The organism is Pseudomonas oryzihabitans (genome assembly GCF_032027545.1).
Lineage (GTDB): Bacteria > Pseudomonadota > Gammaproteobacteria > Pseudomonadales > Pseudomonadaceae > Chryseomonas > Chryseomonas oryzihabitans_F.
Genome location: NZ_JAVSJB010000006.1, coordinates 1 through 115,343 on the forward strand (window position 1 = coordinate 1; position 115,343 = coordinate 115,343).

The 115,343-nt window shown below is 65.1% G+C and carries 87 protein-coding genes, 1 other RNA gene and 2 pseudogenes (1 of these 90 running past the window's edge); 46 read left to right on the top strand and 44 right to left on the bottom strand.

What is annotated here, in order from left to right; genetic code table 11:
• Both RND78_RS11485 and RND78_RS11490 read left to right on the top strand, forming a co-directional pair.
• Positions 1–4,960, top strand: a 4,960-nt coding sequence (locus tag RND78_RS11485; protein WP_312728862.1) for a non-ribosomal peptide synthetase, incomplete at its 5' end; no start/stop codon positions are given.
• 31 nt (positions 4,961–4,991) lie between these two features.
• Complete coding sequence (locus RND78_RS11490) at positions 4,992–5,936, top strand: alpha/beta hydrolase (RefSeq protein WP_312728863.1); 945 nt, start codon at positions 4,992–4,994, stop codon at positions 5,934–5,936.
• On the opposite strand, the gene fhuB is transcribed toward RND78_RS11490, so the two are convergent.
• From fhuB to RND78_RS11515, 5 genes are all read right to left on the bottom strand, one after another.
• Positions 5,891–7,885: a Fe(3+)-hydroxamate ABC transporter permease FhuB gene (gene fhuB / locus RND78_RS11495; protein ID WP_312728864.1), complete on the bottom strand. Its 1,995-nt coding sequence runs from the start codon at positions 7,883–7,885 to the stop codon at positions 5,891–5,893. The genes RND78_RS11490 and fhuB overlap by 46 nt on opposite strands.
• Positions 7,878–8,771: an ABC transporter substrate-binding protein gene (locus tag RND78_RS11500; RefSeq protein ID WP_312728865.1), complete on the bottom strand. Its 894-nt coding sequence runs from the start codon at positions 8,769–8,771 to the stop codon at positions 7,878–7,880. Before RND78_RS11500 ends, fhuB begins: the two co-directional genes overlap by 8 nt.
• 82 nt (positions 8,772–8,853) lie before the next feature.
• Positions 8,854–11,271 (bottom strand): TonB-dependent siderophore receptor, encoded by a 2,418-nt coding sequence (locus RND78_RS11505; RefSeq protein WP_312728867.1) that lies wholly within the window; start codon positions 11,269–11,271, stop codon positions 8,854–8,856.
• Positions 11,272–11,429: 158 nt separating this feature from the next.
• Positions 11,430–13,103, bottom strand: a complete 1,674-nt coding sequence (locus RND78_RS11510; protein ID WP_312728869.1) for a cyclic peptide export ABC transporter — start codon at positions 13,101–13,103, stop codon at positions 11,430–11,432.
• Between the two features lie 129 nt (positions 13,104–13,232).
• The gene (locus RND78_RS11515; protein WP_312728870.1) at positions 13,233–14,183 is read right to left on the bottom strand and encodes a FecR family protein; all 951 of its coding nucleotides are present in this window, start codon (positions 14,181–14,183) and stop codon (positions 13,233–13,235) included.
• 87 nt (positions 14,184–14,270) lie between these two features.
• Here RND78_RS11515 and RND78_RS11520 point away from each other — a divergent pair, with 87 nt between their 5' ends.
• The 4 genes from RND78_RS11520 to RND78_RS11535 all read left to right on the top strand — a co-directional run bounded on the left by RND78_RS11520 (position 14,271) and on the right by RND78_RS11535 (position 18,655).
• The gene (locus RND78_RS11520) at positions 14,271–14,780 is read left to right on the top strand and encodes a sigma-70 family RNA polymerase sigma factor (protein WP_409457045.1); all 510 of its coding nucleotides are present in this window, start codon (positions 14,271–14,273) and stop codon (positions 14,778–14,780) included.
• A 164-nt stretch (positions 14,781–14,944) separates the two neighbouring features.
• Entirely contained in the window at positions 14,945–16,285 is a 1,341-nt protein-coding gene (locus RND78_RS11525; protein ID WP_312728873.1) for a SidA/IucD/PvdA family monooxygenase, read from the top strand.
• 62 nt (positions 16,286–16,347) lie between these two features.
• A complete protein-coding gene (locus tag RND78_RS11530) occupies positions 16,348–17,601 on the top strand; it encodes a lipase family protein (protein ID WP_312728874.1) in 1,254 nt (417 codons plus the stop codon).
• Positions 17,602–17,671: 70 nt separating this feature from the next.
• The gene (locus RND78_RS11535) at positions 17,672–18,655 is read left to right on the top strand and encodes a GNAT family N-acetyltransferase (protein WP_312728876.1); all 984 of its coding nucleotides are present in this window, start codon (positions 17,672–17,674) and stop codon (positions 18,653–18,655) included.
• A 231-nt stretch (positions 18,656–18,886) separates the two neighbouring features.
• Here RND78_RS11535 and RND78_RS11540 read toward each other — a convergent pair whose 3' ends face one another.
• The gene (locus RND78_RS11540; protein ID WP_312728878.1) at positions 18,887–19,654 is read right to left on the bottom strand and encodes an ATP-binding cassette domain-containing protein; all 768 of its coding nucleotides are present in this window, start codon (positions 19,652–19,654) and stop codon (positions 18,887–18,889) included.
• Positions 19,655–20,078: 424 nt separating this feature from the next.
• Here RND78_RS11540 and RND78_RS11545 point away from each other — a divergent pair.
• The 3 genes and pseudogenes from RND78_RS11545 to RND78_RS11555 all read left to right on the top strand — a co-directional run.
• Positions 20,079–20,139: non-coding RNA, sX9 sRNA (locus tag RND78_RS11545), on the top strand.
• Positions 20,140–20,763: 624 nt separating this feature from the next.
• Positions 20,764–21,510, top strand: a complete 747-nt coding sequence (fhuF, locus tag RND78_RS11550) for a siderophore-iron reductase FhuF (RefSeq protein WP_312728880.1) — start codon at positions 20,764–20,766, stop codon at positions 21,508–21,510.
• Between the two features lie 84 nt (positions 21,511–21,594).
• Positions 21,595–21,850: pseudogene (locus RND78_RS11555) on the top strand (YajD family HNH nuclease); the annotation flags it as partial.
• 300 nt (positions 21,851–22,150) lie between these two features.
• Here RND78_RS11555 and RND78_RS11560 read toward each other — a convergent pair.
• Positions 22,151–22,276 (bottom strand): hypothetical protein, encoded by a 126-nt coding sequence (locus tag RND78_RS11560; protein ID WP_312728882.1) that lies wholly within the window; start codon positions 22,274–22,276, stop codon positions 22,151–22,153.
• Between RND78_RS11560 and RND78_RS11565 the strand changes: the two genes are divergently transcribed.
• The 7 genes from RND78_RS11565 (at position 22,275) to RND78_RS11595 (ending at position 32,879) form a co-directional block, all read left to right on the top strand.
• The gene (locus RND78_RS11565; protein ID WP_312728883.1) at positions 22,275–22,910 is read left to right on the top strand and encodes an ATP-dependent Clp protease proteolytic subunit; all 636 of its coding nucleotides are present in this window, start codon (positions 22,275–22,277) and stop codon (positions 22,908–22,910) included. The two genes, RND78_RS11560 and RND78_RS11565, sit on opposite strands and share 2 nt — an antisense overlap.
• A 203-nt stretch (positions 22,911–23,113) precedes the next feature.
• Positions 23,114–23,845 carry a GntR family transcriptional regulator gene (locus RND78_RS11570; protein WP_217829801.1) on the top strand — a complete coding sequence of 244 codons (732 nt, stop codon included), beginning with the start codon at positions 23,114–23,116 and terminating at the stop codon, positions 23,843–23,845.
• Between the two features lie 133 nt (positions 23,846–23,978).
• A complete protein-coding gene (locus RND78_RS11575) occupies positions 23,979–25,268 on the top strand; it encodes an MFS transporter (RefSeq protein ID WP_312728886.1) in 1,290 nt (429 codons plus the stop codon).
• Between the two features lie 28 nt (positions 25,269–25,296).
• Positions 25,297–26,127, top strand: coding sequence for an amidohydrolase family protein (locus tag RND78_RS11580; RefSeq protein ID WP_312728888.1), 831 nt, complete (start codon positions 25,297–25,299; stop codon positions 26,125–26,127).
• A gap of 248 nt (positions 26,128–26,375) precedes the next feature.
• Positions 26,376–27,752, top strand: coding sequence for a gluconate:H+ symporter (locus tag RND78_RS11585; protein ID WP_312728889.1), 1,377 nt, complete (start codon positions 26,376–26,378; stop codon positions 27,750–27,752).
• 1,233 nt (positions 27,753–28,985) lie between these two features.
• Positions 28,986–29,168 carry a hypothetical protein gene (locus RND78_RS11590; protein WP_312728891.1) on the top strand — a complete coding sequence of 61 codons (183 nt, stop codon included), beginning with the start codon at positions 28,986–28,988 and terminating at the stop codon, positions 29,166–29,168.
• A 1,614-nt stretch (positions 29,169–30,782) separates the two neighbouring features.
• The gene (locus tag RND78_RS11595) at positions 30,783–32,879 is read left to right on the top strand and encodes an EAL domain-containing protein (RefSeq protein ID WP_312728892.1); all 2,097 of its coding nucleotides are present in this window, start codon (positions 30,783–30,785) and stop codon (positions 32,877–32,879) included.
• A gap of 133 nt (positions 32,880–33,012) precedes the next feature.
• Here the strand turns inward: RND78_RS11595 and RND78_RS11600 are convergent.
• The 5 genes and pseudogenes from RND78_RS11600 to RND78_RS11620 all read right to left on the bottom strand — a co-directional run bounded on the left by RND78_RS11600 (position 33,013) and on the right by RND78_RS11620 (position 46,634).
• Positions 33,013–33,735, bottom strand: a pseudogene (locus tag RND78_RS11600) (Crp/Fnr family transcriptional regulator).
• A 75-nt stretch (positions 33,736–33,810) separates the two neighbouring features.
• Positions 33,811–34,011 carry a hypothetical protein gene (locus tag RND78_RS11605; protein ID WP_312728894.1) on the bottom strand — a complete coding sequence of 67 codons (201 nt, stop codon included), beginning with the start codon at positions 34,009–34,011 and terminating at the stop codon, positions 33,811–33,813.
• 244 nt (positions 34,012–34,255) lie between these two features.
• Positions 34,256–42,814, bottom strand: a complete 8,559-nt coding sequence (locus tag RND78_RS11610; protein ID WP_312728896.1) for a GH36-type glycosyl hydrolase domain-containing protein — start codon at positions 42,812–42,814, stop codon at positions 34,256–34,258.
• Between the two features lie 875 nt (positions 42,815–43,689).
• Positions 43,690–45,336 carry an acetolactate synthase large subunit gene (locus RND78_RS11615; protein WP_312728898.1) on the bottom strand — a complete coding sequence of 549 codons (1,647 nt, stop codon included), beginning with the start codon at positions 45,334–45,336 and terminating at the stop codon, positions 43,690–43,692.
• A 152-nt stretch (positions 45,337–45,488) separates the two neighbouring features.
• A complete protein-coding gene (locus tag RND78_RS11620) occupies positions 45,489–46,634 on the bottom strand; it encodes a YbfB/YjiJ family MFS transporter (protein WP_312728900.1) in 1,146 nt (381 codons plus the stop codon).
• Between the two features lie 109 nt (positions 46,635–46,743).
• Between RND78_RS11620 and ptrR the strand changes: the two genes are divergently transcribed.
• Both ptrR and RND78_RS11630 read left to right on the top strand, forming a co-directional pair.
• The gene (gene ptrR, locus RND78_RS11625) at positions 46,744–47,628 is read left to right on the top strand and encodes a putrescine utilization regulator PtrR (RefSeq protein ID WP_312729402.1); all 885 of its coding nucleotides are present in this window, start codon (positions 46,744–46,746) and stop codon (positions 47,626–47,628) included.
• Between the two features lie 50 nt (positions 47,629–47,678).
• A complete protein-coding gene (locus tag RND78_RS11630) occupies positions 47,679–48,599 on the top strand; it encodes a Gfo/Idh/MocA family oxidoreductase (protein WP_312728902.1) in 921 nt (306 codons plus the stop codon).
• 149 nt (positions 48,600–48,748) lie between these two features.
• Here RND78_RS11630 and trmA read toward each other — a convergent pair whose 3' ends face one another.
• The 3 genes from trmA to RND78_RS11645 all read right to left on the bottom strand — a co-directional run bounded on the left by trmA (position 48,749) and on the right by RND78_RS11645 (position 52,912).
• Positions 48,749–49,837, bottom strand: coding sequence for a tRNA (uridine(54)-C5)-methyltransferase TrmA (trmA, locus tag RND78_RS11635; RefSeq protein WP_312728904.1), 1,089 nt, complete (start codon positions 49,835–49,837; stop codon positions 48,749–48,751).
• Between the two features lie 264 nt (positions 49,838–50,101).
• On the bottom strand, positions 50,102–51,397 hold the full coding sequence (locus RND78_RS11640) for an NCS2 family permease (RefSeq protein WP_312728905.1): 1,296 nt from the start codon (positions 51,395–51,397) through the stop codon (positions 50,102–50,104).
• A 123-nt stretch (positions 51,398–51,520) separates the two neighbouring features.
• Positions 51,521–52,912: an MFS transporter gene (locus RND78_RS11645; RefSeq protein WP_312728906.1), complete on the bottom strand. Its 1,392-nt coding sequence runs from the start codon at positions 52,910–52,912 to the stop codon at positions 51,521–51,523.
• A 173-nt stretch (positions 52,913–53,085) separates the two neighbouring features.
• Between RND78_RS11645 and RND78_RS11650 the strand changes: the two genes are divergently transcribed.
• From RND78_RS11650 to RND78_RS11665, 4 genes are all read left to right on the top strand, one after another.
• Positions 53,086–53,319 carry a hypothetical protein gene (locus RND78_RS11650; protein ID WP_312728908.1) on the top strand — a complete coding sequence of 78 codons (234 nt, stop codon included), beginning with the start codon at positions 53,086–53,088 and terminating at the stop codon, positions 53,317–53,319.
• 259 nt (positions 53,320–53,578) lie between these two features.
• Positions 53,579–53,980, top strand: coding sequence for an RcnB family protein (locus tag RND78_RS11655; protein ID WP_312728910.1), 402 nt, complete (start codon positions 53,579–53,581; stop codon positions 53,978–53,980).
• 84 nt (positions 53,981–54,064) lie between these two features.
• Positions 54,065–54,367, top strand: coding sequence for a putative quinol monooxygenase (locus tag RND78_RS11660; protein ID WP_312728911.1), 303 nt, complete (start codon positions 54,065–54,067; stop codon positions 54,365–54,367).
• 63 nt (positions 54,368–54,430) lie between these two features.
• Positions 54,431–55,984 (top strand): alkaline phosphatase D family protein, encoded by a 1,554-nt coding sequence (locus tag RND78_RS11665; protein ID WP_312728913.1) that lies wholly within the window; start codon positions 54,431–54,433, stop codon positions 55,982–55,984.
• 15 nt (positions 55,985–55,999) lie between these two features.
• Here RND78_RS11665 and RND78_RS11670 read toward each other — a convergent pair whose 3' ends face one another.
• Positions 56,000–57,352: a GntP family permease gene (locus RND78_RS11670; RefSeq protein ID WP_312728915.1), complete on the bottom strand. Its 1,353-nt coding sequence runs from the start codon at positions 57,350–57,352 to the stop codon at positions 56,000–56,002.
• Between the two features lie 61 nt (positions 57,353–57,413).
• Positions 57,414–57,947: a gluconokinase gene (locus RND78_RS11675; RefSeq protein ID WP_312728917.1), complete on the bottom strand. Its 534-nt coding sequence runs from the start codon at positions 57,945–57,947 to the stop codon at positions 57,414–57,416.
• Between the two features lie 185 nt (positions 57,948–58,132).
• Here RND78_RS11675 and RND78_RS11680 point away from each other — a divergent pair, with 185 nt between their 5' ends.
• On the top strand, positions 58,133–59,149 hold the full coding sequence (locus tag RND78_RS11680; protein ID WP_312728918.1) for a LacI family DNA-binding transcriptional regulator: 1,017 nt from the start codon (positions 58,133–58,135) through the stop codon (positions 59,147–59,149).
• Positions 59,150–59,244: 95 nt separating this feature from the next.
• On the opposite strand, the gene RND78_RS11685 is transcribed toward RND78_RS11680, so the two are convergent.
• The 5 genes from RND78_RS11685 to RND78_RS11705 form a co-directional block, all read right to left on the bottom strand.
• Positions 59,245–59,718, bottom strand: coding sequence for a GNAT family N-acetyltransferase (locus tag RND78_RS11685; protein WP_312728919.1), 474 nt, complete (start codon positions 59,716–59,718; stop codon positions 59,245–59,247).
• Between the two features lie 53 nt (positions 59,719–59,771).
• A complete protein-coding gene (locus RND78_RS11690; RefSeq protein WP_312728920.1) occupies positions 59,772–60,104 on the bottom strand; it encodes a hypothetical protein in 333 nt (110 codons plus the stop codon).
• Between the two features lie 13 nt (positions 60,105–60,117).
• Complete coding sequence (locus tag RND78_RS11695; protein ID WP_312728921.1) at positions 60,118–60,774, bottom strand: DUF2726 domain-containing protein; 657 nt, start codon at positions 60,772–60,774, stop codon at positions 60,118–60,120.
• A gap of 70 nt (positions 60,775–60,844) precedes the next feature.
• A complete protein-coding gene (locus RND78_RS11700; RefSeq protein WP_312728922.1) occupies positions 60,845–61,225 on the bottom strand; it encodes a lysozyme inhibitor LprI family protein in 381 nt (126 codons plus the stop codon).
• Positions 61,226–61,279: 54 nt separating this feature from the next.
• Positions 61,280–62,236 (bottom strand): LysR substrate-binding domain-containing protein, encoded by a 957-nt coding sequence (locus RND78_RS11705; protein ID WP_312728923.1) that lies wholly within the window; start codon positions 62,234–62,236, stop codon positions 61,280–61,282.
• 317 nt (positions 62,237–62,553) lie between these two features.
• Here RND78_RS11705 and RND78_RS11710 point away from each other — a divergent pair, with 317 nt between their 5' ends.
• A complete protein-coding gene (locus RND78_RS11710) occupies positions 62,554–63,456 on the top strand; it encodes a DMT family transporter (RefSeq protein WP_312728924.1) in 903 nt (300 codons plus the stop codon).
• Between the two features lie 22 nt (positions 63,457–63,478).
• Complete coding sequence (locus RND78_RS11715; RefSeq protein ID WP_312728925.1) at positions 63,479–64,372, top strand: DMT family transporter; 894 nt, start codon at positions 63,479–63,481, stop codon at positions 64,370–64,372.
• Here the strand turns inward: RND78_RS11715 and RND78_RS11720 are convergent.
• Positions 64,369–65,301, bottom strand: coding sequence for a LysR family transcriptional regulator (locus RND78_RS11720; protein ID WP_312728926.1), 933 nt, complete (start codon positions 65,299–65,301; stop codon positions 64,369–64,371). The two genes, RND78_RS11715 and RND78_RS11720, sit on opposite strands and share 4 nt — an antisense overlap.
• A 79-nt stretch (positions 65,302–65,380) precedes the next feature.
• Here RND78_RS11720 and RND78_RS11725 point away from each other — a divergent pair, with 79 nt between their 5' ends.
• Positions 65,381–66,700: an SGNH/GDSL hydrolase family protein gene (locus RND78_RS11725; RefSeq protein WP_312728927.1), complete on the top strand. Its 1,320-nt coding sequence runs from the start codon at positions 65,381–65,383 to the stop codon at positions 66,698–66,700.
• A 10-nt stretch (positions 66,701–66,710) separates the two neighbouring features.
• Here RND78_RS11725 and RND78_RS11730 read toward each other — a convergent pair whose 3' ends face one another.
• Genes RND78_RS11730 through paoA form a run of 3 tightly spaced genes read right to left on the bottom strand, consistent with a single transcriptional unit; the run spans position 66,711 to position 70,589 of the window.
• Positions 66,711–68,933 carry a xanthine dehydrogenase family protein molybdopterin-binding subunit gene (locus RND78_RS11730; protein ID WP_312728929.1) on the bottom strand — a complete coding sequence of 741 codons (2,223 nt, stop codon included), beginning with the start codon at positions 68,931–68,933 and terminating at the stop codon, positions 66,711–66,713.
• 10 nt (positions 68,934–68,943) lie between these two features.
• Positions 68,944–69,924, bottom strand: a complete 981-nt coding sequence (locus tag RND78_RS11735; protein ID WP_312728931.1) for a xanthine dehydrogenase family protein subunit M — start codon at positions 69,922–69,924, stop codon at positions 68,944–68,946.
• Positions 69,921–70,589, bottom strand: coding sequence for an aldehyde dehydrogenase iron-sulfur subunit PaoA (paoA, locus tag RND78_RS11740; RefSeq protein ID WP_312728933.1), 669 nt, complete (start codon positions 70,587–70,589; stop codon positions 69,921–69,923). Before paoA ends, RND78_RS11735 begins: the two co-directional genes overlap by 4 nt.
• Positions 70,590–70,906: 317 nt before the next feature.
• Between paoA and RND78_RS11745 the strand changes: the two genes are divergently transcribed.
• The 3 genes from RND78_RS11745 to RND78_RS11755 are packed head-to-tail and all read left to right on the top strand — an operon-like array spanning position 70,907 to position 74,642.
• The gene (locus RND78_RS11745) at positions 70,907–71,437 is read left to right on the top strand and encodes a (2Fe-2S)-binding protein (protein WP_007159316.1); all 531 of its coding nucleotides are present in this window, start codon (positions 70,907–70,909) and stop codon (positions 71,435–71,437) included.
• Positions 71,434–72,420, top strand: a complete 987-nt coding sequence (locus RND78_RS11750) for a xanthine dehydrogenase family protein subunit M (RefSeq protein ID WP_312728936.1) — start codon at positions 71,434–71,436, stop codon at positions 72,418–72,420. The genes RND78_RS11745 and RND78_RS11750 overlap by 4 nt, the downstream gene beginning before the upstream one ends.
• Positions 72,417–74,642 (top strand): xanthine dehydrogenase family protein molybdopterin-binding subunit, encoded by a 2,226-nt coding sequence (locus RND78_RS11755; RefSeq protein WP_312728938.1) that lies wholly within the window; start codon positions 72,417–72,419, stop codon positions 74,640–74,642. The genes RND78_RS11750 and RND78_RS11755 overlap by 4 nt, the downstream gene beginning before the upstream one ends.
• Before the next feature lie 232 nt (positions 74,643–74,874).
• Here RND78_RS11755 and RND78_RS11760 read toward each other — a convergent pair whose 3' ends face one another.
• Entirely contained in the window at positions 74,875–75,054 is a 180-nt protein-coding gene (locus tag RND78_RS11760; protein ID WP_312728939.1) for a hypothetical protein, read from the bottom strand.
• 216 nt (positions 75,055–75,270) lie between these two features.
• Between RND78_RS11760 and RND78_RS11765 the strand changes: the two genes are divergently transcribed.
• The gene (locus tag RND78_RS11765; RefSeq protein WP_312728941.1) at positions 75,271–75,756 is read left to right on the top strand and encodes a GNAT family N-acetyltransferase; all 486 of its coding nucleotides are present in this window, start codon (positions 75,271–75,273) and stop codon (positions 75,754–75,756) included.
• A gap of 73 nt (positions 75,757–75,829) precedes the next feature.
• Here RND78_RS11765 and RND78_RS11770 read toward each other — a convergent pair whose 3' ends face one another.
• From RND78_RS11770 to purM, 3 genes are read right to left on the bottom strand one after another with little or no spacing between them, the layout of a single operon-like run.
• Positions 75,830–76,543 (bottom strand): DUF3108 domain-containing protein, encoded by a 714-nt coding sequence (locus tag RND78_RS11770; RefSeq protein WP_312728942.1) that lies wholly within the window; start codon positions 76,541–76,543, stop codon positions 75,830–75,832.
• 15 nt (positions 76,544–76,558) lie between these two features.
• Positions 76,559–77,224, bottom strand: coding sequence for a phosphoribosylglycinamide formyltransferase (gene purN / locus RND78_RS11775; RefSeq protein ID WP_312728943.1), 666 nt, complete (start codon positions 77,222–77,224; stop codon positions 76,559–76,561).
• The gene (purM, locus tag RND78_RS11780) at positions 77,221–78,282 is read right to left on the bottom strand and encodes a phosphoribosylformylglycinamidine cyclo-ligase (RefSeq protein ID WP_312728944.1); all 1,062 of its coding nucleotides are present in this window, start codon (positions 78,280–78,282) and stop codon (positions 77,221–77,223) included. Before purM ends, purN begins: the two co-directional genes overlap by 4 nt.
• A 278-nt stretch (positions 78,283–78,560) precedes the next feature.
• On the opposite strand from purM, the gene RND78_RS11785 reads away from it, so the two are divergent.
• Complete coding sequence (locus RND78_RS11785; RefSeq protein ID WP_312728945.1) at positions 78,561–79,640, top strand: DUF2066 domain-containing protein; 1,080 nt, start codon at positions 78,561–78,563, stop codon at positions 79,638–79,640.
• 97 nt (positions 79,641–79,737) lie between these two features.
• Positions 79,738–80,442, top strand: a complete 705-nt coding sequence (gene hda, locus RND78_RS11790; RefSeq protein WP_312728946.1) for a DnaA regulatory inactivator Hda — start codon at positions 79,738–79,740, stop codon at positions 80,440–80,442.
• Positions 80,443–80,457: 15 nt separating this feature from the next.
• On the opposite strand, the gene wrbA is transcribed toward hda, so the two are convergent.
• Both wrbA and arsC read right to left on the bottom strand, forming a co-directional pair.
• Positions 80,458–81,057: an NAD(P)H:quinone oxidoreductase gene (gene wrbA / locus RND78_RS11795; protein WP_312728947.1), complete on the bottom strand. Its 600-nt coding sequence runs from the start codon at positions 81,055–81,057 to the stop codon at positions 80,458–80,460.
• A complete protein-coding gene (gene arsC / locus RND78_RS11800; protein ID WP_312728949.1) occupies positions 81,054–81,407 on the bottom strand; it encodes an arsenate reductase (glutaredoxin) in 354 nt (117 codons plus the stop codon). The genes wrbA and arsC overlap by 4 nt, the downstream gene beginning before the upstream one ends.
• 91 nt (positions 81,408–81,498) lie before the next feature.
• Between arsC and RND78_RS11805 the strand changes: the two genes are divergently transcribed.
• On the top strand, positions 81,499–82,749 hold the full coding sequence (locus tag RND78_RS11805) for a YihY family inner membrane protein (protein ID WP_312728950.1): 1,251 nt from the start codon (positions 81,499–81,501) through the stop codon (positions 82,747–82,749).
• Entirely contained in the window at positions 82,749–83,033 is a 285-nt protein-coding gene (locus tag RND78_RS11810) for an acylphosphatase (protein WP_409457048.1), read from the top strand. The genes RND78_RS11805 and RND78_RS11810 overlap by 1 nt, the downstream gene beginning before the upstream one ends.
• A gap of 16 nt (positions 83,034–83,049) precedes the next feature.
• Here the strand turns inward: RND78_RS11810 and RND78_RS11815 are convergent, their stop codons facing one another.
• Together RND78_RS11815 and RND78_RS11820 are read right to left on the bottom strand one after the other, a co-directional pair.
• Complete coding sequence (locus RND78_RS11815) at positions 83,050–84,756, bottom strand: proline--tRNA ligase (protein WP_312728953.1); 1,707 nt, start codon at positions 84,754–84,756, stop codon at positions 83,050–83,052.
• A gap of 152 nt (positions 84,757–84,908) precedes the next feature.
• Complete coding sequence (locus tag RND78_RS11820; RefSeq protein ID WP_312728955.1) at positions 84,909–86,243, bottom strand: OprD family porin; 1,335 nt, start codon at positions 86,241–86,243, stop codon at positions 84,909–84,911.
• Positions 86,244–86,615: 372 nt separating this feature from the next.
• Between RND78_RS11820 and RND78_RS11825 the strand changes: the two genes are divergently transcribed.
• From RND78_RS11825 to RND78_RS11835, 3 genes are all read left to right on the top strand, one after another.
• Positions 86,616–87,032 (top strand): HIT family protein, encoded by a 417-nt coding sequence (locus RND78_RS11825; RefSeq protein ID WP_312728957.1) that lies wholly within the window; start codon positions 86,616–86,618, stop codon positions 87,030–87,032.
• The gene (locus RND78_RS11830) at positions 87,029–87,238 is read left to right on the top strand and encodes a SlyX family protein (protein WP_312728958.1); all 210 of its coding nucleotides are present in this window, start codon (positions 87,029–87,031) and stop codon (positions 87,236–87,238) included. Before RND78_RS11825 ends, RND78_RS11830 begins: the two co-directional genes overlap by 4 nt.
• 192 nt (positions 87,239–87,430) lie before the next feature.
• Complete coding sequence (locus tag RND78_RS11835; protein ID WP_312728959.1) at positions 87,431–92,278, top strand: NAD-glutamate dehydrogenase; 4,848 nt, start codon at positions 87,431–87,433, stop codon at positions 92,276–92,278.
• 297 nt (positions 92,279–92,575) lie between these two features.
• On the opposite strand, the gene RND78_RS11840 is transcribed toward RND78_RS11835, so the two are convergent.
• The gene (locus RND78_RS11840; protein ID WP_409457049.1) at positions 92,576–93,571 is read right to left on the bottom strand and encodes an alpha/beta fold hydrolase; all 996 of its coding nucleotides are present in this window, start codon (positions 93,569–93,571) and stop codon (positions 92,576–92,578) included.
• A 247-nt stretch (positions 93,572–93,818) separates the two neighbouring features.
• Here RND78_RS11840 and RND78_RS11845 point away from each other — a divergent pair, with 247 nt between their 5' ends.
• From RND78_RS11845 to RND78_RS11860, 4 genes are all read left to right on the top strand, one after another.
• On the top strand, positions 93,819–96,068 hold the full coding sequence (locus RND78_RS11845) for an ATP-binding protein (protein WP_409457046.1): 2,250 nt from the start codon (positions 93,819–93,821) through the stop codon (positions 96,066–96,068).
• Positions 96,069–96,076: 8 nt separating this feature from the next.
• Entirely contained in the window at positions 96,077–96,538 is a 462-nt protein-coding gene (locus RND78_RS11850; RefSeq protein ID WP_059232218.1) for a response regulator, read from the top strand.
• Between the two features lie 102 nt (positions 96,539–96,640).
• Entirely contained in the window at positions 96,641–99,052 is a 2,412-nt protein-coding gene (locus tag RND78_RS11855) for a response regulator (protein WP_312728965.1), read from the top strand.
• 12 nt (positions 99,053–99,064) lie between these two features.
• Complete coding sequence (locus tag RND78_RS11860) at positions 99,065–99,634, top strand: biliverdin-producing heme oxygenase (RefSeq protein ID WP_312728966.1); 570 nt, start codon at positions 99,065–99,067, stop codon at positions 99,632–99,634.
• A 6-nt stretch (positions 99,635–99,640) separates the two neighbouring features.
• Here RND78_RS11860 and RND78_RS11865 read toward each other — a convergent pair whose 3' ends face one another.
• Complete coding sequence (locus tag RND78_RS11865) at positions 99,641–100,516, bottom strand: hypothetical protein (protein ID WP_312728967.1); 876 nt, start codon at positions 100,514–100,516, stop codon at positions 99,641–99,643.
• A gap of 326 nt (positions 100,517–100,842) precedes the next feature.
• On the opposite strand from RND78_RS11865, the gene RND78_RS11870 reads away from it, so the two are divergent.
• On the top strand, positions 100,843–101,862 hold the full coding sequence (locus RND78_RS11870) for a quinone-dependent dihydroorotate dehydrogenase (protein ID WP_312728969.1): 1,020 nt from the start codon (positions 100,843–100,845) through the stop codon (positions 101,860–101,862).
• A 116-nt stretch (positions 101,863–101,978) separates the two neighbouring features.
• On the opposite strand, the gene rmf is transcribed toward RND78_RS11870, so the two are convergent.
• A complete protein-coding gene (gene rmf / locus RND78_RS11875) occupies positions 101,979–102,194 on the bottom strand; it encodes a ribosome modulation factor (RefSeq protein WP_059232223.1) in 216 nt (71 codons plus the stop codon).
• Positions 102,195–102,512: 318 nt separating this feature from the next.
• On the opposite strand from rmf, the gene rlmKL reads away from it, so the two are divergent.
• Together rlmKL and RND78_RS11885 are read left to right on the top strand one after the other, a co-directional pair.
• Positions 102,513–104,684 (top strand): bifunctional 23S rRNA (guanine(2069)-N(7))-methyltransferase RlmK/23S rRNA (guanine(2445)-N(2))-methyltransferase RlmL, encoded by a 2,172-nt coding sequence (rlmKL, locus tag RND78_RS11880; protein ID WP_312728971.1) that lies wholly within the window; start codon positions 102,513–102,515, stop codon positions 104,682–104,684.
• Positions 104,685–104,853: 169 nt separating this feature from the next.
• Positions 104,854–105,888 carry an acyltransferase gene (locus tag RND78_RS11885; protein WP_312728972.1) on the top strand — a complete coding sequence of 345 codons (1,035 nt, stop codon included), beginning with the start codon at positions 104,854–104,856 and terminating at the stop codon, positions 105,886–105,888.
• Here the strand turns inward: RND78_RS11885 and RND78_RS11890 are convergent.
• Positions 105,882–106,940 carry an oxidoreductase gene (locus RND78_RS11890; protein ID WP_312728973.1) on the bottom strand — a complete coding sequence of 353 codons (1,059 nt, stop codon included), beginning with the start codon at positions 106,938–106,940 and terminating at the stop codon, positions 105,882–105,884. The genes RND78_RS11885 and RND78_RS11890 overlap by 7 nt on opposite strands.
• 82 nt (positions 106,941–107,022) lie before the next feature.
• The gene (locus RND78_RS11895; RefSeq protein ID WP_059232227.1) at positions 107,023–107,460 is read right to left on the bottom strand and encodes an HPF/RaiA family ribosome-associated protein; all 438 of its coding nucleotides are present in this window, start codon (positions 107,458–107,460) and stop codon (positions 107,023–107,025) included.
• Between the two features lie 224 nt (positions 107,461–107,684).
• On the opposite strand from RND78_RS11895, the gene RND78_RS11900 reads away from it, so the two are divergent.
• Together RND78_RS11900 and ybaK are read left to right on the top strand one after the other, a co-directional pair.
• Positions 107,685–108,749: a diguanylate cyclase gene (locus RND78_RS11900; protein WP_312728976.1), complete on the top strand. Its 1,065-nt coding sequence runs from the start codon at positions 107,685–107,687 to the stop codon at positions 108,747–108,749.
• Positions 108,746–109,216 (top strand): Cys-tRNA(Pro) deacylase, encoded by a 471-nt coding sequence (gene ybaK / locus RND78_RS11905; protein WP_312728978.1) that lies wholly within the window; start codon positions 108,746–108,748, stop codon positions 109,214–109,216. Before RND78_RS11900 ends, ybaK begins: the two co-directional genes overlap by 4 nt.
• A gap of 59 nt (positions 109,217–109,275) precedes the next feature.
• Here ybaK and xylB read toward each other — a convergent pair whose 3' ends face one another.
• The 5 genes from xylB to RND78_RS11930 form a co-directional block, all read right to left on the bottom strand.
• Entirely contained in the window at positions 109,276–110,772 is a 1,497-nt protein-coding gene (xylB, locus tag RND78_RS11910) for a xylulokinase (RefSeq protein ID WP_312728979.1), read from the bottom strand.
• A 23-nt stretch (positions 110,773–110,795) separates the two neighbouring features.
• Positions 110,796–112,271 (bottom strand): mannitol dehydrogenase family protein, encoded by a 1,476-nt coding sequence (locus RND78_RS11915; protein WP_312728980.1) that lies wholly within the window; start codon positions 112,269–112,271, stop codon positions 110,796–110,798.
• 64 nt (positions 112,272–112,335) lie between these two features.
• A complete protein-coding gene (locus RND78_RS11920; RefSeq protein WP_312728981.1) occupies positions 112,336–113,433 on the bottom strand; it encodes a sn-glycerol-3-phosphate ABC transporter ATP-binding protein UgpC in 1,098 nt (365 codons plus the stop codon).
• A gap of 157 nt (positions 113,434–113,590) precedes the next feature.
• Complete coding sequence (locus RND78_RS11925; RefSeq protein ID WP_059232232.1) at positions 113,591–114,424, bottom strand: carbohydrate ABC transporter permease; 834 nt, start codon at positions 114,422–114,424, stop codon at positions 113,591–113,593.
• Positions 114,425–114,434: 10 nt separating this feature from the next.
• A protein-coding gene (locus tag RND78_RS11930; RefSeq protein ID WP_312728983.1) for a sugar ABC transporter permease crosses the window boundary here: on the bottom strand, positions 114,435–115,343 show its 3' portion. It continues 24 nt past the right edge of the window; 909 of the gene's 933 nt are visible here — the last part of the coding sequence; its start codon lies off the right edge, out of view — the gene reads right to left on this strand; its stop codon occupies positions 114,435–114,437.

Sequence of the window (115,343 nt, forward strand, 5' to 3'; positions counted from 1 at the left end):
TGGCCTGCACCTGGTGGGCTACGTCACCGGCACGGCCAAGGTCGAAGAGCTGCGCGGCTGGCTGCGCGAGGCGCTGCCGGACGTCATGGTGCCGGCGCAGCTGCTGGTGCTGGAGGCCATGCCGCTGTCGGCCAATGGCAAGCTGGATCGCAAGGCCCTGCCGGAGCCGGACCTCAGCCAGAACCTCAGGCCCTACCGCGCCCCGGCCAGCGCCGCCGAGCGTACCCTGGCGCCTATCTGGCAGCGGCTGCTGGGGGTGGACAGGGTCGGGCTGGACGACAACTTCTTCGAGCTGGGCGGCGATTCCATCCTGTCCCTGCAACTGGTCAACCAGGCCCGCCAGGCGGGGCTGGAGATCGCGCCGCGCCAGGTCTTCGAACTGCCGACATTGGCCGCCCTGGCCGCGGCAGCCACCTTGCCGCAAGAGGCCCCAGCGGCCGCGTCGGCCCAGCGCTTCGCCTTGCTGACGGAGCCGCTGCCGGCGGACCTGGACGCCGCCGCGCTGGACGATGCCTATCCGCTTTCGCCCATGCAACGCGGCATGCTGTTCCACGTCCTCGACGAACCGGCAGCGGGACTCTACGTCAACCAGCTCAGCGTCTGCGTCGAGGGTCTCGACAACGCCCGCTTCGCCGCCGCCTGGCAGGCCGCGGTGGCGCGCCACGCGGTGTTGCGTACCGCCTTCGTCTGGGAGGGCCTGCGTGATCCCATCCAGGTGGTGCGCCGCCAGGCGCGGCTGGCGCTGCGCGAGATCGACGGTCGCCAGCACGCCCCGGACCTGGCCGCCCTCGCTGCCGAAGACCGCGGCCGGCCGTTCGACCTCGGCCGGCCGCCGCTGCAGCGCCTGACCCTGGTCCGCCTGGACGACCAGCGCCAGCAACTGATCTGGACCAGCCACCACCTGCTGCTGGATGGCTGGAGCGCCGCGCGCCTGATCAGCGAGGTGCTCCAGGCCTATGCCGGCGAGGCGCTGCCGGAGGTTCCCGGTCGCTACGCCGACTACCTGGCCTGGCTGGCGCGCCAGGACGCCGCCGTGGCACAGGCCTTCTGGCAGCAACGCCTGGCCGGCGCCACGCCGACCCTGCTGGCCGAAAGCCTGCCGCGCCCGACCGGAGGCGCCGGTCACGGTCTGACCTTCACCCGGCTGGATGCCGAGGCGACCCAGGCCTTGCAACGTTTCGCCCGGACCGAGCGCATCACCCTCAACACCCTGATCCAGGGTGCCTGGCTGCTGCTGTTACGGCGCTACACCGGTCGCTCCCAGGTGATCTTCGGCAGCACCGTGGCTGGCCGCCCGGCCGAGCTGCCCGGCATGGAGGAGGTGCTCGGGCTGTTCATCAACACCCTGCCGGTGGCCCAGACGGTAGCTGAAGGCCGCCGCGTGGGCGACTGGCTACGCGAGCTGCAGCAGGAGAACGCCCGGCTGCGCGACTTCGAGCACAGCCCGCTGTACGACATCCAGCGCTGGGCTGGGCAGGGGGGACAACCCCTGTTCGACAGCATCATCGTGTTCGAGAACTATCCGGTGGACGTGGCCCTGCGCCAGCGCACCGGGGCCGGGCTGAGCTTCGGTCCGCTGCAGGTCAAGGACGAGACCAGCGTGCCCATGGACCTGGCCGTACGCCTGGGCGAGACCCTGGAGATCGAATACCAGTACCTGCGCAGCCATTTCGCCGCCGCGGCGGTGGAGCGCATCCGTGCCAACCTGGAACACCTGCTGTTCGCCCTCGCCGCGGGGGCCGATCGGCCGCTGGGCACGGTCGATGGCCTGAGCGCCGTCGAGGAGGCCGCCCTGGCGCGGCTGCAAGGAGAGCCCTGGCAGGACCCGGCGACCTCCCTGGCGCCCCAGGCGATCCTCGCCCAGGCGCGCCGCCGGCCGGATGCAACCGTGCTGGGCGATCCTGAGCGACGCCTGAGCTGGGGCGAGCTGGAGGAACGCAGCGGCCGGCTGGCCAGCTGGCTGCAAGGGCAGGGTGTCGGCGCGGAAACCCGGGTGGCGGTAGCGTTGCGCCGGGGCGTCGACTGGCCGGTGGCGCTGCTGGCCATCTGGCGCGCCGGCGGCGCCTATGTACCGCTGGACGCCAGCTACCCGGCCGAACGCCTGAGCTATCAGCTGGCGGATGCTGGCGCCGCGTTATTGCTCACCGAGAGCGCCCTGGTCGAGCGCCTGCCGGAGGTAGCCGGCACGCTGCGCGTCTGTCTCGACCAGTTGGACCTGACGACCTGCTCGCCGTACCCGGCGGAGCCGCCGCTGGGCCCCGAGCACCTGGCCTACGTCATCTATACCTCCGGCTCCACCGGCCGCCCCAAGGGCGTGGCCGTGGCCCATGGCGCCCTGGCCATGCATGGCCGCGCCATCGGCCAGCGCTACAGCCTCGACGAGCGTACCCATGAGCTGCTGTTCATGTCCTTCGCCTTCGATGGCGCCCACGAGCGCTGGATCGCCCCGCTGATGCACGGCGGTCGACTGTTCATCCGCGGCGAGGAGCTGTGGACGCCCGGGCATACCCTCGAGATGCTCGCCCGGGAAGAGATCGACGTGGCTGCCTTCCCACCGGTCTATCTGCAGCAACTGGTGGCCCAGGTGGCCCGCACCGGCAACCCGCCATCCATGCGCATCTATTGCTTCGGTGGCGAAGCGGTACCCGAGGCCAGCTTCCGCGAGGCGCAGCGCCTGCTCGGCGCCGCGCACCTGATCAATGGTTACGGTCCCACCGAAACCGTGGTCACGCCGCTGTTGTGGAAGGCCGGCCCGGACGATGCCTGCGGCGCCGCCTATGCCCCCATTGGCCAGGCGGTGGGCGAGCGCCGGCTGTATATCCTCGACGAGCGCCTGGAACCGGTGCCCCTGGGGGTGGCTGGCGAACTCTACATCGGCGGCCGCGGCCTGGCGCGTGGCTACCTGGGCCGTCCGGCGGCCACCGCCGAGCGCTTCGTCGCCGATCCCTTCACGCCGGGCGGACGGCTCTATCGCACCGGCGACCTGGTGCGTGGCCGAGCGGATGGCCTGATCGACTACGTCGGCCGGCTGGACCACCAGGTGAAGATCCGTGGCTTCCGCGTCGAGTTGGGCGAGATCGAGGCCAGCCTGCTGGAGCACCCGCAGGTGTGCGAAGCAGTGGTGGATGCCCGCACCGGTCTTTCCGGCCGGCAACTGGTGGGCTATGTCGTGGGCGCGGTGGACCCCAGCGCGCTCAAGGGCTGGTTGCGCGAGCGCCTGCCCGAGCATCTGGTGCCGGCGCAGCTGATGGTGCTCGAACAGCTGCCGCTGACTCCTGGCGGCAAGGTCGACCGGCGCGCGCTGCCGGAGCCCGAACGGGTGCAGGACACCTACCAGCCCCCACGCAATGACCTCGAACGGCAGTTGGCCGTGCTCTGGCAAGAGGTGCTGCAGGTGGAGCGCGTGGGTATCACCGACAACTTCTTCGAGCTGGGCGGTGATTCCATCCTCAGCCTGCAACTGGTCTCGCGCATTCGCGAGAGCCTCGGCGAGCGGCTGCCGCTGCGCCTGCGCGACCTGTTGCAGCACCAGACCATCGCTGGCCTGCTGACCCGGCAACCCGACCAGGCCCCGACGGTGGGTGCCGAACCCGGCCTCGCCGGCGGCGACTTCGGCCTGTTGCCGATCCAGCAGTGGCTGTTCGAGCACAATCGCGTCGAGCCGGACCACTACAACCAGGCGGTCCTGCTGGCCTGTCGCGAGCCGCTGCGCGCGGAGTGCCTGGAGCAGGCCCTGCGCCTGGTGCTCGAACGCCATGCCAGCCTGCGCCTGGCGTTCCGCGAATGCGCCGCGGGCCAATGGGTACAGCGCGAGCGCAGCATGGCCGAGTTGGCCCCGGCCATCGTCGAAGACCCCCTGGTCTGGCAGCGCCAGGCTGCCGATGAAGACGCCGCCCTGGCCATCGCCAACCAGGCGCAGCGCAGCCTCGACCTGGCCAGCGGGCGACTGCTGCGCGCCGTGCTCATCGACGGCCTCGGCCGCGAGCAGCGCCTCTTGCTGGTCATCCACCACCTGGGTGTGGATGGCGTGTCCTGGCGCATCCTGCTGGACGAGCTGCAACGCCTCTACCTGGGCCTGGCCCAGGGCGAGATGCCGCGCTTGCCAGCGCCCACCAGCCGCTACCGGGACTGGGTGCAGGCCCTGAGCGGCCAGGCGCAAGGGGCCGAACTGGCGGCGGAGTTGCCCTACTGGCTCGGCCAGCTCGCCGCCGCGCCGGCCGAGCCGCCGCGCGACAATCCCCGGGGTCGCGCCTGCGTGGCCGAAGCGGAGAACGTCAGCCTGGAGCTGTCCGCCGAAGAGACCCAGGCGCTGCTCAAGCGCGCGCCCCAGGCCCATGGCACCCAGATCAACGACCTGCTGCTCGTGGCCTTGAGTCGCGTACTGTGCCGCTGGCTGGACAGCGAGTCGGTGCTGATCGCCCTGGAGGGCCATGGCCGCGAAGACCTCTTCGGCGACCTGGACCTGTCGCGCACCCTGGGCTGGTTCACCTCGTTGTTCCCGGTGCGCCTGACCCCTGGCCCCGGCGGCCTGGCGACCGCCATCCCGGCGATCCGCGACCAGCTCGCCGCCATTCCCAACCGCGGCCTGGGCTTCGGCGTGCTGCGCTACCTCGGGCCGCCCGAGGTGCAGGCGCAACTACGCGACCAGCCCCAGGCCCGTATCACCTTCAACTACCTCGGCCAGTTCGACCAGAGCTTCGCCGCCGACGCCCCGCTCCGGCCCCTGGCCGAGCGCGCCGGCGACGTCTACAGCCCCCAGGCGCCCCTCGGCAACTGGCTGGAGATCGTCGGCCAGGTGTATGGCGGGCGCCTGCGCCTGCGCTGCCTGTACAGCCGCCGCATGTTCCGCCGCAGCACCGTGGAGCGCCTGATGCAGGCCTATCACGAGGAATTGCTGGCGGTGCTGGAGCATTGCCAGGTACCGGCGGTGGCTCGGATTACCAAGGAGCTACCGGCTTGAAGTCCGCTATTCGTTTTGGGAGTTATCCGCGATGAACATCCATCCCGACCTGGAAGCCTTTCTCGATCTGGTCGACCAGGGCCGTGCGGCGGGGCGACCGCCCCTGCATGCCCTGGCTATAGCGGCGGCCCGGGCGAGCTTCGCCGAGGCCTCCCGCGAGCTCGATCCGACCGCCCCCGCCCTGGCCCACGAGCCCCTGAACCTGCCTACCCGGGATGGCGCGCAGCTGGCCGCGCGCCTCTATCTGCCGCGGGCTACGCGCCCGGCACCGGCCATCCTGTATTTCCACGGTGGCGGCTACTGCGTGGGCGACCTGGAGACCCATGACGCCCTCTGTCGGCGCCTGGCCGTGGCGACCGACAGCGCCGTGCTGGCGGTCGCCTATCGCCGTGCCCCCGAGCATCCCTTCCCAGGCCCGGTGGAAGACGCCCTGGATGCCTGGGCGTGGTTGGTCGCCCAGGCCCCCGATCTCGGCCTGGATCCGCAGCGCCTGGTGGTGGCCGGTGACAGCGCCGGGGCCACCCTGGCGACCGTGGTGGCCGCCACGGCCGCCCGCCAGGGACAGCCAGCGCCACGTGCGCAGGTACTCTGCTATCCCACCACCGATGCCCTTGGCGACTACGAGTCGCGCGAGGTCTTCGCCGATGGCTATCTACTGGAAAGCGCTACCCTGGACTGGTTCTACGGCCAGTACCTGCCAGCGCCAGCCCTGCGTGCCGATCCGCGTTGCTCGCCGCTGCGTGGGCCGGTCCCGGTCGGCCTGGCCCCGGCGTTGGTGCTCTTGGCGCAGTTCGATCCGCTGCTGGACGAGGGCCGCGCCTATGCCGAGCACCTGCTGACGGCCGGGGCGGAAGTCGAGTGGGCGATCTGCCCCGGGCTCACCCACGACTTCCTGCGCCTCGGCAGCCTGGTTCCAGACGTGGCCGAGCACTATGGACGGATCGGCGCCTTCCTGGCGGAGCGCGCGGGCTTCTGATCCCTGCGCATCAGCCAGAGAAAGTAGGGGCAGCCGATGAACGCCGCCAGCAGGCCGGCCGAGACCGGCCAGGGATAGGCCAGGTTGCGCCCCAGCCAGTCGGCTACCAGCATCAGTCCGGCGCCCGCCAGGGCGCTCAGGGCCAGCTGCGGACGGGCCCGGTGGATGCCCAGCTGACGCGCCAGGTGCGGCGCGATCAGGCCGACGAAGCTCAGCGGTCCGACGACCAGGGTGGCGGTGGCCGTGAGCAGGGCCGCGCACAGCACCAGGGCCAGCCGTGCGGCACCCAGGCGCAGGCCCAGCGCTGCCGCTGTCGGCCCGCCGAGGGCGAGCAGATCCAGGGGCCGGCCCAAGGCCAGTGCCAGCAGCAGACCCAGCAGCATGACCAGGTTGGCGAGCAGGGCGCGTGGGCCGTCCACGGCGTAGGTCGAGCCGGTCATCCAACCGAGCAATTGGGTCACCCGCGGATCGCCACTGGCCAGCAGCAGGGTGCCCAGGGCGCCCAGCAAGGTGGTCAGGCAGACACCGGTGAGCAGCATGCGCTCGCTGCCGTAGCCGTCGCGGCGCCCCATGGCCAGCAGCGCACCCAGGGCGAGCAGCGCGCCGAGCAGGGCCGCCGGCAGCAGATAGGGCTGAGGGGTGGCCACCAGCAGGAACAGCAGCATCACCGCCAGCGCGGCCCCGGAACTCACCCCGAGCACTTCCGGGCTGGCCATGGGATTACCGGTAAGGCGCTGCACCAAGGCGCCGGCCAGCGCCAGCATGGCCCCGGCGGCCAGGGCGCCGGCCACCCGCGGCAGACGCCAGTGCAGCACCACCTGGCTGCTGTCGCCCAGGCTCCAGCCCTGGGGCGTGCGACCCAGCAGCAGGGCCGGCACCAGCAGCACGGCCACGACCAGCAGACCGCCCAGCAACAGGGGGGCGACGCGGCGTGCCGCCCGGGCCGGCGGCGCTGGCGGTGGCCGCAGGCGGGCGGCGCGCGGTTGGCGGCCCAGTAGCCAGAGCAGCAGTGGCACGCTCAGCACCGAGGTCAGCAGACCGGCGGGGACCTCGCCGGCCAGGGCCGAGAGTTCGCGCGCGCCCTGGTCCACCAGCCACAGCAGGACCGCGCCGAACAGCGGCGCCCAGAACAGCCGCTGGGGCAGGCGCCGGGCGCCGCTGAGACGGGCGATGGCCGGTGCGGCCAGGCCGATGAAGCCGATCGGGCCGACGCTGCCGACCACGCAGGCGCTGAGGGTCACGGCGATGGCCAGGGCCAGCACGCGGGTGCGCGCCAGATTCACGCCCAGGCTGGCGGCGCTCTCGTCGGCCAGGCCCAGGGTCGCCAGCGGGCGGACCAGCAGCGCCGCCAGCACGCCGAGGACCAGCAGGCGCGGTGCCAGGTAGGTCACCCCGCCCCAGCCGTTCTGGCTCAGGGAGCCGGCCTGCCAGAGGAACAGATCGCTCAGGTAGTCGTGGTTGAACAGGATCAGCAGCGAGTTGAGCGCGCCGCAATAGAGACTGATCACCATGCCGGCGAGGATGAAGTTCAGGGGCACCAGGGTACGCTGCCAGGCGATGGCGAACAGCAGCAGGGTAGCGAGGGCGGCGCCGGCCAAGGCCACGCCCTCCAGGCCATGGGCGAGCAGGCCGGGGGCCCAGAGCAGGCATAGCGACAGGGCCAGGTTGGCCCCCGCCGAGACGCCCAGGGTGCCTGGTTCGGCCAGCGGATTGCGCAGCACCTGCTGGAACAGGGCGCCGGCCAGGCCCAGGGCGGCGCCGGCCAGCCAGGCCATGGCCACCCGCGGCGCGAAACTGTCGCGCAGCAGCACCGCCTGCAGGCTGTTCGCCGAGTCGGCGCCGCTGACACCCGGCCATAGCGGCACGAGACCCTTGGCCGTGAGCAAGGCGGCCAGCGCCAGCAGCAGGGCGAACAGCGGCCAGGGCGAAGAGCGGCGGGAGTCAGGCATGCCGGACTCCTTCGAGATGGCGGGTCAACTGCTCGGCGAGGAACAGCGCCGAGGCCACGCCGCCATAGGGAAAGAAGCGCGGCAAGGTCAACACGTGGCCGGCGCGGACCGCCGGCAGCGCCTGCCACAGGGTGCCGTCCTGGCGCAGGCGTTGCAGCTCGGCCAGGCGGGTCGGCAACTCCACGCAGACCAGCAGGGCCTCGGGCGCCTCGGCCAGGCGCTCGATCCCCACCAGGGTCACCCCCATGGCGTTGCTGCGGCCCTGCCAGGCGTTGCGCAGGCCCAGGCGCTCGAGTACGGCCTGGATCAGGCTGCCACGCCCATACAGGGTGGCATGGCGCCCGTCGGCGTTGACCAGGGCGACCTGTACCGGTGGGCGTGGGCTGGTGGCCAGGCGGGCAGCCAGGGCACCGAGCCGCCGGTCTACCTCGGCAAGATAGGCCTGGGCCTCCTGGAGCCGGTCGAGACGGGCGCCCAGCGTGAGCAGCAGGGCGCTGGCGCGCGTATAGGGATCGGCGGAGGGGTAGAGGTCGACGATTTCCGTAGGCGCGATGCTGCGCAGCGCCCGATCCACCACCGGGGCCAGCGGATCACTGAGGATCAGGCTGGGCTGCAGGCGCTGCAGCAATTCCAGATTGGGTTCCCAGAAGGGGCCTATGTCCTGCACCTGTGCAGGCAGGGCAAAGGTCGGCATGCGGCGCCGGTAATAGCCGGTGTCCGAGCCGGCGAGGGGTATCACCCCCAGGGCCAGTAGCGTCTCCAGGGCCGCCCAGTTGATGGCGACGATGCGTGCTTGCTGAGCGGGGGCGGCGAACAAGGGTGGCAGCGCGCTGAGCAACGCGCCTCCGAGCAACCCTTTTACCAACTGACGACGGGCAAAGATCATGGACGATACGTTCTCGAAACAGACGACGAAGCCCCGTGAGGGGCTTCGAGGGTGAGGCGGCTGGTGAATCGTCGATCAACGCTTACCAGCTGTACTTGACCGTACCCAGCAAGGTACGGGTTTCGCCGGGATAGCAGCTGGTGGTGCCGTCGCAGGTACCCACGTAGTGCTTGTTCCCCAGATTCTGTCCGGTGAGCGAGACGGTGACGTTGCGGTTGATGGGATAGCTCACGCCCGCATCGAACAGGGTGTGGGGGGCGATCTTGTAGACATTGGCGTTGTCGCCGTAGAAGGACCCCACGTAGCGCAAGCCGCCACCCAGGCTCAGGCCGCGTAGCGCGCCGTCGCGGAAGGTGTAGTTGAGCCAGCCGGACGCCATGTGCCTGGGCACGTTGGAAAACTCGTTACCCTTGTCGCCATTGTTGCTCTTGGTGATCTCGGTGTCCGTGTAGGTATAGGACGCCAGCAGATCCCAATTGGCGTCCAGGCGGGCCTTCGCCTCGGCCTCGATGCCCTTGGAACGCACCTCACCCGTGGCCTCGCTGAAGCCGGTTGGTATGCCATTCTGCAGGACGTTGGTCAGCACATTGGTCTTGGTGATGTCGAAGGCCGCCAGGGTCAGCAGCAGGCCATCGTTGGGCTGGTACTTGACCCCCGCTTCCCACTGACGCGCTTCGCTCGGGTCGAAGGTGGCACCGCGGATATCGGTCCCGCTGTTGGGGACGAAGGATTCGGCATAGCTGACATAGGGCGCCAGGCCGAAGTCGGTCAGGTAGGTCAGGCCGACACGACCGGTGAAGTCCTGATCCTTGGCCAGGGCATCGCTGCTGGTCAGGTGATTGGCGGTGCTGGTGCGTACCTCGTCGTAACGACCGCCGACGGTCACGATCCAGTGATCGTCGAGATGAATCTGGTCCTGCAGGTAGTAACCGATCTGGTCCTGAGTCTGGTTCTGGTCGACCGCCAGGGCGTTCGGCCGGCCAACGTTGAGGCCATACACGGGATTGGCCGGATTGAGCAGCAGCGGCAGCAGGGTACCCAGGTTGGCCGTGGTCAGCTGCGTCTGGTAGCGCTTGACGTCGGATTCGGTACGCGCGTAGTCGATCCCGGTCAACAGGGTGTGCTGGATGCCCGCGGTGGCGAAGTCGAACTGCAGCTGGTTGTCGACGGTGAGTGCATTGAGGTGCTCGTCGAAGCGGCGGGGCTGGCGTACCACGTAGTTGGCCAGGGGGCCGTTGACCAGGGCCGCGGTCTGCGCGGGCGGCAGTTGGAGCTGGGGCGCCACGCTGGCCACGGTACCCTGGCCGAGCAGGTTGTTGAGCACGAAGTCCACCTGGCCATAGCGCAGGTTCTGGCGGAACTCGACGTTGTCGTTGAAGCGATGGCGGAAGCGGTAGCCCAGGCTGAACTGACGCTGGTACGAATGGTTGAAGGAGTGATCGCCAAGCAGCACGTCCTCGTCGACGTGCTGGTAATAGGGCGTGTAGGCGGAGAGGGTGCCGCCATTGTCGTCCTTCAGGAAGTCCGCGAGGACGGTCAGGCTGGTATCGTCGTCCGGCGCCCAGGTGAAGGAGGGCGCGAGGTAGAAGCGATCGTCGGGTACCTCATGGCCATCGGAATACTCGAACTGGGTATCGCTTTTACGTACCACGCCTACCACGCGATAGAGCAGGGTGCCGTCGTCGGTCAGCCGGTCACCGATATCGAAGCGTGCCTGGGTGCGGTCGTGGCTGCCATAGCCCAGTTCCACCTCATGGATACCCGCGGCGGTCGGCATCTTGCTCACCCGGTTGATGATGCCGCCGGCATCGCCCAGGCCGAACAGGCTGGAGGATGGACCGCGCACCACCTCGATGCTATCGAGCCCATAGGGCTCGCTGCGGAAGAAGCTGTAGCTGTTGTTCAACTGACGCAGACCATCGCGATAGTCACTGGTGCCCTGGGCATTGAAGCCTCGAATGTAGAGCCAGTCGTAGCCCTTGGGGTCGACGCCGTAGGTCTCGGTCTTCACCCCGGGTACGTAGCGCAGCGCCTGGGTCACGCTTTGCACGTTCTGCACGTCCATTTGCTGCCGGGTGATCACCGAGATGGACTGGGGTGTTTCCAACAGCGGAGCGCCGGTCTTGCTGCCGGCCTGACTGCTATTGGCCACGAAACCCGTGGGTTCGTCCTGAATCGTGGTGGCGATGGTGGTGGCGGGCAGGGCGGTGGTGTCGCTCGCCGTTTTGGCGTTGGCAAGCAGCGTGACGCGGTCGCCGTCGAGCTCGTAACGGATGCCGGTCCCACCCAGCAGGCGGTCAAGGGCCTGGCGCGGCGTCAGATCGCCGCGTACGGCAGGGGCGCGCAGACCGCGGACCTGGGTGGCATCGAAGAGCACCTGCACCTTGGCTTGGCGACCCAGGTCGGTCAGCGCCTGCGCCAGGGGCTGCGGACGGATATCGAGCTGAACCGCCCAGGCATTCCCGGTCAGGGCGCCGAGCGTGGCCAAGGTGATGCTCATGGCGAGTCGATGGGGACGAAAGACGCGAGGTGAAAAGCCCATGTTGCAAGTGCTCCGTGCAAAACGACAATCGTTAATGTGAATTATTCGCTTATAAGACGCATCACCTCGGGAAAACCGGAAGAAAAAAATTCGTTAGAGGGCGGGATAGAGCCTTTTCAGTCGAAGAGCGTCGGCTCGACCGGCGCGTTGACGGTCTGGGCGACGATGTGTCCCTTCTCCAGATGCAACACGCGGTCGGCTACCTCGAAGTAGCGGTCATCGTGCGAGATGACCACGATGGTCTTGCCCAGACGCTGGAATTCGGGCAGCAGCTCGCGATAGAAGATGCGCCGGAAGGCAGGGTCCTGGTCTGCCGCCCACTCGTCGAACACCAGGACCGGGCGCCCTTCCAGCCAGGCCTGCAGCAGGGCGAGGCGCTTACGCTGGCCGGTGGATAGATCGGTGGTGGAGAAGCGCTGATCCCGAATGTCCACCTTGTGGCCGATCTCGAGGCGCGCCAGGTATTGCAAGGCCTGCTCGGGTAGGGTCGCGGAGTCCTGCAGGACGTCGTCGAACAGGTAGTAATCGGTGAACACCGTCGTGAACAACTGGCGGTAGGCATCGCGATTCGCCGCGGTGACCGGTACGCCATCGTGCAGCAACTCGCCGTCACGTGCCTCGTACAGCCCCAGCAATACCTTGATCAGGGTGGTCTTGCCGCAGCCGTTCTCGCCGGCGATGAACAGGATTTCGCCCCGGCGGAGGTGTAGGTCGATAGGGCCGAGCGCGAAGCCCGTGCCCTCGGCGGCGGGATAGCGGTAGGCCAGGCCACGTAGCTCGATGCCCTGGCGCAGGACCGCAGGGGGGGCGTCGGCGGCGTTGAGTGGCAGGGAGGGTTCCGGGGTGGAGAAGTCCGCGGATAGCTCCGCGATGCGGCCGAAGGCCACCTGGGCTCGGCTGACGATGGGCAGGTTGCCGATCAGGCTTTCCAGTGGGCCCTTCATGTACAGCAATACCAGTATGAAGCCGCTCAAGGTGCCCTTGTCGGTGCTCGGCCAGAGCGACTCGTAGGTGAGGGCGACGCCGATGACGATGAAGAACAGCGTGGAGCCGAAGCCCTTGGCGATGACGAACAGATTGATGGCGCTCAGCTGGATGGCGCAAATCCGCTCGGCGGTTCCCTTGAGGCGCCCATCGTAGTGGCGTTCCCGCCGCTGGCGGTTGATGCGCAGTTCCTTGGCGCCTTCCATCAGTGCCTGGTAGTGCTTCTGCAATTCGTCTTCCTGCTCGCGAGCGGCGAAAAAGCCGCGGATACCGCGGCTGCGAGCGAAGTATTGGATGGCACTGCCGATGATGATGGCCACGGCGGTGACCAGGAACATGCTCCACGACAGGAAGGCCATGTACAGCAGGCAACTGAGGGAGATGGTGAAGGACACCGCCAAAGGCGCGAAGGCGAAGGCGAAGTCACTGATGGTGTCCACGTCGTGCGTCAGTACCGGGATCAGCCGGTGGCTGCGATAGCGTTCCAGTTGGTCCATGGGCGCGCTGATGATCTTGCGGCCCAGTTCTTTGCGCAGCCTGGCGATGACGTGCTGGCCCACATAGTTGGTGCCGATGTCGGAGAGGATGGAACCTGTCAACGCCAGCAGGCAGAAACCGCCGAAGGCGAGCAGCAGGGTACTGGGCACCAGGCCCTCGGCGTGCAGGCTGCGATTGATGGTGGCCAGCAGCGCGGTGATGCTCAGGCCGCCGACAATGCCCAGCAGCACGGACAACAGGAGGATTGGCCAGAATGGCCGCAACAGTCCCAAGAGCTCGACGAGGGCCGTGGAGGATTTTGCGCGCATGAAGAATTCCTGTAGTGAGGGGCCAGGCTGAACCTGGTCACGGACGGCTCAGGAGGTGACGAATGGCGGGCGTGGGAAATTACCGAGGACGCGCGGCGGTAGGCGGCTCCGTCCGCGGTGGCTGGCCGATCACAAGGCCTTGTAGCGACTCGCGACGAGCACGCTGCCATCCTGCTGGGTGGTCACCTCCACCGGCAGGATCTTCGGTAGCTGGTACAGCAGCTTTTCCAAGGCTGCGACGCTGTAGATGCCGCCCGGGCGCATGGCGGCGGCCTGGGCATCGGCCACTCTCACGTCACGCTCCAGATAGCGACCGATCAACGGCAGGATCTCGCCCAGCGGCTGGCCATCGAGCACCAGCTGGCCCTGGCGCCAGGCCAGCAGCGCCTGGACATCGGTGTGGCGGATTTCCGGTCCATGCCCGGCCAGGTAGCGGGCCTGCATGCCAGCCGTCAGCTCGACGACCTGGGTCCGGCCTTCCGGGGTCACCCGCACCCGGCCTTCGGCGACGGTGACGATAAGGTCATTGCGGGTATTCCAGATATCGAAGCGCGTGCCGGTGACCCTGATCTCGCCTTGGCGCGTCTTGACGGTGAACGGGTGGAAGCGGTCGTGATGAACCTCGAAGAAGGCCTGACCCGCGGGCAGATAAAGATCCCGGCGGTCGATGAACGCGCCGTAGAACAGCGATGTATGGGTATTGAGGCTCACCTGAGAGCCGTCGGGCAGGCTGATCTGCTGCATTCCTGCCGTGGCACCGTAGTAGCGGACGCTACTGGGTAGCAGCCCACCATACCAGCCGGCCAACCACAGCCCGCAGCAGGTCGCCATCACGCAGCCCAGGCGTAGCAGCCGTCGGCGCCGCAGCCGTGGTCGGGGCTGGACAGAAGTGGGCGGCAAATGGCCGGCCAAGCCCCAGAGAGTTTCGATCGCCTGGTATTCGGCTAGATGGCGTGGGTCCTGGGCACACCAGGCGGTGAAGGCGTCGCGCTCGGCTGCGGAACAGTCATCCGCCTGGAGGCGTAGATGCCAGGTAGCAGCTTCTTCGCTCAGGCGCTGTTGTTCGGCAGACCAGGTCACGGGCGGACATCCATCGGCGAAAATGCAAGGGGCCGGCAACCTACATTGCTGGCACCGTCAGAGTAAAGCATAGTGGCGATCTGCAATATGGGCGCCACTCATCGGCACGGGAGGCACGAATTGATAGGCTACTACCAGGAATTACTCAAGTTCCTGACGCGCGCGACGGGTGATCGCCAGACTGCGGCCGACCTCGTTCAGGCCGCCTATCTTCGCCTTCTCGACCGTTCGTCCGCAGTCGAAATCCAGGAGCCGCGGGCGTTGCTGTATCGCACGGCCATCAACCTGTCCATCGATCTACGGCGTCGCGAGCGGGTGCGCCAGGATGAGCTGGCTACCGGTCTCGAGGCCGAAGAGGTACCGACCGCCGACTGTCCCCACGAAGGTCTGGCGCGCGATCAGCAGCTTGCCCTGCTGCAGCGCGCGCTGGAAGAGCTGCCGCCAGCCTGTCGCGAGGCGTTTCTGTTGCGTAAGCTCGAGGGGTTGAGCCATGGCCAGATCGCGGAGCAACTGGGGCTATCCAAGGCTTCCGTGGAAAAGCACATCGTCAACGCCATGCGCCACTGCCGCCTACGTCTGCTGGACTGGAACGCCTGATCCTTACCCGCATCCACAATGCCTGAATGAGGTGCATTGCCGTAAGCAGGCGCACCGTGGTTGTTCATTTTAGGTAAATCCCGGCCTTTTCCTGTCGTCCCTCCTAGTGCACCCCCGAACGCCTCCGGCGCCTCGGGTCTTCCGCTTTCCAGAGGACGGCACTCATGGCACAGCACGACAGTGCATCGAGCACACCCTACGACCTGCTCGGGGTCGGTTTCGGACCTTCCAATCTGGCCTTGGCCATCGCCTTGCGTGAGCAGAGCGAGCGTGATGGTCGACCCCTGCGCTCGCTGTTCATCGATCGCCAGGCTGACTACCGCTGGCACGGTAATACCCTGGTTACCCAGAGCGAGCTGCAGATTTCCTTCCTCAAGGATCTGGTGACGCTGCGTAATCCCACCAGTCCCTTCAGCTTCGTCAATTACCTGCATAGCCAAGGGCGCCTGGTCGACTTCATCAACCTGGGGACCTTCTATCCCTGTCGATTGGAATTCAACGACTACCTGCGCTGGGTGGCGGAGCACTTCGCCAGCCAAAGCCGCTACGGTGAAGCGGTGGTTCGGGTCGAGCCCGGTCCGCAGGAAGCCGACGGCTCTCTTCGCCAGCTGGACGTCGTGGCATGCGATGCGGCAGGACAGGAGCGGCGCTATCGAACCCGCTCCCTGGCGCTCAGTACTGGCGGTACGCCGCGCATTCCTCAGGTTTTCCGCGCACTCCGCCAGTATCCGCAGGTGTTCCACCATGCGCAGTACCTGGAGCGTTTGGCTGCGCTACCCTGCGCCCAGGGCCAGCCGATGCGCATCGCGGTAGTCGGCGGTGGCCAGAGCGCGGCCGAGGCTTTCATCGATCTCAATGACAGCTATCCCCAGGTCAGGGTCGACATGGTGCTCCGCGGTGCGGTGCTCAAGCCCGCCGACGACAGTCCTTTCGTCAACGAGATCTTCGCTCCTGAGTACACCGATCTGGTGTTCAACCAGCCGCCCGAGGAGCGTGAAAGGCTGATCAACGAGTATCACAACACCAATTATTCGGTGGTGGACCTTGATCTCATCGAGCGCATCTACGGCATTCTCTATCGGCAGAAGGTTGCCAGGAACCAGCGCCACGGTTTCCTGTGCCGCCGCAGCATAGAGTCGGCGCAACTGGTCGACGGGAAAGTGGAGTTGCGCCTGCGGGATGTGGCCACCGCTACGGTGGAGAACCATCGCTACGATGCGGTGATCCTGGCGACTGGCTATGAGCGTACCTCCCATCGACAGCTACTCGAACCCCTGGCGCCGCTGTTGCAGGACTTCGCGGTGGATCGTAGCTATCGCCTGCAGACCGACGAACGTCTGCAGGCACCGATCTACCTGCAGGGCTTCTGTCAGCACAGCCATGGCCTCAGCGACACCTTGCTGTCGGTACTGCCGGCGCGGGCCGGTGAGATCGCCGAGGCGCTCCACTCGACGCTCGAATCCGCGCGGCTACGGGCTGAGCGAGCCGAGCTGGCAGATGTCTGATCTACAGTGGCAACGCTCAGGCGTTGCCACCTGCCGTCCCCCTTGGTTTTTTAGGAGAGCGAGTGCCTGTTTTTCGTTGGTTGTGTCGTCTTTCGCTGTCTATCTGCCTGGCCGTACCCGTCTGGGTACGGGCAGACCCCCTAGCTGGCGAGGTGCTGAGCGAGCGCACCCTGCGCGTATTCAAGGCTGATGCCTTGGCAGCCAAACTGGGCGACCGTGTGCGCAGTGTCGGTCAGCCCCGCTGCGACGTTCGCCTGATCGAGATCACCTATCGCACCCGTGGCGTCCACGACGAACCGGCCGATGCCTCGGCCATGCTCCTGTTGCCCGAAGGTCCTCACTGCCAGGAGCCCAAGGCGCTACTCGGCTGGGCACGGGGGACCGAGACCCGCAGAGCCTCCGCTCAGGCGGAGGCTGTGGCTCGGGCCGGCAGCAGTCCCTTGATCGAACTCTATGCTGCCCAGGGCTATGCAGTGGCCGCTACCGACTATCTGGGGCTGGGCCATTCGAGTTATCCCTTCCATCCCTATCTGCATGCTGCCACCGAGGCCACCGCCGTGATCGATTCCTTGCGTGCGGCACGTCGAGTCATGGCGCGCGAGGGAGTGGCACTGTCTGGCCAGGTCATGTTGGCCGGCTATTCTCAGGGCGGCCATGCCACCCTGGCCGCGCAACGGACGCTGGAGCAGCGCTATGCCAAGGAATTCAATCTCGTCGCCAGTGCGCCCATGTCCGGACCCTATGCGCTGAGTCAGACCTTTCTGGATAACTGGCCGGGGCGCACGCCGGCAGGCGCCAATGTCCTCGCGCCCTATCTATTCAGCTATACCCTGGTGGCCATGCAGCGAGTCTATGGGAATCTCTATCAACGACCCGATGAACTGCTGCGGCAGCCCTGGGCGACTCGTGTGGAGCGGCTGCTGCCGGGTCCGGACAACGTCTTCAAGCTTCTACGCGAGCAGGCGCTACCGGCGTCGAATCATCTCGACCGCTTGCGGCAACCGGCTTTCACCCGGGAGTTCATGGAAAACCCGGAACAGCCGTTCCGCGTGGCGCTGCGGCGCAACGACCTGCTGGACTGGACGCCACGGACTCCGACACTGCTGTGTGGTGCTTCGCGCGATACCGTGGTCGAGTTTCGTAATGCGCGCAGCGCCTTCCAGGCTTTCAGGGCGCGTGGCGCCCCGGTTCGGCTGCTGGACGTGGATGAGCGCCTTCCGTCGGGGTTGGATGGTCTGCAGATACATACCCAGGCGGCGGCTGCGGCCTGCATGCTGGCGACGCGTCAGAACCTGCTCGACCCTGAACGCCACTAGGTAGGGTGGGGCAGTAATTCCTGGCGGTCGTGCTTCGTCTATCCAGCTGATGCCTTTCGGAAAAGCTGCCATGACCGTCCCGACTACCCTGTTGCTTCCTTCCGGCCAGGAACTCCATGGCCACTGGAGTGAGGCTGTACTGACCTTGAGCTTGAACGGTCGTCATCTGGCGACTGCGACCGGCGTGGATGATCTTTGGCAGGTCAGGGAGCTGGCTGCCGATCAAGAGTCGAGTCTCTGGTGCCTGGCCTATTGGCTGCTGGTGCGCAGCGTCGCCGACCATCTCAAATGGCAGGGCTTGTCGCCGGACTTGGCAAATCGCAGTGGATTGGTGCTTCGCCGTGCCGATGGCGCCTTGGTCACCGAGCGTACGGCGTTCTGGCAATTGCCAACCCCCTGGCTGCGACAGCCCGCCACGACGCCCTGGCCGCAGACCTGGGCCTGGAGTGGCGCGATCCGCCATCTGCGCCGGCCTCCCAAGCCGGAAGGAGAGGTCTATCGGCGCTTCGACACGCGCCTGGGCAGCTGGATCTCTCTGCGCACACTGGATCTGACGGTCGACCTGCCGAGTTTCCATCGCTGGCAGAATTCGCCGCGAGTCGCCGCCTTCTGGCAAGAGGAGGGCAGCCTGGAGCAGCACCGCGCCTATCTCCAGCGCCTCGCCGAGGATCCCCACGTCCAGACGTTGATCGGCTGCTTCGACGACGAACCCTTCGCCTACTTCGAGGCCTACTGGGCCAAGGAGGATCGCATCGGACCCTACTATGGCGTCGGCGATCACGACCGCGGCCTGCACATGTTGGTTGGCGAGGAAGGTCATCGGGGGGCACATAAGGTCGCTTGTTGGCTGCCCGCGGTGGCGCACTGGTTGTTCCTGGACGAGCCGCGTACGCAGCGCCTGGTCTGTGAGCCACGGGCGGACAACGAGCGCATGATCGCCCATCTGCAACGTCAGGGTTTCTATCGACAGAAGGACTTCGATTTTCCGCACAAGAGAGCCGCGCTGATGCTGCTGGAGCGCGAGCGCTTCTTCGACCGTTGCGTGCTGGCCTGAGGCCACGCCTGACGGTGCGCGGAGGCAGGCCTTGGAAGCTGTTCACAATCTGCTGCGCCTCGGCCAAACGGCGTTGAAAATGCTTTCGAAATGCTCATTTACCACTCGTAAACTGCGCTTTCTCAAGCATTTGATTCGCTGGCGCTCACCCTACGGGCCAGCCGTTGGCTGTTACTCCCGTTGGTCGTTGCGCCTTGTTTGTCTCTAGCTCGCGAGATCGTGTACAGCTTCTTAGAGATGAAAGCTGAGCGGGCGACCATTCACGGGGTGCGGAATCACGCCCATGGGAATGCCGTAGATGGATTCCAGCGTTGCGCCGTCCATGAGTTCTTCTGGACTGCCCTGGACCAGCAGACGACCGCCGTGCAAGGCCACTAGGTGGTCGCAGTAGCGTGCCGCCATGTTGATCTCATGAAGGACTACCACCACGCCTAACCGAAGACGGTGGCTGAGTTCGCGGATCAGCTGCAGGACCTCGACCTGATGGGCGATGTCCAGTGCCGAGGTCGGTTCGTCCAGCAGCAAGTAATTCGTATCCTGAGCCAGCAGCATGGCCAGCCAGACGCGTTGACGCTCGCCACCGGACAGGCTGTCCACCAGTCGCCCGGCGTACACCTCGGTATGGGTGAGCTGCAGCGCCCGCTCGATGGACTGGCGATCTGCGGCACCAAAGCGACCCAGGGCACCATGCCAGGGGTAACGGCCAAAGCTGACCAGTTCCCTTACGGTCAGGCCATCGGCCGCTGGTAGTTGCTGCGGTAAGTAGGCTACGCGGCGTGCGAAGTCCCGGTTATTCCACTGCGCCAGAGGCCGTCCGTCGAAGGTGATTTCGCCGGCACTCAGTCCTTGCTGGCGGGCAAGCAGCTTGATGAGCGTCGACTTGCCCGAGCCGTTGTGACCAATGAGACCGACGACCTGACCGTCCGGCAGATGCAAGTCGAGCGGCTGCAACAGAGCACGGTCACCGAGGATGAAGGAGGCGCCTTGGAGTTCGAACATGGAGACAGCCGCAGAGGAAGATCGAGCCGGCAGCCTAAAACAAGCGAGAATGCTTATCAATGTTGCCGCTGCGGGTGGTGACAGACTTGCGGTCGGCGGCCTCGCGTCCTCGGTGTGCCAGGCGCGTATCCCGTCTATCAGTCGACTCGGGCAGCTAGTGTGGTGTTTCAGAATTTATCTACACAATGTTGGCGGCGCTTTTTGCCGCAGAGGCGGACCTCCCCAGGCGGCGTTGCCACTCCTCGCCATAGCCCTGCTATGACTGGTCGCGGCGCCTGGCCCAGTCGGAGCGCCGAACCGCTAAAAATCACTCGCCCATTCTTGCGCGAACGTCTGAAACACCAGACTAGATAGTCACCCGTTGCGCCGATTGCCTGGCGGCTGCGCGTCCGCCAGACGGGCGCGTGCAGCGCTCGGAATTCTCATGTACCGCTCGTACACTTGCGCGCACCCGGCTGACAGCCGCTCGCGATATTTTGTTAGCCACTCTAAACAGCCGCGTGCCTCGTTCGTCCTTTAAGGGAGCGGGCTTACGGGGCTGTTGCTCTACAGGGCCAAGTCATGAGCTATTGCGGCCACGCCGCTTATCCTTGGGGCGCCCATTGCCGTCTGTATGCCGGTGGAGTTTTCATGTCCAACCCAAAGCTTTCTCGTGGCGACGGGTCCTGGCGTATGGGCCCTGTTGCGCAGAGGCGCGGGGAAAGTGGCGCATGCCCCTTGCTGACCTGCCAGCCAAGGACAACGCGAGCGTGGAACATTTCTGCGTCTTCCCTGGCGATGGGGGCCTCTTCGATTATTGACGCTGCCAGGAGTTTGATGGGGCCGGCGTGTCTGGCCCCAGCAGGCCGGTTGCCCAAGAGCCTGTTCAACGTTTCGCGAGCCAGAGCCAGACAAGGCCCAGGTGGCCCCGCGAAATAGCTGAGGAAGCGGATCGGACCCGCGCTAAGGGTTACGAGTGGTAAATGAGCATTGCGACGGGGCCGCCTAGGTAGGGCTGGCGACCCAGGGCATTGTCAACGCCGTTTGGCCGACGCGTAGCAGACTTTGAACGGGTTCTCTAAGGTAGGGTGGATGACACCTGATCTAATCTTCATAGGATCGCTCAATCGATGATTCCTGCCTTGGCGCCCCTGTTCAGCGGGCCGCTTCAACCTTTCTCCACCCTGTTGCGCTTGCCCAAGGCAGGAGAGGAGGTAGTACCCCTCAGTAGCGTGTTGGCTGGCGGGCTGACAGAGGTATTGCAGAACTATGGCGGTGACCCCGACCTCGATCAGCGGGCGCTGCTCTCGGTATGGTCCAAGTACTACTTCTCCCGGCTGATTCCTCCGGTCGCAGCGGCCTCGCTGTTGCGGCGCTGGCGTTTGCCGGTCGCTGTCGATCAGTTGGGGCTGGTCCTGAATGATGCCTGGGTACCGGAAGCCTTCGTGTTATCTCACGGTGGCGAAGCTTTCGCGGAAGATTCCCTGGATGTGCTGCAGCCGCTGGTGCTTGAAAATCTTCGGCCTTTCATCGAAGGGGTTTGTGCGCAAGTGAAGCTGTCGCCCAAGGTCCTCTGGAGCAACGCTGGCAACTATCTGGAATGGTTTGTCGGTGAGTTGCGTAAGGCAGGGTTTCCCGCCAGTAGCTTGCCGCCCTTCGATCACTGGCTCGAGCAGCCATATGACGCTCAGGGTGTACGCAATCCGTTGTTCAAACCGGTGATCTACGTCGAGCTACCCCTGGCGGGTGACGCCACACGGTCGTCCTGGCAGTGGCGACAGCGGCGTGTCTGCTGCATCCGCTACCGGTTGCCGGACGAGGACCTCTGCAGCAATTGCCCGTTGTTGAAGGATCCTCAGCCCGAGGCATCGGGCTAGCAGCTGTGGTTTGCCGTACGCCCGGGCTGTCGGCGAGTACCCACCGACCTTGCCAGACAAACCGCATGGGGCTAGACCTCCCCACTCTGCGGTCGCTGCGCCCGGGAATTTTCCGGCAAGCGCCTGAGCGAGCTGACCGTACACCATCGTGACCAACCACGACGACAATCCGCGGGACGGTTCCACCTGGGAATTGCTCTGCCTCTACTGCCACGACAACGAGCACAGCCGCTACACCGACCAGCGGTACTTCTGCGACAGCTCCCTGAGCACTCCCAAGGTGGTCCAGGCCACCCACAATCCCTTCGCGGGGCTGGAGGGGTTGTTGAGGAAGGACTAATCCCGAGCGAAGGTTGGGTTTAGCCCGATTTCAACCAGTTAGCAGCTATTCATCGCAGCCATGGTGGTCCGCCGATGCAGCCGCTCTGGCTTGGACTATCGCGGCCATGGGCCGCTCCTACAAAAGCCTCATCACCTGTAGGAGCGGCCCATGGCCGCGATGTATGGTGGGCGGGGTTGAACGAGGTTGGGTCCTGGCGGTTCAGGCCCTGAGCGGTGGCACTTATCCCCATGCGCTGCTCGGTTGCCAGCTTGCTCTGGCAACCGAGCTTCGGCTTAAGAAGATGTTAAGCCTCGCGCCCTAGGCTGCTGGAATCGGGCCGGTTCGACGGCCTGCAGCCTGCGAGACGCGCATGAGCATCGGACCTTCGAAGACGAGGCCCTGGCTGAGGCGAGCGGCCTTGGCCTTGGCGGTCAGCTCCTGCATGAGCAACGCCTTCGCCGAGATGACGGTCATTCGGGCGGAAGGCAGCGCAGCGACCACTACCTCCACGTCGGTATACTTCAATGCGGGGGTGAACGATCGCTCGATCAGTTCGTTGCTGGCGGCCCTGAGCGACATCTCCGCGAAGTACCCCGGCACCCAGAACGTCAATCTCTATATCAACAGCTCGGGTGGGAGCATGGAGGCGGGCTACGTTGCCTATGAATTCCTCCGCCGCTATCCGTTCAAGGTGAACGCCATCAATGCGGCGACTACGGACTCCGCCGCGACGATGCTCTATTGCGCCACCGCCGACCGCTATGCCGAGCCACTCTCGCGCTTTCTCCTGCATCCCGCCGCGGTCGGCATTGCCATGAGTGGCTACCTCAAGCCCGACCAGGCCAAGCAGGCGTTCGAGGATGCCGAGCAGGAAAATCTCAAGTTCAGCGACATCTACAAGGACTGTCTCAAGCTGCCCGCGAACGACATCAGCACGCTGCTCTCCTCCGAAAGCAACCGGCGGCGCCTGGACTACCCGGCCGCCAAGAGTCTCGGGCTCATCACCCAGGAACTCGATCAGCTACCGCGAACCTCCGACCGGGCGACCTACTTCATCACCGATGGGGGCGGTCGATGAACGACACATAGCTGCCCTCAGTTCGCGACAAAAATTGTGCCGAATCTGGCATTGCCGGCGAAAATCCGCATGTCGATGAGAAGAGCAGTAGCGCAGCCATTCGTCAGCAGAACGAAAAGCCCCTCCTTGACAGGCAAGGTATCTGGACAAATACTCGCCGCAAGATTCATATAGATGACTAGATAACAAGGCGAATAAAGTCGATGAATTCCTTATCCAGTGATGCCCGACTGCCGCTGTACCAACGCCTGCGTGACCAATTGGCTGAGCAGATCGCCAATAATCGCTGGCGTCCGGGGGAGGCGATCCCTACAGAAGCGGCGCTGTCTGCGGAATACCAACTGTCCACCGGCACGGTGCGCAAAGCGATTGATGCGCTGGTCAGTGAGGGCATTCTGGAGCGTCAGCAAGGGCGAGGGACGTTCATTCGCCGGGCGCAGTTTCAATCCTCCTTGTTCCGTTTCTTCCGATTCCAGACTGTTTCCGGTGAGCGCCAGGTCCCGGAGAGTCGCATCCTCTCGATCGAGCCCATTGCAGCACCCTCGGCCGTGGCGCAAGCGCTGGGGTTGCCCGCCGATGCACCGGTCATTCGTATTGTCCGTGTGCGTCTGCTCGATGTTAAGCCGGTGCTCGCCGAAGAAATCTGGTTGCCCCGCCAGCGGTTTCAGGCGCTGCTGGAGATCGACCTCAGTCGCGAAGGGCCGCTGCTGTATCCGATCTACGAAGAAGTGTGCGGACAGGTTGTCGCATCGGCCGAAGAAACGCTGACCGCTGAATCGGTGAATGACGTGCATGCCCGCTTGCTCCAGGTAGCGGTCAACAGTCCAGTGATCGTGATCGAGCGTTTGGCCCGCGATTATGCGGGTAGCCCGCTGGAATGGCGTCGCTCGCGCGGCCACGCGGAGCACTTCCGCTACAGCGTGGATATTCGCTGACGCCTGTCTGCGTAGCGAAGTGTTCTACGGCGGCTAGATCGCCGCCCGATTGCTGTTTGTTTGCCAACGTCGACCCTGTCGCGGTGGGGTTGGCTGTTGGCTGCCTTGCGTAACACCTATAAGGATAAGAATCATGTTCAGCTGGTATCGCCAAGTCACTCCTCGGGAACGCAAAACGTTTTGGGCCTGCTTCGGCGGATGGTCGCTCGATGCCTTGGAAGTACAGATGTTCGGTCTGGCGATTCCGGCGCTGATCGCCGCTTTCGCGCTGACCAAGGGTGATGCCGGATTGATCAGCGGCGTTACCCTCGTCACCTCGGCACTCGGTGGCTGGGTGGGTGGGACGTTGTCTGACCGCTATGGCCGTGTGCGCACGTTGCAGTTGATGATTTTGTGGTTCTCGTTCTTCACCTTTCTCTCGGCTTTCGTCACGGGCTTCAATCAGCTGTTGGTGGTCAAGGCGCTGCAGGGTTTCGGGCTTGGCGGGGAGTGGGCGGCCGGCGCGGTGCTGATGGCCGAGACGATCAATCCGCATTATCGCGGCAAGGTCATGGGCACTGTACAAAGTGCCTGGGCGGTGGGTTGGGGCCTGGCGGTCGGGGTGTTCACGCTGATCTATACCTCTGTGCCACAGGACATGGCCTGGCGTGTGATGTTCCTTGTCGGGTTGCTGCCGTCGTTCCTGATCATCTGGGTGCGTCGTAACGTTGAGGAGCCGGACAGCTTCCGGCGTCTGCAAAAAGACAACGCCATCCCGCAGAGTTTCTTCACGTCGCTCGCCGGCATTTTTCGCCCGGAACTGATTCGCGTGACCCTGTTTGGCGGCCTGCTGGGACTGGGCGCGCACGGTGGCTATCACGCGGTCATGACCTGGTTACCGACCTTCCTCAAGACCGAGCGCAATCTGTCTGTGCTGAACTCGGGCGGCTATCTGGCGGTGATCATCTTCGCCTTCTGGTGTGGTTGTGTGGCCAGCGGCTATTTGATCGATCGCATTGGCCGTCGTAAAAATATTGTGCTGTTTGCCTTGTGCTGCGTGGTCACGGTGCAGTGCTACGTATTTTTGCCGCTGACCAATACGCAGATGCTGTTCCTGGGGTTCCCGTTGGGGTTCTTCGCCGCCGGTATTCCGGCCAGTCTGGGAGCTTTCTTCAACGAACTTTACCCTGCCGATGTACGCGGCGCCGGCGTTGGCTTTTGCTACAACTTTGGCCGGGTGCTGTCCGCTGTATTTCCATTCCTGGTCGGGCACATGAGTGACTCCATGTCGCTGGGTTCGGCGATTGGTATCGATGCCGGAATCGCCTACGGCGTGGGGGTGCTTGCCGCACTTTGCCTGCCTGAAACCCGGGGCAGGGACCTTGAAGCCAATGCCACCGCCGTTCCGGCCGATATCAACGGCAATCAGCGCGCTCGGGCGTGATGATCCCAACCTTCAGTAGATAAAACCCATGTCAGCTCCCCGCCTCAAGTCGATCACCGGCATTGACTCCCATGCCCATGTGTTCAGCCGTGATCTGCAGCTGATCGGTGCACCGCGCTACAGTCCTGAGTACGACGCCACGCTTGAGCAGTACCTCGAGCATTTGCAAACCCATGGGCTGAGTCACGGTGTATTGGTGCAACCAAGTTTCCTTGGCACCGACAATAGCTACCTGTTGGCGGCGTTGAAGCAAGCGCCTCAGCAGTTGCGCGGTGTGGTAGTGCTGGAGCCAGGCATCAGTCGTTCTACCTTGAATGACATGGCTCGACTGGGCGTGGTCGGCGTGCGCCTGAACCTGATTGGCAAGGCGTTACCTGATTTTCGTGACAGTGCCTGGCAAGGGTTTTTCAGTGATATCGCTGATCTCGACTGGCATGTCGAGTTGCACCGGGAAGTCAAGGATCTGCCGGGCTTGATCCGGCAATTGACGCCGTTCGGCGTGAAATTGGTGATCGATCACTTTGGGCGGCCGAACGCGAATGCGGGTCTCGATCAGCCCGGGTTTGGCGAGTTGCTTGAGGCCGGAGCGAAAGGTTCGATCTGGATCAAGGTATCGGGAATCTATCGTCTGGGAGGTACGCCACAACAGAACATTGATTTCGCTCGAAGGGCATTACCGGCGCTGGAACAAAGCGTTGGCCTGCATCAGTTGGTATGGGGCAGCGACTGGCCGCATACGCAGCATGAGCAAAGCATCGGTTTCGCCACCGTCGTCGACCAGCTGCAAGCCCTGGAGCTTTCGGCGCAAGCCAGTGCCTCGCTGCTGGTGCAAGCGCCTCGCAGGTTATTTGGTTTTTAGGTTCTGTACGAAAAGTCGCCGAGCGAAGGTCAGGCGAGGCGAAAAAGGCTGAGGAAGCGGAGTTTACGAGCGGTAAATGAGCATTGCGACCGGGCTGGCGATCCAGGCCTTTTTCAACGAAGCATCACCGAGCGCAGGCATTTTTCGTACAGAACCTAGAAAGACGAACGCTGCAACCTAGCCGTTGCAGATGCCATTCATCTCACCCACTTACAAGAGTTTGGCACCAGCCCAACCGAGAACCTTTCATGACTCCCTTAGATATAGAACTGTTACTGACTGCATTGATCAGCGTCGTGGTGCTGGTAGCGCTGATCGTCTCGCGCCTCAAAATGCACCCGCTGCTGGCTTTGCTGGTAGTTTCCGTCGGCGTAGGCTTTGCAACCGGTATGGAGCCGGATCGCATCGTCTCCCACTTGGTCACCGGCGCCGGCAAGACACTGGGGGCAGTGGGGGTGGTCATCGCGCTGGGGGCGATGCTCGGCAAAATACTGGCGGACGCCGGCGTCACCGAGCAGATTGCTGCGGTCATCCTCAAGCGCACATCGGATCGGATGATTCCGTGGGCGATGATGATGGTCGCGTTTGTGATTGGCATTCCGATGTTTTTCGAGGTCGGCCTGGTGATCATGCTGCCGCTGATCTTCAGCGTGGCGCGCAAGCTGGAAAGTCAGGCGCGCTTCAGGGGTTCAGCCTATGTCTATGTGGGCGTTCCGGTGATTGCCGCACTGGCCGCCATGCACGGTATGGTCCCGCCGCACCCTGGCCCTTTGACGGCCATCGCCGCGCTGAAAACCTCGGTCGGGCCGACCATGCTCTATGGTTTCCTGGCGGCTATCCCGGCCATGATTTTAGGCGGCCCACTGTATGGCGCTTTCATTTCCCCGCGCATGAGCACCCGGCCCGATCAGGTGTTGCTGGATCAGTTCACCCTGGCTGAAAAAGCCGACGATAAACCAGGCCCCAGCGTATACCTCGGCGTGCTGGCAGCCTTGCTGCCGGCGATCCTGATGCTGATCCATGCCGTCGCCGAGATGGTATTGGCCAAGGACAATGCGCTGCTGAAAATGGCCGGCTTCCTCGGCAATCCGCTGATAGCGATGCTGCTGGGCGTGCTGTTCGCCGGGGCCAGTCTGGTACTCGCGCGCGGCGGCGATGCGGGGCAATTGCGCGAATCGCTGGGCAAGAGCCTCAAGCCAATCGCCTCGATCATCATGATCATCGCCGGCGGAGGTGCCTTTCAGGAACTGCTGACCAGTGCCAAGGTGGGCGATGCGATTGTCCACCTGACTCAGCAGTCGGCGTTCCCTCCGCTGATCCTCGGTTGGTTGATCGCCATGTTGCTTTCGGTCTCTACCGGTTCCGCCACGGTAGGTATCGTGGGGGCTGCCGGCTTGCTGGCGCCGCTTGCCGGTGCTGATCCCAGCCTCAACCTGCCGCTGCTGGCCTTGTCCATTGGCTGCGGCTCGCTGTTCTTCAACTACGCCAACCATGCAGGTTTCTGGATGGTGAAGGAATCCTTCGGCATGACGATGGGCGAAGCCACCAAGACTATTTCGGTGGTGCAATCGATCGTCGCTGTGGTCGGTTTGATTGTAGTGTTGCTGTTGAACGTGGTCGTGTAATGACCTGAGGCGGCGTCAAATCAGGACGCCGCCATCTGTGAAACCCCTTATTGGTCGTCGATCAGGCGCGGCAGTTGCAGCGGATTGGACTCGCGCAGTGCCTCAACGGCCGCTTTGGCCGGTTAGCGACGGTCTCACTTCGACCCAAAGCTGCCGTTCCCCTAAGGCAGCTGGCGGCCACCATGCGCTCAACCTGGCACGCCGCTACCTGATGAAGAAGGGCGGGCTGGGTGCGGGTCCCTTCTCGGCCATGGAAAAAGAAATTCTCGATGTCCTTGCGGAAGCCGTAACGACGTTGCGGCGCTCGGGTTGCTTACCACACGACATCGTCAAGAGCCTATGCGCTGGCGGGCTCATCGCCGCGGTGCAGCGCAGCGTCTCCCATTGCGGTCTGCTACGGTGCCGCACCGATTGTGAGTCCGATGCGGTGCTGCGGGGTATCTTCGAAGCTATCGTGAATCGCCATCCGACAGCGTTCAGTGCCGAAACCGTAAGATTGGCGAGTTTGCACGCGGTTTAGCCGGCGCCTGCCATTCCAAGCGGTTGGATGACCCATCGCCTGCAGCGGGAACAGGATGCGCTCAGGTGCCCAGTCGCGAGCGGATAAACGCCGAGCAGGCTATCCGTCCCCGCATCGTCGACCGACTCGGACAAGCCAGGGCCTGGCAATTCGTAGGGGTGACAAGGCTGCGACGCCCGCAGTTCTTACCTGGAAAGCGTCAGGTCCGACGCCAACACGGGGATCGAGGCTCCTGAGCGATAGGCCATCCTGAGGGCGTTGCCATCATCTCGTTCCCGTTCTTCAGAAAGACGACAGAAGCCGCTGCCGCCAGGGTCGGGGTGAACGCGCTACCGAGCGAGTCGGTGCGCTTTCACAAGCGACGGAACAGCGCGTTCCGGATCCGTTTTACCCTTGATCGGCCGCCTTCCCGGCCGTCCCGGCCTGCCAGCGGATCTTGGACCGAGCCCCCTGCAGCGCTCTCGCGAGGGGACGTTCGCCGGCGAAGGCGCTGCGGAAGTACCGTATCCCGTGAATCCCAGTTGGCCGCCCAGGTAGCGCGTGGCGCTTGCCAGGGCTTGATCATGTGCAGGTCCCGAGCCCAGGAGGGTGTCCAGGAAGATATCCGGTCGCCCGTCCCGCCGTGTTTTAGATCGCTGGTAATAGTGGCCATTGAACGGAGGCCGTCGTAGCGCTTCTGACATTAGGCGAATGTCATTTACAGGAGAGCACAGATGTCTGACGAAGCTAAAACCCGGATAGATGCAGGAGCGCGGCGGGAAGATCTGCCGCCTACGCTGGAAGAAACGCAGGCCAGGAATGCAGAGCTCCGTTTAGAAAAAATGGCAAAACAGCGCCAGCGGGAACGTTCGGATCTTTCGATAACAGCGGACAGGAACGATAAGTTGGTTCCCTGATCTCACGATTGCCCTGGATCAGCCGCTTCTTTACCGGTGATGCGCCCCTGCACGTAGGGCTCATCATGGGTGCTGAGGAGTTGCTCTGCTTTGCTGTTCATCTTTTTCACTATGGCTTTGATTTTCCAGTGAACGGCTCTTTTACCCGACTCGCCCTATACCTATAGGCGAAGGTAATTGATCCGCTCAGCACCGGCGCCTGGCGCTTTCCAATCGTTTCGGTCCCCTTGAGTTTGGTCGAGACGGCGATCGCCGAGGATGGAGCAGGTCGGCAATCCAGCTCCGTCTGGCGCTTGACCACTTGCCGAGGCGCTTCGTTGTGAGGGCGCGCATTCCGCCGCCTGTCGTAATGACCTCGCCTGGCGAACCGACTACCAATGCCAACGATCCGGGCGCTGGACGCTGCATCCGGAATTGCCGCTTACGTCACTGATCGCAGGGAAATACGCATAGCGCAACCTCTCCTTTTCTGCGTTTATAAAGCAGCTCAAAAATACCGCGAGTGTATATCCATAGGTCGCGGAATCCATTCTGGCCAGGCTGAAACCAGTGCGATGGCGCGGATGTTAAAACTGGCATGGCGTTCGATGGGGAACTTTTGTCGGTCAATATTCGATGCCGTTGGCAAGAATATGGAGACTGTCTCCATCAAGCCTGAATGTATCGCTGGCGACGTGTGGCGAATACGAAGTTTGGAAATGCTTATTTGCTCATGAACAGAGGGGATCAATAGCCAGGTTGATTGGTCGGGATGTGGGTATCGACATATCGTTCGCCTGGAGCCCTTGATGCTTTTTACCTGAGCCTGATTGGGTTCGTGGGGGCTTACCCGCAAGAGTGTGCTTTTGCTCGCAAATGGCCGGTGTCAATGGCGTTGCTTTGGATGCCATGGTTTAGTCGTCGTGGTTGCCTGAGGGTTACGCGGTCCTGAGTGGATTGTGAAGGCCATGTCGTAGTGCGGCCTTTTCGGATTTCGTGTTTTGTGCCTACCTGCTGTGCTGGTGGCACACGCATAGGTGTTTGGAGGTGCCATGCTAAAAGACTCAGCGTTTATAGAAGGTCTGTTGTATTTCTTGCTGATCGGCGTGGTCTTGTTGGTGTTGCTGTCCAGTCTGGTTTTCGATTCTTGGTAAGTGATCATTTTGGGCGGCCTGCTTATACGCCTCCCAGGAAGAGAATGGATTTCCCCCTGTTGGTGGTGATTGAAGGCTTTTGAATTTGTGAGTGAATGTCATGTTTGGGAAGCGCTCAGGTTATATCCCGTTTTGACTGCCCCGCTGTCTAGGGTGGGGGCGGTGCCTTGAAGACGGTGAGTCGCGCACGCGAGGATAGGGGTTGGTCGACTGGTAGTGGTGCCTTTGATCTTACGGGTCCCTCGATTTTGAAATAAGCGGGGTGCTTGGTTTGAAGAGGTATTCGACCCGAGAGTGCTCTTTGCGCAACAGCGTGGTGTTGATAGGGCCTGGAATACAATGCAAATCGCGAAGGCCTGGTTTGATTGTTGCCATAATCTGATGGCTATTATTTGATACGTGGATGCTGGGGGAAAGCGCTACGGGTCCATGATGCCATTTCGTGATAGCCACAGTTGACATGGGCTGGGCAGAGGTGGTGATGGACGTTAATCTGATGGTGGTTGCTACGAAGGCGCGAGCCTTTGGATTCATAAAACATATTGGTTCGACGTCCAAGGTATTTGGCGTTTCTCATTTCACTGGCGTGAGCTCCGCATTAGCGGCGCTCAAGGGGCAAGGGGCACCCGATGTCATCGTTCTAGTGTTGACAAGGGGCGTTCTGAAGACTGCCGAGATCCCGGACCTCTTGAGTGTTGCCGCTGCAAACATTCCTCCCATCCCCGTTGTGCTGGTAGGGGCGGAGTCACTTCGAGCGAAAGCAAAGGTCGCCATTCAACAAGGCGCGCACATTTACCTAAGCGACGAGGATTCCGATCCCCACGTCTTGGTACAAGCCCTACAGGACGTCTGGACCGGGTCTGAAGGATACCGCGTACGCAATAGCGCTCTGTCGAGAGCCCAGATCACCCTGGACTCCATCAGCGACGGGGTGATAGGTACCGATGACGCGGGAAAGGTTGAATACATCAATCCCGCCGCCGAGAAGCTGACCGGTTGGTCGAAGGAATTGGCGAAAGGAAAGCCGGTCGGCGATGTCATGAAAGTCAAGCTCGATGGGGCATTTGGCGACATCCCTCATCCGGTAGAGCTGGCGCTGAGCAAGCGCGCACCTACGGGATTGAGTGCGGGCGCCGTGCTCTTGAGGCGCAATGGCGGAGCAATAGACATCGAGGACTCCACCGCGCCGATGATCGATGAAAAGGGGGCAGTAACGGGGGCGGTCATCGTATTCCATGATGTCTCGATGGAGCGCGCCATGAAAGCCAAGATGACTTATCTGGCAGAACATGATCAATTGACCCATCTGCCCAATCGCCTATTGTTCCGCGACAGGGCGGCGCAATCATTGCGATCCGGGATCAGGAGTCGTTCAAGCGTCGCGATACTCTTTCTTGATCTGGATAATTTCAAGGGGATAAACGATTCCTTTGGACATTCGGTGGGCGACAAGCTTCTGGTTTCCGTTGCAGCTCGTCTGTCGGGATGTGTTCGGGAGGAGGATACGGTGAGCAGGCAGGGAGGCGATGAGTTTTTAGTGTTGCTCGCAGGACTCAAGAGTCGCGAAGCTGCCGAAAAAGTCGCGAAAAAAATTATATCCAGTTGCAATGAACCTCATTTCATAGATGACCAAGAAATTCATATTACGATCAGCATGGGTGTAGGGTTTTCTCCGCAAGAGCATGTCGATATAGATTCGCTTATTGCTCAGGCTGACACGGCCATGTACCGGACGAAGCAGAATGGCCGAAACGGCTATACCTTCTTTAGCAATGAGATAGGTGCTCAGGCCCAGGAGCGTCAGAGAATCGAGGAGGGCCTTCGTCAATGTATCGATCTTGACGAGGTCAGGCTCGTTTATCAGCCGAAAATTGATCTTTCGAGTGGTGCGGTAGTGGGGGTTGAGGCATTGATGCGATGGACCAACCACGTCCTGGGAGAGGTGGCGCCGAATAGCTTCATTCCCGTCGCTGAGGCGACGAGACTGGTGGTGGCGCTAGGTCGATGGGCCATAAAGGAAGCCTGTACTCAAATAGGGCAGTGGAGGTCGCTTGGTTTGGGGGAGATCAAAATCGCCGTCAATGTGTCGGCCTTGGAGTTGGAGGACGACGCCTATGCAGACTATGTCTTCACGGTGTTGAGCGACTGTAAGCTGGATCCGGGCCTGCTGCAGTTGGAAGTGACTGAGACGGTGTTCATAAAGGATTTCAGCAAGTGCTTGATGAGGTTGGAAGCTCTGAAGAAAGCAGGTGTTTCACTGGCGCTCGATGACTTTGGTACCGGTTATTCGAGCTTTTCATACTTGACCAGTATGCCCTTTGATTTTTTAAAGATAGACAGATCGTTTGTTCATGATATCGAGTTGGATAGCGGGAGGGTGGCGGTGGTGGGTGCCATGCTCTCGATGGCAAAAAGTCTCGGCCTCACGGTGATAGCTGAAGGTATAGAGACCTCGGCTGAGGCAGAGTTTTTTATTAATGGCGGATGCGATCAGGCGCAAGGCTTTTTCTTTAGTAAACCCTTGGAAGCCATGGATATGCCCTGTTTCCTTAGCCAGCAGCGCCTGACTACCGGCTAGTTTCCCTGATAGGGCGCCTTGCAGGATGCCTAGGGTCGTGGCATTGGCTCGGAAAAGTAAGCTGGATGTTCGATGCGCCTTTGGCCTACGGATAGGTTGACGATCCCTCCACGCCTCAAGGGCCGCACGCGTCTTAGCGGCGTATCGGCAGATACGACAGCAAACGATCGGTTTCCTTTTTCACCACGGCATAGCATTCACAACTCAACTGTTCGAGGTGCTTACGGTTGAGCACCGTGATGTGGCCGCGGCTGTATTCGATCGCGCCCTTGCGCTGCAGTTTGCCCGCCGCCTCGGTAACCCCTTCGCGACGCACGCCGAGCATGTTGGCGATCAATTCCTGGGTCATGTTCAGCTGATTCCCAGGCAGACGATCCAGCGACAACAACAGCCAACGACACAGCTGCTGGTCGATCGAATGGTGGCGGTTGCAAACGGCGGTCTGCGACATCTGGGTGATCAGTGCCTGGGTATATCGCAGCATCAGCACCAGCATGTCGCCATGTCGATCGAATTCTTCCGTCAGGCGCTGACCTTGCAGCCGATACGCATAGCCACCGCTTTGCACTACGGCACGGCTAGGTGTGCTCTCGCCGCCCATGAACAGCGAGATACCTACCAGCCCTTCGTTACCCACCACGGCGATTTCCGCAGAGGCGCCGTTTTCCATCACATTGAGCAGCGAAACGATCGCGTCGGTGGGGAAGTACACGTGGCGTACGGGCTCGCCAGATTCATAGAGCACCTGACCCAGCGACAGCTGGACGAGCTCCAGATGCTAAGAGAGCCGTTGTTGGACGTCGCCAGGTAGCGCAGCCAACAGGCTATTGCGCTGCAGCTTGGAGTCTTCGGGCATGGCTTCTCTTCGGCGGTGCGGTCGGATCGACCCGTCACTATACGCCTGGCGTCACCCGCGAATGCTCCCTTGGCGTCAGGTGCTGCTGGATTGGCTCGCGGTATCGACGATGTTGATCAGGTCCTGACCGCGGGCGCGCGCAGACTCGTAGCGGGCCAGCTCGCTGGGCGAAGCCTCGACGAAGGTGACGGTTGCGGAATCCGGCGGGCGGACGTCGCGCCTGGTGACCCGGATGATGTTGCCCGAACCCTGTGAAACGACGAAATAGGCGAGCATGACGACTTCCTCTTGGCTGTCTGAGCGATCTTGCGGTGTGGCGCGCTCCGGGGAGTTCGCGAAGCTGGTCGCCGTGCTTGTGTCCGAAGACCAGCCGTTCGTTCGGATGGCCCCCACCTCAGTCGTGAATATCGTTGATACCTTTGCACGATGCGGCTGTTTACCGGCCCTTCGTCGTCAAGTCCTGTCCCTCCGCCTCGCGCGCCCCTGCGAAGTGCTCGGAGCGCTCTGTCATTGCGCCGCTCTAGTTGTCCGGCCAGCGCACCTCGACCTGATGCTCCAGGCCATCGTCGATCAAACCGAAGCTGTCACCTTGCACCATCGTGCCGTCCAGTAGGATGGTCGGCTGGGGCAGGTCGCCGCGGGAGAGCGCGATGCGGTAAAGGGTGGTGCCGAAACGGTAGTCCAGGCTGAAGGTCGTCCACTCCGCCGGCAGCACCGGGCGGATGCGCAACTGGGTGCCGCTGCGTTGCACGCCGAGCAGCGACTCGACGATCAGCTGATACATCCAGCCGGCCGAGCCGGTGTACCAGCTCCAACCGCCCCGTCCTTCGTGGGGCGGCATGCCATAGACATCGGCAGCCACGACATAGGGCTCGACCTTGTAGGTGGCGGTGGCATCGTTGCCGTGGCCGACTGGATTGATCATCCGCAGTAGCTCCCATGCCCGGGCACTGTCTCCCAACTCGGCAAACGCCATGCCCGCCCACACCGCCGCATGGGTGTACTGCCCACCGTTCTCGCGAACGCCGGGTACATAGCCCTTGATGTAGCCAGGATCGAGTACACCCTGGTCGAAGGGCGGATCCAGCAACTGCACCAGGCCGATATCACGACGCATGAGGTGCTGCTCCAGAGACGCCATGGCCACGCGTTGGCGTGGCTCCGGCGCCGCGCCCGACAGCACCGACCAGCTCTGGGCGATGGAGTCGATGCGGCATTCATCATTGCTGGTAGAGCCCAGGGGCGTACCATCGTCGAAGTAGGCGCGGCGATACCAGTCTCCGTCCCACGCGTGCGCATCGAGGCTGAGGCGCAAGGTCTCGGCCTCTTCCTCGCAGCGCCTGGCAAAGGCGGCATCGTCATGGAGCAGGGCGGTGGTGGCGAAGCGGCGGAGCACGTCGTAGCCAAAGAAACCGAGCCAGACGCTTTCACCCTTGCCCCCTTCGCCGACGCGATTCATGCCATCGTTCCAGTCGCCGTCACCCATCAGCGGCAAGCCGTGAGCGCCACGCGCCAGGCTGTGCTCGATGGCCCTCACGCAATGCTGGTACAGCGTCTCTCGTAAGGAGGAGTGGGTCGGCAGGTCGTAATAGGACTGTTCACCACTGTTGAGCGCGCGTCCTTCCAGGTAACCCACGCTTTCCGAGAGGACACTGGCATCACCGGTGACCTTGACGTAGCGGCTGGTCGCCCATGCCAGCCAGAGATAGTCGTCGGAGCAGCGGGTACGCACACCCCGATCCAGGGGCGGGTGCCACCAATGCTGCACGTCGCCTTCGATGAATTGATGGGCAGCGCACAGCAGCAGGTGCTGGCGAACCGCGGCCGGGTCGGCATGCAGCATGGCCATGCTGTCCTGCAACTGATCGCGGAAACCGAACGCCCCGCCGGATTGGTAATAGCCACTGCGGGCCCAGAAGCGACAGGCGATCACCTGATACATCAGCCAGCCGTTGACCAGCACGTCCACGGCCGGCTCCGGCGTAGTGATCTGCAGCTTGCCCAGCGTGTCTTGCCAGTGCGTGCGTACGCCTTGCAATTCCGCTTCTGCGGTGACGTTACCCCGCATGCGCAGCACCAGACGCGACGCGGAGGTGGCATTCTGCGCGGCGCCGAGCCGGAAGGTGACGCTACGCTTCTCGTCAGGCGCCAGTTGCATATCCACCCGCAGGGCGGCGCAAGGATCGAGACCGGGGCCGCTGCGCCCGGACAGGTGGGGCTGCGCCATCGCGGCAGGCGCACCGAGATGCCCATTGCGACCGATGAAGTCACCACGGCCGGCGGTACTGCTGGCGATCGGCATATCGACGTCATAGAAGGCCACGCGGCCCGGAAACTCGATGGAGTAGCTGTTACGTGCGAAGAGCGCGCCGCTGTTCGGGTCGGTCTCGCTGACCACGTGCATGCAGGCTTTCTCGCGAAGATCCCCGAGTACCCAGGCCACGTAGCCAGTGATCGACAGCCGCCGGGGTCGAGCCGAGGTGTTATGGATTTTCAGGTGCGAGAACTTGACCGGATCCTGTAGCGATACGTAGACCCACAATTCGCTGCGGATACCGTCTTCTTCGTGTTCGAAGACGCTGTAGCCGAAGCCGTGCCGGGTCACGTAGGTACCCTTGCCAGGACGGGGCAAGGGCGTGGCCGACCAGTAGTGGCCGCTGTCCTCGTCACGGAGGTAGAGGGTCTCGTCGCCTGGATCGCTGACCGGATCGTTGCGCCACGGGGTCAGGCGGAACTCGTGGGCATTTTCGTACCAGGTGTAGGCGTTGCCGCTTTCCGAAATCACGCTGCCGAAGTTGGGGTTTGCCAGCACGTTCACCCAGGGCGCTGGTGTGCGCTGTCCGGCATGCGAGTGAATGACGTATTCCTTGCCATCGGCGCTGAAGCCGCCATGGGGGTTGCCGAGGATCAGGGAGGCATCGGCCCATGGAATCGCAGCGGTTACAACGACGCTGGGCAACAGCTCCGCCGCGAAAGCAGGTAGCTTCGGTTCCGCGCGGCGCCGATGGACCTGCTCGGAGAGACTGCCGCGCTCATCGCTGAGCACCAGGTGCGCGACCGCCAGCATCAGCACGCGATCCTCATGGGAGAGCTGTTGCGCCGGACGCACGAAGATGCCACCTGGCCGATCGATCAAGTGCGCCTCGCTGCCCGAGGTGACCAGCTCCATGATCGAGTCCTGGAGATCCTGCCGATAGCCCGCTTGGTCTTCGTTCCAGATCACCAGGTCGACACTGAGCCCTTTGTGTCGCCAGTAGGCGTGAGCCTGTACCAGCTTGCGCACCAGATCGATATGGATAGCCGTGGAAATCTGCAGGAGTACGATGGGACGGTCGCCCGAGATCGCCTGGCCCCATAGGCCGCTTTGATTGCGCTGATTGGCGGCCAGGATATTCGGCGCGGCACGCAGGGAGGGGTTGGTATAGATAATGGATGCAGCCATCTGCTCGAACAGCCGCGCCTCGGCGTGGGAGGTGTTGAGCTGGCGCAGCAGTACCTGGCTGTGGGTCCAGCTCAGGTCAAAGACGCGATCAGCGAGGCGGCGGTCGCGGTACTTGTTGATCAGCTGGAGGCAACCCTCACGGTTGTCGCTCACGCCGGTCACCAGGTCGATGGTGGCGATCTGGCCTGGGTCGAAGGTGATCCGGCAGCGGATGGCCACGATGGGATCGAGCACTGCGCCGGCGGTACCGGAAAGTGCCTCGGCATCCATGGCGGCGGGGTGCGTCAGGTTGCGCCCGCGACCGATGAAGCGGGCTCGGTCGGTCTCGTAGGAGATCGCCACGATGTCCGCATCGTGGACGGCCAGGAGGTGACACAACCACGGCACCTTTTCGTCACTGGAGCGCGGCCGCCGGCTGCACAGAATGGCCTGCAGAGGGAGGAGCAGCTCGCTTTGCACGAACAGCTTGCTGAATGCCGGGTGCAAGGCGTCACTCAACGCGGGGGCCAGGACCACTTCGGCGTAGCTGGTAAGCTCCAGTGTTCGGCGCCGTCCACTGCGATTGCTGATGTGCAGGCGCCGCAATTCGATGTCGTCTTCCGGAGAGACGACGATTTCGGTATGGACGTCGAAATCACGTTCGCGGACCCGAAACTCGGCCCTGGCATCGGTGAAGATCGCCTCGAAGCCCTCTGTCTTGCGTAAGGTGGGCTGGTGCGCCGAGGACCAGAAATAGCCGCTGTCCACCTCGCGGAGGTAACAGAAGGTGCCGGTGTTATCGCAGGTGATGTCTTCCTGCCAGCGAGTGACGGCGAGGTTATCGCGGCGGCTGTAACCGCCGCCGGCATTGCTGATCATTACATGGTAGCAGCCGTTGGAAAGTAACTGCACCGCCGGGTGCCGACGGCAAGGGTCGGTGTAGACCCGCAGCTTGTTCTCACTGGCACGTGAGACCTGGTCCTCCAGCGAGGCATTGGCGGTGTGCAGGTACTGCGTGGCACTTTTCGGCGCCCGTTCCTGCAGCAGCAAGGACGTGGCCTGAAACTGCGGATTGGCTTCGAAGCGGCGCTGCATGGGCCGTTCGAGCAATACCTGGGTCAGCGACAGCAGGCTCATGCCCTGGTGGTGCGCCATGAACGACTGGATGAGTCCGGCGTGCTGCCCTGGCGGGAGGCGAGCGCTGGTGAAGTCGATGGCTTCATACAGGCCATAGCGGCCAGTCATGCCCATGCCGGCCAGGCGTTGGAGATTCTTGCAGGCGGCTTCTGGCGCTACCATCAGCGCCAGTACCGACGCATAGGGTGCCATCACCAGGTCTTCGCCAAGCCCGCGCTTGAGACCCAGGCCGGGTACGCCAAAGGCCCGGTACTGATAGTTCAGTTGTGCGTCCAGAGTGCAGTAGCCGGACTCGGATACGCCCCACGGCAGGTCCAGCTGCTGGCCGTATTCGATCTGCCTCGCCACGGCCGCGCGGCAGGTTTGGTCGAGCAGGGTGCCGGCATAGGTGGGCATGACCAGCATCGGCATCAGATATTCGAACATCGAACCGGTCCAGGACAGCAACACGGGATTCCTGCCGTTGCTCGTCAACAGCCGGCCGAGGGTGAACCAGCTTTCCTGCGGCAGTTGTCCCTGCGCGATGGCCAGGAAAACGGTCAGGCGCGCTTCCGATGCCAGGAGATCGTAGTAGCCGCCATCCAGGCGTTGTTCCTCGACGTTGTAGCCAATGGTCAGCAGCTCGCGTTGCGGGTTGTAGAGAAAGGTGAAGTCCATGTCGGCCAGGTCGGCAGTGACATCTGCCAGGCGCAGCGCGGTGGCGATGCGCTCGCTGGCCTGGGCGATCACCGCCCGTACCCGAGGCTGTTCGGCAAGGGGCCACTGGGTGACCTCCAGTTGCGCCAGCTCATGCCAACTGGCTGATGCCAGGGGGGATCCAGGGAGGATGAGGCTGGCCACCTCGCCATGGAGATCCTGGCATTGTGCAAACAGTGCCTGGCGCCAGTAGTCGGCTTCGGGAGCCGCTTCCAGTGCGGGTTTCAGAGCGTCGGCCCAAACGATCAGGCGCTGCAGGACGGTACTGATCTCGTGCAGACCTTCAAGCGTATGGGCTGACGCCAATTCGCTGTGCGCACCGTCGAGCAGGTGCTCATCCAGTCCACTGGCCACTATTGCTTCCCGCAGCACGGCAAGGCAGTCCGCCAGGCCGCCGCACCAGTGAGCGTTGAGCACTGGCGCGTGCGGCAATTCATAAAGCCCGGATCTCAGGGTCAGTAACAGGCCCGCCAGATTGCCGCTGTCCACTGTCGACACGTAGCGCGGTGGCAGCGGTTGCAGGGTCTGGGTGTCGTACCAGTTGTAGAAGTGGCGGCGATGACGCTCCAGCCGCGACATGCTGGCCAGGGTCTTGTCCAGTCGTGTGAGCAGGCGGCCCCCGCTCAGGTAGGCGAAGTCATGGGCCGCCAGGTGGGACAGCAGTGCCATGCCCATGTTGGTCGGCGAGGTTCGGTGCGCGGTCACTGCCGTTGGCTGCTCCTGAATGTTGTCCGGTGGCAGCCAGTTATCGCCGGGGCCCACCTGGTCATCGAAGAAGGCCCAGGTCTTGCGCGTCAGGCAGCGCAGAAATTGCTGCTCCACGGGTGAAGGTGTGAATACCGATTGGCCGCTTGGCTGGCTCAACCGATAGGCGACGGCGGGTGCCAGCAGCCAGGCCAGCAGGAAGGGCGCGGCGCTTGCCAAGGCCCAGGGGTCATCCAGCAGCAGGGCGGCCACGCCGCTGGCCAGCAGTGGCGCCACCCACATCAGCCGATACAGGCCGGACAGGTCGTTGTGGCTGCTGCGCTCCACTTCGCGGGACGAATTCCATTGCAGCAGATGGCGGTGGCTGATGGCCAGGCGCCACAGTGTGCGACCGATGGCGTCCAGGCTGCTGAAGGCTTCGAAGGGTAGCCACACCAGGCTCAGCAGCGCCCGCGTGAACTGCTGGGTCGCACTGCGAAGGACCACCTTCAGGTGCTGACCGAGCTGGATGTCCGGGGCCTTGTGCAGCAGCTCCAGCGAGGCGCTGATCAGGGGGTGGGTGATCACCAGCAGCAATACGCCCAGGCTCCACGCCAGTGGGTGAGCGCTGGCCAACCACCCCCATAGCAGTACCCCGAGAAAGGCGGCCGGCTCCAGGCTACGACGCAGGTTGTCGATGATCTTCCAATAGGCCAGGTGCGTCAGGCGATTCGGCTCCAGACCACCATCGGATTTCGGGGTCCAGGGCATTAGCCACGGCAGCAACTGCCAGTCGCCGCGGATCCAGCGATGACGGCGCTTGGCGTCGGCGCTGTAGCGCGCCGGATGCTCTTCATAGAGCTGTACGTCACTGATCAGGCCGGAGTGGGCGTAACAGCCTTCGATCAAGTCGTGGCTGAGAATACGGTTCTCGGGAAAGCGGTCCTTCAGGGCATGCTCGAAGGCATCCACGGCATAGATCCCTTTGCCGATGAATGAGCCGTTGCCGAACAAGTCCTGGTAGACGTCGGAGACGGAGCGCGTATAGGGGTCCACGCCAGCGTCGCTGCCGAACAGCTGAGCGTACGTGGAACGGGTGATGCTCGGCAGGCTGATGCCGACACGAGGTTGCAGGATCGCGTAGCCGCTGGTGATGCGTTTCTGGCGCCCATCGAAGCGCGGTTGGTTGAGCGGGTGGCAGATCGCACCCAAGAGCTGACTCGCCACGTCGCGCGGCAATTGGGTGTCGGTATCCAGCGTGATGACGTAGCTGATCCTGGGCAGCGCCGAGATATTGCCGACCACCAGAGAGAAACGTCCAGCGCCATGCCCGCGTAGCAGCGCATTGAGGTCCGCTAGCTTGCCGCGCTTGCGCTCGTGGCCTATCCAGCGCTGTTCGGTAGGATTCCAGCGTCGCGGGCGATGCAGCAGGAAGAACCGCGCCGCGCCGGTTTCCGGGTACTTCAGGTTCAGGGCTTCGATAGCCTGGCTCGCGTAGTGCAGCACCGCCGCGTCACTCTCGATGACTTCGCTCTGGGCATCCATGAAATCGGTGAGCAGGGCGAAATGCAGGTTGGCGTCACGGTTGGCGAGAAAGCGTACCTCCATGCCATCGATCAGCTCTTCCACATCCTGAACGCTACCGATCAGGGTTGGCACCACGACCAGTGTGCGTGCATCGGAGGGAATACCGGCGCTGAAATCCAGGCGAGGCAGAATATCCGGCCGCAGCGTCAGGGTCACCAGGCGGTTGACCAGCGCGATGGCCAGCTGGCTGGTCATTACCATTATCGGCCCGCCAAGCAGCACCATCGTCCAGAGTCCCCAGCCGTCCGCTGTCGACCAGGTGAAGAAGGGCCAGGCCAACAGCAGGCTGAGCGCCATGACGGGCACGATAAAGAACGCCAGGGGCGCGCCGCGCAGGATTCGCCGGCAGCGCTCCACCAGGGAGCGCCGGGCACCCAGCTGTATTTCCAGTGTGGCCAGTCCCGCTCCCACCAGGTAAAAACCGACGTGCCTCTTCAACGGGTCCTGTTCCGCCGCGGCGTCGCAGAGACCGATGGCCGCCTGCGCGATGTCGATCTCGGAATGCGAGCAGCTGCGCGCCAGGCGCTCGATGGCGTGGCGGTAGTGATCGCGAGTGGCGAAATCCATGCGGCGGTAGATGTCAGCCGGGTCCTTGGCCAGCGCCTGTTCGACGCCGCTCAGGCGCTCGACGAACTCGCGCCAGTCCGCCGCCGATAGCAGCCGCAAGCTGTTGATGCTGTTACTGATCGACACCTGCTCCGTGGCCTGCAGTTGGCCATCGAGATGAATAAGGCGTTCGACACTTTGGCCGGACTCCGCCAGGACCTGTTCGACCCAGGTCATCGGCAGAACGAGTGAGGTACTCTGGCCCTGCAAACGTCGCGAGAGCTCCGCAACGAAGGCGCTGGTCATCGGCGGCGCAGAGCGTGCGAGGTCGGCCACCAGCAGCACTACGCTCTTGGCGTCGTGCTCGGCGGTGGAAATGAAACGGTCGGCCCAGTCGTTGGCGAGATTACGATCGGTCCAGCTAGCCATCACCTGTGACGCGACACGCCGAAGATTTTCGATCAACGCCAGGCGCAACATGATGGGAATGGCCCACAGCTCGCCCAGGGTCAGGGGCGTCACCGCCTGATAAGCGGTGACGAAACGGCTCAGATTATCGCTATCGACGCGGCCGTCGCCGTGAGCGATGGTTTCCAGCGCGATGTCATACACCCGTGGAAAGGTGCGCGAGGGCCCGTCTTCCAGACCGGGCAGCTCACGGCAGTAGCCTTTGGGCAGGTGTTTCTGGGCGGTGCGTATCTGCTCTTCGACCAGATAGAAATTGTCGAGTAGCCAGGCGGCCGCGGGCGTGGCGCGTTGCTTGGACAGCGCCGCCACGGCCATCGCCTGGCCACTGCTGGCCAGTACCGCGGCATTCTCGGCAAGGCGGTGAAGCAGAGCGTCCGAGGTGGTATGGGAACTCAGTTGATGTTGTCGGGCGAGATGAGCGCCGTGGGCGGCCATCTGCTCCAGACTGAACAGTTCCGCGCGCAAGGCCGGCTCGTACTGGAAGGTGCGCGGCGCGGGATGCCACAACCGGCGGATTGCTCGAAGCCATTGCCTATCCATGTTTTCCTTAGCATTCAACGCGAAACGTAGACAACGACGCGGAGATGCCTTTCACGCTATTGCCGCGGGCACGACACCTTGAGGGAGTGCCCATTCAGTGTGGAAGTCTGGATGTGCGGCGTCTGTCTGCTGGCACACATAGCGTTGGGCCGTGATGGCGGTTTGCGAGCTACCGCCCACCCCGTGAGTTGGACGACCTCTTGGCAGTCGCCAATGCCAGTGGCAGGTAGAGCTTCGTCGCGCTACGTGTCCAATGCCTGCTGTGGTCACCGAGGCCGAACGATGGGTTTGTCCCGCTTCTGAATGAATAGGGTGGCTTGCAACCGGAGCAGGGAGGCAATGGATGGCTGACGTCCCTCGATCAACTCCATCCACAACCGACGCCAGGAAGAAGCATCAGCCGATGCGGGTAATGTACTCGGCGGCAAAGGCGCTCAGCGCTTCCTGTGCGCGACTGGCGTCCTGATCTTCCATCTAGGTTCAAAGAGAGGCGCGAACGAGCATGATGGGCTCCGGGGTAGCCGTTTGGCGTATCGAAATATATCTGTAGTCGTATGGATCTCCCCAAGTACCTTTCACTACGCCTAAAGCGACCCTAAAAAGGGTAGCGCTTGAGATACAGGTAAAAGCACACGGCTAGAGCAGATAAAATGGAAACAAGGATTGTGTCTTGAGTCTTTAAAGTGAAATTGAAAAATCGGAGGTTGTGAAATAATTTAAGTGAGCAACTGTATTTGTAATATTCGATTGTTGTTGAATTTCAATCGGGCTGCTTTAGGTCTTTCTATTTTTAATGGCTACCTATAAACGCGTGGCAATAAAGAACGCCCCGACCTCACGGCCGGGGCGTTCCTCTATCTAGCCAAACTACCCGCTCAGACTGCCGCGCTGCGTTCCTTGATGTCCTGGTGCAGGATGCGGTCGTTCTCGGAGTAGTCCACCGGGCAGTCGATGACGTGGACGCCGGGGGTGTCCAGGCACTCCCGCACCAGCGGGGCGAAGGCGGCGGCGCTTTCCACGCGGTGGCCCTGGGCGCCGTAGCTTTCGGCGTAGCGGACGAAGTCCGGATTGCCGTAGTCCAGGCCGAAGTCCTCGAAGCCCATCTGCGCCTGCTTCCAGCGGATCATGCCGTAGCCGTCGTCGCGCAGGATGATGACCACCAGGTTCATCTTCAGGCGCACCGCGGTTTCCAGTTCCTGGCTGTTCATCATGAAGCCGCCGTCGCCGCACACCGCCACGATGGGGGTGTTGGGGTGCACCAGGCGTGCGGCCATGGCCGACGGCAGGCCGGCGCCCATGGTGGCCAGGGCATTGTCCAAGAGCACCGTGTTGGGCATGTAGGCCTTGTAGTTGCGGGCGAACCAGATCTTGTAGATGCCGTTGTCCAGGGCAACGATGCCATCGGAGGGCAGCACGTTACGCAGATCGGCCACCAGGCGCTGCGGATAGACCGGGAAGCGATCGTCGGTGGCGCCTTCGGCGACATGGGCCTCGTTGGCTTCGCGGATGCTCAGCAGGCGGTCGAAGTCCCAGGTGGGCTGGACCTCGATGCGCTCCTTGATCTCCCAGATGGCGTTGGCGATGTCACCGATCACCTCGACCTGGGGGAAGTACACCGGATCGACTTCGGCGGAGCGGAAGTTGATGTGGATGACCTCGGTGCCGCCACGGGTCATGAAGAACGGCGGCTTCTCGATGACGTCGTGGCCGATGTTGACGATGAGGTCAGCCGACTCCAGGGCGCGGTGCACGAAGTCGCCGGCGGAGAGAGCGGCGTTGCCCAGGAAGCGCGGATGGCGCTCGTCGACCACGCCCTTGCCCAGTTGGGTGGTGACGAAGGGGATGCCGGTCTTCTCGATCAGCTGGCGCAGCACACGTGCGGTCATCTTGCGATTGGTGCCGGCGCCCAGCACCAGCACCGGGCTGCGGGCGTTCTCCAGCTTGGAGACGGCGGCGGCGATGGCCTTGGCCTCGGCCACCGGACGGCGGCTCAGGCTCGGCGGCACCGGCAGGCTCTCGGTGTGCTCGTCGGCGATGTCTTCCGGCAGTTCCAGGTGCACGGAGCCGGGCTTTTCTTCCTCGGCGAGGCGGAAGGCTTCGCGGATGCGCGACGGGATGTTGTCGGCGGAGGCGAATTGATGGGTGTACTTGGTGAGCGGCGCCATCATGCGGCACACGTCCAGGATCTGGAAACGTCCTTGCTTGGATTTCTTGATCGGCTTCTGGCCGGTCAGCATCAGCATCGGCATGCCGCCCAGGTAGGCGTAGGCGCCGGCGGTGACCAGGTTGGTGGCGCCTGGGCCGAGGGTGGAGAGGCAGACGCCGGTCTTGCCGGTGAAGCGGCCGTAGGTGGCGGCCATGAAGCCGGCGGACTGCTCGTGGCGAGTCAGGATCAGCTTGATCTGCGAGGAGCGGCGCAGGGATTCGAGCAGGTCCAGGTTCTCTTCACCGGGAATGCCGAAGATGTATTCCACACCCTCGTTTTCCAGGCAGCGAACGACCAGGTCGGAGGCCTTCATCATGAGTCTTGTATTCCTTGTAAGGGTGGGTGGCGAGCGCCTGAAGCGCCTCCTCGTGAGGCGCAGCCGCAACTGTACTCAGGAATGACGAAATATTTCAAAACAAGGCGCAGCCAGCTTCCGCAACTGTGACGAATGGTCACAGCGGAAACGATTCACGCAGCGCAGCGTTGGAGCGTCGCGCTGGGCCGCAGCAGTTGGACGCCGGCGAGCAGCAGGCCGAAGGCGGCCACGACCAGGGCCGGTTGTAGATTGCCGGCGAAGTGACTGCTGACCGCGCCAAGCAGCGGACCGAGCAACTGGCCGGTGGCGAAGCTGGCGGTGAGGACCCCGGCATTCCGCTGTGGAGTCGTCGGCGCCAGTTCGCGGCCGTGTTGCATCACCAGCTGCATGCAGGCGAGGAAGGGCCCCCCGCAGAGCAGCACGCCGAGGAACAGCGCCAGGCTACCCGGCAGCAGGCAGAGCAGCACCCCGGTGGCCTGCAGCCAGAGGGTGGCGATCAACCAGCGGCGGGTATCGGTGCCCGGGCGCCTCAGACTCACCAGCACCACGCCGAGGGCTGCCGCCAGACCGTAGCCCGGCCAGAAGAGATCGGCCTGCCACTGGCCATGGAAGCGGCTGGCGGCCATCTGCGACAGGAAGGTAGCCGGCAGGATGTAGCCGACCCCGACCAGGCCATAGGCCAGGATCAAGCGGTTGAACGCCGGGGAAGGCTTGGCGGGCGCGGCACTGGTAGGCAGCGGGGTGGCCGGACCGCGCCGGGGTAGCAGGGGCAGCAGCGCCAGGGTGGCGACGGTGGCGAGCAGGCCATAGCTCAGCCACAGCTGGCTGGAGCCACCGCCCAGGCGATTGCTGACCAGGGCCATGAGGCCACTGACGAGGATACCGACGCCGGGACCTGTGAAGATCAGGGCGCCAAGGCGTGGTCGACCGGCCTCGGCGGCCAGGGGCTGGCTCAGGCCAGTCACCATGACCAGTACCCAGGCACTGGCCAGGCCGGTGCCGAAGCGCAGCAGCGCCTGGGCGGCCAGGCCATCGGCCAGCAGCGAGGCCAGGGTCAGACCGGCGCAAAGCCAGAGTCCCCCGACCAGGCGCGCATGGGTACGGCGGGCGAAGAGGGCGTCCAGGGCGCCGAGCAGATAGCCCAGGTAGTTGGCCGCGGCCAACAGGCTGGCGCCGGTGAGGTCGATCTGGCCCTCGGCGATCAGGTGGGGCAGGGCGGGGGTGAGGGCGAAGCGGCCGATGCCCATGGCGGTGGCCAGGGCCAGCAGGCAGGCCAGCAGGCGAGTAGTGGCGGTCATCGCAAGACTCCAGTAGCGAGCGGATGAGTACAGCCTAGGCCTTGAAGTTAATCAATAAAAACGAATAATAAAGAAATAGATGTTCAGCCAAACAGAAAGGGTGGTAGTCATGGAGTTCGCCGAGCTACGCATCTTCCAGGCGGTGGCCGAGGAAGGTTCCCTGGTACGGGCCGCCGAGCGCCTCAACCGGGTACCGTCCAATCTCTCCACGCGCCTGCGCCAGCTGGAAGAAAAGCTCGGTGTAGAACTGTTCCTGCGCGAGCGTCAGCGGCTGCACCTGACGGCCGCTGGCCACCGCCTGTTGGACTACGCCCACCGGCTGTTCGCGCTCGCCGACGAGGCGCGCAGCGCGGTGCAGGATGGCGAGCCGGCCGGTACCTTCGTGCTCGGCTCCATGTTCAGCACCGCAGCCATCCATCTGCCAGGGCTGCTGGCGCGCTATCACCAGCGTCATCCCAAGGTGAATCTGCAGGTGCACAGCGGACCCAGCGGGGAGCTGGTGGAGGGCCTGCTGGCCGGTCGCCTGGACGCCGCCCTGGTGGACGGCCCGGCGCCCGATGCGGCGCTGGAGGGCCAGCCCTGGTTCGAGGAGCACCTGGTGCTGATCACCGGGCTGGAACACGGTCCGGTACGCTCGCCGGCCGACGTGGCGGGGCGGCCGGTCTTCGGCTTTCGCGCCGGCTGTTCCTATCGCCGCTACCTGGATACCTGGTACGCCGCCGCCGGGGTGCCCAGCGGACCGGTGATGGAGATCGAGTCCTACCACAGCATGCTGGCCTGCGTGATCACCGGCGGCGTGGCGCTGATGCCGGAGTCCATGCTCGACAGCCTGCCCGGCCGCGAGCGGGTGCAGCGTCACGAGATCGAGGCGCGTTTCACCCGGGCCACCACCTGGCTGATGTGGCGCAAGGGCCGCGAAGGCGCCAATCTGCGCAGTTGGCTGGCGTTGCACGAGAGCCTGCAGACTGCCCGCGAAGCTGTTGCTTTGGTGTGATGATTGCCTGATCCTAGGCGGCGGACTCCTAACGTCTACCGAGGACGATCATGATAAGAATAGCCATCGTCGGTTTGGGCAAGATCGCCCGTGACCAGCATCTGCCGGCGCTCCAGAGCAATCCCGACTACGAGCTGGTTGCCGTGGCCAGCCGCAACGCCCAGCTCGACGGCGTCGCCCACTATCCCAGCCTGAGCGCCCTGCTCGAAGAGGGTCCGGCCATCGATGCCGTATCCCTCTGTGCCCCGGCCGCCGTGCGCTACGAACAGGCCCGCGAGGCCCTGGCCGCAGGCAAGCACGTGATGCTGGAAAAGCCGCCGGGCGCGACTCTGAGCGAGGTGGAGGCCCTGGCGCGCCAGGCCGAGGCGGCGGGGCTGTCGCTGTTCGCCACCTGGCATTCGCGCCATGCCCAGGGCGTGCAGCCGGCGCGGGAATGGCTGGAAGGCAAGCGCATCCAGGCGGTGCGTATCGAGTGGAAGGAAGACGTACGCGTCTGGCATCCCGGCCAGGCCTGGATCTGGGAGCCGGGCGGCATGGGCGTCTTCGATCCGGGCATCAATGCCCTGTCCATCGCGACCGCTATCCTGCCGCGGCCGTTCTTCCTCAAGGAGGCGAGTCTGCAGGTGCCGGCCAACTGCCAGACCCCGGTGGCGGCGCAACTGGCCTTCGTCGATAGCGCCGGGGTGCCCATCGCCGCCGACTTCGACTTCCTGCAGACCGGGCCCCAGACCTGGGACATCCACGTCGATACCGACGCCGGTCGCCTGACCCTGAGCAAGGGCGGTAGCGAGCTGTACCTGGACGGCCAGCTGACCCACCAGGGACCAGACCAGGAATACGCCGGCCTCTACGCCCGCTTCGCCGAGCTGGTGGCCGGGAATCGCTCCGACGTGGACGTGGCACCGCTGCGTCACGTGGCCGACGCCTTCCTCTATGGCCGGCGCGAGACGGTGGCGGAGTTTCACGAGTAGGGCGACCTTCACCCCGCCCCTCTCCCGGAGAGAGAGGGGGCGCTCAGCTCCGGTGTAGGGTGGAAAACGGCGCAGCCTTTTCCACGCGGAGTCGCGGCCTCCCTCACCCTAGCCCTCTCCCAGGGGGAGAGGGGACTTCAAGCCCAGCTTCACCGCCGTTCCAGCAACACCCCGCTCTCCATGTGGTGCGTCCAGGGGAACTGGTCGAACAGGGCGCAGCGGGTGATGCGGTGGGTGTCGTGCAACTGGGCGATGTTCTCGGCCAGGGTCTCCGGGTTGCAGGAGATGTAGAGGATGCGTTCGAACCGACGGGTCAGCTCGCAGGTATCCGGGTCCATGCCGGCGCGAGGCGGGTCGACGAAGACGGTACCGAAGCCGTAGCTCTTCAGATCCACGCCGGCCAGGCGGCGGAAGGGACGGACCTCGTTGAGTGCCTGGGTCAGTTCCTCGGCGGAGAGCCGGGCCAGGGTGACGTTGTCCACGCCATTGCTGGCCAGGTTGTGCAGGGCGGCATTGACCGAGGTCTTGCTCACTTCGGTGGCCAGCACCTGGCGCACCCGGCTGGCCAGCGGCAGGGTGAAGTTGCCGTTGCCGCAATACAGCTCCAGCAGGTCGTCCTCGCGCTCGCCCAGGGCGGTATGCGCCCAGGTCAGCATCTTCTGGTTGACCGTGCCATTGGGCTGGGTAAAACCACCTTCCGGTTGCAGATAGCTATAGGTCTTCCCTGCCACCTGCAGCTCTTCGATCACATGGTCGCGACCGATCACCAGGCGCTGGCCGCGGGAGCGGCCGATCAGGCTGACGCCGAGGTCGGCCGCCAGGTGCTCGGCGGCGGCTTGCCAGGCGGTGTCCAGCGGGCGGTGGTAGGCTAGGGTGATCAGGGCATCGCCGGCCAGGGTGGTGAGGAATTCCACCTGGAACAGCTTGAACGACAGCGCCACGTCGGCCTGCCAGCCGGCCTTGAGGCGGGGCATCAGGTCGTTGATGCGCTGGCTGGCGATGGGAAAGGCTTCGATGAGGATCGGCGTGTGTTTGTCGCCCGGGGCGAACATGGCGTAATGACGCTCCTCGTTTTCCCGCCACAGGCGGAATTCGGCGCGTAGCCGGTAGTGCTGCAGCGGCGAGGCGAAGACTTCCGGCTCGGGAGCCTGGAAGGGCGCCAGCAGTTCGCGCAGGCGATTGGCCTTGGCGTCGAGTTGAGCCTGGTAGTCGGCGGGAACGAAGGAGGGTTGGGACATGGGTAGATCCGAAGCAGGGGGTAAGAGGCTTTTCGACGTCTCGCGAGCCAGAGACAAACAAGGCCTGGGCGGCCTCGCAAAAAAAAGCGAGAGGAGCGGGCACGCGGGCGAGTTTACAAGTAATGAATGAGCATTGCGTCGGGACCGCCTGGGCCGGGCTGGCCATCCCGGCCCTTTTCCACGCCGTTTGGCCAACGCGTGGCAGACGTTGCGCAGGCACTAAGGCGGGGGAGACCTCGGGGCCGAAGTCCCGAGGGGATGGGGTCAGGCGTTGAACCAGCCCAGCTTGATGACGAACAGGATCGACAGCACGATCAGCGCCGAATTCAGCTCGCGGGTGCGGCCGGAGAGCAGCTTGATGACGGTCCAGGTGATGAAACCGAAGGCGATGCCGTTGGCGATGGAATAGGTCAGCGGCATGGCCAGGGCGGTGACCAGTACCGGTGCGGCGGTGGTCAGGTCGTCCCATTCGATCTCGGCCAGGCCCGAGGTCATCAGCACGGCGATGAAGAACAGCGCCGGGGCGGTGGCGAAAGCCGGCACGCTACCAGCCAGGGGGGCGAAGAACAGCGCCAGCAGGAACAGCACGGCGACCACCACGGCGGTGAGCCCGGTCCGGCCACCGGCGGAGACACCCGCGGCGGACTCGATGTAGCTGGTGGTGGTGGAGGTGCCCAGCAGCGAGCCGAACATGGCGGCGGAGCTGTCGGCGATCAGGGCGCGGCCCATCTTCGGCAGGTGGCCGTCCTTGCCCATCAGGCCGGCGCGTTTGGCCACGCCGATGAGGGTGCCGGAGTTGTCGAACAGGTCGACGAACAGGAAGGCGAAGATGACACTGATCAGGCCGACGTCCAGGGCGCCCTTGATGTCCAGTTGCAGGAAGGTCGGCGCCAGCGACGGCGGCATGGACACCAGGCCACCGAAGGCGGTGACGCCCAGGGCGATGGCGATGACGGTGACTGCCAGGATGCCGATCAGCACCGCGCCGGTGACCTTGCGGGCTTCCAGCACCACGATCAGGAAGAAGCCGAGGATGGCCAGCAGCGGACCGGGTTTAGACAGGTCGCCCAGGCCGACCAGGGTGGCCGGATTGCCTATCACGATGCCGGCGGTCTGCAGGGCGATCAACGCCAGGAACAGGCCGATGCCGGCGGCGATACCGGAGCGCAGTGGCAGGGGGATGCTGTTGATGATCCATTCGCGGATGCGGAAGATCGACAGCAGGAAGAACATCAGCGCCGAGAGGAACACCGCGCCCAGGGCCACCTGCCAGGTATGCCCCAGGTGCAGCACCACGGTGTAGGTGAAGAAGGCGTTGAGGCCCATGCCCGGGGCGAGGGCGATGGGATAGTTGGCGATGAGGCCCATGAGCGCCGAGCCGATGGCCGCGGCCAGGCAGGTGGCGACGAAGATCGCACCCTTGTCCATGCCGGTCGCGCCGAGGATGCTCGGGTTGACGAACAGGATGTAGGCCATGGCCAGGAAGGTGGTGACCCCGGCCAGCAGTTCGGTGCGGACAGAGGTGTTGTGAGCCTTGAGTTGGAAGAGTCTTTCCAGCATGGGATGCCTCGTACGCGCCGGTCTGATCGGAAAAAACGGCGCGCATCATAACAGTTCGGTTAACACGGGTAAGACCTAGGTCCTACCCCCAAATCGGCATCAGATCGAGCACTGACCGGTTGGTCAACTTTCAGGGGCATGGCCGCTGACCGAATCGCCTGCGTTGCGGGCCAGGCGGAAGGCATCCAGGGTGCTCAGGATGCCGAGCACGGCCACTATGCAAAAGGCTAGCCGAAAGTCCGTCAGCTGCGGATCGAGGTGCCCGTGCCACTCCATCGAGGCGCGCAGCAGCAGGGCTGCAACGGCCACGCCGAGGCCCATGGCGAGCTGGAAATTGGTGCTGAAGAGAGTGGAGGCATGGCTCATTTGCGGCTTGGGGATATCGGCGAAGGCCAGGGCGTTGCTGGCAGTGAACTGCAGCGAGCGGAACACCCCGCTGGCGAACAGCAGGAGCATGATCAGCGGCAGCGGCCAGGCAGGGGTGAGCAGGCCACAGGCCAGCAGGCTGAGCGCACTGAGCAGGCCGTTCACCGTGAGGATGCGGCGCAGGCCGAAACGGCGCATGGCGGCGGTGGTGAAGGGCTTGGCCGCCAGGTTGCCGACGAACAGCGCCAGCAGCAGCAGGCCCGCCTGGAAGGCGTCCAGGCCGAAAGAGAGCTGGAACATCAGCGGCAGCAGGAAGGGCGCGGTGGCAATGGTGATGCGGAACAGTCCGCCGCCAAGGATGGAGGCGCGATAGGTCGCGATGCGTAGTGTGCCAAAATCGATCAGCGGGCGTTCGATGCGGGCCATGTGGCGCACCGCTTTGGTGCCAAGAATCAATCCGATCCCCATCCAGGCCAGGTTGCTGCCCAGGTTGCCCTGATTCTGGCCGAGGCGCTCTACGCCCCACATGAAGGCAATGCAGGCGCCACCCAGCAGCAGGAAGCCGCGCCAGTCCAGCGGATGGCGCTGGGTAGGGATGTCGGCCGGTACCAGGCGCCAGGCCAGCAGCAGGGCGATCAAGCCCAGCGGCAGATTGAGATAGAAGATCCAGCGCCAGTCGGCATAGGTGGTGATCAGACCGCCCAGGGGCGGGCCGAGCACGGGCGCTACCAGACCGGGCCAGGTGATGAGGGCGATGGCCCGCACCAGTTCGTGCTTCTCCGTCACCTGCAGCACCACTAGACGCCCCACGGGCACCATCAGGGCGCCACCGATGCCCTGGAGGATGCGCGCGGCGATGAACTGCTCCAGGGACTGGGCCATCCCGCAGAGCAGGGAAGCCAGGGTGAAGAGGCCAATAGCCAGGGTAAAGACCGGCCTGGGGCCGAAGCGCTCGGCGATCCAGCCGCTCACCGGAATACCCACGGCGATGGCCAGCAGGTAGGCGCTGATGCCGAGGTTGAGGTCCACGGGATCACGACCGAAGGACAGAGCCATCTGCGGCAAGGCCGTGGCGATCACGGTGGCATCGAGGTTTTCCATGAAGAAGGTGAAGCTCACCAGGCAGGCGAGAATCTTCCAGCGTTCCATGAGTCTTTTTCTTTGGCCTGGGGCGGTGGGTTACTCTGCCTGAGGCATGACCGACCGCGCCAGTCCGGTGGGGCAGGATGACACCAGTGAATTTCCAGCACCTGTTCGACCAACTGCTACAGTCGAAGGAGGATCAGGTTCGATTGTCGTGATCGTTACGAGGGAGCCGTTGCATGAAGGACTTGATAGACCGCCATATCATGGTGATGGCGGAGGCCAGGCGCCTCCTCGAACGCGGCAGCCAGGCCAAGCGGCAGCACCAGCGTTATCTACTCAATTTCCTGACTCTGCGCCAGGAGACCTCGCGTCTGACTCAGCAGGCCTATCGCCTGAGCTGTTCGCTGGACGCCTTCTCCACCCATCGCTCGCGTCAGCGCCCCCTGGTACTCACCCTGGTGAGGACCTAGGAGGACTGCCAGGTGAGCTAGGGCTTGTCTGAAAAGGGCCTGCGCTCGGCCATGCTGCGTTGAAAATCCGCTGGGTCGCCAGTCCGATCGGAATGCTCATTTACCACTCGTAAACTCGCTTCCTCAGCCATTCTCGCCTTGTTTGTCTCTGGCTCGCGAGACTTTGAACAGACGCTAAGGCGCAGCGGCCGTATGTATCTGTGGAGCTTTTCCCCTGACCCCGGGGTCAAAACCTCGAACGCAGAGGAGAAACACCCCCATGATCAAACAATCGCTGCTCTCCCTGGTGCTGGGTACCGTCGTGCTGGGTGGCGCCTTGCAGGTGCAGGCCGCTGAATCCACCACGCCGGTAAAGCCCGATGCCAACAAGGAAGCCTCGGAGCCCACCAGCTCGCAGTACCAGAACAAGGTCAACAAGAAGGAGGCCAACCAGGGCGACAAGGCGGTGACCCATGACCCCGACCATCCTACCTTCGAGTTGGAAGAGGGCGGCCGGGCGCCGCGCAAGTACGTCCGCGACGACTACGAGCTCAAGGATTGGAAGAAACACGGCCTCGAACAACCGGGCGAAGACAGCCAGTGGGTGAAGATCGGTGCGGACTATGTCCTGATCAAGCGCAGCAACGCGGTGATCGACAAGATCGTCAAGGCCAAGCCCTGAGTCTGGTAGCCAGGTGTCGAGTCCCGACCCCTGGCATTCATCGTACCAAGGCGTCATGCTGAAGCACCCATCAGGAGTTACAGCATGACCACCGAGATCCGCGTAGTCGCCATCCTGCAGGCTCAGCCGGGCCAGGCCGAGGCCGTCGAGCGCGCCTTGCGCGCCATTGTCGCCCCCTCGCGAGCCGAAGCGGCTTGCCACTTCTACACCCCCCACCAGGATCCCAGCCATCCCGGTCGCTATGTCTTCATCGAGCGCTGGGCCAGCCGCGAAGCCCTGGCTGAGCATGAGCAGACCGCGCACTTCAAGCAGCTGCTGGCCGATCTTGACGGCCTGCTCACCGAGCCGCCGCAGATCATGATCCTGGAAGAACTGCCGCTGGCCTGAGTCGAGCGACATCCGCCTGTCACCCGCCTGCGCCATGCTGGGGCTCTTTGCCCGGAGTCCTGGATGAATACCTCGAGACGTCAGGCGCTCGGCCTGCTCGGCATGGGGCTGAGCGCTCCCTGGTTCGCGGGTTGCAGCGCCCGCGAGTCACTGCCGGACCCCTTCACCCTGGGCGTCGCCAGTGGTGATCCGAGCGCCGATGGCTTCGTGATCTGGACCCGCCTGGCGCCCGATCCCCTGGCGGTCGACGGCCTGGGCGGCCTGCGCAGTCCAGTCGAGGCCCTGTGGGAAGTGGCCCTGGACCCGGGCCTGCGTCAGATGGTGCAGCGTGGGACGGCGGTGGCGCACCCGCACACGGCGTTCAGCCTGCCGGTCACCCTCAGGGGCCTGGCGGCGGGGCGGCCCTACTGGTACCGCTTCACCGCCCTGGGCCACCAGAGCCGGATCGGCCGTGCCACCACCCTGCCGGCGCCTGCCAGTACGCCGCAACGCTTGAAGCTGGTGGCCGCATCCTGCTCACACTACGAGAAGGGCTTTTTCAGTGCCTATCGGCACATGGCCGACGAACAACCGGATCTGGCGCTGTTCCTCGGCGACTATATCTATGAGTCGAACGTGCCCCCGCTGCTGCCGGCAGCTCGTCGACATGGCCTGCCAGAGGCCCGCGACCTGGCCAGCTACCGGCGGCGCTATGCCCTGTATCGTACCGATCCCGATCTGCAGTACCTGCACGCCAACGTCACCAGCCTGCTGACCTGGGACGATCACGAGGTGCAGAACGACTATTCCGGTCCCTGGTCGGCCGATCCCAAGGTCAGTCTGGCGGGCTTCGCCGCACGGCGGCAGGGGGCCTACCAGGCCTTTCGCGAGCATGCGCCGCTGCGGGCCTGGCGGACCCAGGGCACGGCAACGCGCCTCTACGACCGCTGGCGCTTCGGCGATCTGGCCGAGATCCACCTGCTCGATGGCCGCCAGTACCGCAGCCAGCCGGCCTGCGCGACGCCCCGGACCCGCGGTGGCCATCTGGTCGCGCCGGACTGCCCGGGCCTGCGCGATGCCGCGCGCAGCATGCTCGGCCAGGCGCAGGAAGACTGGTTGATGGACGGCTTTCGCCATAACACCACCCAATGGAACCTGATCGCGCAGGACCTGCTGCTGGCGCCACTGCGGCAACGCCTGCCCAGTGGCGATCCCGCACGCTGGACCGATGGCTGGGATGGCTATCCGGCCACCCGCGAGCGTCTGCTCGCGGCCATGGCCGACAGTCGCCTGGCCAATCCGGTGACCCTGGGTGGGGACATCCATTCGTTCTGGGTGACGGATCTGCACCGCGAGCCGGAGAACGAGGCCAGCCCGGTGGTGGCTAGCGAATTCGTCGGCACTTCCATCACCTCGGATGGACCGGATTACCGGCGCTTCCAGGCGCTGTTGCCGGAGAATCCCCAGGTGCGCTTCTTCGACAGCCGGCAGCGCGGCTACCTGGCCCTGGAGCTGACGCGGGAGCGGTTGCAGGTGGACCTGCGCACCATCAGTGATCGAACGCGACCGGATGCCGGACGTGGCACCCAGGCGAGCTTCGTGGTGGAGGCGGGACGGCCAGGGGCCGTCCCTGCCTGAGGCTCCAGGCGGGACTTAGACGAACAGCGACAACAGCATGATGAAGGCCAGGGCCACCACCGAGAGGATGGTTTCCATCATCGACCAGGTCTTGAAGGTCTCGGCCACGGTCATGTTGAAGTACTGCTTCACCAGCCAGAAGCCGGCGTCGTTGACGTGGGAAAGGATCACCGAGCCGGCGCCGGCGGCCAGCACCAGCAGTTCCTTGTTGACGCCAGGAATCAGCGCCACCACGGGGGCGACGATACCGGCGCCGGTAATGGTCGCCACGGTGGCGGAGCCAGTAGCCACGCGGATCACCGCCGCCACCAGCCAGGTCAGCAGGATTGGCGAGATCTGGGTCTGTACCGCCAGGTTGCCGATCACGTCACCCACGCCGCTGGCCACCAGCATCTGCTTGAAGCCACCGCCGGCACCGACGATCAGCACGATGGCCGCCACCGGTGCCAGGCTCTGGTCGAGCAGCTTGACGATCTTTTCGCGGGAGAAGCCGCAGGCGGTGCCGAAGCTGTAGAAACTCAGCAGCAGGGCGGCGAGCAGGGCGGTGATGGGGTGGCCGATGAAGTCCATCCAGATGCGGAAGTGATTGTCGGCGGCGAAGAAGATGTCGGCGAAGGCCTTGAGCAGCATCAGGATCACCGGCAGCAGCACGGTGAAGACGGTAATGCCGAAGCCAGGCAGGTTGCGGTTGTCGGTCTCCTGGGCGATCTGGGCGACCAGCTCGGGATTGGCCGAGCCGGGGATGCGCTGGGAGATCCAGGCGCCGAAGATCGGTCCGGCGATCATGGCGGTGGGCAGGCCGACGATCAGGCCGTAGAAGATGGTCTTGCCGATGTCGGCGCCGAATACCCCGACCGCCAGCAGCGGACCCGGGTGCGGTGGCACTAGGCCGTGCACGGCGGAGAGGCCGGCCAGCAGCGGGATGCCCAGCTTGACCAGTGACAGCCCGGTGCGGCGGGCGACGATGAACACCAGGGGCGCCAGCAGCACGAAGCCGATCTCGAAGAACAGCGGGATGCCGACCAGGAAGGCGGCGAACATCATCGCCCAGTGCACGCGCTTGATGCCGAAGGCGCGGATCAGCGTCTGGGCGATCTGGTCGGCGCCGCCGGAGTCGGCCATCAGCTTGCCGAGCATGGTGCCCAGGCCGAGCAGGATGCCGACGAAGCCGAGTACGCCGCCGAAGCCGTCCTGGAAGGATTTCATGACCTTTTCCACCGGCATCCCGGAGGTCAGGCCGAGAAAGCCGGAGGCGATGGTCAGGGCGATGAAGGGATGGACCTTGAACTTGGTGATCAGGAGCACCAGGCCAATGATGGTCACCAGGGCGTCGAGCAAAAGGAAGCTGTTGTGGTCCATGCCGAACATGGCGCCTCTCCTATTGTTGTTGTGGGCGGGCTAGAGAAATTGCTTGGGTAGCGCTGTCTCGTCAGGCCGGCTGAGCCAGTCGGATCGAGGTGTTCCACCAGGCCGAGACCTGTTCGCCGATGGCGGCCAGCGGATCGCGGGCGTCCACTACCAGCGTAGTCGCTTCACCGTGCGGTGCCTCGAGGGCGGCGAACTGGCTGTCGATCAGGCTGGCGGGCATGAAGTGCCCCGGGCGATTGGCGACGCGCTGGGCGGCGGTTTCGCGGGTCAGTTCGAGGAAGACGAAGCCGAGGCCCGGTACCGCTTGGCGCAGTTGGTCGCGATAGCGGCGCTTGAGCGCGGAACAGGTCAGCACCGGGCGTTCGCCGGCGGCCACGGCGGCGGCCAGCTCTTCACCCAGGCGGGTCAGCCAGCCGGCACGGTCTGCGTCGTCGAGGGGGATGCCGGCGCTCATCTTGGCGATGTTGGTCGGGGGGTGGAAGGCATCGCCTTCGATCAGGCGGCCACCGTCGTGCTCGGCGATGGCAGCGCCGACGCTGCTCTTGCCGCAGCCTGCGACGCCCATGACCACCAGCGCGGGAATGGGAGTGTTCATCGTCACCTCCGGTCTGAGATAGCGCTACCCCAAAATGGCGAAAAGGTAGCGGCTCCCAGGTCTTGTCGATCTTGTTAGGCCGAATGCCCGCGTGCTCCAGGAGCGCACGTCAGGCTTGTAGTGTCTGGTGAGACAGCGCTACCTTAGGCGCGTTCTCCGTCTCTGACAAGCCTGACATCCTAACAATGAAGCGAACGGGTTCTCGTAGTTCCGGTCGGCCCACCCTGACCGAGGTGGCCCAGCAAGCCGGTGTTTCCCCCATCACCGCCTCGCGCGTTCTGCGCGGCGTCGCCACCGTCGCGCCCGAGCTGGCGACCCGCGTCCAGGACGCCGCCGCGCGGCTCGGCTACGTCACCAATCCAGCCGCCCGCGCCCTGGCCTCGGCCCAGGGACATTCGGTGGTGGTGCTGGTGCCGTCGCTCTCCAACCACCTGTTCATCGAGCCGCTGGAGGCCATCCACGAGGTCTTGCGACCGCGGGGCCTGGAGGTGCTGATCGGCAACTATCACTACGATCCCGAGGAAGAGGAGAAGTTGATCCGCAACTACCTGGCCTACCAGCCCAGGGGCCTGTTGCTGACCGGTTTCGACCGCACCGAGACGGCCCGCCAGCTGCTGGCGGCCAGTGGGGTACCCCGGGTGCACATGATGGAGCTGGACTCCGCCGGTACGGTGCCCAGCGTCGGCTTTTCCCAGCGCGCCGCGGGTGCCGCGGCGGCGCGCCACCTGCTGGCCAGCGGGCGCAAGCGCCTCGGCTATGTCGCCGCCCAGCTCGATCCCCGGGCCCTCGCCCGGGGCGACGGCTTTCGTGAGGTGCTGCGCGAGGCGGGCTGCTACGACCCGGCCTTGGACGTGCTGGACCCGCAGCCCTCGTCCGTGGGCCTGGGTGCCCAGCAATTTCGCGAGTTGCTGGCGCGGCGCCCGGATGTCGATGGCCTTTTCTTCTGCAACGACGACCTAGCCCAGGGCGCCCTGTTCGAAGCGCAACGGCTGGGCATCGCCATTCCCGGACAGATATCGGTGATCGGCTTCAACGATCTGCCCGGCTCGGCGCACACGGTGCCGCGGCTGTCGTCCATCCAGACACCGCGGGCCGCGGTGGGGCGCCAGGCGGCGACCCTGCTGCTGGGACTGCTCGATGGCCGCAGCCAGCCGAGTTGCGTGGATCTGGGGTTCGAATTGGTGAGCCGGGAGAGTGTGTAGGGCTAGTAGCTAGCGTTGGATTATCGCGGCCATGGGCCGCTCCTACGGGGATGGATGCTTTCGTAGGAGCGGCCCATGGCCGCGATCACCTCCGGCTACCGCAACGGCTTGGCCAATATCCGCGACTGGCCCTGGAAATCCTGGCGGGCATAGAAGGCCTGGGCGTCCTGGTTGAACTCCATGACTTCCAGGCGCAATTCGTCGACGTCGTTGTTCCTGGCCCAGGCTTCCACCTGGGCCAGCAGCCGGGCGCCCACGCCGTGGCGTCTATGGCTGGCTGCCACCACCAGAGTGCCGATCCGACAAAGGATCAGCGGCTGCAGGAAGGAAATCGAGCGGGTATCGGACAGCCGCGCGGTGACGAAGCCCACCAGTTCGCTGCGCTGCTCGGCGACGAACAGCACGCCGTCGTCGGGTTCCAGCTGCGCCGCCCAGTAATCCTGGTCGCGCCAGCCCCCGGAGGGGGCGGCGAAGGTTTCCGGCGCCTGTTCGTGGTGGTGCTCGGCGAGTTGTTCGGCCAGCCTGCAGAGGGCGGCGAGATCGGTGACGACGGCAGGGCGGATACGCAAGAGCGATGCTCGCAACGGGAATTAACTGTCCACCTTACGCCCAGGCACGCAGGTCAGGAAGCCTTGGCGTCCGCGTCGAGCTGGCGATACCAGTCGGCGTAGGGCGTGTTCTTGGCCAGGTGCCGGTTGTAGTCGGGTGCGCCATCCGTCCACCAGACCGGACCGCGTTCGCCCAGGGCGCGCTTGGCCTCGTCCACCGCGGCGCGGGCATTGCGCAGGGCTGCCTCGTCGTCCTGGCGCTTGGCGCTGCCGACCTGGCGGCGGGCATCCATCAATTCGCGGGTCAGGGTCTCGCGGCGTTCCTCCGTCAGGTGCGGATCGGTACAGCGCCAGAGCCGGCCCCTGACCACGAAGTAGCGACCGTCCGGAGTGATGGGGTAGCGCATGGCAGTCCTCGGGTCAGTCGTCTATGTCGAGCAGGGCGCGGCAGTCCGGGTAATTCGAGCAGGCCCAGAATTCCCGGCCCTGATGGCGGCCGCTGCGGGCACGCCGCCGCACCATGGGTGCCTGGCAGTCCGGGCATTCCGGTGCCAGGGCTTGGCTGGCTTCGACCGCGCGCTGGCGTGGGCGACGACCGCCGAACACGGCTTCGCGCACGGCGCCGGCGGAATAGCGCGCCGCGGCCGGGATCTCCACCAGGCGCAACTGGGCCGCTTCGCACACCGACCGCACGAAGCGATCACGCTGCTGCCGGTGACGTTGCAAGTGGGAGCGGTCGTTGAGTTCCACCACGGCGTGCACGGCGAGGTCGTCGCGGCGGCAGATGGCGAAGTCGAAGTGCTTGGCGTTGATCCGGTTCTGGGCGATGAGATAGCGCCGCCGGTCGCGTAAGGGCAGGGTCTGGACCACATCGGCGATGCGTACCTTGCCGAACACCCGGTAGTCGTCACCCACGGCTTCGTCGAGCACGCTGAGGAAGGCTTGTTCGGCGGGGGTGAACAGGGCTTCGACCTGGCGATAGGGAAAGGCGGCTTGGCGACGACGCTGCCACCACCAGGATGCCCCCAACAGCAGCAGTCCGGCCAGGACCAGCAGGGGCAGGTAACGCTCGTACATCGTGAACTCCAACAGCGGGGCGCCATGATAGTGAGTTCTGGCGCGAGGCGGCAGCGACGACGACGAAGGGTCAGTCGTGACGCGGTGCCTGGCGCTGCAGGTCGTCCAGGCGCAGCAGGGTCATGGACTTCAGACAGCTCAGATACTGCAGCTGCTGCATGGCGCCGCTGAAACCCCGGGTGGCGGTGGTGCAGCGCGGCGCCCGGTCGTCTTGCCAGAGGCGTTGCAGGCGTTCGAGATTGGGGCGCTGGGCCGGGGTGGTGGCTGCCAGCAACCGCTGGTAGACGTCGCCCAGCCGGGTCTCGGCCGCCGCCAGATCCTGGGCGGCGCAGGCGGCCAGTTGGCGCTCATCGCCCTGGCGATCACAGTCGGCCGGTGGCGTTTCCGCGGCGTGCACCGAGGTCGCGAGCAGGAGGACGAGGAGCAGGCAGAAGCGGCGAGCGGCGATCATGCAGGAAGGCTGGGTCGATGGCAGTCCGCCTAGACTGACCTAATTGCCAGGTTCTCACCAGGCACCATCGGTCTCCTGCCGCTGGCCGTGGGTGTCGCGAAAGTGGCGGACCTGCTCCAGCAGCCAGGCGATCCAGCGCTGGACCGGCGCTTCCACCGGCCCCTTGGGCAACACCAGGAAATAGGCCTGGGGCGAGAGCTGATTGAATTGATCCGGCAGCGGGCGGACCAGGGCGCCACTGGCCAGCAGGCGCTGGGCCAGCACGCAGCCGCCTAGGGCGACCCCCTTGCCCGCCGCCGCCTGTTGCAGGGCCATGCCGCTGAGCGAATAGCGTGGTCCGCGCAGGCTGTCGCCAAGGCTGACGTCCTGGCTGGCGAACCAGTCCTGCCAGGCGTTGAAGCGACTGCTGGGGCGACCCGCGCGCCAGCCGCCGGGCCATTCGGCATGCAGCAGCGGATAGTCCAGCAAGGCCGCGGGCTCCGCCAGGGGCGCCGGGATCAGGGTCGGGCTGCAGACCGGGAAGATCCATTCGCGCAGCAGCAGCCGGGTCTCGCCATCCTGCCAGTCACCCCGGCCATAGCGGATTGCCGCCTGGGCGCCGCCCTCAGTGCCGAGCGGCACGATGGCGGACGAGGCGTCGAGAAAGACCTCGATGTCGGGGTGCTGCCGCTGGAAGTCTTCCAGGCGTGGCAGCAGCCATTCCTGGCCAAAGGTGGGCGGCGCACTGACGGTCAGGACGCTGCTCTTGAGCCGCGCCCGGGCGACGGCGCGGCTCAACCCGTCGAGATGGGGCGCGATCTCGGCGGCCAGGGCGCGACCCTGCACGGTAAGGCGCACCCCCTGCGGCAGCCGCTCGAACAGGGTCTGCCCCAGCTCCTCTTCCAGCAGGCGGATCTGCCGGCTGATGGCGCCGGCGGTGACGTGCAGTTCGTCCGCGGCCTTGGCGAAGTGCTGATGCCGGGCTGCCGCGGCGAAAGCGCGCAGGGCGTTGAGGGGAAGGGCGGTCGTCACGGCAGCCTCGGCTTGTCTGAAAAGTGCCTGCGCTCGGTCATGCTGCGTTAAAAACCGGCTGGATCGCCAGCCCGCTCGGAATGCTCATCTACCACTCGTAAACTCCGCTTCCTCGCCGATTTGATTCGCTCGCGCTCACCCTTCGGGCCAGCCTTTGGCTGTTACTCCCCTTGGTCGTTGCGCCTTGCCTGATCTTCGCTCGGCGACTTTTCAGGCAAGCCTTAGTTTTCCTGAGCCTGACGCCCATTAAACATCGTTTGTCCGACCTATTCAGCCACCGTCACCATGCAGGCTCACTTTTTCGCGGAAAGACGATCATGCGCAAGGAGCTGGATGCCACGGCGGTGCTGGTCATGTTGGCGCTCTGCCTGGTCTGGGGACTTCAGCAGACGGCGATCAAGGCCATCGCCGAGCAGGTGGACCCGCTGCTGCAGATCGGCTGGCGCTCGCTGCTGGCGGCCGGTTTGCTCTATGGGCTGGCGCGCTGGCGTGGCATCCGCTGCCTGGGCCGGGACCAGACGCTGATTCCCGGGCTGCTCGCCGGCTCGCTGTTCGCTCTGGAATTCCTCTGCATGGCGGTAGGCCTGAAGTACACCAGCGCCGCGCACATGGTGGTGTTCATCTATACCGCCCCGCTATTCGCCGCCTGCGGCCTGCACTGGCTGGTGCCGGGCGAGCGGTTGTCGCCACGCCAGTGGCTGGGCATCGCGCTGGCGGGAAGTGGCGTGGTCTGTGCTTTCCTCATCGGCAAGCCGAGTGACGGGGCAAGTTGGCAGGGTGATCTCATCGGCCTGCTCGGCGGCGCCTGCTGGGGCGCCACCACGGTGCTGATCCGCCGCAGCGCCCTGGCCGAGGCGCCGCCGCTGCGCACCCTGTTCTATCAGCTCGGGGTGACTGGCGTGGTGCTGCTGGCGCTGGCCCTGCCGCTCGGCAAGCGGCTGGAGCTGGCCGCGCTGGATTCCCTGGCCTGGTCGAGTCTGGCGTTCCAGGTATTCATCGTCGCCGGCATCAGCCTGCTGGGCTGGTTCGTGCTGCTCAGCCGCTATCGCGCCGCACCCCTGGGTGTGCTGACCCTGATGACGCCACTGTTCGGCGTGCTGATGGGCGTCTGGTTGCTGAACGAAACACCGGGACCGGGATTTCTCGCCGGTGCGGCCTTGGTGCTCAGCGGTTTGCTGATCGTCAGCTATCCTTCCCGCTCGCGAGTGGCGTCCTGCTGATTCGCCTGGCTTCGAGAACCCGATGTCGTCCACCCCGCTGAATCCGTGGCTGTTGCGTCTCATCCCCCTGGTGTTCCTCGCCCTCTGGTCCGCCGGTTTCGCCGTCTCCAAGGTGGGCCTGGCCTACGCGCCACCCTTCACCCTGTTGACGATGCGCTATGCGCTGGCCTTCAGCGTGCTGCTGGTGGCCTTCCTGATCCTGCGACCGCCGCTGCCGCGCACGCGGCGGGAATGGGCGAATCTCGCCGTGGTGGGGTTCCTGATCCAGGGCGTCTATTTCGGCATGAGCTACGGGGCGCTGGTGCTGGGCGCCTCGGCCAACGTGGTGGCCATGGTCGCCTCGTTGCAGCCGATCCTGGTGGCCCTGGGCGCGCCGCTGCTGGTGGGCGAGCGGGTGGCGCCGCTGCAGTGGCTGGGCCTGGCCCTGGGGCTGCTCGGTGCCATCGGGGTGATCCTGGCGCGGGCCAGCGTCGCCGTGGAGTCCGGCCTGGGCATCTTGCTGGCGGTGGGCGCGCTGCTGGGCATGACCAGTGCGGTGCTCTACGAGAAACGCCTGGGCGTGGCCCAGCATCCGGTGACCAACAACCTGGTGCAATACAGCGTCGGCCTGGTCTGCTGCGCGCCGGTAGCGCTGCTGTTCGAGCACACCCCGGTGCACTGGGCGCCGGCCTTCATCGGCGCCCTGGCCTACCTGGTCCTGGCCAATTCGCTCTTGGCCATCAGCCTGCTGGTGTGGATGATCCGCGCCGGCGAGGCGGCGCGGGTCAGTGCGCTGTTCTTTTGCGTCCCACCGGGCGCGGCCCTGACCGCCTGGTTGCTGCTGGGCGAGACCCTGCCCCCGCTGGCCTGGGTCGCCATGGCGATCGCCATCGGTGGGGTGCTGCTGGCGACTCGTACCGGACGAAAGGTGGGCTAGCTGGGTTCAGCCAGCACCACTCGCTCGGCGAGGAAATCGAGAAACACCCGTATCCGTTGGGGCATGGCGCCGCCCTGGCCCAGGTAGACGGCGTGGATCTCCTCGCGGTCGCCGGGATTGCAGTCCTGCAGCACCGCCTGCAAGCGACCCGCGGCGAGATCGTCGGCGACCTGGAAGGCCGCCAGGCGCGCCAGGCCGACGCCGGCCAGCGCCAGATGCCGCAAGGCCTCGCCGTCACTGGCCTGGACCGTGCCCGAGAGCGGCAGGGTCAGGAGCTCGGCGCCCTGGCGCAGCGGCCAACCGGGCTGCGCCCGTGCGTAATTCGCGCCCAGCCGGTTATGCCCGCGCAATTCGTCGGGCGTGGTCGGCGTGCCCTGGCGTGCCAGATAGCGGGGGGCACCGACGATCAGCATGGGAGTCGCCCCGAGGCGCCGCGCGACCAGTTGGGAATCCTTCAGCCGTCCGGCGCGGATGGCCACGTCGGTGCGCTGCTCCAGCAGGTCGACCACCTCGTCGGTGAGTACCAGGTCCAGGGTCACCTCGGGATAGCGGGCGATGAAGTCGGGCAGCAGGGGCAAGAGCACATGGTGGCCGAAGGGAACATTGGCGTTGATGCGCAAGCGTCCGCGCGGCGCGCTACCCGCGCTACCACAGCGCTCGGCTTCTTCCAGGTCAGCAAGCAGACGAACGCCGCGCTCGTAGAAGGCACAGCCCTCGGCGGTGAGGCGCAACTGGCGGGTGGAGCGATTGAGCAGGCGGGTGCCCAGGCGCTGCTCGAGCCGGGTGACCAGTTTGCTGACCGCGGAGGGCGTCAGGCCACTGGCCCGGGCGGCACTGGAGAAGCCACCGGTCTCGACTACCCGCACGAAGACCTCCAGCTCGCCGAAGCGATTGACACTCATCCGCGTGCTCCTGTGAATCTGGTTCATCAATGCTATTCCAGGAGGCAGTCTATTCGCCTTTGATGGTCAACGGCAGGATAGGGCTTTCCCACCCCGGAGCCTGACGATGGCCGTTCCTCCCGTTTCCCCGCGCCTGGCGAAAGCCGGCTCGCTGCTGTGCACCCTGGCGTTGGGTCTGTTGGCTGGCGAGGCTGCCCGAGCCGGCGAAGCCGTGCGTCCTACCCACTGGGTGGCGACTTGGCAGGCCAGTCCCCAGCCGGTCTGGGGGGATGATTTCCTGTTTCCCACCCAGCTGCCGTCCGGCCTGCACGACCAGACGGTACGCCAAGTCGCGCGGCTGAGCCTCGGCGGCGACCGGGTGCGGCTGCTGTTTTCCAATGCCTATGGCCGGCAGCCCGTCACCCTCGGGCCGGTGACCCTGGCGCTGCCGACGGCGACGGCGACGGCAGGCAGTATCGCGGCGGACAGTCTCAAGACGGTGACCTTCAGCGGCCAGCCCACCTCGGTCATTCCTGCGGGTGGCGAGTTGCTCAGCGATCCCGTCTCCCTGCCAGTCGCGGACTTGGCCCAGGTCGTCGTCAGCTTCTACCTGCCACGGCCTACGCCCATGACCACCTTCCACTGGGATGGTCGGCAGACCGGCTGGATCGTACCGGGCGACCAAACCCGCACCCTCCGCCTGGCCACTGGCGGCCAGGCGCTCGAGACCACCGCCCGGCCGCTGCTGGCGGGTGTCCAGGTAGCGACGGCCACGCCTCGGCGCAGTGTCGTGGTCATCGGCGACTCCATCACCGATGGGGCGACGGCCAGCCTGGATCGAGACCAACGCTGGCCAGACGTCCTCGCCGAGCGCCTCGCTCCCCAGGGCGTGGCGGTGGTCAATGCCGGTATCTCCGGGGCACGGCTGCTGAACGACGGCATGGGCGTCAAGGCGCTGGACCGCCTGGACCGTGACGTCCTGGCACAGCCCGGGGTGGCCAGCGTCATCGTGCTGCTGGGCATCAACGACATCGCCTGGCCGGGGACCGCCTTCGCCCGTACGGCTTCGCGACCGACCCTGGAGGAACTCATTGCCGGCTATCGACAGCTGGTCCAGCGCGCTCATGCCCGGGGTCTCCGGGTCATGGGTGCGACCCTGACACCCTTCGCCGGCGCGCTGCCGGATACACCGCTGGCCGACTACTACCAGCCCGCCAAGGAAGAGCTGCGCCAGCGCCTCAATGCCTGGATCCGCACGGCCGGCGCCTTCGATGCGCTGCTGGATGCCGACGCCGCGCTGCGCGATCCTCGCCAACCGACGCGGCTCGCGCCCGACTACGACTCCGGTGACCATCTGCACCCAGGCGACGCCGGCAATCGCGCCCTGGCCGCGGCGGTGGACCTGGCGGCCTTGCTGCCTGAGGTCGAGAGCGGACCGCAGCCCTGACCGCCCGGCATCAGGCCGTCTTCAGCCCCGCCAGCACCTTGTCCACCGTCAGCGGATAGTCACGAATGCGCACCCCACAGGCGTTGTAGACTGCGTTGGTGAGCGACGCCCCGGCGCCGCAGATTCCCAGTTCGCCGACGCCTTTGATCTTCAGCGGATTGGCCTTGTCGTCCAGCTCCGGCAGGAAGTAGGCCTCGATGGCGGGGATGTCCAGATGGCTGGGGTAGTGGTAGTCGGCCAGGTCGTGATTGACGAAGTGGCCGTGGCGGGTGTCGATCACTCCGTCTTCGTGCAGGGCACTGCCGACGCCCCAGATCATCCCGCCGAGCATCTGCGAATGGGCAGTCTTCTCGTTGAGGATGCGCCCGGCGGCGAAGACCCCGAGCATGCGCCTCAGGCGGATCTCGCCGGTGAGGGCATGCACCCCCACCTCCGCGAAGAAGGCCCCGTAGCCCTGCTGCGAATAGTCCTTGAGCGTCTGCCCCGGCTTGATCTCGCCGATGGCCTGGAGATCGTGCTCGTGCGCCAGTTCGGCGAGGTCGCGACTGCCGTTGTCGGCGAGCAGCCGGCCACCGACGAAGCGGGCGCTGGCCGGATCGAGGCCCGCCGCTTGCGCCGCCTTCAGGCGCAGATTCTCGCAGGCGACATAGACCGAGGAGCCGGAACTGGCGGCGCCAAAGGACCCGCCGGAGCCGGCCCCGGCCGGGTCGTCGCTGTCGCCCAGCAGCACCTTGACCCGTTCCACCGGCAAGCCGAGCGACTCGCCGGCGATCTGCGCCAGGATGGTGTAGGTCCCGGTGCCGATATCGGTCATCGAGGTCTTCACCGTGGCCGTGCCATCGGCCTCCAGGCGTACCCCGGCCTGGGACGGCCTGAGCATGTTGGCGCGACTGGCCGCGGCCATGCCCATGCCGATCAGCCAGTCGCCGTCGCGCACCTGACCGGGCGTGGCATTGCGTTTGGTCCAGCCGAAGCGGCGGGCGCCGTCCTGCATGCACTCCACCAGCTTGCGGGAGGAGAAGGGGATGTGCTTTTCCGGGTCCTGGCTGGGTTCGTTGCGGATGCGCAGCTCGATGGGATCGAGCGCGAGCATGACCGCCAGTTCGTCCATGGCGCTTTCGCTGGCGAGCATCCCCACGGCTTCGCCGGGCGCCCGGCAGGAGCCGGACTCGGGCAGGTCCAACTCGACCATGCGGTGCGCCACCAGGCGGTCGCCGCCGGCATAGAGGGTGCGCGACGAGAGCCCGGTGGGCTCGTAGTAGGTAAGGCCGCGGGCAGAGTGGGACCAGCCTTCGTGGGCCATGGCCAGCAGCCGCCCGTTGTTGTCGGCACCCAGGCGGATGCGCTGCACCGTGGCAGAGCGGTGGTCGGTGATCTGGAACATCTGCTGGCGGGTGAGGGTGACCTTGACCGGGCGGCCGACGGCCCGGGCGGCCATGGCGCCGATGAGGGCGTCGGCATAGATCGGCAGCTTGCCGCCGAAGCCGCCGCCAATGTAGCGCGCCACGATGCGGACGTTGTCCTTCGGCAGTTGCAGGGTATTGGCCACGCAACTCTGTGCCTGCTCGACGAATTGGGTGGAACAATAGATGGTCACCCGGTCGCCGTCCCACTGCGCCAGGCTGGCGTGGGGCTCCATCTGCGCATGGATGTGGTAGGGCGTGGTGTAGCGCTCGTCGAGCTTGACCGGCGCGCGGTCAAAGGCGGCGTCGACGTCGCCCGAGGCGGTGTCGGTGGGCTGATCGGCATCCGGCGGCTTCACCGCCTGGCCGAGGTTGGCCGCCAGGTCGAAGACGCCCGGTTCGGCGGCGTAGTCGATCTCCACCAGGGCCGCCGCCAGGCGGGCCTCTTCGAAACTCTCGGCGACCACGAAGGCCACCGGCTCGCCGAAGTAACGCACCTGGTCGCTGTCCAGGTAGGGCTTGGGCCGGGTGAAACGGCCGCTGTTGTCCGGCTCGCGGGCGGCCTGGCGCGGCGCATTGCGATAGGTCAGCACACTGAGCACGCCCGGCGCGCTCTCCGCGGCGGAGGTGTCCAGGCGGCGGATGCGGCCCTTGGCGATGGTGGCGCCGACGATGAAGCCGTAGGCGACGCGGTCGTTGCGGAATTCGAAGCTGTAGGGCGCCTGGCCGGTGACCTTGAGCAGGCCGTCGACGCGGTCGATGGGCTTGCCGATCAGACCGCCGCGATTCTCGTCGATCAGGTTGCGGCCAGCGGGTTCATTCATTTCCATGCTGCTGTCCTCAGGCCTGTTGGCGAGCGTCGGCCACCCCGGCGCGCAGGATGCGACGGGTCAGCTCGAGTTTGAAATCGTTGTGGCCATGGCCACGGGCTCCGGCGAGCAGGGCATCGCCCACGGCCGCCAGATCGCTGTCCAGGGGCTGGCCGGCAAAGGCCCGGTCGGCTGCCGCCACCCGCCAGGGCTTGTGCGCCAGGCCACCGAAGGCCGCGCGACCGCTGCGGATGTGGCTGCCGTCCAGCTCGACGATGGCCGCCATGGACACCAGGGCGAAGGCGTAGGAGGCACGGTCACGCACCTTGCGATAGACCTGGATGCCCGGCGGCGGCGGCGGCAAGGTCACCGCGGTGATGAGTTCGCCGGGTTGCAGCACCGTTTCTATCTGCGGGGTATCGCCGGGCAGGCGATGGAAGTCGGCGATAGGGATGCGTCGGGTGCGGCCATCGGGCTCGCGGGTTTCCACCGTGGCATCGAGGACCCGCATGGCCACCGCCATGTCGGACGGATGCACGGCGATGCACTGGTCGCTGGTGCCGATGACGGCGTTCATCCGGTTGAAGCCGCCCAGGGCCGCGCAACCACTGCCGGGCTGACGTTTATTGCAGGGCATGGCGGTGTTGTAGAAGTAGGAGCAGCGGGTGCGCTGCAAGAGATTGCCACCAGTGGTGGCCTTGTTACGCAACTGCGCCGAGGCACCGGCCAGCAGCGCACGGGACAGCACCGGATAACGCTCGCGGACCCGGGCATCGGCGGCCAGGGTGGCGTTACGCACCAGGGTACCGATACGCAGGCCGCCGTCCGCGGTAGGACTGATGCGATCCAGCGCCAGGCGATTGATGTCCAGCACCTGGCTGGGCGTCTCGATCTCCAGCTTCATCAGGTCCAGCAGATTGGTACCCCCGGCGATGAAACGGCTGCCGGCCTGGGCCCCCTGGCGGCTGGCGTCGGCTTCGTTCTGCATGCGTTGATAGTCGAAGACCCTCATGCCTGGCCCCCCGCCATCTGGATGGCCGCGACAATGTTGGGATAGGCACTGCAGCGGCAGAGGTTGCCGCTCATGCGTTCACGGATCTCTTCCTCGCTCAGGCGCATCGGCCCGTCGAGGCGCGCCGAGACATGGCTGGGCATGCCGGCCTTGACCTCTTCCAGCAAGGCCACCGCCGAGCAGATCTGCCCGGGCGTGCAATAGCCGCACTGGAAGCCGTCCTTGGCCAGGAAGGCCGCCTGCATGGGATGCAGGCGCTCGGCCTGGCCCAGTCCCTCGATGGTGGTGATGGCGTCGCCTTCGTGCATGGCCGCCAGGCTCAGGCAACTGTTGATGCGTTGGCCGTTCACCAGCACCGTGCAGGCGCCGCACTGGCCATGGTCACAGCCCTTCTTGGTGCCGGTCAGGTGCAGATTCTCGCGCAGCGCATCGAGCAGGGTGGTGCGGCTATCGACCCGGAACCGGCGTGCCTCGCCATTGATCTGCAGGGTCAAGGGCAACAGCTGCGGCAAGCGGGCGGCGATGGCCTGGGGCGTCAGGGGCGCGCCACCGCTGGCCTGGGCGAAGGCGTAGCCGGGAATGGCGCTGGTCGCCACCAGCACCGCGGAGGTGCCGAGGAACTGCCGCCGCGACAGGCGCCAGCGTGCATCGGAGTCGGAAGCCATGGTCGGATTCTCATCGTTAGGGGCACATCACGGGAGTTCTGATGACTGTCCTGCTACGGCCGGGGTTCAGGCGCCCCTTGCGCTAACGGACCAGGGCCCTTTGCTGGATATGTCCACTCTCCGCGCAACGGCTCTAACGCGGGGCTTTCACCGCTTCACTGAGCGGCACTCAACGTAACGTTGAATACCGCTGGGCAGGGGTGCTGAACCGGTTCCTGTCGGCGTCTGTCCCTTACCTGAGGTGGCCCTTCGCTGCCACCGCCTATTCCGACCACGGGGGCAACCTGCACCCCGCGGCTTTAACCGTGAGGTCCGCCATGAACGCCACCCCCGCGCGCCAGCTCCAGCCGCTGGCCGAACCCGAGTCCCATACCATCGCCCTGACCCTCAACGGCAAGCAACTGCAACTGGCCGTGGAGCCCTGGACCACCTTGCTGGACCTATTGCGCGATCACCTCGACCTGACCGGCACCAAGAAGGGCTGCGACCATGGTCAGTGCGGTGCCTGCACCGTGCTGGTCAATGGCACCCGTATCAATAGTTGCCTGGCCCTGGCGGTGATGCAGGACGGCGCCGAGGTCACCACCATCGAAGGCCTGGCCCAGGGTGACCAGTTGCACCCCATGCAGGCGGCCTTCGTCGCCGAAGATGCCTTCCAGTGCGGCTACTGCACACCCGGACAGATCTGTTCGGCCATTGGCATGCTCAAGGAAGGTCACGCCCACAGCGAAGCCGAGGTGGCCGAGCAGATGAGCGGCAACCTCTGCCGTTGTGGGGCCTACCGCAACATCCGTGCCGCCATCGAGCGGGCGCGTCCGGATTGCCAGCAAGGGGAGGGCCGCGAATGAACCGCTTCGGTTACGCCAAGCCCAACGCCGTGCCCGACGCCATCCGCCAGCACGGTCCCCAGACCCATTTCATCGCCGGCGGTACCAACCTGCTGGACCTGATGAAGGAAAACGTCGAGCGCCCCGAGCAGCTGATCGACGTCAACGGCCTGCCCCTGCGTGAGGTGGAGACCACCGCCGAAGGCGGCCTGCGCATTGGAGCCCTGGTCAAGAATGCCGAGGTGGCCTATCACCCCGAGGTGCAGCGTCGTTATCCGCTGCTGGCCAAGGCCATCCTCGCCGGGGCCTCGCCCCAGTTGCGCAACATGGCCTCCACCGGCGGCAACCTGCTGCAGCGCACCCGCTGCTACTACTTCTATGACGTGGGCACGCCCTGCAACAAGCGCGAGCCCGGCTCCGGCTGCGGCGCCCGCGAGGGGCAGAATCGTATTCACGCCATCCTCGGCCACAGCGAGCAGTGCATCGCTACCCATCCCTCGGACATGTGCGTAGCCTTGGCCGCCTTGACGGCGCGGGTCGAGGTGAGCGGACCCCAGGGGGATCGCGTCATCGATTTCGCCGACTTCCATCGCCTGCCGGGCGACACCCCCGAGCGCGATACCAACCTCGCCGCCGACGAACTCATCACCGCCGTGACCCTGCCGGCCGACAATCTGGCCGCCCATAGTGCCTACCTGAAGATCCGCGACCGGGCCTCCTATGCCTTCGCCCTGGTCTCGGTGGCAGCCGCGCTGGAACTGGACGGCGACCGGATCAAGCAGGTTCGCGTCGCCTTGGGCGGCGTGGCCCATAAGCCCTGGCGCCTGCCCGAAGCCGAACAGTCCCTGGTCGGCCAGGTGGCGGACAAGGCCAGCTTCGGCCAGTTGGCCGACCGTCTGCTGCAAGGCGCCCAGGGCTTCGCCCACAACGCCTTCAAGATCGAACTGGCCCGGCGCGCCATCGTGCGTGCCCTCACCGAAGCCGCCGGAGGTACCCTGCAATGACCGTCGTCCATCTGCAAAAAGCCGTTCCCCGTGTCGACGGTCCGCTCAAGGTCACCGGCCAGGCGCTCTATGCCGGCGAATTCAGCGTGCCGGATCTGGCTTTCGGTTTCGTGGTGAACGCCACCATCGCCAAGGGTCGTCTGCTCGACCTGGACGTCCGCGAGGCCCTGGCCCAGCCGGGGGTGATCGAGGTGCTCAGCCATCTCAATCGACCCAAGATGGCCAGCTACGATGAAAGCTACACCGACATGGACGCGGCCGATGGCAAGCCCTTCCGGCCGCTGTACAACGATCGCATCCTCTACAGCGGCCAGCCCATCGCCCTGGTAGTGGCCGAGACCTTCGAAGCTGCGCGCCACGCCGCCGCGCTGATCCGTGCCCAGTACAGCGAGGAGGAGCACGCTACCGATCTGGCCCAAGCGCGCGACCAGGCCCATGAAGCGCCGATGGAATTGCCGGAGAATCGCGGCGACGCCGCGGCGGCCTGGGCTGCTGCGCCCACCCGCATCGAAGCCGAGTTCCACTCCGCCGCGGAATTCCACAATCCCATGGAGATGCATGCCTCTACCGTCATCTACCACAAGGACGGCAAGCTGACGGTGCACGACAAGACCCAGGGCGTGCAGAACAGCGCCCAATTCGTCAGCAATATCTTCGGCTTGAGCGAGGGCGACGTGAAGGTCATCTCACCCTTTGTCGGCGGCGCCTTCGGCTCCGGTCTGCGCCCCCAGTACCAATTGGTGCTGGCGACCATGGCGGCGCTGCAGCTCAAGCGTTCGGTGCGGGTAACCCTGACCCGCCAGCAGATGTTCACCTTCGGCTACCGGCCCGAGACCTACCAGCAGGTCAAGCTGGCCTGTGATACGGACGGCAAGCTGCAGGCCATCGACCACAGCGCCCTGGGCATCACCTCGCGCTTCGAAGACTTCACCGAGATGGTGCTGGTCTGGTCCGCCTCGCTCTACGCCTGCCCCAACGTCAAGCTGGCCTACCAGTTGGCGGCACTGGACGTCTATACCCCGCTGGACATGCGCGCGCCGGGGGCCGTACTGGGCGTCTATGCATTGGAAAGCGCCCTGGACGAGCTGGCCTATGCCGCCGACATCGATCCGCTGGAGTTGCGCATCCGCAACTTCACCGACGTCGATCCGGCCAAGGGCAAGCCCTATTCCAGCAAGGAACTGCTGGCCTGCTATCGCCAGGCCGCCGAGCGCTTCGGCTGGCAACAACGCAGCATGGCGCCGCGTTCCATGCGTGACGGCAACCAGCTGGTGGGCTGGGGCATGGCCACCGGTGTCTGGGAGGCGATGCAGCAACCGGCCACGGCCAAGGCGGTGATGAATATCGACGGCAGCCTGGTGGTGGCCAGTGCCACGTCGGACATTGGTACCGGCACCTATACGGTAATGACCCAGATCGCCGCCGAGAACCTCGGCCTGCCGCTGGACAAGGTCACCTTCAAGCTGGGCGACTCCACCCTGCCCAAGGCGCCACTGGAAGGCGGCTCCTTCACCGTGTCTTCGGTGGGGACGGCGGTGAAGCTGGCCTGCGACCAGCTGCGCCAGCAGCTGCTGGATGCCGCCAAGGAAATGGACGACTCGCCGCTGGCCAAGGCCGAACTGGACCAGGTGGTCTTCGCCGATGGCGGCATCAGCCTCAAGACCGATCCGGCCCAGTGCGTCGATTTCACCGCCATTCTCAAGGCCTCGGGTTCGCCGTCCATGGAAACCCTGGCCAGTGCCGAGCCCGCCGAGGGCCGTGACGACTACGCCACCGGTACCCATTCGGCGGTGTTCGTCGAGGTCAAGGTGGACGAGGACTTCGGCACCGTCCGGGTCAGTCGCGTGGTCACCGCGGTGGCCGCCGGCCGCATCCTCAACCTCAAGACCGGGGAGAACCAGGTGGCCGGCGGTATCGTCTGGGGCATCGGCATGGGTCTGCAGGAAGAGGGGATGATGGATACCACCGAGGGGCGCTGGATGAACCACAGCCTGGCGGAGTATCACTTCCCGGTGCAGGCCGACATCCAGCAATTGGAGGTGATCTTCGTCGAGGAGCACGACGAGATCGTCAATCCGCTGGGCGCCAAGGGCATTGGCGAGATCGGCATCGTCGGGGTGGCCGCGGCCATCGCCAATGCCATCTTCCACGCCACCGGCAAGCGGGTTCGCGACCTGCCCATCACCCTGGACAAGGTCTTCGCCGACGAGCTGCTGCACTAGAAAGGTAGGCCTTGGGGCTTCGGTAATGGAGCCTTCTCGGCCAAACCCAAGCAACACCCACCTGCACCAGACCACGCCCTCTCCCTCTGGGAGAGGGCTGGGGTGAGGGTAGATCGGTGCAGTGCTGAACAAAGGGCCTTGGGCTTGTCGTCCTTACCCCACCCTGAAACGAAAAAGGCCCACCTCCAAGAGACGGGCCTTTTTCAGGCAGTCAATCAAGAAACCAGTCGACTCACTCGGCGTGCGGCGCGCCTTCGTGCTCGATCTGCTCCTTGTATTCGAGGGCAGCGGCCTCGCTCTGGTAGACGCCGACCAGTTCACCTTCTTGCTTCACGTCCCAGAGATGCAGGCCCAAGCCACGGGCTTCGCGGGACATATGGTCTTCGTCACGTTCAGTTACGGTAATGGTCATGCTGTATCTCCTTGATCGAGCCCGCGCTACGGCTGGGCTTGGTCCCCATACTAGAGCGTTCCGCTTGGGGACCAAGGCACGTCTCAGCAACAAGCCGTTACAACTTCTGCGACAATCCGCCGCAGTTTCTGCGGTCGTGGAGGATAGCCATACCTCATCGCCAGTGGCGAAACCGGCTCCACGCCTCCGATTTCCTTCACCTTCGAGTTCCAACCCGTGACCGTTCAGCCACCCAGAGGCCTCCTGCGTCTCGCTACCCTGGCCGACGTGGATGCTCTCTTCGCCATCCGCACCGCGGTGGCGGACAACGCCTTGACCCAGGAGCAGCTTGCCGACCTGGGCATCACCCCCGACGCTATCGCCACGGCCCTTGCCACCGAACCCTGCGCCTGGGTGCTGGAACGGAGCGGGGAGGTGGTGGGCTTCAGCATGGTGGATCTGGCGGCCGGGGAGGTCTTCGCCCTGTTCGTCCGACCCGCTTGCCAGGGCCAGGGCATCGGTAGCCGGCTGCTGGCCGCCGCCGAGACGGTCCTGTTTCGCCGCCATGCCCTGATCTGGTTGGTCACCGATGGTGCCCCCTCGGTTGGGGCCAATGCCTTCTACCGGGCGCGGGGCTGGCAGCAGGTAGCCCAGTTGGAAGGCACCGATGTCCGCTACGAGAAGCGTCGTCCCCTCGAACGGGACGCCCGCGACATCGCCTGAAGAACGATCCGGGCGGTACCACGCCGGAAAGAAAAACGCCCTCCGAAGAGGGCGTCAGCGGTCAAGACCCGGATCAGTTGGCGCCCTTCACCGTGCGCCCATTGACCGTGCCTTCCTTGAGGCTGGTCTGGTATTCCTTGCCGTCGCTCTCCTGCTGGTAGAGACGCACCAGCAGATAGTCCCAGTCCTTGGCGAACCACAGTTCGGTCTTGCGACTGCTCTTGGTGGGATCGCGCACACGCTCGACCTTGATGGCATCGAACAGGCCCAGCGGGGTGCGGATGCGCTCGGGGCCGATGACCCGGAAGTCATAGGTGTCGATGCTGTCGCCATCGACGATCTGGTAGCTCATGCTCTTCTTGCCGTCGGCCACGTCCTGCTGCAGCTTGAGCTGGTAGGTCGACTTATCCAGCAGACCACGATCCAGGGGCAGGCTGACCGCGTCGTCCTTGTCCTTGCCGGTGACCTTCTTGCCGGCCCAGTCGAAGGTCAGCTCGCTCTCGCGGCTCTTGCCCAGGCCACTGCGCTTGTATTGGTAGGTATCCGGCAGGAAGGCCTCGCCCTCGTGGCGAAAGGTGCTGGACTCGTTGAGTCCCGCCACCAGCATGGAGGCTTCGAACTTCAGCTCCCAGCGGCCATCGGCCTCTTTCTGCAGCGAGCGTTCGGCAGAGCCGCTGACCGGCATCTGCTTCCAGTCGGCGGTGTAGCTGGCCGTGAAGGGTTGCAGATCGAAGGCGAAAGCCGACGCACTGCAGAAGGCGGCCAGTAGGAACAACAGACGTCGCATCGAGTTCTCCTTGGTTCAGGAAAGGGAGGCCTTGGCCAGTTCAGGCAGGTTGGCCCCGGTCGGCGGCACGGCCTGGCCGTCGAACTCGGCACCCGCGGTGCCCAGCCGTAGACGACCTTCGGCATAGAGCCGCACAGCCACAGGATAAAGGAGGTGCTCGGCGGCGTGTACCCGTGTCGCCAGGCTTTCCGGCGTATCGTCGATCCGTACCGGCACCCGGGACTGCAGGGCGACCGGTCCGCCATCCAGCTCCTCGGTGACAAAGTGCACGCTGCAACCATGCCAGGCATCCCCGGCTTCGAGTGCACGTTGATGGGTGTGCAGGCCCTTGTACAGCGGCAGCAACGAAGGATGGATATTGAGCAGGCGACCTTGGTAGCGCCGCACGAAGGTCGGCGTGAGGATGCGCATGAAACCGGCCAGTACCACCAGATCGGCGCCCTGGGCATCGATGGCGGCCGCCAGGGCCGCATCGAAACTCTCGCGGTCGTCATGCTCGCGGTGATCGATCACCGCCGTGGCGATCCCGGCCTGGCGGGCCCGCTCCAGGCCATAGGCCTCGGCGCGGTTGGCGATCACCGCCGCGATCCGCACAGGCGGCCTCGCGGCGTCGATCAGGGCTTGCAGGTTGCTGCCGTGGCCGGAGATGAGCACCACCACGGCACAGTCGGCAGAACTCATCCGTGCTGTTTCAGATTGTTCAGCACGACCTGGTCGGCACCGGCGGCGGCCTTGTCGATACGGCCGATCACCCAGGGCTGCTCACCCTCGGCGCGCAGTACGCTCAGGGCGCCTTCGACCTGGTCCTGGGCTACGCAGATGACCATGCCCACGCCGCAGTTCAGCACGCGGTGCATCTCGGTCTCGTCGACGTTGCCCTGCTGCTGCAGCCAGTCGAATACCACCGGACGCTGCCAGCTGGCCACGTCCAGCACCGCCTGGGCACCCTCGGGCAGTACGCGCGGGATGTTGTCCAGCAGACCACCGCCGGTGATGTGGGCCATGGCCTTGACCGCACCGGTGTCCTTGATCAGCTTGAGCAGGGGCTTCACGTAGATGCGGGTGGGCGCCATCAGCAGGTCGGTCAGTGGCTGGCCGTCGAGCTGGATGTTCTCGATGTCAGCGCCGGCCACCTCGATGATCTTGCGGATCAGCGAATAGCCATTGGAGTGCGGGCCGGAGGAGGGCAGGGCGATCAGGGCGTCGCCGGTGGCCACCTTGGAACCGTCGATGATCTCGGACTTCTCCACCACGCCGACGCAGAAGCCGGCCAGGTCGTAGTCTTCGCCTTCGTACATGCCGGGCATCTCGGCGGTCTCGCCACCTACCAGGGAGCAGCCGGCCTGTTCGCAACCGGTGCCGATGCCGGTCACCACCTGGGCGGCGACGTCGACGTTGAGCTTGCCAGTGGCATAGTAGTCGAGGAAGAACAGCGGTTCGGCACCGCAGACCACCAGGTCATTGACGCACATGGCCACCAGGTCGATGCCGATGCTGTCGTGCTTGGCCAGGTTCATGGCCAGGCGCAGCTTGGTGCCGACGCCATCGGTGCCGGAGACCAGGACCGGCTGGCGATAGCCGGCCGGGATCTCGCACAGGGCACCGAAGCCCCCCAGGCCGCCCATGACTTCCGGGCGGGCGGTGCGCTTGGCGACGCCCTTGATGCGTTCTACCAGAGCCTCACCGGCGTCGATGTCTACACCGGCGTCCTTGTAGCTCAGCTGGGGTTGTTTGCTCATGAATCCTGGCCTTTAGCGAATGGCGAAACGAGCCGGCTGGCGCCAGCCGGCGATGAGGCGGGCGATTTTACCAGAAGCCGTGCCAAAGCACGCGGCCAGCCGTGGCCTCCGGTCCGGGATGGGATGGGATGGCACCCGGCCACCGTGGCGTGGTCACAACTGGGCTGCTTGCCAAGCGCCTGCTCGGCCGGGTCGACTTCGCGCTATCCACGCGGGCACCTTGCCCGCGAGACAGGCGGCTTTTAAGGTATGCCCCTTGCCCTCTCTATGGAATCGCCATGCGCCGTCTCGTGCTTTCGTTGTTCGCCTCGCTGCTGGTCCTGAGTCCGCTGGCCCGCGCCGAGGTGGTGGACAACCTCTATCAGGTTCGCGAGCCGGTGACCTCGCAACAGCCGGACGAGCGTAATGCCGCGCTCAAGCGCGCCTTTCAGGTCCTCGCCGCACGGTTGACCGGCAATCCCCAGGCCGGTCAGAACCCTGGCCTGGCCAGCGCCTTGGCCGCGCCCGAAGCCCTGATCACCCAGTATGGCTATGACGCCGGTCCGCCGGAGGTGCTGGTGGTCAACTTCGATCCGGCCGCTGCCGAGCGTGCGCTGGGCCAGGCCGGCTTGTCCGTCTGGGGCGCCAATCGCCCGGTGGTGATGATCTGGTGGCTCAACGACAGCGACGGCGGCGCGACCCTGGTGGGCGACGGCCAGCCCGCCAGCGCCAGCGTGCAGCGCGGTGCCCAGCGTGCCGGCTTGCCAATCCGTCTGCCCATCGCTGACCTGACCGAGCAACTGGCCGGCACCGCCGCCAACATCGACGCCAACGATCCCACCGCCTTGCGCCAGGCCTCCGAGCGCTATGGCGCCAACGCCTTGCTGGCCGTGCATGCCAAGCCCCAGGGCAATGGTTGGCAGGCTCAGTGGCGCCTGTGGAACGGCGGCGCCGCCGAGCAGGGCAGCAGCCAGGCGGCCGACCAGGACGCCCTGGCGGCGGCCGTCCTGCAGGACGTCGGTTCGCGACTGTCGAAGAAATTCGTCTCCCGCCCGGGCACCACCCAGCCGCTGACCCTGGTGGCCGACAACTCCACCTTCGAGCGCTATGCCCAGCTGCAGAAGGTGCTCGAACCCCTGTCGAGTCGGCTGGTGAAGGTCGAGGGTACCCAGCTGACCTACGACCTCACCGCCAACCCCGATCAACTGCAGGCGCAACTCGGCCTCGCGGGCCTGCAGCCCGCGTCTGCACCGGCCGCTGCTGCGCCGGCTACCCCCGGCGCACCGGTAGACGCCAACGCCGCCCCGGGCGCGCCCGCGACCCAGCCGGCCCCGACTGCCCTGCCCGCACGGACGACCCTGTATTTCCGCTGGCCATGAAGGCGAGCGGCTGCGACTGAAGTGGCTGCTGCGAGGGGGCCGGGTTTTGGTTAGACTTGGCGCCCTCGCGTAACTGCCAAGAGCCGTTCCAGCCGGCATGATGCCTCTACAGCTGCCCCTGGGCATTCGTCTGCGTGACGACGCCACCTTCGTCAACTATTACCCTGGCGCCAATGCCGCGGCGCTCGGCTATGTCGAGCGTCTGTGCGACGCCGATGCCGGCTGGACGGAAAGCCTGATCTATCTCTGGGGTGGCGCGGGCGCCGGACGTAGCCACCTGATGCAGGCCGCCTGTCACCGCCTGGAAGAACTGGGCGAGCGGGCCATCTACCTGCCCATGGGCGAACTGGCCGACTATGGCGTGGAACTGTTCGACAACCTCGAGCAGTGCGAGCTGGTCTGCCTGGACGATCTCGACGCCCTGGCGGGTCAGCGCCGCTGGGAAGAGGCCCTCTTCCACCTGTTCAATCGCCTGCGCGATGCCGGCAAGCGCCTGCTCATTTCCAGTACCGCCGCGCCACGACAATTGCCGGTGCAGCTCCCCGACCTCAAGTCGCGGCTGACCCTGGCGCTGGTCTTCCAGCTGCGTCCGCTGTCCGACGAAGACAAGCTGCGTGCCCTGCAACTGCGCGCCTCCCGTCGCGGCTTGCACCTGACCGACGAGGTGGGGCGCTTCATCCTTTCGCGCAACACCCGCAGCATGGACGCCCTGTTCGACATGCTCGAACGGCTGGATCAGGCGTCGCTGCAGGCGCGGCGCAAGCTCACCATTCCCTTCGTCAAGGAAATCATGGGCTGGTAGCCGCGCCTTCTGCGGCTATTTCTGCAACTTGGCCGCCAGGGTGGCCAGGCGCTTGCCCAGGGCCCGGCACAGGGTGATTTCCTGCTCATCCAGCGCGCGCTTGCCATCGGCACCGGCGAAATGGCTCGGCCCATAGGGCGTGCCGCCCCCCTTGGTTTCCAGCAAGGCGCTCTCGCTGTAGGGCAGACCGGTGATGAGCATGCCGTGGTGCAGCAACGGCAGCGCCATGGACAGCAGGGTGCTCTCCTGGCCACCGTGCAGGCTGGCGGTGGAGGTGAAGACGCCCGCGGGCTTGTCCACCAGCGCGCCGGTCAGCCAGAGGCTGTTGGTGCCGTCGAGGAAATACTTCATGGCCGCCGCCATGTTGCCATAGCGCGTCGGGCTGCCCAGGGCCAGCGCCGCGCAGTCGCGCAGGTCGTCGAGGGTCGCGTAGACGGCGCCCTGCTCGGGCACCGCGGGCGCCACGGCGGCGCACTCGGCGGATACCGCCGGCACTGTCCGCAGGCGGGCGGTCATGCCACCCATTTCCACCCCGCGTGCTACCTGGCGGGCCATCTCGGCGGTGGCGCCGTGGCGGCTGTAATAAAGGACCAGGACATAGGCTTCGGCAGTCATTGCAGGATCTCCAGGACACGCTCGGGGGGGCGGCCGATGACGGCACGTTCGCCTCGCACGGCGATGGGTCTCTCGATGAGGCGGGGTTGGGCGACCATGGCCGCGATCAGGGCGGTGTCGTCCAGCGCCGGGTCGGCCAGGTTCAGTTCGCGATAGGCGTCCTCGCTGGTGCGCAGCAGTTGGCGTGCGTCGATGCCCAGCTTGGCGAGCAGCGCGCGCAGCTGCTCGGCGTCTGGCGGAGTCTCCAGGTAGGGCACGACGGACACGGCTAGCTCGCGGTTTTGCAGCAGCTCCAGGGCCGCGCGGGATTTCGAACAGCGCGGATTGTGATAGAGGACGATTTCACTCATGGGCTGATCCATAGAAGGTAAGATGCCCATTGTAGCGGGTTGGCGGGGAGCGCCGCGCCAGCCCTTGACCGTGCCTTTCGAGGAACCGCCAATGCCGGCCCGCTTGCGTGAACTCTGGTCCTTCGTGCGCTATCTCGCCGACCGCTTCGTTGAAGACCGGGCGCCCAACAACGCCGCGGCCCTGACCTATACCACCCTGTTCGCCGTGGTCCCGGTGATGACCGTGACCTTCGCCATGCTTTCGGCGATCCCGGCCTTCCAGGGCACCGAGACCCAGATCCAGGCCTTCATCTTCCGTAACTTCGTGCCCTCTACCGGGGCGACGCTGGAGGAGTACCTGCGTAACTTCATCGAGCAGGCGCGGCACCTGACCTGGCTCGGCGTGGCCCTGCTGGCGGTCACTTCCTTCTTCATGCTGGTGACGGTGGAAAAGACCTTCAACGACATCTGGCGGGTGCGCATCCCGCGGCGTGGGGTATCCAGCTTCCTGCTGTATTGGGCGGTACTCAGCCTGGGCCCGTTGCTGCTCGGCGCCGGCTTCGCCATGAGCACCTATCTGGCCTCGGTGGCCCTGGTGTTCGGTTCCTACGGCATGTCCGGTGCCCAGGTCTTACTCAAGATCACCCCCCTGCTGTTCAGCATCGCCGCCTTCACCCTGATGTACGCCGCCGTGCCCAACACCCGGGTGCCGCTGCGCCATGCGCTGATCGGCGGCGCCCTGACCGGCGTGCTGTTCGAGGCGGCCAAGAGCATTTTCGGCCTCTATGTCTTCTACTTTCCCGGCTACCAGCTGATCTACGGCGCCTTCGCTACGGTGCCGCTGTTCCTGGTCTGGATCTATGTCTGCTGGCTGATCGTGTTGCTGGGCGCCGAGGTAGTCTGCAGCCTGTCCACCACCCATCACTGGCGCCGGGCGCCGTTGCCGGCGTTCTTCGTCCTGCTCGCGGTGCTGCGCGCCTTTCTGGAGCGACAGCAGAGCGGTTCCAGTCTGCATCTGGGCCGGTTGCACGATGCCGGGTGGAAACTGCCTGAGCAGGAATGGCACGCGGTGCTGGCCTTCCTGCAACAGGAGCGGCTGGTGTGCCAGAACGGCAGCGGTCACTGGGTGCTCTGTCGCGATCTGCACGGCTACGCCCTGCTGGACCTGCTGGATCGCGCGCCCTGGGCACCGCCCGCGCCAGATTGCTGGCCACCCGCCGAACGCTTTCCCGGTGCCTGGTATCCGCGGTTGCAGGAGGCCTTCGAGCGGCTGCAGGTGGAGCGTTCCCAGATTCTCGCGGGTAGCGTGGCCCAGTGGCTCAAGGTCGCGCCGTTGCTGGAAGAACGGAGCGCTCCGCGATGATGGATAGAGCGGCGCGGCGTGGACTGATTAGCGGGCGCGTCCAGGGCGTCTACTATCGCGAGAGTACCCGGCAGCAGGCGCAGCGACTGGGCGTCACCGGCTGGGTGCGGAATCTGGCGGATGGCCGGGTGGAGTGCCACCTGGAAGGTTCGCTCGAGGCACTCACCCATATGGAGCGCTGGCTCTGGCAGGGACCGACAGTGGCCCAGGTGACCGAGGTGATGCTGGAAGAGGTGGCCTGCGAAGGCCTGATCGACTTCCAGGTCAGGCGCGCGGACGCCTGACCTGGAGCGGTAGCCCTTAGCGGGCCTTGAGGAAGCCGACGATCTCGGCCAGCGCGACATTCTGGCTGTCGCTGTCGGTACGACCCTTGTACTCGACCACGCCCTCGTTGAGGCCGCGCTCGCCCACCACCAGGCGATGGGGGATGCCGATCAGCTCCATGTCGGCGAACTTCACGCCGGGGCTGGTCTTCTTGTCCCGGTCATCCAGCAGCACATTGAAACCCGCCGCTTTCAGCTCGATGTAGAGACGATCGGTCGCTTCCTTCACCGCGGCGTTCTCGTACTTCATCGGCACCAGGGCGATCTGGAAGGGCGCCAGGGCGGCCGGCCAGCGGATGCCGCGCTCGTCGTGGTTCTGCTCGATGGCCGCGGCGACCACGCGGGATACGCCGATGCCGTAGCAGCCCATGGTCAGGTTGGTGGGCTTGCCTTCCTCGCCCAGCACCGACAGCTTCATGGCGTCGCTGTACTTGGTGCCCAGCTGGAAGATGTGACCCACCTCGATGCCGCGCTTGATCACCAGGGTGCCCTGGCCATCCGGACTCGGATCGCCGGCTACCACATTGCGCAGGTCGGCGACCTGCGGCAGCGGCAGGTCGCGCTCCCAGTTCACGCCGAAATAGTGCTTGTCTTCCTGGTTGGCACCGATGCCGAAATCGCTCATCAAGGCCACCGAGCGATCGACGATGCAGGGAATCGGCAAGTTCATCGGGCCCAGGGAGCCAGGGCTGGCGCCGATGGCGGCACGGATCTCGGGCTCGGTGGCGAATACCAGGGGGCTCGCGACCTCGGGCAGGTTGGCGGCCTTGATCTCGTTAAGCTCGTGATCGCCGCGCACCACCAGGGCGACCAGGGTACCTTCCTCGGCACCGCGGACCACCAGGGTCTTCACGGTCTTCTCGATGGCCAGGCCGAATTTTTCCACCAGGTCGGCGATGGTCTTGGTCTCGGGAGTATCGACCAGGCGCAATTCCTCGGTGGCGGCGCCACGTGCGGTTTCCCGCGGCAGGGCTTCGGCCTTCTCGATGTTGGCCGCATAGTCGGAGCTGTCGCTGAAGACGATGTCGTCTTCGCCGGAGCTGGCCAGCACATGGAATTCATGGGAGCCGCTGCCACCGATGGAGCCGTTGTCCGCCTGTACCGGGCGGAAGTCCAGGCCCAGGCGGCTGAAGACGTTGCAGTACGCCTGGTACATGGCGTCGTAGGTTTGCTGCAGCGAGGCCTGGTTCAGGTGGAAGGAGTAAGCGTCCTTCATCACGAACTCGCGGCCACGCATCAGGCCGAAGCGCGGACGAATCTCGTCGCGGAACTTGGTCTGGATCTGGTACAGGTTGATCGGCAGTTGCTTGTAGCTGTTCAGTTCGTTGCGCATCAGGTCGGTGATGACTTCCTCATGGGTCGGGCCCACGCAGAAATCGCGCTGATGACGGTCCTTCAGGCGCAGCAGCTCGGGGCCGTATTGCTCCCAGCGGCCGGATTCCTGCCACAGCTCGGCGGGCTGGATGGCTGGCATCAGCACTTCCAGGGCGCCGGTGGCATTCATTTCCTCGCGGACCACGGCTTCCACCTTGCGCAGCACGCGCAGGCCCAGCGGCAACCAGGTGTAGAGACCGGAGGCCAGCTTGCGGATCATGCCGGCGCGCAGCAGCAACTGGTGGCTGATCACCACGGCATCGGAAGGGGTTTCTTTGAGGGTGGACAGCAGGAACTGACTGGTACGCATGGCTGGGCGGTCTGTCGGCATCGAGACGGGACCGGCATTGTACGGTGGGGTGGGGCAGGGCGTACAGGGACGCGGGCGGGGGCGGGCGGAAGCCGGAAAAGCAACAGCCCGGCGGAGGCCGGGCTGTTGGATCGTACGAGGTACGCTGTTCCTTACAGGATGCTCAGCGGGTACTCGGTGATCAGGCGGAACTCGTTGACGTTGCCGCTGCCGCCGGTACCGGTGCTGTCACTGCCACGGTGCCAGGATTGACGGATACGGAAAGAAAGGTCCTTAGCCGGGCCGCTTTGCAGCACGTACTTGGCTTCGACGTTGGTTTCGCGTTCCGAGTCGCCATCTTGGTAGAAGCCACTATAGGCGGTGGCAGTGCTTGGAGCGTCGATGCCTGTACCACGAACGTAGCGGGCCATGAAGCTCAGGCCGGGAACGCCGAGGGTGGCCATGTTCAGGTCGTAGCGAGCCTGCCAGGATTTCTCGCCAGGTGCGTTGAAGTCGGAGAACTGTACGGAGTTAGCCAAGAAGATGCTATCGCCACCGCTTCCCAGCGCAGTGCCCTTACCGCCTGCACCGACATAGTCGAAGGGCGTATCACCATTCACTTTTTGGAAGCCTAGGGTGAAGGTATGAGCATCGATACTGTAAGCAGCTGCTAACGAGAAGGTATTGTTGCTGATATCACCCAGTTTGGAGCTGCCAGAATCCTTGGTGTAGTAGTAGTTGGCGTCGAAGGTCAGCGACTGATTAGCGCTCAGCGGTTGAACGAAGTTGACGTTGGCATAGTACTGGTTCCAGAGATCCTCCAGTCGCCCGTAGTACAGCGAGGCACTCAACTGGTCGCTGATTTTGTACTTGCCGCCGGCATAGTCACCGGACTTGCTGGTAACCCCAGTCGGACCACCGGTGAGCTGCGCGCCAAGGTTGCCGTCGTGATAGGTATTGATATTGTCACGCGCAGCCGTGAAGTGGCCGGCTTCCAAGAACAGATTCTCGATCTCTTCGCTGGTCAGCATGAAGCCGGTGCCGGTCTGGGGGAACAGGCGGCTGCCACCCAGAGCGAAGACGGGAGAGGTAGGCTGCAGGTTGCCGTACTTCAGTACGGTATTGGAGATACGCAGTTTGACTGCTGCTCCAGCAGTGGAGTACTCGTCCTGCGGACGGCCATCGCTGCCGATCGGCAGGTTGCCAGTGCCAGCATGACCCTTGCCGCCGTCCAGCTTGATACCTAGGTAACCAAAGGCATCCACGCCTACACCCACAGTGCCTTGGGTGAAGCCCGATGCATAGTTCATCAGGAAGCCATGGCTCCAGTCGATGCGGTCATTAGCTCTGTTGTTGCGGTCCCGGTTGAAGTAGTAGTTGCGGTTCAACAGGGTCAGCTTGCTGTCTTCGACGAAGCCCTTGGATTCGGACTGCTGGTCGGCGAAAGCCAGTTGAGTGGTCCCTGCAGCTACAGCCAGGGCGATAACGCTCCACTTCATCGCTTGCATCAGAAATGCTCCTTTGGGTTTTGAGGATCAGCCATCGTGTCAGCCGTGGCTGTTTGTTCTAATGGCGGCACATATAGCACCTCTCCAGGAGGGGCGATAGGCCTTGGCAAAAATTTGCGTCTGCGGGCGGTGAGTTAACCGGTCCTCTTGAGAATTTGCCTTAAGAGTTCCTCGCCGTTCGTCGCGCGTGATTTCCGCTAGCAAGAAGCATGCACAATAAGCGAAACGGTTGGCAATCCGGGCTGTTGCTCGCTTTCAACGGCGCATGGCCACAGTGTCGGAAGCACTGGTTGCACCTTTGTGACACCAAAGGTTTCACTTACCGGTCGTTATGCACACTTTTAGTGCTGACCTAATCTGGCAGGAGATGAGATGTTCCAACTCGATTCACGACTGGCCGGCGATACGCTGGAAGTGGCGTCCTTGACGCTCTGCCAGGTAATGCTGTTCAACGACCACCGCTACCACTGGCTGATTCTGGTGCCACGCCAGGCAGGTGTTACCGAGATTCTCGATCTGTCCGTGGCAGATCAGGCGCAACTGTGGCGAGAGGTGACACTTGTCGCTCAGGTGTTGCGCCGGGCACAGCCCGATCTGAAACTGAACATCGGTGCCCTGGGCAACGTAGTCAGTCAGTTGCATGTGCATCTGGTGTTGCGCCACGCGGCCGATCCGGCCTGGCCTGGGCCGGTCTGGGGGCATTCGCCGCGCGAGCCCTATGGCGAAGAGGAGGGGCGCACGGCACTGACGCTCTGGCGAACATTGCTCGAACAGGAGGCCAAGTCATGACGCTCGAAGAACGCATCGCCGAACTGGAAGTGCGCCAGGCCTTCCAGGACGACACCATCCAGACCCTCAACGACATCATCATCGAGCAGCAGAAGGCGCTCGACCGCTGCGCGGCGCAGATCCGCCTGCTGGCCGAGCGCCAGGCGGAGCTGCAGACCGCCGGTGGCGGCGGCCTGCCGGACGAGGCGCCGCCGCCCCACTATTGAGACCCGTTCCGCAGCTGAATCTTGTTGTCGCCCTGACATACGTGCGTTGACGGATTAGAGGGCTACTCTAGCCGTACTGCACTGTTGCACTTTTTTGGTGCAGTCCGGCCTCGTCCTTCGTGGAACTCGCTCCGGGAGAGGCCTGTCCTCTGCGGAGCGAAGCCCACAGCACCTTCAGGACGGAGTACGGTTATGGCGTTTTTCACCGCTGCCAGCCAAGCGGATTTCCAACAACAACTCAGGAATGCCCTTGCGGCCCATGTCGAAGGGGCCACCCTCGAACAGCTGGAGCGCTTCACCGCCCAGTTCTTCGGCATCGTCCCGCTGGAAGAGCTGACCCAGCGCCGTCTTTCCGATCTGGTCGGCTGCGTGCTCTCGGCCTGGCGCCTGCTGGACGTCTTCGACCCGGCCGAGCCCCGGGTCCAGGTCTTCAACCCCGATTACGAACGCCACGGCTGGCAATCGAGCCATACCGTGGTCGAGGTGCTGCACGCCGACTCGCCGTTCCTGGTCGATTCGATCCGTATGGAGCTCAATCGCCAGGGCTATAGCGTCCATACCCTGCAGAACAGCGTGCTCAGCGTCCGCCGCGATGCCCAGGGCCGGCTGCTCGAACTGCTGCCCAAGGGCCAGCAAGGCGAGGGCGTGACCCGCGAAGCCTTGATGTTCCTCGAGATCAATCGCTGTGCGGCCACCAGCGAATTGCGGGCCCTGGAAGCGTCGCTGCAGGAGATCCTCGGCGAGGTGCGCCTGGCGGTGGGCGACTTCGCCGCCATGAAGGCCAGGGTCGGCGAGCTGCTGGACTGGCTGGAGCAGCGTCCGGCGGGCGTCGAGGAAGGGGAGCTGGCTGAGGTCAAGGCCTTCCTCGACTGGCTGCGCAACGACCGTTTCACCTTCCTCGGTTACGAGGAATTCACCGTGGAAGGCGAGGGCGAGAATGCCGTGCAGCGCTACGCGCCCGAGTCCCTGCTGGGTCTGTCGCGACGGCTGAGAGGCAGTCCGGAGACCGCTGCGGTGGCGCTTTCCGGCGAGCCGCTGCGCTATCTGCGCGAGCCGGTGCTGCTGTCCTTCGCCAAGGCCGCCGATCCGAGTCGGGTGCATCGTCCGGCCTATCCCGACTTCGTTTCCCTGCGTGAGGTGGACGCCAGCGGCCGGGTGGTGCGCGAGCACCGCTTCATGGGTCTCTACACCTCCAGCGTCTACAACGACAGCGTGCGCGAGATTCCCTACATCCGCCGCAAGGTCGACGAGGTAAGGCGCCGCGCCGATTTCGACAGCAGTGCGCACCTGGGCAAGGAACTGGCCCAGGTCCTCGAGGGCCTGCCCCGCGACGATCTGTTCCAGACGCCGGTGGACGAGCTGTCCAGCACCGCCATGGCCATCGTGCAGATCCAGGAGCGCAGCAAGGTACGCGTGTTCCTGCGTCGCGATCCCTACGGCCAGTTCTTCTATTGCCTCGCCTACGTGCCGCGCGACATCTATTCCACCGAAGTCCGCCAGCGCATGCAGCAGATCCTCATGGATCGCCTGCATGGCACCGACTGCGAATTCTGGACCTTCTTCTCCGAGTCGGTGCTGGCGCGGGTGCAGTTCATCCTGCGCGTCGATCCGCTGCAGCCGCAGGACGTCGACCCGGCCCGGCTGGAACAGGAGATGGTGCAGGCCTGCCGCAGCTGGAAGGACGACTTCGCCAGCCTGATGGTGGACAGCTTCGGCGAGGCCCAGGGCACCTCCATCCTGGCCGACTACCCGCTGGGTTTCCCCGCCGGCTATCGCGAGCGCTTCGCGCCGCACCTGGCCGTGGTGGACATGCGTCACCTGCTGGCCCTGAACGATGATCGCCGCCTGGCCATGGGCTTCTACCAGCCGCTGACCCAGACCGGCGACAACATCCTGCACTGCAAGCTCTACCACGCCGATACGCCCCTGGCGCTGTCGGACGTCCTGCCGATCCTGGAAAACCTCGGCCTGCGCGTGCTCGGTGAGTTCCCCTACGAACTGCGCCATCGCAACGGCCGCCGCTACTGGATCCACGACTTCGCCTTCACCACCGTGGCCGGCCTGGAGCTGGACCTGCAGCAGCTCAACGACACCTTCCAGGACGCCTTCGTCCAGGTGGTGGAAGGGCAGGCGGAAAACGACAGCTTCAACCGGCTGGTACTCACTGCCGGCTTGCCCTGGCGCGACGTGGCGGTGCTGCGCGCCTACGCCCGCTACCTCAAGCAGATCCGCATCGGCTTCGACATCGGCTACATCGCCGCCACCCTCAACGCCCATGTCGACATCGCCCGGGAACTGGTGCGACTGTTCCGCATGAAGTTCTACCTGGCGCGGCGCATGACCAGCGATGACCTGGACGACAAGCAGCAGCGTCTGGAACAGGCCATCCTCAGTGCCCTCGACGACGTCGCGGTGCTCAACGAAGACCGCATCCTGCGGCGTTATCTGGACCTGATCAAGGCGACTTTGCGCACCAACGTCTTCCAGAGCGATGCCGCCGGCAAGGCCAAGGCCTACTTCAGCTTCAAGCTCGACCCCAAGGCCATCCCCGAGCTGCCCCGCCCGGTGCCGCGCTACGAGATCTTCGTCTACAGCCCGCGGGTCGAGGGCGTGCACCTGCGTTTCGGCAACGTCGCCCGCGGTGGCCTGCGCTGGTCGGATCGCGAGGAGGACTACCGCACCGAGGTGCTGGGCCTGGTCAAGGCGCAGCAGGTGAAGAACTCGGTGATCGTGCCGGTCGGGGCCAAGGGCGGCTTCGTGCCGCGGCGCCTGCCCCTGGGCGGCTCCCGCGACGAGATCCAGGCCGAGGCCATCGCCTGCTACCGGATCTTCATCAGCGGCTTGCTGGACATCACCGACAACCTCAAGGACGGCGAGATCGTGCCGCCGACGGCGGTAGTGCGCTACGACGGCGACGATCCCTACCTGGTGGTAGCGGCCGACAAGGGCACTGCGACCTTCTCCGACATCGCCAACGGCATCGCCCGCGACTATGGCTTCTGGCTTGACGATGCCTTCGCCTCCGGCGGCTCGGCCGGCTACGACCACAAGAAGATGGGCATCACCTCCCGCGGTGCCTGGGTCAGCGTCCAGCGGCATTTCCGCGAGCGTGGCATCGATGTCCAGCGCGATCCGGTGACGGTGCTGGGCATCGGCGACATGGCCGGCGACGTCTTCGGCAACGGCCTGCTGCGTTCGCGCAGCCTGCAGCTGGTGGCGGCCTTCAACCACCTGCACATCTTCATCGACCCCAACCCGGACGCCGAGCGCAGCTACGCCGAGCGCGAACGGCTGTTCAACCTGCCGCGATCGAGCTGGACCGACTATGACGCCAGCCTGATCTCCCAGGGCGGTGGCATCTTCCCGCGCAGCGCCAAGCGTATCGCCATCACTCCCGAGATGAAGGCGCGCTTCGACCTGCAGGCCGACCAGCTGACCCCAACCGAACTCATCCATGCACTGCTCAAGGCACCGGTGGACCTGATCTGGAACGGTGGCATCGGCACCTACGTCAAGGCCAGCTTCGAGAGCCATGCCGACATCGGCGACAAGGCCAACGACGGCTTGCGGGTGGATGGCTGCGACCTGCGCGCCAAGGTGATCGGCGAGGGTGGCAACCTGGGCATGAGCCAGTTGGCGCGGGTGGAGTTCGGACTGCAGGGCGGGGCCTGCAACACCGACTTCATCGACAACGCCGGCGGGGTGGACTGCTCCGACCACGAGGTCAACATCAAGATCCTGCTGGGTGACGTGGTCTCCGCAGGCGACATGACCGTCAAGCAGCGCAACACCCTGATGGGCGAGATGACTGATGAGGTCGGCGAGCTGGTGGTCGCCAACAACTACATGCAGACCGGCGCCCTGTCCCTCGCCGAGTACCGTGCCCGGACCCACCTGGCCGAGTACCAGCGTCTGATCGTCGACCTGGAAAGCCGCGGCAAGCTGGACCGCACCCTGGAGTTCCTGCCCAGCGATGAGGTCCTGGCCGAACGCGCCGCCAAGGAGCAGGGGCTGACCCGCGCCGAGTTGTCGGTGCTGATCTCCTACAGCAAGATCGACCTCAAGGAGCAACTGCTGGCCTCTTCGGTGCCGGACGACGAGTACCTCGCCCGGGACATGCAGGGCGCCTTCCCGAAACGTCTGACCGAGCAGTTCCCCGAAGCCATGGCGCGCCATCGCCTCAAGCGCGAAATCGTCGCCAACCAGATCGCCAACGACCTGATCAACCACATGGGCATCACCTTCGTGCAGCGGCTGCGCGAGTCCACCGGCATGAGCGCAGCGGACGTGGCCCGGGCCTATGTGGTCATGCGCGACGTCCTGCACCTGCCGCACTGGTGGCGTCAGGTGGAGGCCCTGGACCATCAGGTGCCGGCCGAGCTGCAGCTACGCTTGATGAGTGAGCTGATGCGCCTGGGTCGGCGGGCGACGCGCTGGTTCCTGCGCAGCCATCGCAGCGGCCTGGATGCCGGTGCCGCGGCGGCCTTCTTCGGGCCGCGCATCGCTGCCCTGGGGGTGCGCCTGGACGAGCTGCTGCAGGGCGAGCCGCGCCAGGACTGGGAAGAGCGCTTCCGCGCCTACACCGAGGCGGGCGTTCCCGAATTGCTGGCACGGGTCGTGGCGGGGACCAACCACATCTATACCCTGCTGCCGGTGATCCAGGCGGCAGACGTCACCGCCCAGGATCCGCTGGAAGTGGCGGCTACCTGGTTCGCGGCGGGCGACGTGCTGGATCTGACCTGGTACCAGCAGCAGCTCAACCAGCTGCCGGTCGCCAATGCCTGGCAGGCCCTGGCGCGGGAAGCCTTCCGGGATGAGGTGGACGTGCAGCAGCGCGCCATTACCGTCGGCATGCTCAATCTCGCCGAGGCGTCCAGCGATCCGGAGGCGCGACTGTCGTTGTGGCTGGAGCAGCACAGGGCGGCGGTGGAGCGCTGGCGCGGTCTGCTGGTGGACCTGCGCAACGCCAGCGGCCAGGACTACGCGATGTACAGCGTGGCCAGTCGGGAACTGGCGGACCTGGCCAGCAGCAGCGCCTGAGGCTGGGGCGTCATCGGCCAGGTGCCGATGACGCCCCCGGTCTGGCGGTTCAGCGCGAGGAGCCTATTCAAAGTCTGCCGCGCGTCGGCCAAACCGCGTTGAAAATGCCCTGGAAGGCCAGCCCCACCTAGGCGGCCCCGTCGCAATGCTCATTTACTACTCGTAAACTCGAGCGCGAGTCCGATTCGCTTCCTCAGCTATTTTTCGCGGGGCCGCCTAGGCCCTGTTTGGCTGTAGCTCGCGAGACTCTGGACAGGCTCTAAGGCGGCGTACCCCGAGGGGCGCCGCCTTCTTCATTCATGGCGTGGGACTGGTCGAGCGTTCGGTTCCAGGTTTCGCCAGGCCCTGCAGCAGGGCCTGGTGGAAACGCTCCGGCGCCTGCATCTGTGGGGCGTGGCCGAGGTCGGCGAATTCCACCAGGGTCGCCTTGGGAATCAGCTTCGCCGCTGCCTTGCCCAATTCGGGATAGTGGCCCAGACGCGCCTTGACCTCCGCTGGCGCGGCGTCCTTGCCGATGGCGGTGGTATCCCGCTGGCCGATCAGCAGCAGGGTGGGCATGCGCAGCTGCGGCAACTCGTACACCACCGGCTGGTTCTGGATCATGTCGTAGATCAGAGCCGAGTTCCAGGCCACGCGCTGCTTGCCCGGTCCCGCATTGAGGCCGGCGAGCATCCCGACCCAGCGTTCGTAGCGCGGCGCCCACTGGCCGGCGTAGTAGGTGCTGCGTTCGTAGTCGCGAATGCCGTCCGCGGTGGTCTTCAATTCGCGCTCGTACCACTGGTCCACGCTGCGATAGGGCACGCCCTTGGCCTGCCAGTCTTCCAGGCCGATGGGATTGACCAGCACCAGCTGTTCGGTGGCCTCGGGATAGAGGAGGGCGTAACGGGTCGCCAGCATACCGCCTGTGGAATGACCGATCAGGGTCGCGCGGGCGATGCCAAGGTGGTCGAGCAGGGCGCGGGTGTTGGCGGCCAGTTGCTGGAAGCTGTATTGATAGTGGGCCGGCTTGGTGGACTTGCAGAAGCCTATCTGGTCGGGGGCGACCACCCGATAGCCGGCGGCGGCGAGCACCCGGATGCTGTCCGCCCAGGTGCCGGCGCAGAAGTTCTTGCCGTGCAGCAGGACCAGGGTGCGCCCATTCGCCTTGCCGGTCGGGGCCACGTCCAGATAGGCCATCTCCAGGGGTTGGCGCTGTGACGTGAAGGCGAATTGCCGGACGGGATAGGCATAGTCGAAGCCCTCCAGGCGTTCGCCGTAAACGGCATCCGCCATGACAACGGGGCTGAGCAGCATGGCGGTCAAGGGGAGGACGAGGCGCAGGTGCATGGTCAAAGTCCTTGGGGGTTAAAGGAGTTCCGACCGATGGTGCCGGACCAAGATTCCTCCCGAGGTCAGATGATCGGATGCCCCAGGTGTCGAGGCTGCCGTCCGCACCGATTTGCTTCGCCTCCAGGCCAGGGTCTGATAATCTGGAACATCGTTTGTTTCGTTCGTGCGCACCTCGTTCCTGCGCTTTTTCCGATCACGAGAGGTCCCCGGTTTGGCGCTCGAGTCCCAGCCCCAGATGCAGCCCGATGCCTTGGCCGATTGTGCCAATGAGCCGATCCATATTCCCGGCAGTATCCAGGAGCATGGCTTCCTGTTCGCCGTGGAAGAACCGGGGCTGCGTATCGTGCAGGCCAGCGCCAACGTGCGCGAGCACCTGGGCCTGGGGGCGGACGAGGTACTGGGCCGGACCCTTGGCGAATTGCTGCCAGGGATGGACTTGCCGGCGATGCTCGCAGCCTTGGACCAGGAAGAGCAGAATCCCTCCTACCAGGGCGAGGTGACGCTCGGCCCGGCTCGGCAGACCTTCGCCCTGTTCATGCATCGCTTCGCCGGGGTGCTGATCGTCGAGTTCGAGGCCATGGTGGATACCCGCCTCGGCCTCAACACCCTCTACCCCATGGTGCGGGTGTTCATCGAACAGCTGCACCAGGCCGAGACCGTCGACGCCATCGCCCAGCTCGCCGTGCGCGAGGCAAAGCGGATCTCCGGCTTCGACCACATCATGATCTACCGCTTCGACGAGGACGGTCACGGCCAGGTCCTGGCCGAGGAGCGCGATCCGGGTGTGCCCAGCTACCTTGGCCTGAGATTCCCGGCCTCGGACATTCCCGCCCAGGCTCGGCGGCTGTACCTGGCGAACCGTATCCGAGTGATCGGCAACGCCTACTATCAGCCGTCGCCCCTGCAGCCGCAGGTCAACCCGCTGACCGGCGAACCGCTGGACCTGAGCTTCGCCCAACTGCGCAGTGTCTCGCCGGTGCACCTGCAGTACATGAGGAACATGGGCACCTTGGCCTCCATGTCCGTCTCCATCGTGGTCGGCGACCGGCTCTGGGGCCTGGTGCTCTGCCATGACCGCCAACCGCAGCGGGTCTCCTTCCAGACGCGCACGGCCTGCGAGCTGTTCGGTCGGGTGCTGTCCCTGCAGATCGATGCGGCCGAGACCCACGCCGAGGCCGACCGACGCCTCGCCCTGCGCCAGTCCATGGTGCAGATGCTCTCGACCATGGCCGACCGCGACAGCGTCTGCCAGGGTCTGCTCGACCTGCCGCAGGTATACCTCGACTTCGCCCGCGCCCAGGGCGCGGCGATCATCTCCTCCGACGGGACCGAACTGATCGGCCAGGTACCGCCGCGCGAGCAGGTGGACGAACTGGTCGAGTGGCTGTCGGCCAACGTCAAGGACCACTTCTTCACCGACAACCTGGCCAAGGACATCGCCGAGCTGCCGAAGCTGGCGCAGTATGCGGCGGGCATCCTCGCCGTGCCGATCTCCGAGCTGCATTCCCATTACCTGGTCTGGTTCCGGGCCGAGCTGGTGCAGGTGGTGAACTGGGCGGGTCGCCCCACCAAGGTGGATCAAGGGGACGGTCGTCTGTCGCCGCGCCAGAGCTTCGCGCTCTGGCAGGAGACGGTACGGGGGCTGTCCCTGCCCTGGTCCGCGCTGGAAGTGGAAAGCGCCCTGGAACTGCGCAACGCCGTGCGCGGCATCGTGCTGCGCAAGGCCGAGGAGATGGCTGAACTGGCCGAGGAGTTGCAGCGCAGCAACAAGGAACTGGCCGCCTTCTCCTACAGCGTGTCCCACGACCTGCGCGCGCCGCTGCGCCATATCGCCGGCTATGCCGAGCTGCTGGGCGACATCGAGGGCGGCAAGCTCTCCGATCGTGGTCGCCGCTTCCTGGAGAACATCGGTACCTCGGCCCGCTTCGCCGGCAGCCTGGTGGACAACCTGCTGAGCTTCTCGCAGATGGGCCGGGCGGCGATCCGCTATTCCGACGTCAACCTGACCGCGCTGGTGGAAGCCATCCGCGAGGAAATGGCGCCGGACTATGCCGACCGGCGGGTGGAATGGCGGATCGGCCCGCTGCCCGTGGTCATCGCCGACGCGGCCTTCGTCCACCTGGCCTTGCGCAACCTGCTGGCCAATGCCATCAAGTACAGCCGCTATGCGGACCCGGCGGTGATCGAGATCGGTACGCTGCCGAGCGAGTCCGAGGATGTGGTCTTCGTGCGCGACAACGGCGTCGGCTTCAACATGGATTACGTGAACAAGCTGTTCGGCGTATTCCAGCGCCTCCACCATGCCGACGAGTTCGAGGGTGTCGGTATCGGTCTGGCCAGTGTCAGGCGCATCATCGAGCGCCACGATGGCCGGGTCTGGGCCGAGGGCGCAGTAGGCGAGGGCGCCACCTTCTATTTCGCATTACCCAAACAACGGCCGTCGCCGGTACACAAAAGGTAGTCCTGTTCATGCTCAAGCCCATAGTGCTGGTCGAAGACAATCCGCACGACCTGGAACTTACCCTGGTGGCCCTGGAGCGCAGCCAGCTCGCCAACGACGTGGTGGTGCTCCGCGATGGCGCCGAGGCGGTCGACTACCTGCTGCGCCGCGAGTCCCACGTCGACCGTGAACCGGGCAATCCGGCGGTGATGCTGCTGGATCTCAAGCTGCCTAAGGTCGATGGCCTGGAAGTGCTGCAGCTGGTCCGCGAAACGCCGGAACTCTGTAGCATCCCGGTGGTGATGCTCACTTCGTCGCGCGAAGAGCCGGATCTCGAGAAGGCCTACGGGCTCGGCGTGAATGCCTATGTGGTCAAGCCGGTGGAGTTTCGCGACTTCGTCGCCGCGATCAGCGATCTCGGCGTATTCTGGGCCGTGCTCAACGAGCCGCCCCCCGGTTCGCGACGCGTGGCGCGCCGTATCGGTCGCTAGCGAGTGAGCAAGATAGATCTACCTCCAGCCCATTCTTCGTGCCAGGGGGACGCTCGCGATCCGGCTCCCCTGAGCGAACAGCTGCAAGGCCGACGCCCGTTTATGCCTCTCTCCAAGAAGATCAAGATCCTGCTGGTGGAAGACAGCAAGCTCGATGCGGAGCTGATCCTGATCGAGCTGGAACGGCACGGCTTCGAACTCCAGTCCAAGATCGTCTACGAGCGCACCGGGCTGACGCTGGCCCTGAGTCAGCAGACCTACGACATCATCCTCTCCGACATCATCCTGCCCGGCTTCTCCGGCGCCGAGGCGCTGCGCGTGGCGCGGGCCCTGGCGCCGGGTACGCCCTTCATCTTCGTCTCGGGGATCTTCGGCGAAGTCCACGCCGTGGAGATGATGCGGCTGGGGGCCAACGACTACGTGCTCAAGCAGAGCATGGAATTGCTGGCCAAGGCGGTTGAGCGCGCCCTGCTGGTGGTGCACGAGCGCCGCGAGCGGCGCCGTGCGGAGGAGGCCTTGCACAGCCTCGAGGTTCGCTCGCGACTGGCCATGGACGCCTCGCGGCTGGGCATGTGGGAGTACCTGCCGGCCAGCCAGACCCTGGTCTGGGACGAACGCTGCAAGGCCATGTTCGGCCTGCCGGCGGATGCCGTGGTAGATCTGAAGGTGTTCGCCCGGCTATGCGGCGTCGACGGGCTCGAACGCTTCCTCGACACGGTCCGCCAGGCCAGTGCCGACGAGCGTGACGACGACTACCGCAGCGAGTACCGCATCCGCCTCGATAACGGTGCCCAGCGCTGGGTCGAGACCCGCGGCCAGCCGTTCTTCGATGCCGGGGTCTGCACCCGTTTCCTCGGCGTGATGCTCGACATCACCCAGCAGCGCGATGCGGCGGAAAAGCTCGAGCGCCTGAACGTCAGCCTTGGCGAGCGCGTCGAGGAGCGGACGCGCGAACGTGACCGGACCTGGGATCTCACCCGCGACCTGCTGCTGGTGTGCCGGCCGGACGGCACCCTGGTCGCGCTCAACCCGGCCTGGGAAGAAAACCTCGGCTGGTCGCGGATGCAACTGCTCGACTCGTCCCTGCTCGACCTGGTGCATCCGGACGAGCGCAGCCTCACCGACAACGAACTCAAGCAACTGGCCACGCGGGCGGCCAGCCAGCGCTTCGTCAACCGGATCCGCCATTTCGATGGTAGCTATCGCTGGATTTCCTGGACCGCCGTGCCGGATGCCGGCATGACCTACTGTTCCGGCCGGGACATCTCCTCCGAGGTCCTGGCGATGGAGGAGCTGGCCGCGGCCAACCGCCAGTTGCGCGAGCAGATCGACGAGCGCGAGCGGGTGGAGGCGACCCTGCAGCAGATGCAGCGCCTGGAAGCCGTTGGCCAGCTCACCGCCGGGGTGGCCCACGACTTCAACAACCTGCTCACCGTCATTCTCAGCAGCGCCAGTTTCCTCGAGCGCGACCTGACCCGCCTGGGCGCCAGCGACAAGACCCAGGGGCGGGTGCAGAACATCCGCGAAGCGGGCGAGCGGGGCGCCAAGCTCACTGCCCAGCTACTGGCCTTTTCCCGGCGCCAGCGCTTGGCGCCCAAGCCGGTCAAGCTCAACGAGACGGTCGAGGGCATGCTCGAACTGCTGCGCAGCACCATGGGCGGCAGCGTCTGGATCGAGACCCACCTGCGCGCCGACTGCTGGCACGCCCTGGTCGACCCGACCCAGATCGAGCTGATCATCCTCAACCTGGCGATCAATGCTCGGGATGCCATGGCGGTGGGTGGCACGCTGCGCCTGAGTACCTCGAACCAAGTCATCACCGACGCGCCACAACGGCCCGAAGAACCGGAGCCTGGCGAGTACGTGCTGCTGGCCGTGCAGGATTCCGGCACCGGCATGAGCGAGGAGGTGCTGGCGAAGGCCTTCGAACCCTTCTTCACCACCAAGGAAGTCGGCAAGGGCTCGGGCCTGGGGCTGGCCCAGGTCTTCGGCTTCGCCAAGCAGTCCGGGGGCGGGGTACGCATCGAGACGCGGATGGGGTCGGGCACCACGGTGTTGGTCTACCTGCCGCGGACCGAGGCCGACGAGGCCCAGGACCCGGTGGGGCTGCCAACCCCGGGGCGCGACGAGCAAGCCGCCGAGCGCCGCATCCTGCTGGTCGACGACGACAACGCGGTACGCAACGTGACCGCGGCGCTGCTGGCCGATCTGGGCTACCAGGTGGTGGAAGCCAGCAACGGCTTCGCCGCCCTGAGCGCTCTGGAGCGCGACCCGCAGATCGACCTGCTGCTGGCCGACTTCGCCATGCCCGGCATGAACGGCGCCGAGCTGGCGCGCCAGGTGCGCAAGCGGCTGCCGCAGCTGCCGGTGGTCTTCATCACCGGGTACGCCGAGCTGGGCGAGCTCGATCCCGAACAGTCCTTCATCGTTCCCAAGCCCTTCCGTGAAGCGGACCTGGCAGCGCGCCTGCAGGCCGCGCTGCGGGGCGAGAAGCCCCAGCCGTCGCCGGCCTGACGAGGTATTTGCGTGTCCATCCGTGAAATGTTGCGTGCCGAAGGCGGTGCCCTGCACGGGCAGGTCGATGCGGCCTTCGGTCGCTATGCGTTGCACCGTCGTTCCGACTACACCGCCTTCCTGCAAGCCCACGCCCAGGCGCTGTTCGGCCTGGAAGCCCTGCTGGAGCGATCCGGTATCGAGCGGTTGCTGCCCGATTGGGCGGAGCGTCGGCGTACCCAGGCCCTGGGCGCCGATCTGCAGCGCCTACAGGTCGCGTCTCCGCAAGCCGAGGTCTTCGAGCGGACCCTCGATGAAGGCGAGTGCTGGGGGGTGGCCTATGTGCTGGAGGGTTCGCGGCTGGGTTCGCGACTGCTGGATCGCCATGCGGGAGAGAGTCCTGACGAAGGCGTGCGCGAAGCACGCGCCTACCTCGGTCATGTGCCCCCCAAGGGTGCCTGGCCGGCCTTCCTCGAGCGACTGGACGATGCCGGTGGCGATCCGGCGCTGCATCCGGCGATGCTCGCCGGGCAACGCCTGGCCTTCGCGGTCTTCCTGGCGGCAGGGCAGCGCTATGCGCCGGGCACGGCGCCCCTGTCCTGAGGCCGCTCAGAAGCCTCTCAGGTAGCCGATGACCTCGGCGGCACCCAGCCGCTCCAGGGTTTCCGCGAGTATCCGGGTGCTGGCCACGGCGTTGGGCAACAGCAGCCATTCCAGGTCCTGTCCCGGCGCGGCCATGGACAGGCGGGCGTAGTCGAGCTTCAAGCCCAGCAGGACCTGAATGAAGTCCGGGTGATTCCACACGGCGTTGGGCAGCGCATAGAGGGTGAAGGCCTCGTGCAGGCGCTCGATGGCCGCCGCATCGAGCCGCAACTGTTGTACCTGCACGGGGACTTCCACGGCGATGCCGCGAATCCGCGCGTAGGCCACTATGCTGGCGAAGGCGAGGGTATTGGCCGCATCGTTGTCGAGGAAGAAGCGCTGGCCGCGCCAGTTGGCCTGGCGCAGCTTCAATGGCTGCTCGGCGGACAGGGTGGGCAGGGTGCGATAGAGCGCCGCCTGGAAATCGCGGTAACCGATGATGCGGACCTGCTCGCGGGCCGCCGGCAGAGCCGCCAGCTCCTCGAGGTGAACCGCGTCGTCCGGGACCTGCTCCTGGGGGCGGTGGCAAAGGCCATTCAGGGCGCGCAGGTCGAAGGAGGGTGACTGCAGGGTCTCGGCGACCACCAGCTGGCTCAGCAGAGCATGGGCTGCGCTCTTGATTTCCTGGGTAGGGCCGGACAGGGCCGCACGGGGCAGGCCGAGGAGCAGCTGAAGTGGATGTCCGTCATCCCACCAAAGGCTCTCCCGGGGTGGGGGCAGGGGGGTGAAGGCATCGGCCAGACGCTCGAGGCAGCGCTGGATGCGTCGGCTCGCGAGCGACGGATGCAGATGCAATGCCAGCGAAGACCAGGGGCCGCCCAGGAGGTTGGCGTTGTTGCTCATGGGGTCTCCGGGGCGAAAGGGAACTGCATGACCGATACAGGAGCGGTGTTGCTGGTACTGGCTGCCAGCGCCAGGCGGCGATTTTTCGATCCGGGTAGCTCGCCACCCCTGGCCCGGCCATGCCTCGTCGTGGCGCCTGGCCTTGGCCAGGGAATCAATGCGAGGGCACAACATCAGACTAGCGTGGCAGAGACCGCATTATCGTCAAATGATTCCCGAAAGGTACGATCTTTTGCATGAGCGACCAGACAGCTTGATGGCGAGCGACGTATGGCGGGTGGCAAGCCTGTATAATGCGCGGTTTCCGAATCGCCTGTGAGTCCGCCATGTACGACGCGCTCCGTCCTTTGCTGTTCAAATTGTCTCCGGAAGGCTCCCACGAACTCGCGCTGGATCTGATTGGCGCTGCCGGTCGCCTGGGCCTGACCGGGCTTGGGCGGCAACCGGGCCGCCTGCCGGTGCAGGTCATGGGGCTGGAGTTTCCCAACCCGGTGGGCCTGGCCGCCGGACTCGACAAGAACGGCACTGCCATCGACGGCTTCGCCGGCATGGGCTTCGGCTTCGTCGAGATCGGTACGGTGACGCCGCGTCCGCAACCGGGCAATCCCAAGCCACGGCTGTTCCGCCTGGAACAGGCCGACGCCATCATCAACCGCATGGGGTTCAACAATGCGGGCGTGGATGCCCTGATCGAACGCGTCCGGGCGGCGCGCTTCAAGGGCGTGCTGGGGATCAACATCGGCAAGAATGCCGACACCCCGGTGGAGCGGGCGGTGGACGACTACCTGATCGGCCTGGACAAGGTCTATGCCCACGCCAGCTACATCACGGTGAACGTCAGTTCGCCCAACACGCCTGGCCTGCGCAGCCTGCAGTTCGGCGATGCGCTGAAGAGCCTGCTGGAGGCGCTGCGTCAGCGCCAGGAAGACTTGGCCGTGCAACAGGGCCGACGGGTGCCCATCGCCATCAAGATCGCCCCGGACATGAGCGACGAAGAGATCGTGCTCACCGCCCAGGCGATCCGCGATGCGGGGATGGACGCCATCATCGCCACCAACACCACCTTGGGCCGCGAGGGCGTGGAGAACCTGCCCTATGCGGCCGAGGCGGGAGGGCTGTCGGGTGCCCCAGTGCGAGAGAAGAGCACCCACGTGGTCCGGGTGCTGGCGGGTGAGCTGGGTGGGCGCCTGCCGATCATCGCGGCCGGCGGCATTCTCTCGGGCGAGGATGCGGCGGAGAAGATCGCCGCAGGGGCCAGCCTGGTGCAGATCTACAGTGGTTTCATCTACCGTGGCCCGGCGCTGATTCGCGAGGCGGTGGACGCCATCGCGGCGACCCGGTCCTGAGGGGAAGGGGGCTCTTCACGAGCCCCCGCGGGACCTAGTCCCAGATCCTGGAGAGGGATCTAACTGGAAAACCAGACTGTCATGGAAGCCCTGGGGCTTGCCCTAGTGAAATCGAATTAGCCTGCGGCCTGCAGTTGATTCATGCGTTGAAGACCGGCGGTGCCCACGTAGCCGTCCCATTGGTCGCTACGGCCCTCGCGCCAGCCGTTGAGCCAGGCCTGCCGAACGGCGTCCTGAGTGAAGGGACAAAGGTCCCGGGATTTGCCCACAATGCCGTGCTGATAACCACGTTGGAAAGCTCGTTCCATTGGATCACGCTTGAGTCTTCTCATAGGGTAGTGCCCTCATCGGTTGACTTGCAGATTGTCCATGGCCCGTTGCAGGCCTGGATGCCAGAGCCGGCTTTCTGGCACCCGCCCCGTGCCTGAGCAGCGCGGGTGATCAATTACTAACCAATGGAACGTGACCTGGGAACGACCATTTAGCTATAAGCCGTAACCAGATCGAAATGAAAAGGCGATATGTCGCCGCCGAAATGCCGCCACTGCGGCTTGTTGAGACGCAGTCAAACTTTCTTCAAGGGAGTATTTTTCGCCCGGTAATCCGACCAAAGGCAGAAAAGTCCCGTCCTCCTACCTATGGATTCAACGATGTCCGCAACGCACTCACTCATCCTCACCTGTCCCAAGGGCCTCGAGACCCTGCTGCTGGAAGAGGCCCAGGGCCTCGGCCTGCAGGAGGCGCGTAGCCAGACCGCGGCGGTGCGCGGCGAAGCGAGTCTCGCGGATGCCTATCGCCTGTGCCTCTGGTCGCGGCTGGCCAACCGGGTCCTGCTGGTGCTGGCGCGTTTCCCGGTGGAAGATCCCCAGGGACTCTACCTGGGCGTGCACGCTGTGGAGTGGGAAGAGCACCTGGCGCCCAATGGCACCCTCGCCGTGGGTTTCAGCGGCCAGGGCGCCGGTATCGACAACACTCACTTCGGCGCGCTCAAGGTCAAGGACGCCATCGTCGACCGTCTGCGCGAGCGCACCGGGCAGCGCCCGACGGTGGACAAGATCGCCCCCGACCTGCGGGTGCACCTGCACCTGGAGCGCGGCCAGGCCATCCTGTCACTGGATCTCTCCGGCCAGAGCCTGCACCAGCGCGGCTATCGCCTGCAGCAGGGTGCGGCGCCGCTCAAGGAGAACCTGGCGGCCGCGGTGCTGATCCGTGCCGGCTGGCCAGCTCTGGCGGCGGCCGGTGGCGCGCTCGCCGATCCCATGTGCGGGGTGGGGACCTTCCTGGTCGAGGCCGGCCTCATGGCGGCGGACATCGCTCCCAACCTGCGCCGCGAGCGCTGGGGCTTTTCCGCCTGGCTGGGTCATGTACCGGCGCTCTGGCAGCAACTGCACCAGGAGGCGGAAGCGCGAGCCGCTGCGGGTCTGGCCAAGACACCGGCCTGGATCCGCGGCTACGAAGCCGATCCGCGGTTGATCCAGCCGGCACGCAACAACATCGAGCGGGCCGGGCTTTCCGAGTGGATCAAGGTCTACCAGGGTGAAGTGGCCAGCTTCGAGCCGCGCCCGGACAAGGGCCAGACCGGCCTGGTGATCTGCAACCCGCCCTACGGCGAGCGGCTGGGCGATGAAGCCAGTCTGCTGTACCTCTACCAGAACCTGGGTGAACGACTGCGCCAGGCCTGCCTGGGCTGGCGTGCGGGGGTGTTCACCGGCGCGCCGGAGTTGGGCAAGCGCATGGGCATCCGCAGTCACAAGCAGTACGCCTTCTGGAACGGCGCCTTGCCCTGCAAGTTGCTGATGTTCGAGGTGGAATCGCGGCAGTTCGTCACCGGTAGCCGCAGTGGCGAGCGGTCGGCGACGACCCAGGCCGCCGAGCCGGCGAAACTCAGCGAAGGTGGACAGATGTTCGCCAATCGCCTGCAGAAGAATCTCAAGCAACTGGGCAAATGGGCGCGCAACCAGGACGTGCAGTGCTATCGGCTCTATGATGCCGACATGCCCGAGTACGCCGTGGCTGTGGACCTCTATGGTGACCGCGTCCATGTGCAGGAGTATGCGCCGCCGCGCTCCATCGATCCGGAGAAGGCCCAGGCGCGCCTGCTGGACGCCCTGGCGGCCATTCCCCAGGCGCTGGGCATCGATCCCTCCCTGGTGGTGGTCAAGCGACGCGAGCGGCAGAGCGGCACCAAGCAGTACGAGCGCCAGGCCGCCCAGGGTGAATTCCTGCAGGTGGAGGAGGCGGGTGCCAAGCTGCTGGTCAACCTCACCGACTACCTGGACACCGGTCTGTTCCTGGATCATCGCCCGCTACGCCTGCGGCTGCGCCAGGAGGCGCAGGGCAAGCGCTTCCTCAACCTGTTCTGCTACACCGGCGCCGCCACGGTACAGGCCGCGGTGGGCGGGGCGCGCAGTACCACCAGCGTGGATCTCTCGCGGACCTACCTGGACTGGGCACGGCGCAATCTCGCGCTCAATGGTTTCTCCGAGCGGCATCGCCTGGAGCAGGGCGACGTACTGCACTGGCTGGAGAACGACCGCGGCGAATACGATCTCATCTTCGTCGATCCGCCGACCTTCTCCAATTCCAAGCGCCTGGAAGGGGTGTTCGACGTCCAGCGTGACCACGTCGGGCTGATCGACTCGGCCATGGCGCACCTGAGTCGCAACGGGGTGCTGTACTTCTCCAACAACTTCCGCAAGTTCGAACTCGACGAAGGCCTGACCCAGCGCTATCGCGTCGAGGAGATCACTGCCAGCACCCTGGACCCGGATTTCGCCCGCAATCCGAAAATCCATAGAGCCTGGCGCCTCACCCTGCAGTGACGCCCAGCGGCTGAACTGGCGCTGAACGGGGTCGGCATCCACTGGCCCAGGGTGTGACCAGGCGCAACCCAACCTGCCACGGTAGCCGCGCGACCTGCCCGTGCCGTCCAGAATGACGGCGCGGCGCTTGGCCGTGTTCGAGCGGACGACAGGAGGGGTGCGTTTTTCCATGCTGGTTTCCTTGCAGGCACTCAGGGCCCTGGCCGCCTGGCTGGTGGTCTTCCATCACTTCATGCAGGTGTTCTTCGATTTCCACGCCGACAGCCTCGGCGGTCATCTGCTCTCCACCCGCGGGCAGGTTGGGGTCGACATCTTCTTCGTGCTCAGCGGCTTCGTGATCCAGCTGTCCACGGCAGGTCGTCCGATCCGGCGCAGTACCTTCCTCTGGCAACGCATCGCCCGTATCGCCCCGGCCTATTGGCTGTACACGGCGGTGACGGCGCTGATCCTCTACCTCGCCAGCGACGTGATGCCGGTCTATGGCCTGGCGGCGCGCGAGTTGCTGCTCTCCTTGTTCTTCATCCCCAGCGAGAATCCCGCGGGTTTTGGCCACTACCCGATCCTGCCGGTGGGCTGGACGCTCAACTTCGAGATGTTGTTCTACCTGCTCTTCGCGCTGTCCTTCGGAGTGGCCGAGCGCTGGCGGATAGGGGTGGTCAGCCTGCTGGTGATCCTAGTCAGCCTGGTGCTGACGCGCGAATCCTTCGTCAGTAACTTCTACCGCAATCCGATCATCTTCGAATTCCTGCTGGGCGTGGGCCTGGCGGTGCTCTACAGGCGCGGCGCGTTGCAGGGTTCCAAGTCTTGGGCGTTGCTGGCTGCACTGCTGGCGCTGGCCTGCCTGGTCGCTTTCCCAGCCGATCATCCGTGGCGCTTGCTGACCTGGGGCGTGCCCAGCGCCGTGCTGGTCGGTGCCTGCGTCATCCTCGAACCCTGGTTCGCGGGATCGCGTCTGTGCAAGGCCCTGGGGGACTGGTCCTACTCGGTCTACCTGGTGCACGTCATCGTGCTCTGGCTGGGCGACTACTGGCTGCATCAGCAATGGGGCCTGACGCCTTACCAAACCCTGGCCGTGTGCCTGCCGGTGATCCTGCTGCTGGCCTGGGCCAGCTACGAATGGATCGAGCGGCGGCTATCGCGGACCCTGCGCCAGCTCGGCGAACGCCTGCTGGTCAAGCGTCCGCAGTGGGCGAGCAGTCAGTAGGCCGCGCGTTCGGTGGCGGTGAGTTCGGGCTCCAGGGCGCGGCCTTCCCTCGACGAACGCTGGGCCGTCTCCAGCAAGGCCATGAGGGCGCAGGCCTGGGCCGGCGGGACAGGATTGGCAGCGCGGCCGGCGAGGGCCTCGACCAGGGCAAGGTAGTAACGTCGATGATCACCCGCCGGAGTCGGTAGTGCCTGGCGTTCGCCGTCGGCGGCGATGAGCCAGCCCGGATCGGGGTCCTGACCCCAGTCGGAACCACCCGGGCGGACGCCCGCCTTGAGGGCGTCTTCCTGGTGATCGGCTCCCAGCTTCAGCCAGCTGGCAGCGGTGCCTTGCGCGAGGAAGCGCGGGACGCCTCCGGAGGCCAGCATGCCGGCTCTCAGGGTGACCTGGCGTGCCCCATAGTCCAGCTGCACCTGGAACCAGTCGTCGGTGCGGGCGCCAGGGCGCTGGCGGACCAGGTTGGCCTGCAGACGCTGCGGCAGGCCGAACAGGCAAAGCGCCTGGTCCAGCAGGTGCGGACCCAGGTCGAACCAGAGGCCGCTACTGGGCAGGTCGGCTTCACGCCAGCGATCCCTTACCTGGGGGCGGAAACGCTCGATGCGCGATTCCAGGCTGGTGACGTCGCCCAGGGCACCACTGGCGAGCACTGCCTGCAGCCCGAGGAAATCGCTGTCCCAACGCCGGTTCTGGAACACCGACAGCAGTCGGCCAGCCGCTTCGGCTTCCTGGGCCAGCTGGCGGGCTTCGGCGAGAGTCACGGTGAAGGGCTTGTCGACCACCACGTGCTTGCCGGTAGCCAGGGCGGCGCTGGCGAGCGGAGCGTGGGTCTGGTTGGGCGAGGCGATGACCACCAGGTCGACGGCCGGATCGCGCACGGCCGCCGCATAGTCCGCCGTTACCCGGACGTCGGGCAGATCGGCCCGGACGCGGGCGGCATCGCGCGAGGCGACCAGGTCCAGGCGCAGGCCAGGAATCGAACTCAACAGCGGGCCATGGAAGGTCTGGCCGACGAAGCCATAGCCGATCAGGGCGACGCGGAGGGAGGCGGACATGCGGTGATCCTTCTGCCGACGGGAAAAAGACCGAGGCCGCTCGGTGAGCGGCCTCGGTGAAAGGAACAAGCTTAGCGCAGCATCACTTCAGCTGATGCTCCTGGGCCAGTTGCTCACGTTCGAGGAATTCGTCCTGGAGCAAAGAATCCTTGAACTCGTCGGAGTCCTCCAAGGCGATGGGGTCGTTGAGCTCACCACCGGACAGGCGCTTTTTCTCCAACTTGCCGGAAAGGTTGCTGATGGCCCGCAGCAGCTTGTCGGCCGCGCCGTCCACCGCCTGGTCCAGCGACTCGGCCTTGTGCGTCACCGACAGCGGCTGATGGCCCTTGATGCGGGCTTCCATCTGGCAGCGCTTGTCCTGGGCACCGGCCTTGGCGGCGTTCTCGTCGCTGAGATGCACCTCGACCCGGGTGAGGAGTTCGTCGAAGCGGTCGAGGCGGTCTTCCACCACCGACGCTACCCAATTCTGCATGCCGGCACTGCTTTCGATGTGGTGATTGCTGTTGACTTGGACTTGCATGAGGCTTCCTCTGTATGACGGGCCTGCTATTTGGATGAGGCCGGTAGAGCCGAGGTTCAAGGCTGTTCGTCCGGAGGACGTGTCACGGCGTGTGTCCATCTGGCACTGTTCATTTACGTCGTACTTAGTGAAAAACGGCGTTTGGGCCGCGGGGTGCTGGCAATTTGCTGCCGTCCCCCGATAATGCGCGGCTTGATATCGCCTGTTGCAGTGGGGTTTCCTGAATGCCGGATGTGCTCGCCCGTGGCCGCAGCTTCGCTCGACGACTCTGGCTGCCCCGTGCTGTCGGCCTGGTCCTGAGTGTCATCTGCATCCTGTCGGTCCAGGTCACCCAGCATGTCTCCGCCTGGCTTTGGCTGCTGTTGCTGGCCAACGGCCTGCTGTGGTCACCCCTGGCCTATCTCTGGGCGATACGCTCGAAGGATCCCTACCGCGCGGAGATGCGCAACCTGCTGCTGGACTGCGGGTCGGCGGGATTCTGGGCGGCCAGCATGGGCTTCAATCTGCTACCCAGCGTGACCCTTCTCGCCATGACCGCGCTGAACATGCTGGGGGCGGGTGGCGTGCGCTTTTGGCGCCGCGGTGTGCTGGCACAACTCGCGGGCATCCTGGTGGGTCTGGTAGTGCTGCGGCATCCCGTGGCCACCGAGACCACCACCCTGCAGATCTACGCCTGCCTGCCGATGATCGTCGGCTATCCCTGGGCACTGGGTTGGGTGAGCTACCGGCTGGCGCAGGAGCTGTCCCGCCGCAAGCAGGAACTGGAGCTGCTCAACAAGCAGGACGGCATGACCGGGCTGCACAACCGCACGCACTGGGATCTGCTGCTGCAACGGGAATTCGCTCGCTGCAAGCGGAGTGGCGCAGCGGCCAGCCTGGTGATGATCGACCTGGACAACTTCAAGGCGATCAACGACCGCTTCGGCCACCAGGCCGGAGACGAGATGCTCCGCCAGTTCTCCGGTCTGCTGGCGCGAACCATCCGTACCAGCGACCTCGCCGGTCGTTTCGGCGGCGACGAATTCGGTATCCTGTTGCCCGATACCTCCCCCGAGCAGGCCCTCGAACTGGTTCGGCGGCTGCAGGAGCGACTGCACGACATGCAGGCGGGCGGGCCAGGTGATCGGCAGAAGGTGCGCGTGGGCCTGAGCTGCGGCATCGCCGGCTTCGAACGGGTCTACGATGACGTCGCCCACTGGCTGCAGGCCGCCGACTTCGCGCTCTACCGCGCCAAGGCCCAGGGGCGTGGTCGGGCGGAGGTGGCCGATTCCCAAGGAGTGCTGGCATGACCCCGGCGATAGAACTGCTCAAGAAGGGCAAGGTGCCCCACGAGGTGCTGAGTTACCACCATGATCCCAAGGCCGCCTCCTACGGCCTGGAAGCCGCCGAGAAACTCGGCCTGGCGCCCGCGACGGTGTTCAAGACCCTACTCGCTGCCAGCGAGAAGCTGGAGTTGCTGGTGGCTATCGTCCCCGTCGCCGGCACCCTGGACCTCAAGGCCCTGGCCCAGGCCGCCGGGGTGAAGAAGCTGGAGATGGCCAAGCCCGACCAGGCCCAGCGCAGTACGGGCTACCTGGTGGGTGGCATCAGCCCGCTGGGGCAGAAGAAACGGCTGCGGACCTTCATCGATGAGTCTGCGGCGGAGTTGCCGAGTATCCATGTCAGCGCGGGTCGTCGGGGCCTGGAAGTGGCCCTGGCGCCAACGGATCTGGCGCGCCTGCTGGACGCGCCCTTCGTACCCATCGGCAAGGCCTGAGCGCCTGTTGCATCGGGTAGCGTGGCAAACCGCGCAGCGTTTTCCACCCCGTGCGGGCGTCAGGCTACCCCGTAGCTGGTGCGCAACTGCTGCCGATAGCGCTGGTAGGCCGCCTCGTACTGGGCGACCCGTGCGGGATCCGGTTCCGCGCGGCTGGTCGGATCCAGTTGCACGCAGCGCTCGGTGAGGCTGTCCAGCGATTCCGGTCGGCCCTGTTCCCGACTCCAGCACCAGGCGGCCTGTAGCGCGCCGCCCAGGGCCGCGGCTTCGCCGTGGACCGGGCAGACCACCGGTGTATTCATCAGGTCGGCGATCAGCTGGCGCCACACCGGGCTCTTGGCGCCACCGCCGATGAGCCTCAGGGTGTCGCCGGGCATGCCCAGGTCGCGTAGCAGGTCGAAACCGTATCTCAGGGCGAAGCTCACTCCCTCGACCACCGCCCGGCAGAGGTTGGCGTGGGTCAGGTTGGTGGCGGTGAGGCCATGCAGGCTGGCGGTGGCGGTCGGCAGCGCCGGTACCCGTTCGCCATTGAGGAAGGGCAGCATCAGCACCCCTTCGGCACCGATGGGTGATTCCGCCACCAGGCGATTGAATTCCGTGAGGTCCAGGCCGAGCAGTTCGCGAATCTGGCCGCTGGCGTTGGTCAGGTTCATGGTGCAGATCAGCGGGAGCCAGCCGCCATTGGACGAGCAGAAGCCGGCCACGGCAGGATGCTCGCTGACGCGCGGCTCGTCCGAGTAACCATAGAGGGTGCCCGAGGTGCCCAGGCTCAGGGTGATCTGGCCGGCGCGGCTGTTGCCGGTGCCCAGGGCACCCATCATGTTGTCGCCACCGCCGCTGGACACCAGCGCCTGGGGGTTGATGCCCAACTGGCTGGCGACTTCCGCGCGCAGGCGGCCAACCGGCTGGTCGGCTTCGATCAGCGCCGGCAGGGCGCGCTCCAGGCGACCGCTGGGGTCGATGTGGCGCAGCAGCTCCAGGTCGTACTGGCGGGTACGGACGTTGAAATAGCCGGTGCCCGAGGCATCGCCATATTCGGCCACGGCGCGACCGGTCAGCCAGAAATTCAGGTAGTCGTGGGGCAGCAGCACCTGGGCGATCTGGGAGAATACCTCCGGGTGCTGCTCCCGGGTCCAGAGCAGCTTGGAGACGGTATAGCCCGGGGCGATGGCCAGGCCCAGGCGGTCGATAGAGCCTTCCACACCGCCGAGGTATTCCAGCAGCCGCTGGTTTTCCGGGGTGGATTCGGTGTCGCACCAGAGCTTGGCCGGCCGCAGCACCTTGCCGCTGTCGTCCAGCAACACCAGGCCGTGCTGCTGGCCGGAGACGCCGACGCCGAGGATGTCCTGGCCATCGCTGCCGGCCTGGGCCAGGGCGGCGCGGGTGGCAGCCACCAGTGCCCTGATCCAGTCCGCCGGATTCTGTTCACGGCGGCCATTGGCGCCCTCGGTCAAGGGGTGAGGCGCGCTGCCTTCGCCCAGGACCACACCACGCTCGGCATCCAGGATCACCGCCTTGGTGCCCTGGGTGCCGCAGTCTATCCCGAGAAACTTCATGCCTGGCCGCTCCTTTATTGTTCTTAGTCGCCTATCAGGGTCTGTAGTGTCGTGCTGACCCCATGGGTACGCAAGTTGTACAGCTGCCGCTCGAAGGCGGCAACGAAGGCGGCGGATTTCGGGATGTGCTTGCCGAAGATTTCCTCGGCGCCCAGCAGGCGCTCGGTGAGGTTCTTCTGATCCTGCACCAGCTCTTCGCAGTAGTTGGCGCGCGGATCAGGGATGCGATAGGTCGCCCCGGTCTCGTCCACGCCGCGCAGGTAGACCGCCCAGGCGGCCACCACCAGGGCGGCGCGATCCAGGTCCTTGCCGTCCTCGATCAGCCGATTGATGGTCGGCACCGTGAACTTGGGAAACTTGGAGGAGCCATCGGAGCAGACCCGCTCCAGCTGATCGGCGATGGCGCGGTTGGAGAAGCGCTCGATCAGGGTGTCCTTGTAGTCGTTGAGGTCGATACCGGGCACCGGCGCCAGCTGGGGCGTCACGTCTTCGTCCATGTAGGTGCGGATGTAGCGCACGAACAGCGGATCGGCCAGGGTCTCGTGGACGAATCGGTAGCCCTTGAGGAAGCCCAGGTAGGTAAGGGCCAGGTGGCTGCCGTTGAGCAGCTTGATCTTCATCTCCTCGTAGGGGGTGACGTCGTCGGTGAACTGCACGCCGACGTCCTGCCAGGCCGGACGGCCGGCGACGAACTTGTCTTCCAGTACCCATTGCAGGAAGGGCTCGCAGACCACCGGCCAGGCGTCCTCGATACCGTGCTCGGCCAGCAGCGCCTGGCGGTGGGCCGCGCTGGTCATCGGGGTGATGCGATCGACCATGGCATTGGGGAAGCTGACGTGCTCGGCAATCCAGCCGTGCAGATCTTCGTCCACCAGGGCGGCGTAGGCCAGCAAGGCCTTGCGGGTGACCTGGCCATTGTGCGGAAGGTTGTCGCAGGACATCACGGTGAAGGGCTTGGTGCCTTCGGCGCGGCGTTTGGCCAGGGCTGCCAGCAGGAAGCCGAAGACGCTGCGCGGATCGCCCGGATGCTGCAGGTCGTGTTGGATCTGCGGCAGCTTGAAGTTGAATTCGCCAGTGCTGTCATCCATGCAGTAGCCGCCCTCGGTGATGGTGAGGGAGACGATGCGGGTGCTGGGATGGGCCAGCTTGTCGATCAGCGTCTGGGTACCATCCTCGGCCAGCAGCATGCCGCTGATGGCGCCCACCACACGTACCTCGGTGTCCGGCTCGTCGGCCAGCACCACCTGGGTGTAGAGATAGTCCTGGCCGGCCAGAGCGTCGCGCATGGCGCGGTCCTCGGCGCGCAGGCCGACGCCGCAGATGCTCCAGTCCAGATCACGGCCCTGGTTGAGCAGGGCCTCGGTGTAGATGGCCTGGTGCGCACGGTGGAAGCCGCCGACGCCGATATGGACGATGCCCTGGCGCAGCTGGCAGGCGGCGTAGCTGGGCTTGGCGATGTAGTCGGGAAGCTGGTCGAGATGCTGGCGATTAAGTTTCATGGAGATGATCCTGGCAGAAGGCATCCCTGGCCACGGTCGGCCATGACCAGGGGAAAAGGGACGATCAGGCGGCTTGGCGCAGCAGGGGCTCCACGGCACGGCCCTGGTCGTCGAACAGGTGGCAGAACTCCACATCCAGCGCCAGGCGCTGGCGTTCGCCGTAGGCCACGGCGCAGTCGCCAGGAACGCGCACGGTGAGCGGTTCCTCGGCCTCGGTGACCATGTGGCAATAGGTGTCGCTGCCCAGGCGTTCGGCCACGTCGCTGATGACCGGCAGCTGGCCATCGGCGGCCAGGCGCAGGTGTTCCGGGCGAATGCCCAGGGTCACCGGGCTGCCGATCGCGAGGTCGTCACCACGGCGTGGCAGGTGCAGGCGCGGACCGGCTGCCAGCTCCACCTCCACGCCCTGGGCGTCGGTGCCCACCACCTTGCCCTTGAAGAAGGCCATCTTCGGCGTACCCAGGAAGCCGGCGACGAAGAGGTTGGCCGGATGGTGATAGAGCTCCAAGGGCGAACCGACCTGTTCGATGCGGCCGCCGTTGAGCACCACTACCTTGGTCGCCAGAGTCATGGCTTCCACCTGGTCGTGGGTCACGTAGATCATGGTGGCCTGCAGTTCCTGGTGCAGGCGCGCCAGTTCCAGGCGCATCTGCACGCGCAGGGCGGCGTCCAGGTTGGACAGGGGTTCGTCGAACAGGAAGATCTTCGGCTGGCGGACGATGGCGCGGCCGATGGCCACTCGCTGGCGCTGGCCGCCAGAGAGCTGGCGCGGTTTGCGCTCAAGCAGGGGCGTCAGTTCGAGGATGCGGGCGGCATCGCTGACCTTGCGCTCCACTTCCTGCTTGTCGATCTTGGCCAGATCGAGGGCGAAGGACAGGTTCTTGCGCACGCTCATGTGCGGATAGAGGGCATAGGTCTGGAACACCATGGCCAGGTCGCGCTTGGCCGGCGACACCTCGGTGATGTCGCGACCGTCCAGTTCCAGGGTGCCGCTGCTGACCTCTTCCAGGCCGGCGATGAGCCGCAGCAGGGTGGACTTGCCGCAGCCGGACGGGCCGACGAAGACCACGAATTCGCGGTCGTTGATGTCCAGGTCGACGCCCTTGATGATTTCGATGGCATCGAAGCCCTTGCGTAGGCTGCGGATTTTCAGATTGGCCATGACAGGAATCCTCTTGTTGTATGAGCCGTCGCTGCGCGTCGCGAGCGAAGGCGAGACAAGGAGGAAGGTCGCGAGAAAGCGCAGTTTACGAGTGTAAATGAGCATTTCGAGCGACCTTCCGACGCCAGATCGGCAAGCGCAGTAGCGTAGCGACGGCTCATTTGACGGCGCCGAAGGACAGGCCGCGTACCAACTGCTTCTGGCTGATCCAGCCGAAGATCAGGATGGGCGCGCAGGCCAGGGTCGAGACGGCGGAAAGCTTGGCCCAGAACAGTCCCTGGGGACTGGAGTAGGAGGCGATCAGGGCGGTGAGGGGCGCTGCGTTGGAGGAGGTCAGGTTCAGCGACCAGAACGCCTCGTTCCAGCACAGGATCAGCGACAGCAGCATGGTCGAGGCGATGCCGCCCTTGGCGATTGGCAGCAGCACCCGGACGATTTCCTGGTAGGTGGTGGCGCCATCCAGGCGCGCCGCCTCGAGGATGTCCTTGGGGATGTCCTTGAAGTAGGTGTAGACCATCCAGACCACGATGGGCAGGTTGATCAGGGTGTAGACGGCGATCAGCAGCAGCTTGCTGTCCAGCACCTCGAATTGCTTGGCCAGCAGGTAGATGGGCACCAGCACCCCTACTGCCGGCAGCATCTTGGTGGAGAGCATCCACAGCAGCAGGCGCTGGGTGTGGCGGGTCTCGTGGAAGGCCATGGAGTAGGCGGCCGGCAGGGCCAGCAACAGGCTGATGAAGGTAGCGCCAAAGGAGATCACCACCGAGTTCAGGGCGAAGTGGAAATAGTCGCTGCGCGCCTGGATGGTCAGGTAGTTCTCCAGCGTGGGCATGAAGAAGAATTGCGGCGGGGTGGCGAAGGCGTCGATCTCGGTCTTGAAGCTGGTCAGCACCATCCAGAAGATCGGGAAGAACAGCAGCAGCGCCACCAGCCAGGCGAGCAGGCCCAGCAGCAGGCTCTGCAGGCGCCGGGATTGCTTGAGCGTCAGCATGATCAGGTCCTCACTGTTGGGTCAGGTTCTTGCCAAGCATCCGCACCAGGATGATGGCGGCGATGTTGGCGATGAGTACGGCGATCAGGCCGCCGGCGGAGGCCAGGCCGACGTCGAACTGCAACAGGGCCTGGTTATAGATCAGGTAGGCCAGGTTGGTGGAGGCGAATCCTGGGCCGCCACTGGTGGTGGTATAGATCTCGGCGAATACCGACAGCAGGAAGATGGTCTCGATCATCACCACCACGGCGATGGGGCGCGCCAGGTGCGGCAGGGTCAGGTGCCAGAAGATGGCCAGGGGACCGGCGCCGTCCAGGCGGGCGGCTTCCTTCTGTTCCTGGTCCAGCGACTGCATGGCGGTCATCAGGATGAGAATGGCGAAGGGCAGCCATTGCCAGGAGACGATCAGGATGATCGACAGCAGCGGATGGGTGGCCAGCCAATCCACCGGGGTGGCGCCGAACAGCTTCCACACCGCGGCGAGGATGCCGGAGACCGGGTGGAAGATCAGGTTCTTCCAGATCAGGGCGCTGACCGTGGGCATGATGAAGAAGGGCGAGATCAGCAGGACCCGCACGATGCCGCGGCCGAAGAATTCGCTGGCCTCCAGCAGCGCCGAGATCAGCACGCCGAACACCACGCTGATCGCCAGCACGCTGCCCACTAGCAACAGGGTGTTGGTCATGCCGGGCCAGAAGCCGGCATCGGTGACGAAATACTCGAAGTTTTCCAGGCCGACGAAGGCGTGCTCGCCGGGGTACAGCAGGTTGTAGCGGATCAGCGAGAACCAGATGGTCATGCCCAGGGGCACCAGCATCCACACCAGTAGCAGGGCGACCGAGGGGCTGATCAGGAACCAGCCTGGGCTGGTGCGGCGGCGTTGACGGCGCACGGGGGCGGTGGGGGTATCGACGACGGG

Excerpts from the sequence above, each read along its gene's own strand:
- RND78_RS11730 (WP_312728929.1), bottom strand. The coding sequence starts at position 68,933 with ATGGAAATGAATGAACCCGCTGGCCGCAACCTGATCGACGAGAATCGC.
- RND78_RS11490 (WP_312728863.1), top strand. The coding sequence starts at position 4,992 with ATGAACATCCATCCCGACCTGGAAGCCTTTCTCGATCTGGTCGACCAG.
- RND78_RS11660 (WP_312728911.1), top strand. The coding sequence starts at position 54,065 with ATGACCACCGAGATCCGCGTAGTCGCCATCCTGCAGGCTCAGCCGGGC.
- xylB (WP_312728979.1), bottom strand. The coding sequence starts at position 110,772 with ATGAAGTTTCTCGGGATAGACTGCGGCACCCAGGGCACCAAGGCGGTG.
- RND78_RS11605 (WP_312728894.1), bottom strand. The coding sequence starts at position 34,011 with ATGCTCGCCTATTTCGTCGTTTCACAGGGTTCGGGCAACATCATCCGG.
- RND78_RS11770 (WP_312728942.1), bottom strand. The coding sequence starts at position 76,543 with ATGCGACGTCTGTTGTTCCTACTGGCCGCCTTCTGCAGTGCGTCGGCT.
- RND78_RS11645 (WP_312728906.1), bottom strand. The coding sequence starts at position 52,912 with ATGGAACGCTGGAAGATTCTCGCCTGCCTGGTGAGCTTCACCTTCTTC.
- RND78_RS11650 (WP_312728908.1), top strand. The coding sequence starts at position 53,086 with ATGAAGGACTTGATAGACCGCCATATCATGGTGATGGCGGAGGCCAGG.
- RND78_RS11850 (WP_059232218.1), top strand. The coding sequence starts at position 96,077 with ATGCTCAAGCCCATAGTGCTGGTCGAAGACAATCCGCACGACCTGGAA.
- arsC (WP_312728949.1), bottom strand. The coding sequence starts at position 81,407 with ATGAGTGAAATCGTCCTCTATCACAATCCGCGCTGTTCGAAATCCCGC.
- RND78_RS11610 (WP_312728896.1), bottom strand. The coding sequence starts at position 42,814 with ATGGATAGGCAATGGCTTCGAGCAATCCGCCGGTTGTGGCATCCCGCG.
- RND78_RS11525 (WP_312728873.1), top strand. The coding sequence starts at position 14,945 with ATGGCACAGCACGACAGTGCATCGAGCACACCCTACGACCTGCTCGGG.
- RND78_RS11760 (WP_312728939.1), bottom strand. The coding sequence starts at position 75,054 with ATGACCATTACCGTAACTGAACGTGACGAAGACCATATGTCCCGCGAA.
- RND78_RS11925 (WP_059232232.1), bottom strand. The coding sequence starts at position 114,424 with ATGCTGACGCTCAAGCAATCCCGGCGCCTGCAGAGCCTGCTGCTGGGC.
- RND78_RS11805 (WP_312728950.1), top strand. The coding sequence starts at position 81,499 with ATGCCGGCCCGCTTGCGTGAACTCTGGTCCTTCGTGCGCTATCTCGCC.
- RND78_RS11505 (WP_312728867.1), bottom strand. The coding sequence starts at position 11,271 with ATGAGCATCACCTTGGCCACGCTCGGCGCCCTGACCGGGAATGCCTGG.
- RND78_RS11895 (WP_059232227.1), bottom strand. The coding sequence starts at position 107,460 with ATGCAAGTCCAAGTCAACAGCAATCACCACATCGAAAGCAGTGCCGGC.
- rlmKL (WP_312728971.1), top strand. The coding sequence starts at position 102,513 with ATGTCCGCAACGCACTCACTCATCCTCACCTGTCCCAAGGGCCTCGAG.
- RND78_RS11840 (WP_409457049.1), bottom strand. The coding sequence starts at position 93,571 with ATGCTGCTCAGCCCCGTTGTCATGGCGGATGCCGTTTACGGCGAACGC.
- RND78_RS11915 (WP_312728980.1), bottom strand. The coding sequence starts at position 112,271 with ATGAAACTTAATCGCCAGCATCTCGACCAGCTTCCCGACTACATCGCC.
- RND78_RS11745 (WP_007159316.1), top strand. The coding sequence starts at position 70,907 with ATGAACGCCACCCCCGCGCGCCAGCTCCAGCCGCTGGCCGAACCCGAG.
- RND78_RS11585 (WP_312728889.1), top strand. The coding sequence starts at position 26,376 with ATGACTCCCTTAGATATAGAACTGTTACTGACTGCATTGATCAGCGTC.
- RND78_RS11580 (WP_312728888.1), top strand. The coding sequence starts at position 25,297 with ATGTCAGCTCCCCGCCTCAAGTCGATCACCGGCATTGACTCCCATGCC.
- fhuB (WP_312728864.1), bottom strand. The coding sequence starts at position 7,885 with ATGCCTGACTCCCGCCGCTCTTCGCCCTGGCCGCTGTTCGCCCTGCTG.
- RND78_RS11835 (WP_312728959.1), top strand. The coding sequence starts at position 87,431 with ATGGCGTTTTTCACCGCTGCCAGCCAAGCGGATTTCCAACAACAACTC.
- RND78_RS11710 (WP_312728924.1), top strand. The coding sequence starts at position 62,554 with ATGCGCAAGGAGCTGGATGCCACGGCGGTGCTGGTCATGTTGGCGCTC.
- RND78_RS11590 (WP_312728891.1), top strand. The coding sequence starts at position 28,986 with ATGTCTGACGAAGCTAAAACCCGGATAGATGCAGGAGCGCGGCGGGAA.
- RND78_RS11595 (WP_312728892.1), top strand. The coding sequence starts at position 30,783 with ATGGACGTTAATCTGATGGTGGTTGCTACGAAGGCGCGAGCCTTTGGA.
- RND78_RS11500 (WP_312728865.1), bottom strand. The coding sequence starts at position 8,771 with ATGATCTTTGCCCGTCGTCAGTTGGTAAAAGGGTTGCTCGGAGGCGCG.
- RND78_RS11825 (WP_312728957.1), top strand. The coding sequence starts at position 86,616 with ATGTTCCAACTCGATTCACGACTGGCCGGCGATACGCTGGAAGTGGCG.
- purN (WP_312728943.1), bottom strand. The coding sequence starts at position 77,224 with ATGAGTTCTGCCGACTGTGCCGTGGTGGTGCTCATCTCCGGCCACGGC.
- trmA (WP_312728904.1), bottom strand. The coding sequence starts at position 49,837 with ATGTCCCAACCCTCCTTCGTTCCCGCCGACTACCAGGCTCAACTCGAC.
- RND78_RS11510 (WP_312728869.1), bottom strand. The coding sequence starts at position 13,103 with ATGCGCGCAAAATCCTCCACGGCCCTCGTCGAGCTCTTGGGACTGTTG.
- RND78_RS11735 (WP_312728931.1), bottom strand. The coding sequence starts at position 69,924 with ATGAGGGTCTTCGACTATCAACGCATGCAGAACGAAGCCGACGCCAGC.
- hda (WP_312728946.1), top strand. The coding sequence starts at position 79,738 with ATGATGCCTCTACAGCTGCCCCTGGGCATTCGTCTGCGTGACGACGCC.
- ybaK (WP_312728978.1), top strand. The coding sequence starts at position 108,746 with ATGACCCCGGCGATAGAACTGCTCAAGAAGGGCAAGGTGCCCCACGAG.
- RND78_RS11815 (WP_312728953.1), bottom strand. The coding sequence starts at position 84,756 with ATGCGTACCAGTCAGTTCCTGCTGTCCACCCTCAAAGAAACCCCTTCC.
- RND78_RS11700 (WP_312728922.1), bottom strand. The coding sequence starts at position 61,225 with ATGATCGCCGCTCGCCGCTTCTGCCTGCTCCTCGTCCTCCTGCTCGCG.
- RND78_RS11665 (WP_312728913.1), top strand. The coding sequence starts at position 54,431 with ATGAATACCTCGAGACGTCAGGCGCTCGGCCTGCTCGGCATGGGGCTG.
- purM (WP_312728944.1), bottom strand. The coding sequence starts at position 78,282 with ATGAGCAAACAACCCCAGCTGAGCTACAAGGACGCCGGTGTAGACATC.
- RND78_RS11615 (WP_312728898.1), bottom strand. The coding sequence starts at position 45,336 with ATGATGAAGGCCTCCGACCTGGTCGTTCGCTGCCTGGAAAACGAGGGT.
- RND78_RS11720 (WP_312728926.1), bottom strand. The coding sequence starts at position 65,301 with ATGAACCAGATTCACAGGAGCACGCGGATGAGTGTCAATCGCTTCGGC.
- fhuF (WP_312728880.1), top strand. The coding sequence starts at position 20,764 with ATGATTCCTGCCTTGGCGCCCCTGTTCAGCGGGCCGCTTCAACCTTTC.
- ptrR (WP_312729402.1), top strand. The coding sequence starts at position 46,744 with ATGGAGTTCGCCGAGCTACGCATCTTCCAGGCGGTGGCCGAGGAAGGT.
- RND78_RS11560 (WP_312728882.1), bottom strand. The coding sequence starts at position 22,276 with ATGCAGGAGCTGACCGCCAAGGCCAAGGCCGCTCGCCTCAGCCAGGGC.
- RND78_RS11565 (WP_312728883.1), top strand. The coding sequence starts at position 22,275 with ATGAGCAACGCCTTCGCCGAGATGACGGTCATTCGGGCGGAAGGCAGC.
- RND78_RS11620 (WP_312728900.1), bottom strand. The coding sequence starts at position 46,634 with ATGACCGCCACTACTCGCCTGCTGGCCTGCCTGCTGGCCCTGGCCACC.
- RND78_RS11690 (WP_312728920.1), bottom strand. The coding sequence starts at position 60,104 with ATGCGCTACCCCATCACTCCGGACGGTCGCTACTTCGTGGTCAGGGGC.
- RND78_RS11575 (WP_312728886.1), top strand. The coding sequence starts at position 23,979 with ATGTTCAGCTGGTATCGCCAAGTCACTCCTCGGGAACGCAAAACGTTT.
- paoA (WP_312728933.1), bottom strand. The coding sequence starts at position 70,589 with ATGGCTTCCGACTCCGATGCACGCTGGCGCCTGTCGCGGCGGCAGTTC.
- RND78_RS11785 (WP_312728945.1), top strand. The coding sequence starts at position 78,561 with ATGCGCCGTCTCGTGCTTTCGTTGTTCGCCTCGCTGCTGGTCCTGAGT.
- RND78_RS11540 (WP_312728878.1), bottom strand. The coding sequence starts at position 19,654 with ATGTTCGAACTCCAAGGCGCCTCCTTCATCCTCGGTGACCGTGCTCTG.
- RND78_RS11820 (WP_312728955.1), bottom strand. The coding sequence starts at position 86,243 with ATGCAAGCGATGAAGTGGAGCGTTATCGCCCTGGCTGTAGCTGCAGGG.
- RND78_RS11655 (WP_312728910.1), top strand. The coding sequence starts at position 53,579 with ATGATCAAACAATCGCTGCTCTCCCTGGTGCTGGGTACCGTCGTGCTG.
- wrbA (WP_312728947.1), bottom strand. The coding sequence starts at position 81,057 with ATGACTGCCGAAGCCTATGTCCTGGTCCTTTATTACAGCCGCCACGGC.
- RND78_RS11830 (WP_312728958.1), top strand. The coding sequence starts at position 87,029 with ATGACGCTCGAAGAACGCATCGCCGAACTGGAAGTGCGCCAGGCCTTC.
- RND78_RS11920 (WP_312728981.1), bottom strand. The coding sequence starts at position 113,433 with ATGGCCAATCTGAAAATCCGCAGCCTACGCAAGGGCTTCGATGCCATC.
- RND78_RS11810 (WP_409457048.1), top strand. The coding sequence starts at position 82,749 with ATGGATAGAGCGGCGCGGCGTGGACTGATTAGCGGGCGCGTCCAGGGC.
- RND78_RS11865 (WP_312728967.1), bottom strand. The coding sequence starts at position 100,516 with ATGAGCAACAACGCCAACCTCCTGGGCGGCCCCTGGTCTTCGCTGGCA.
- RND78_RS11870 (WP_312728969.1), top strand. The coding sequence starts at position 100,843 with ATGTACGACGCGCTCCGTCCTTTGCTGTTCAAATTGTCTCCGGAAGGC.
- RND78_RS11855 (WP_312728965.1), top strand. The coding sequence starts at position 96,641 with ATGCCTCTCTCCAAGAAGATCAAGATCCTGCTGGTGGAAGACAGCAAG.
- RND78_RS11520 (WP_409457045.1), top strand. The coding sequence starts at position 14,271 with ATGGGCGCCACTCATCGGCACGGGAGGCACGAATTGATAGGCTACTAC.
- RND78_RS11640 (WP_312728905.1), bottom strand. The coding sequence starts at position 51,397 with ATGCTGGAAAGACTCTTCCAACTCAAGGCTCACAACACCTCTGTCCGC.
- RND78_RS11680 (WP_312728918.1), top strand. The coding sequence starts at position 58,133 with ATGAAGCGAACGGGTTCTCGTAGTTCCGGTCGGCCCACCCTGACCGAG.
- RND78_RS11900 (WP_312728976.1), top strand. The coding sequence starts at position 107,685 with ATGCCGGATGTGCTCGCCCGTGGCCGCAGCTTCGCTCGACGACTCTGG.
- RND78_RS11630 (WP_312728902.1), top strand. The coding sequence starts at position 47,679 with ATGATAAGAATAGCCATCGTCGGTTTGGGCAAGATCGCCCGTGACCAG.
- RND78_RS11670 (WP_312728915.1), bottom strand. The coding sequence starts at position 57,352 with ATGTTCGGCATGGACCACAACAGCTTCCTTTTGCTCGACGCCCTGGTG.
- RND78_RS11750 (WP_312728936.1), top strand. The coding sequence starts at position 71,434 with ATGAACCGCTTCGGTTACGCCAAGCCCAACGCCGTGCCCGACGCCATC.
- RND78_RS11885 (WP_312728972.1), top strand. The coding sequence starts at position 104,854 with ATGCTGGTTTCCTTGCAGGCACTCAGGGCCCTGGCCGCCTGGCTGGTG.
- RND78_RS11715 (WP_312728925.1), top strand. The coding sequence starts at position 63,479 with ATGTCGTCCACCCCGCTGAATCCGTGGCTGTTGCGTCTCATCCCCCTG.
- RND78_RS11725 (WP_312728927.1), top strand. The coding sequence starts at position 65,381 with ATGGCCGTTCCTCCCGTTTCCCCGCGCCTGGCGAAAGCCGGCTCGCTG.
- RND78_RS11535 (WP_312728876.1), top strand. The coding sequence starts at position 17,672 with ATGACCGTCCCGACTACCCTGTTGCTTCCTTCCGGCCAGGAACTCCAT.
- rmf (WP_059232223.1), bottom strand. The coding sequence starts at position 102,194 with ATGAGAAGACTCAAGCGTGATCCAATGGAACGAGCTTTCCAACGTGGT.
- RND78_RS11890 (WP_312728973.1), bottom strand. The coding sequence starts at position 106,940 with ATGTCCGCCTCCCTCCGCGTCGCCCTGATCGGCTATGGCTTCGTCGGC.
- RND78_RS11570 (WP_217829801.1), top strand. The coding sequence starts at position 23,114 with ATGAATTCCTTATCCAGTGATGCCCGACTGCCGCTGTACCAACGCCTG.
- RND78_RS11755 (WP_312728938.1), top strand. The coding sequence starts at position 72,417 with ATGACCGTCGTCCATCTGCAAAAAGCCGTTCCCCGTGTCGACGGTCCG.
- RND78_RS11675 (WP_312728917.1), bottom strand. The coding sequence starts at position 57,947 with ATGAACACTCCCATTCCCGCGCTGGTGGTCATGGGCGTCGCAGGCTGC.
- RND78_RS11695 (WP_312728921.1), bottom strand. The coding sequence starts at position 60,774 with ATGTACGAGCGTTACCTGCCCCTGCTGGTCCTGGCCGGACTGCTGCTG.